79 protein-coding genes and 1 tRNA gene (1 of these 80 running past the window's edge) are annotated in these 115,343 nt (G+C 51.7%); 35 read left to right on the forward strand and 45 right to left on the reverse strand.

The features are described 5' to 3' along the window. Positions 1 to 141 precede the first annotated feature (141 nt). Positions 142 to 582 carry a response regulator gene (locus tag SH449x_RS12470; protein ID WP_482381655.1) on the reverse strand — a complete coding sequence of 147 codons (441 nt, stop codon included), beginning with the start codon at positions 580 to 582 and terminating at the stop codon, positions 142 to 144. Between the two features lie 129 nt (positions 583 to 711). On the opposite strand from SH449x_RS12470, the gene lysS reads away from it, so the two are divergent. Continuing rightward, positions 712 to 2,298, forward strand: a complete 1,587-nt coding sequence (gene lysS, locus SH449x_RS12475; protein WP_482381656.1) for a lysine--tRNA ligase — start codon at positions 712 to 714, stop codon at positions 2,296 to 2,298. A 14-nt stretch (positions 2,299 to 2,312) separates the two neighbouring features. Here the strand turns inward: lysS and fliW are convergent, their stop codons facing one another. After that, positions 2,313 to 2,756 carry a flagellar assembly protein FliW gene (fliW, locus tag SH449x_RS12480; RefSeq protein WP_482381657.1) on the reverse strand — a complete coding sequence of 148 codons (444 nt, stop codon included), beginning with the start codon at positions 2,754 to 2,756 and terminating at the stop codon, positions 2,313 to 2,315. Between the two features lie 155 nt (positions 2,757 to 2,911). Here fliW and prfB point away from each other — a divergent pair. Further along, positions 2,912 to 4,028, forward strand: a protein-coding gene (gene prfB, locus SH449x_RS12485) for a peptide chain release factor 2 (RefSeq protein WP_482381658.1) whose coding sequence is annotated in 2 segments (ribosomal slippage) — positions 2,912 to 2,983 and positions 2,985 to 4,028 — 1,116 coding nt in all. Because the reading frame shifts where the segments join, the coding sequence is not laid out codon by codon here. After that, positions 4,028 to 4,567: a hypothetical protein gene (locus SH449x_RS12490; protein ID WP_482381659.1), complete on the forward strand. Its 540-nt coding sequence runs from the start codon at positions 4,028 to 4,030 to the stop codon at positions 4,565 to 4,567. Before prfB ends, SH449x_RS12490 begins: the two co-directional genes overlap by 1 nt. Positions 4,568 to 4,613: 46 nt before the next feature. Here SH449x_RS12490 and SH449x_RS12495 read toward each other — a convergent pair whose 3' ends face one another. The 14 genes from SH449x_RS12495 to SH449x_RS12560 all read right to left on the reverse strand — a co-directional run bounded on the left by SH449x_RS12495 (position 4,614) and on the right by SH449x_RS12560 (position 21,959). Then, the gene (locus tag SH449x_RS12495) at positions 4,614 to 5,096 is read right to left on the reverse strand and encodes an ExbD/TolR family protein (RefSeq protein WP_482381660.1); all 483 of its coding nucleotides are present in this window, start codon (positions 5,094 to 5,096) and stop codon (positions 4,614 to 4,616) included. Beyond that, positions 5,096 to 5,539, reverse strand: coding sequence for an ExbD/TolR family protein (locus tag SH449x_RS12500; RefSeq protein WP_482381661.1), 444 nt, complete (start codon positions 5,537 to 5,539; stop codon positions 5,096 to 5,098). The genes SH449x_RS12495 and SH449x_RS12500 overlap by 1 nt, the downstream gene beginning before the upstream one ends. 12 nt (positions 5,540 to 5,551) lie before the next feature. Next, entirely contained in the window at positions 5,552 to 6,331 is a 780-nt protein-coding gene (locus SH449x_RS12505) for a MotA/TolQ/ExbB proton channel family protein (RefSeq protein WP_482381662.1), read from the reverse strand. Between the two features lie 109 nt (positions 6,332 to 6,440). Beyond that, entirely contained in the window at positions 6,441 to 7,454 is a 1,014-nt protein-coding gene (locus SH449x_RS12510; protein WP_482381663.1) for a tetratricopeptide repeat protein, read from the reverse strand. A gap of 168 nt (positions 7,455 to 7,622) precedes the next feature. Next, on the reverse strand, positions 7,623 to 10,685 hold the full coding sequence (locus tag SH449x_RS12515) for a hypothetical protein (RefSeq protein ID WP_482381664.1): 3,063 nt from the start codon (positions 10,683 to 10,685) through the stop codon (positions 7,623 to 7,625). Between the two features lie 310 nt (positions 10,686 to 10,995). Then, positions 10,996 to 12,048, reverse strand: coding sequence for a DUF1559 domain-containing protein (locus SH449x_RS12520; RefSeq protein ID WP_482381665.1), 1,053 nt, complete (start codon positions 12,046 to 12,048; stop codon positions 10,996 to 10,998). Further along, positions 12,045 to 13,226, reverse strand: coding sequence for a hypothetical protein (locus SH449x_RS12525; protein ID WP_482381666.1), 1,182 nt, complete (start codon positions 13,224 to 13,226; stop codon positions 12,045 to 12,047). The genes SH449x_RS12520 and SH449x_RS12525 overlap by 4 nt, the downstream gene beginning before the upstream one ends. A 716-nt stretch (positions 13,227 to 13,942) precedes the next feature. Continuing rightward, on the reverse strand, positions 13,943 to 15,067 hold the full coding sequence (locus tag SH449x_RS12530; protein WP_482381667.1) for a hypothetical protein: 1,125 nt from the start codon (positions 15,065 to 15,067) through the stop codon (positions 13,943 to 13,945). Continuing rightward, on the reverse strand, positions 14,994 to 16,049 hold the full coding sequence (locus SH449x_RS12535) for a hypothetical protein (RefSeq protein WP_482381668.1): 1,056 nt from the start codon (positions 16,047 to 16,049) through the stop codon (positions 14,994 to 14,996). Before SH449x_RS12535 ends, SH449x_RS12530 begins: the two co-directional genes overlap by 74 nt. Positions 16,050 to 16,325: 276 nt before the next feature. After that, on the reverse strand, positions 16,326 to 16,760 hold the full coding sequence (locus SH449x_RS12540) for a hypothetical protein (protein WP_482381669.1): 435 nt from the start codon (positions 16,758 to 16,760) through the stop codon (positions 16,326 to 16,328). A gap of 69 nt (positions 16,761 to 16,829) precedes the next feature. Further along, positions 16,830 to 17,768 (reverse strand): glycosyltransferase family 2 protein, encoded by a 939-nt coding sequence (locus SH449x_RS12545; RefSeq protein WP_482381670.1) that lies wholly within the window; start codon positions 17,766 to 17,768, stop codon positions 16,830 to 16,832. After that, positions 17,765 to 18,298 (reverse strand): hypothetical protein, encoded by a 534-nt coding sequence (locus SH449x_RS12550; RefSeq protein WP_482381671.1) that lies wholly within the window; start codon positions 18,296 to 18,298, stop codon positions 17,765 to 17,767. The genes SH449x_RS12545 and SH449x_RS12550 overlap by 4 nt, the downstream gene beginning before the upstream one ends. 615 nt (positions 18,299 to 18,913) lie before the next feature. After that, positions 18,914 to 20,242 (reverse strand): nickel pincer cofactor biosynthesis protein LarC, encoded by a 1,329-nt coding sequence (gene larC, locus SH449x_RS12555; RefSeq protein WP_482381672.1) that lies wholly within the window; start codon positions 20,240 to 20,242, stop codon positions 18,914 to 18,916. 10 nt (positions 20,243 to 20,252) lie between these two features. Beyond that, positions 20,253 to 21,959, reverse strand: coding sequence for a proteasome accessory factor PafA2 family protein (locus tag SH449x_RS12560; protein WP_482381673.1), 1,707 nt, complete (start codon positions 21,957 to 21,959; stop codon positions 20,253 to 20,255). Between the two features lie 384 nt (positions 21,960 to 22,343). On the opposite strand from SH449x_RS12560, the gene SH449x_RS12565 reads away from it, so the two are divergent. The 4 genes from SH449x_RS12565 (at position 22,344) to SH449x_RS12580 (ending at position 27,371) form a co-directional block, all read left to right on the forward strand. Further along, on the forward strand, positions 22,344 to 23,141 hold the full coding sequence (locus SH449x_RS12565; protein ID WP_482381674.1) for a hypothetical protein: 798 nt from the start codon (positions 22,344 to 22,346) through the stop codon (positions 23,139 to 23,141). A gap of 63 nt (positions 23,142 to 23,204) precedes the next feature. Then, entirely contained in the window at positions 23,205 to 24,134 is a 930-nt protein-coding gene (locus tag SH449x_RS12570; RefSeq protein ID WP_482381828.1) for a formylmethanofuran dehydrogenase subunit C, read from the forward strand. Between the two features lie 10 nt (positions 24,135 to 24,144). Then, entirely contained in the window at positions 24,145 to 26,121 is a 1,977-nt protein-coding gene (locus tag SH449x_RS12575) for a hypothetical protein (protein WP_482381675.1), read from the forward strand. Further along, positions 26,118 to 27,371 carry an alpha/beta hydrolase-fold protein gene (locus SH449x_RS12580; RefSeq protein WP_482381676.1) on the forward strand — a complete coding sequence of 418 codons (1,254 nt, stop codon included), beginning with the start codon at positions 26,118 to 26,120 and terminating at the stop codon, positions 27,369 to 27,371. Before SH449x_RS12575 ends, SH449x_RS12580 begins: the two co-directional genes overlap by 4 nt. Before the next feature lie 162 nt (positions 27,372 to 27,533). Here the strand turns inward: SH449x_RS12580 and SH449x_RS12585 are convergent, their stop codons facing one another. Continuing rightward, positions 27,534 to 29,177, reverse strand: a complete 1,644-nt coding sequence (locus SH449x_RS12585) for a hypothetical protein (RefSeq protein ID WP_482381677.1) — start codon at positions 29,175 to 29,177, stop codon at positions 27,534 to 27,536. Then, the gene (locus tag SH449x_RS12590; protein ID WP_482381678.1) at positions 29,174 to 30,142 is read right to left on the reverse strand and encodes a DUF2062 domain-containing protein; all 969 of its coding nucleotides are present in this window, start codon (positions 30,140 to 30,142) and stop codon (positions 29,174 to 29,176) included. The genes SH449x_RS12585 and SH449x_RS12590 overlap by 4 nt, the downstream gene beginning before the upstream one ends. 428 nt (positions 30,143 to 30,570) lie before the next feature. Here SH449x_RS12590 and SH449x_RS12595 point away from each other — a divergent pair, with 428 nt between their 5' ends. Together SH449x_RS12595 and SH449x_RS12600 are read left to right on the forward strand one after the other, a co-directional pair. Continuing rightward, complete coding sequence (locus tag SH449x_RS12595; protein WP_482381679.1) at positions 30,571 to 31,839, forward strand: nickel pincer cofactor-dependent isomerase, group 22; 1,269 nt, start codon at positions 30,571 to 30,573, stop codon at positions 31,837 to 31,839. 129 nt (positions 31,840 to 31,968) lie between these two features. Then, positions 31,969 to 32,391: a hypothetical protein gene (locus tag SH449x_RS12600; protein WP_482381680.1), complete on the forward strand. Its 423-nt coding sequence runs from the start codon at positions 31,969 to 31,971 to the stop codon at positions 32,389 to 32,391. Positions 32,392 to 32,479: 88 nt separating this feature from the next. Here SH449x_RS12600 and SH449x_RS12605 read toward each other — a convergent pair whose 3' ends face one another. From SH449x_RS12605 to SH449x_RS12615, 3 genes are all read right to left on the reverse strand, one after another. After that, positions 32,480 to 33,139: a TetR/AcrR family transcriptional regulator gene (locus SH449x_RS12605; RefSeq protein WP_482381681.1), complete on the reverse strand. Its 660-nt coding sequence runs from the start codon at positions 33,137 to 33,139 to the stop codon at positions 32,480 to 32,482. A gap of 241 nt (positions 33,140 to 33,380) precedes the next feature. Then, positions 33,381 to 35,180, reverse strand: coding sequence for a DEAD/DEAH box helicase (locus SH449x_RS12610; protein WP_482381682.1), 1,800 nt, complete (start codon positions 35,178 to 35,180; stop codon positions 33,381 to 33,383). Between the two features lie 11 nt (positions 35,181 to 35,191). Then, positions 35,192 to 35,737 (reverse strand): hypothetical protein, encoded by a 546-nt coding sequence (locus SH449x_RS12615; protein ID WP_482381683.1) that lies wholly within the window; start codon positions 35,735 to 35,737, stop codon positions 35,192 to 35,194. 236 nt (positions 35,738 to 35,973) lie between these two features. On the opposite strand from SH449x_RS12615, the gene SH449x_RS12620 reads away from it, so the two are divergent. From SH449x_RS12620 to SH449x_RS12630, 3 genes are all read left to right on the forward strand, one after another. Beyond that, the gene (locus SH449x_RS12620) at positions 35,974 to 36,510 is read left to right on the forward strand and encodes a hypothetical protein (protein ID WP_482381684.1); all 537 of its coding nucleotides are present in this window, start codon (positions 35,974 to 35,976) and stop codon (positions 36,508 to 36,510) included. 539 nt (positions 36,511 to 37,049) lie between these two features. Continuing rightward, complete coding sequence (locus tag SH449x_RS12625) at positions 37,050 to 37,799, forward strand: gamma-glutamyl-gamma-aminobutyrate hydrolase family protein (RefSeq protein WP_482381685.1); 750 nt, start codon at positions 37,050 to 37,052, stop codon at positions 37,797 to 37,799. A 375-nt stretch (positions 37,800 to 38,174) separates the two neighbouring features. Beyond that, positions 38,175 to 39,281, forward strand: a complete 1,107-nt coding sequence (locus tag SH449x_RS12630; protein WP_482381686.1) for an extracellular solute-binding protein — start codon at positions 38,175 to 38,177, stop codon at positions 39,279 to 39,281. A 201-nt stretch (positions 39,282 to 39,482) separates the two neighbouring features. Here SH449x_RS12630 and SH449x_RS12635 read toward each other — a convergent pair whose 3' ends face one another. Next, positions 39,483 to 40,898, reverse strand: coding sequence for a UDP-glucose 6-dehydrogenase (locus tag SH449x_RS12635; protein ID WP_482381687.1), 1,416 nt, complete (start codon positions 40,896 to 40,898; stop codon positions 39,483 to 39,485). Positions 40,899 to 41,061: 163 nt separating this feature from the next. After that, a complete protein-coding gene (locus SH449x_RS12640; RefSeq protein WP_482381688.1) occupies positions 41,062 to 42,642 on the reverse strand; it encodes a lipopolysaccharide biosynthesis protein in 1,581 nt (526 codons plus the stop codon). Positions 42,643 to 42,842: 200 nt separating this feature from the next. On the opposite strand from SH449x_RS12640, the gene SH449x_RS12645 reads away from it, so the two are divergent. Beyond that, on the forward strand, positions 42,843 to 44,558 hold the full coding sequence (locus SH449x_RS12645; protein WP_482381689.1) for an ATP-binding protein: 1,716 nt from the start codon (positions 42,843 to 42,845) through the stop codon (positions 44,556 to 44,558). Here SH449x_RS12645 and SH449x_RS12650 read toward each other — a convergent pair. Together SH449x_RS12650 and SH449x_RS12655 are read right to left on the reverse strand one after the other, a co-directional pair. After that, the gene (locus SH449x_RS12650; RefSeq protein ID WP_482381690.1) at positions 44,555 to 46,195 is read right to left on the reverse strand and encodes a Na/Pi cotransporter family protein; all 1,641 of its coding nucleotides are present in this window, start codon (positions 46,193 to 46,195) and stop codon (positions 44,555 to 44,557) included. The two genes, SH449x_RS12645 and SH449x_RS12650, sit on opposite strands and share 4 nt — an antisense overlap. A gap of 117 nt (positions 46,196 to 46,312) precedes the next feature. Further along, complete coding sequence (locus SH449x_RS12655; protein ID WP_482381691.1) at positions 46,313 to 47,209, reverse strand: hypothetical protein; 897 nt, start codon at positions 47,207 to 47,209, stop codon at positions 46,313 to 46,315. Between the two features lie 1,010 nt (positions 47,210 to 48,219). Here SH449x_RS12655 and SH449x_RS12660 point away from each other — a divergent pair. Both SH449x_RS12660 and SH449x_RS12665 read left to right on the forward strand, forming a co-directional pair. Next, the gene (locus SH449x_RS12660; protein ID WP_482381692.1) at positions 48,220 to 48,588 is read left to right on the forward strand and encodes an ATPase; all 369 of its coding nucleotides are present in this window, start codon (positions 48,220 to 48,222) and stop codon (positions 48,586 to 48,588) included. Between the two features lie 60 nt (positions 48,589 to 48,648). Next, positions 48,649 to 48,858: a hypothetical protein gene (locus tag SH449x_RS12665; RefSeq protein ID WP_482381693.1), complete on the forward strand. Its 210-nt coding sequence runs from the start codon at positions 48,649 to 48,651 to the stop codon at positions 48,856 to 48,858. Between the two features lie 516 nt (positions 48,859 to 49,374). On the opposite strand, the gene SH449x_RS12670 is transcribed toward SH449x_RS12665, so the two are convergent. After that, positions 49,375 to 64,023: an FG-GAP-like repeat-containing protein gene (locus tag SH449x_RS12670; protein WP_482381694.1), complete on the reverse strand. Its 14,649-nt coding sequence runs from the start codon at positions 64,021 to 64,023 to the stop codon at positions 49,375 to 49,377. A 247-nt stretch (positions 64,024 to 64,270) separates the two neighbouring features. Here SH449x_RS12670 and SH449x_RS12675 point away from each other — a divergent pair, with 247 nt between their 5' ends. Together SH449x_RS12675 and SH449x_RS12680 are read left to right on the forward strand one after the other, a co-directional pair. After that, entirely contained in the window at positions 64,271 to 64,885 is a 615-nt protein-coding gene (locus SH449x_RS12675) for an RNA polymerase sigma factor (protein WP_482381695.1), read from the forward strand. Between the two features lie 51 nt (positions 64,886 to 64,936). After that, a complete protein-coding gene (locus tag SH449x_RS12680; RefSeq protein ID WP_482381696.1) occupies positions 64,937 to 67,960 on the forward strand; it encodes a protein kinase domain-containing protein in 3,024 nt (1,007 codons plus the stop codon). Positions 67,961 to 68,323: 363 nt separating this feature from the next. On the opposite strand, the gene SH449x_RS12685 is transcribed toward SH449x_RS12680, so the two are convergent. Next, on the reverse strand, positions 68,324 to 70,450 hold the full coding sequence (locus SH449x_RS12685) for a zinc ribbon domain-containing protein (RefSeq protein WP_482381697.1): 2,127 nt from the start codon (positions 70,448 to 70,450) through the stop codon (positions 68,324 to 68,326). Between the two features lie 163 nt (positions 70,451 to 70,613). On the opposite strand from SH449x_RS12685, the gene SH449x_RS12690 reads away from it, so the two are divergent. Continuing rightward, a complete protein-coding gene (locus tag SH449x_RS12690) occupies positions 70,614 to 71,741 on the forward strand; it encodes an NAD(P)/FAD-dependent oxidoreductase (RefSeq protein WP_482381698.1) in 1,128 nt (375 codons plus the stop codon). Here the strand turns inward: SH449x_RS12690 and pgl are convergent. Genes pgl through SH449x_RS12705 form a run of 3 tightly spaced genes read right to left on the reverse strand, consistent with a single transcriptional unit; the run spans position 71,738 to position 74,591 of the window. Next, on the reverse strand, positions 71,738 to 72,496 hold the full coding sequence (pgl, locus tag SH449x_RS12695) for a 6-phosphogluconolactonase (RefSeq protein ID WP_482381699.1): 759 nt from the start codon (positions 72,494 to 72,496) through the stop codon (positions 71,738 to 71,740). The two genes, SH449x_RS12690 and pgl, sit on opposite strands and share 4 nt — an antisense overlap. A gap of 14 nt (positions 72,497 to 72,510) precedes the next feature. Further along, on the reverse strand, positions 72,511 to 73,191 hold the full coding sequence (locus SH449x_RS12700) for a DUF2293 domain-containing protein (protein ID WP_482381700.1): 681 nt from the start codon (positions 73,189 to 73,191) through the stop codon (positions 72,511 to 72,513). A gap of 8 nt (positions 73,192 to 73,199) precedes the next feature. Beyond that, positions 73,200 to 74,591, reverse strand: coding sequence for an enolase C-terminal domain-like protein (locus SH449x_RS12705; RefSeq protein ID WP_482381701.1), 1,392 nt, complete (start codon positions 74,589 to 74,591; stop codon positions 73,200 to 73,202). Between the two features lie 333 nt (positions 74,592 to 74,924). Between SH449x_RS12705 and SH449x_RS12710 the strand changes: the two genes are divergently transcribed. From SH449x_RS12710 to SH449x_RS12725, 4 genes are all read left to right on the forward strand, one after another. Then, complete coding sequence (locus tag SH449x_RS12710; RefSeq protein WP_482381702.1) at positions 74,925 to 78,410, forward strand: DEAD/DEAH box helicase; 3,486 nt, start codon at positions 74,925 to 74,927, stop codon at positions 78,408 to 78,410. A 544-nt stretch (positions 78,411 to 78,954) separates the two neighbouring features. Continuing rightward, positions 78,955 to 79,482 (forward strand): hypothetical protein, encoded by a 528-nt coding sequence (locus SH449x_RS12715; RefSeq protein WP_482381703.1) that lies wholly within the window; start codon positions 78,955 to 78,957, stop codon positions 79,480 to 79,482. Then, entirely contained in the window at positions 79,461 to 79,910 is a 450-nt protein-coding gene (locus SH449x_RS12720) for a hypothetical protein (protein ID WP_482381704.1), read from the forward strand. Before SH449x_RS12715 ends, SH449x_RS12720 begins: the two co-directional genes overlap by 22 nt. A 30-nt stretch (positions 79,911 to 79,940) precedes the next feature. Beyond that, positions 79,941 to 80,852: a DUF1559 family PulG-like putative transporter gene (locus tag SH449x_RS12725; RefSeq protein ID WP_482381705.1), complete on the forward strand. Its 912-nt coding sequence runs from the start codon at positions 79,941 to 79,943 to the stop codon at positions 80,850 to 80,852. Positions 80,853 to 81,582: 730 nt separating this feature from the next. On the opposite strand, the gene SH449x_RS12730 is transcribed toward SH449x_RS12725, so the two are convergent. Further along, positions 81,583 to 83,070, reverse strand: a complete 1,488-nt coding sequence (locus SH449x_RS12730; RefSeq protein ID WP_482381706.1) for a hypothetical protein — start codon at positions 83,068 to 83,070, stop codon at positions 81,583 to 81,585. Between the two features lie 461 nt (positions 83,071 to 83,531). On the opposite strand from SH449x_RS12730, the gene SH449x_RS12735 reads away from it, so the two are divergent. Continuing rightward, complete coding sequence (locus SH449x_RS12735; RefSeq protein ID WP_482381707.1) at positions 83,532 to 83,792, forward strand: carbon storage regulator; 261 nt, start codon at positions 83,532 to 83,534, stop codon at positions 83,790 to 83,792. Between the two features lie 31 nt (positions 83,793 to 83,823). Here SH449x_RS12735 and SH449x_RS12740 read toward each other — a convergent pair whose 3' ends face one another. From SH449x_RS12740 to SH449x_RS12755, 4 genes are all read right to left on the reverse strand, one after another. Then, the gene (locus tag SH449x_RS12740) at positions 83,824 to 85,722 is read right to left on the reverse strand and encodes a GumC family protein (RefSeq protein WP_482381708.1); all 1,899 of its coding nucleotides are present in this window, start codon (positions 85,720 to 85,722) and stop codon (positions 83,824 to 83,826) included. A gap of 282 nt (positions 85,723 to 86,004) precedes the next feature. Continuing rightward, complete coding sequence (gene hrpB, locus SH449x_RS12745) at positions 86,005 to 88,551, reverse strand: ATP-dependent helicase HrpB (RefSeq protein ID WP_482381709.1); 2,547 nt, start codon at positions 88,549 to 88,551, stop codon at positions 86,005 to 86,007. Between the two features lie 28 nt (positions 88,552 to 88,579). Beyond that, complete coding sequence (locus SH449x_RS12750) at positions 88,580 to 89,869, reverse strand: NAD(P)/FAD-dependent oxidoreductase (protein WP_482381710.1); 1,290 nt, start codon at positions 89,867 to 89,869, stop codon at positions 88,580 to 88,582. Between the two features lie 31 nt (positions 89,870 to 89,900). Continuing rightward, on the reverse strand, positions 89,901 to 90,839 hold the full coding sequence (locus SH449x_RS12755) for an NAD-dependent epimerase/dehydratase family protein (protein ID WP_482381711.1): 939 nt from the start codon (positions 90,837 to 90,839) through the stop codon (positions 89,901 to 89,903). A 241-nt stretch (positions 90,840 to 91,080) separates the two neighbouring features. On the opposite strand from SH449x_RS12755, the gene SH449x_RS12760 reads away from it, so the two are divergent. Together SH449x_RS12760 and SH449x_RS12765 are read left to right on the forward strand one after the other, a co-directional pair. Further along, positions 91,081 to 92,241: a S1C family serine protease gene (locus SH449x_RS12760; protein ID WP_482381712.1), complete on the forward strand. Its 1,161-nt coding sequence runs from the start codon at positions 91,081 to 91,083 to the stop codon at positions 92,239 to 92,241. A gap of 247 nt (positions 92,242 to 92,488) precedes the next feature. Beyond that, positions 92,489 to 93,850 carry a PDZ domain-containing protein gene (locus tag SH449x_RS12765; RefSeq protein ID WP_482381713.1) on the forward strand — a complete coding sequence of 454 codons (1,362 nt, stop codon included), beginning with the start codon at positions 92,489 to 92,491 and terminating at the stop codon, positions 93,848 to 93,850. 65 nt (positions 93,851 to 93,915) lie between these two features. Here SH449x_RS12765 and SH449x_RS12770 read toward each other — a convergent pair whose 3' ends face one another. Continuing rightward, positions 93,916 to 94,599, reverse strand: a complete 684-nt coding sequence (locus tag SH449x_RS12770) for an ABC transporter ATP-binding protein (protein ID WP_482381714.1) — start codon at positions 94,597 to 94,599, stop codon at positions 93,916 to 93,918. A 341-nt stretch (positions 94,600 to 94,940) separates the two neighbouring features. On the opposite strand from SH449x_RS12770, the gene SH449x_RS12775 reads away from it, so the two are divergent. From SH449x_RS12775 to tyrS, 3 genes are all read left to right on the forward strand, one after another. Then, positions 94,941 to 95,342, forward strand: a complete 402-nt coding sequence (locus SH449x_RS12775; RefSeq protein ID WP_482381715.1) for a hypothetical protein — start codon at positions 94,941 to 94,943, stop codon at positions 95,340 to 95,342. Between the two features lie 232 nt (positions 95,343 to 95,574). Then, positions 95,575 to 96,486, forward strand: a complete 912-nt coding sequence (locus tag SH449x_RS12780; protein WP_482381829.1) for a sugar phosphate isomerase/epimerase family protein — start codon at positions 95,575 to 95,577, stop codon at positions 96,484 to 96,486. A gap of 55 nt (positions 96,487 to 96,541) precedes the next feature. Then, positions 96,542 to 97,807: a tyrosine--tRNA ligase gene (gene tyrS, locus SH449x_RS12785; RefSeq protein WP_482381716.1), complete on the forward strand. Its 1,266-nt coding sequence runs from the start codon at positions 96,542 to 96,544 to the stop codon at positions 97,805 to 97,807. A gap of 411 nt (positions 97,808 to 98,218) precedes the next feature. Here the strand turns inward: tyrS and SH449x_RS12790 are convergent, their stop codons facing one another. From SH449x_RS12790 to mutS, 3 genes are all read right to left on the reverse strand, one after another. Further along, positions 98,219 to 98,683 carry a hypothetical protein gene (locus tag SH449x_RS12790; protein ID WP_482381717.1) on the reverse strand — a complete coding sequence of 155 codons (465 nt, stop codon included), beginning with the start codon at positions 98,681 to 98,683 and terminating at the stop codon, positions 98,219 to 98,221. Continuing rightward, entirely contained in the window at positions 98,680 to 99,993 is a 1,314-nt protein-coding gene (locus tag SH449x_RS12795) for an RHS repeat domain-containing protein (RefSeq protein WP_482381718.1), read from the reverse strand. Before SH449x_RS12795 ends, SH449x_RS12790 begins: the two co-directional genes overlap by 4 nt. Before the next feature lie 611 nt (positions 99,994 to 100,604). Further along, on the reverse strand, positions 100,605 to 103,229 hold the full coding sequence (mutS, locus tag SH449x_RS12800; RefSeq protein WP_482381719.1) for a DNA mismatch repair protein MutS: 2,625 nt from the start codon (positions 103,227 to 103,229) through the stop codon (positions 100,605 to 100,607). A gap of 204 nt (positions 103,230 to 103,433) precedes the next feature. On the opposite strand from mutS, the gene SH449x_RS12805 reads away from it, so the two are divergent. Together SH449x_RS12805 and nth are read left to right on the forward strand one after the other, a co-directional pair. After that, entirely contained in the window at positions 103,434 to 104,975 is a 1,542-nt protein-coding gene (locus SH449x_RS12805; RefSeq protein ID WP_482381720.1) for an EF-hand domain-containing protein, read from the forward strand. 85 nt (positions 104,976 to 105,060) lie between these two features. Beyond that, a complete protein-coding gene (nth, locus tag SH449x_RS12810; RefSeq protein WP_482381721.1) occupies positions 105,061 to 105,711 on the forward strand; it encodes an endonuclease III in 651 nt (216 codons plus the stop codon). Between the two features lie 350 nt (positions 105,712 to 106,061). On the opposite strand, the gene SH449x_RS12815 is transcribed toward nth, so the two are convergent. Both SH449x_RS12815 and SH449x_RS12820 read right to left on the reverse strand, forming a co-directional pair. Then, on the reverse strand, positions 106,062 to 106,808 hold the full coding sequence (locus SH449x_RS12815; RefSeq protein WP_482381722.1) for a metallophosphoesterase family protein: 747 nt from the start codon (positions 106,806 to 106,808) through the stop codon (positions 106,062 to 106,064). Positions 106,809 to 106,825: 17 nt separating this feature from the next. After that, positions 106,826 to 107,578, reverse strand: a complete 753-nt coding sequence (locus tag SH449x_RS12820) for a metallophosphoesterase family protein (protein ID WP_482381723.1) — start codon at positions 107,576 to 107,578, stop codon at positions 106,826 to 106,828. A gap of 234 nt (positions 107,579 to 107,812) precedes the next feature. Between SH449x_RS12820 and SH449x_RS12825 the strand changes: the two genes are divergently transcribed. Next, positions 107,813 to 107,886: transfer RNA gene (locus SH449x_RS12825), tRNA-Met, on the forward strand. Positions 107,887 to 108,399: 513 nt separating this feature from the next. Here the strand turns inward: SH449x_RS12825 and SH449x_RS12830 are convergent. Beyond that, positions 108,400 to 109,071, reverse strand: a complete 672-nt coding sequence (locus SH449x_RS12830) for a hypothetical protein (RefSeq protein ID WP_482381724.1) — start codon at positions 109,069 to 109,071, stop codon at positions 108,400 to 108,402. Between the two features lie 128 nt (positions 109,072 to 109,199). Continuing rightward, positions 109,200 to 109,829 carry a GNAT family N-acetyltransferase gene (locus tag SH449x_RS12835; protein WP_482381725.1) on the reverse strand — a complete coding sequence of 210 codons (630 nt, stop codon included), beginning with the start codon at positions 109,827 to 109,829 and terminating at the stop codon, positions 109,200 to 109,202. Positions 109,830 to 110,091: 262 nt separating this feature from the next. Here SH449x_RS12835 and SH449x_RS12840 point away from each other — a divergent pair, with 262 nt between their 5' ends. Next, positions 110,092 to 110,460 (forward strand): hypothetical protein, encoded by a 369-nt coding sequence (locus SH449x_RS12840; RefSeq protein WP_482381726.1) that lies wholly within the window; start codon positions 110,092 to 110,094, stop codon positions 110,458 to 110,460. Between the two features lie 364 nt (positions 110,461 to 110,824). Beyond that, the gene (locus SH449x_RS12845) at positions 110,825 to 111,247 is read left to right on the forward strand and encodes a four-helix bundle copper-binding protein (protein WP_482381727.1); all 423 of its coding nucleotides are present in this window, start codon (positions 110,825 to 110,827) and stop codon (positions 111,245 to 111,247) included. A gap of 78 nt (positions 111,248 to 111,325) precedes the next feature. On the opposite strand, the gene SH449x_RS12850 is transcribed toward SH449x_RS12845, so the two are convergent. Both SH449x_RS12850 and SH449x_RS12855 read right to left on the reverse strand, forming a co-directional pair. After that, positions 111,326 to 113,587 carry a heavy metal translocating P-type ATPase gene (locus tag SH449x_RS12850; RefSeq protein ID WP_482381728.1) on the reverse strand — a complete coding sequence of 754 codons (2,262 nt, stop codon included), beginning with the start codon at positions 113,585 to 113,587 and terminating at the stop codon, positions 111,326 to 111,328. A gap of 46 nt (positions 113,588 to 113,633) precedes the next feature. After that, positions 113,634 to 113,852 (reverse strand): heavy-metal-associated domain-containing protein, encoded by a 219-nt coding sequence (locus tag SH449x_RS12855; protein WP_482381729.1) that lies wholly within the window; start codon positions 113,850 to 113,852, stop codon positions 113,634 to 113,636. A gap of 223 nt (positions 113,853 to 114,075) precedes the next feature. On the opposite strand from SH449x_RS12855, the gene SH449x_RS12860 reads away from it, so the two are divergent. Both SH449x_RS12860 and SH449x_RS12865 read left to right on the forward strand, forming a co-directional pair. After that, positions 114,076 to 114,546, forward strand: coding sequence for a hypothetical protein (locus tag SH449x_RS12860; protein WP_482381730.1), 471 nt, complete (start codon positions 114,076 to 114,078; stop codon positions 114,544 to 114,546). A 364-nt stretch (positions 114,547 to 114,910) separates the two neighbouring features. Further along, on the forward strand, positions 114,911 to 115,343 hold the 5' portion of the coding sequence (locus SH449x_RS12865) for an RNA polymerase sigma factor (RefSeq protein ID WP_482381731.1). The gene runs 176 nt beyond the window's last position; only the first 433 of its 609 coding nucleotides appear in the window; the start codon lies at positions 114,911 to 114,913; the stop codon falls past the right edge of the window.

The raw sequence follows: 115,343 nt of genomic DNA on the forward strand, positions 1-115,343 counted from the left end.
CGGTTGAAAAGGGGCTGTTTCGAAAGTCCGAAACAGCCCCTTTTTCGTTTTACCTGCAGCAGCCGAATCATTAAGCAGCTGCCCCCCCAAAACCTGCCAAACAATTCGCCTGAAAACCGCTAACTTGAAATTAGCAATTTGCTAACTGAGCCGGACCCACTCGCTGGAGAAATGTGGAGCTGGCGGGGTGTGCTTTTTCGCTGCCAGGTGAGGAAGGCAAAATGCCTTCTCCACCAACTCCAAAAGCACCTCAGGCTCGAAGGGCTTGGGCAAGCAATATACCCCTCCTGCCATATGCAATGGCTCGATCCAATGCGAATCGAAGTCTTCCGCCAAGAAGATGACCGGTAACTCCTTTGCCTGATGGTGCAGTCGAAGCGTGGTTGCCGATTCGGCCGCAGCCAGCGGATCGCGAGAGAACGAGTACAGAATCAAATCGAAAGCGATGGTCTCAACCGCTTGCTGAGCCACCTCAAGACTGCGGGCCATAAAACAGCGGTAGCCTTTCTTGTCGAGAATGGCAGCCATTCCCGTGAGCAGGAGTGGGTCGTTCTCGACAATCAGGAGCATCGGAGGTTTCATCGCTTGGTTTTCCTTGGCTTTTCCCTACAATCTGGCCCACTCAGAATTCTGAGGGATAGTAAGCAGATCGTCACGCGAAAGCCCTCAGCTTGAAGGTCTCGCACCGAACTTTAACCGAAAATCTTTAAAATGGCCGATTCGACAAATCATGACAACACCGGTTTAGGGGTTCACCAAGCATCTCGGCTGGAAAAGCTACAGAAGCTGACCGAACTCGGACTCGACCCGTGGGGCCAACGATTTGATCACCGCACCTTTATAAAGGACGTCCGGGCATTAGCAGGCGACGTGAAGTTCAAAAAAGCCGACGGTAGCATCGTTGAGCTGCCAGATTTCGAATCCGCCGCCGCGACTGGCACGCCGATCGACTACAAGAAGTGGAAAGCCGAGCAGGGAGAGGGAGAGGAAATCGGTCCAAGCGTTCGAGTCGCCGGGCGAATCATGCTGCTGCGGACCGCAGGAAAGCTTTACTTCGTAAACCTGCGCGACTGGACCGGCGATATTCAAGTCATGATCGCCAAAGGGGTAATCAACGACGAAGATTTCCAATTGATGAAGCTCCTCGACTACGGAGATTTGATCGGGATCGATGGACGGCTAGGCCGCACCAACACCGGCGAGCTAACCGTGTTTGCCACTAAGCTTCACTTCATGACCAAGACGCTCGAGCCACCACCGGAAAAACACGCTGGTCTGCAAGACCCGGAGCTTCGTCAACGGATGCGGTACGTCGACTTGACCTACAATCCCGAGTCGCTCGACCGGTTCCTCAAGCGTACCAAAATCATCCATTCGATTCGAAACACCCTGTCCAAGCATCAGTTCATCGAGGTCGAAGGCCCTACATTGCACACGATCGCTGGAGGAGCGGCTGCCCGGCCGTTCGTCACCCACCACAATGCCCTCGATATGCAACTCTACTTGCGCATCGCTTTGGAACTACACCTCAAGCGACTCATGGTGGGTGGGATCGAGCGAGTCTACGAAATGGGACGAGTCTACCGTAACGAGGGAATCAGCCCCAAACACAATCCCGAATTCACCATGATCGAATTGTATTGGGCCTACGCCAATTACGAGACCATGATGGATTTGACTCAGCAGATCATCGTGGAGGCGATCGAAGCGACCGGTCAAGGGTATCAGCTCAAGTGGGGGGATCTCGATATCGATTTCACCCCCCCGTTCCAGCGAAGAACCTATGCAGAACTGTTCGAAGAGCACACTGGGCTAAAGCTAAGCGACGATGCAGGCATTGAGCAGTACGCACGGAAGATTGGCATCAAGACCGATGGCAAACACCCAGACGTTATCAAGAGTGAAGTCTTTGAGGAAAAGGTCGAAGACTCGCTGATCGGACCGGTTTTCGTGACCGACTATCCAGCAAGCATATGCCCACTCACCAAGCGAAAAACGGGCCAACCCGAGATCGCCGAACGCTTCGAATTGTTTATTCACGGCATGGAGTTGGCAAACGCTTACACCGAGCTAAACGACCCGATTCTTCAAGAGGATCTGTTCCGGACGCAACTCGACGGGATGGCCGAGGAAGACTCGATGGCCAAGATGGATCACGATTTCGTACGAGCTCTGCGGCACGGAATGCCGCCAGCAGGTGGCTTGGGGATAGGCATCGATCGATTGATCATGCTCATCACCAATGCCAAGAGCATTCGCGATGTGATTCTGTTCCCGCTTTTACGTCATGAGAGCTAGAGCGAAACAAATCTCTACGCGGCGCGACGTGCCGGAGCCGCAGCGGCTAGGCTGATCGGCATCGCAGTTGGTTGGTCGTCCGTAACAACCAGCTGCGCCGCCAAATGGCGAGTCGCGTTGAGCAGGATGGGGCTCTTTAAGTTCGCCGTGAGTATGCTGCCGGTTTTGCTGACGACGCACAGAAAATAGATCTGATCTTCGTTGTGAAGATTGAGCGAAGCCAAATCGCGACGCTGAATGCGAGCTCGGTATTCAGGAATAAATCGCCGAGGGCTAATCACAGGCAAGGCGACGTTGGCGAGTGCCACAGATTGCAACCAAGCAACGGGCGATTGATCGTCAGTCGATAGCAGAATCCAATGGCGGCAGGTCTCAAAACCTATCAAGCCATGAGGCATAAGGAGCAGGTCGGCGTGGTCGACATCGATTTTTCCAAATCTTGATGTTTGAATTTGCATAGTGACACCGTGGACCGAAATGGATCTGTTATGGTACAATCGTAGCCATCGGCAAATTCATCCGGTCGACGTGAGTGCATTCGGGTCGAGAGTTCGAGTTTCCAGGAAACATTTTGATTATTTTTGTATCTCTCCCCTAATTTCTTTCAAGATTCATGAGTGATAGCAATTTGATTCGGCGAATTGACGAGATTCGCGGGAGGCTCGCGTCGCTGCGAGACGGTCTTTGACTTGCCTGCCAAACTTAAAGAGATCACTTCACTAGAGGCCGCCATGTCTGTCCCTGGATTCTGGGACGCAGCGGAAAAGGCTCAGCAAGTTGTTCAGCAACTCAAGGCTGCCAAGGGAACCGTTGAACCCTTAACGCAAGCCTTAAAGTCGTGCGAAGATATTGCAGAGCTAGCAACGATGCTGGACGGCGACCCGGCCGGCTCGGCTGAGGTTACAACTGAGCTAGAAAAGCTGACACTTGCGGTCGAACAGTTCGAATTGCAGTCACTTCTAAACGGTCCCAATGACAATTGTGGAGCCATTCTCTCCGTGCACGCCCGCGAGGGTGGTCTCGACGCGAACGATTGGGCGGAGATGATGCTCGGAATGTATGTCTCCTGGGCTCAAAAAGCAGGTTTGTCGGTGGAGTTGCTGGACCGCTATGACAATGAGGGGGCAGGAATTACGCAGGCTACGATTGCGATCCGAGGGCCGTTTGCCTACGGCTACCTAAAAGGTGAGGAAGGGATCCATCGCTTGGTTCGCATCAGTCCCTACAACGCCGAAGGAAAGCGTCAAACAAGTTTTGCAGCTGTCGACGTATCACCCGAGATCGAAGACACCGTCGAGGTCGAGATCGATGACAAGGATGTGCGTGAAGACGTCTTCCGTGCATCGGGAGCGGGGGGACAACACGTGAACAAAACGAGCTCTGCCATTCGATTGACCCACATGCCAACCGGAATTGTGGTGCAATGTCAAAACGATCGCAGCCAGCACAAGAACCGCGCACAGGCCTACAAGATGTTGCGTGCCAGACTAGCCAGAATCGAAGAGGCAAAGCGAGAAGCAGAGATCGCTGCCAAGCATCAGAACAAAAGTGTTACAGGGTTTGGTTCGCAGATTCGAAACTACTTCCTGCACCCAGACCAACGCATCAAAGACTCACGAACCGGTTTTCAGATGGGGAACTTTCACGCAGTCCTCGGTGGAGACATCCAAGGGTTCCTGGATTCCTTCTTGAAGTATCGGATGGCAAACTCGGCCGAGGTGCCAAGCTAATGGAATTGCAAGCAGGTGATCTCAAGGTCGAGTTTTTCAAGGTTGGCGATCGATTCTCTCATCGGTTGCTCGTGAAGCATGATGAGAATTGGTCGGTCTTTTTGGAATCGGTCGAGGGCTCCGATAAAGAGAGTTGGCCCGCCAGTCCGCCGTTTCAACAAATAGTTGCAGAGCCCATCGGCAAGGATGGACGGATGGTGCTTTTGGGGGTCGGTTTATCCGGAACCGGGCATTGGTCCGTATCGGTCGACGAGAACGATACGGGAGCACTCGTGTTCGATGTCGCCTGCCGCGTTTCAGGCGATTTCGGTTTCCTCGGCTCGACTTGGAAATTGGGGAAAGACTGGCAACTGGCGGACGCAGCAGAGGACCGTCTTTTACTCCAATCCCCGGATGGTCAAAAATCGCTAGAACTGGTCAGTTCGCACGGCAACCTTTTCCATGAACAAGCGGTCCCGCTTATCGGTTCGAAACCAACGGGTCGAGACACTTACCCTAAACCCCATCGCTGGGCGATTCGTTTGCAGAAATTGGCTTGAGCAGGTGTAACCCAAAGCGACCGTCGTGGTTACTAATCACTTCGTGCTATTGAGGTGTACGCGGGGGAGCGAACTTTACCTTCTCGATTAGCTTGACTACCTCGTCTCCTTGCAACTGACCAGTGACCGCTGTGATCGCCTCCACTACATATTGGTATCGCAGATCGTAATCCAAATCGATCTCTACCTCTTGGCCATCTTTGGGGTCGGGAGGAGCGACGCCGCCAGTCAGCTGGAGAATAAATCCTCGCAGCTTGGCGAAATCCGTTCCGAACGAGGTGGTACCATCGACGATGATATCCGCGAGTTCCCCCGCAGAATTCGCTCTCAGCCGAAGCTTGACAGGTATCATCGCATCCGAATCGGCCCCAGCTCCACCACCCAAGGGCATACGGATATTGAAATCCCCTTCTTGAGCGACAATCTTGAAAGTCATGATGAAGAAGATGAGCAGAAGAAAGATCACATCGATCATCGATGTTAACTGCAACTCTGCCTTGTCTTCATTTCGCCTACCGGTGAACTTCATTAGGAAGGCTCCTCTTCTTTGACTCTCAATGCGAATTGTTCAAAGTTGAGCTCTTGGCACTTCTTGATTAGCTCCTGAACAACTCCCCCCTTTGTATTCTGGTGGGCTCGGATAATGATCGTCGCGACCTTTGGTTGCTCACCCCTGGCCTTCAGCACCTCAATCTCCGTCCGTAGCAAGGGTGTGATCGTCTGCACGGTGGCAACATTTGACCCCATGTAGATCGTTGAGTTGGCATCGAGATGAATCACAATCGGAAACTTAAAGGGCACCTCGGCCGGTTTTGCTAATTCGCTCGAGGGGAGCTTGATCTTTTCGTTCTGATCGTCTTGGGAAAAGTTGATAAGAACCATGAAAAAAATGATCAACTGGAAAACCATATCGATCATTGGGGTCATGTCCCCCTCTGCCATCTTAGACAAAAACGTTCGCCTAATTTTCATGATCGAAACCGTTTACTTTCCAACGTAGGGCTCGAACTTTTCCAGCATATCTTCTGCCTGGACACCTGCCGCTAAAACATGTCGCTGCACCTTGTTTCGGAGAATGTTATATATGGCAATCGCAGGAATTGCCAAAATAAGACCTACAAGGGTCGTGTAGAGGGCTTGCTCAATGCCGCTCGCCAATTCGTTAGGCTTTGGCGTTTGTGCGCTGCTGGCAATCTTTCCAAAGGAAACAACCATCCCTCGAACTGTTCCGAGCAATCCAACCATTGGCGCCACGTTACCGATCAGTGCCAAGTATCCTAGCATGTGCTCGACTTTCATGATCTCCGCTTCGCCAGTTACCTGCATAGCCTCGAAAGCGGCTTCGCGACCTTTGGGCAACTTAGCAAGCCCCGCACTCAAAACGGTCGATAGGAAACTATCATCGGCTTGTACCAAATCGACGGCCGCTTGTGCATTCCCTTCTTCCAAACTCGCGTCAACTCCTTGAGCCAAATCCTCAGGGGCGAAGTTGCTCTTTTGCGATACCAAAATCGCTCGCACGACCAAGGCGACCAAAACGATCGACATGATCAAGAAGATGACTGCAAAAACCGGCGTTAGAGCGACCCAAGTCTTCACGAGCATGTTCTGGCTACCTGCTGTCGCAACCGGTTCTTCCTGTGCCATTGCCGATGTTGCCATGAGCCCCCACGTAGCGACAAAAGCGATGGCCGTTGCTATCGTCCGACGAAGTCCAATCCACTTTCGAATCATTTGATCAAGGCAACTAACAAGAACACACATTTATGACTCCGAGACTAAATCGATAGTGAAGAGGTAGGAAACGAGGGTTTTGGCGATCTGGCTGAATTCAACGTCTTGGACCTTTCGAGGCCTTGTTCCGACAGCGAGCTTACTTGCCCAGCCATGATGAGGTTGGGTAAAGTTTGGCTAGTCGCGATCTGGCATCGGTCGCCTTGAGCGGTTCCCCTACTTTTTCCCACAGTTTAGCGAGATTGTACAACGCTTCGGCATGTTGGTCAGACTGGGTCGAGTACAACAGGTCTGTTTTGAGATAAGACAAGAGTGCTTCGTAATCGCTGCTCTGCGCAAGAAAGATCGATCCTAATGCGTTGTAGAGCTCGGAATAGAGAACCGTATCGGTCGAATCACCTTGATCGACCATGGCTTCGAGCTTTTGAATGGCGGATGTCGCGTCCCCGGTAGCCGCCTCGCATCGAATCGCTGCAACCGAGGCTAGCTTCTGTATCTTAAGCAGTGCCGGGTCTGCGACTTTTTCTTGGGCGACTGATGTCAACTTTTCCATAGCCTCACCAAACTTACCCGACAGCATTAAGGATCTGCCTTGCAAATAATTCCCCTTGAGGCTCAGGTCAGGAAAATTCGAGGCCGCCAGAACTCCGTAGAACTTCGAGGCTTGATCCGGAGTGCCAGACGCGATCGCCAAATCCCCGAGCATCTCAGAGGCCTTGTAAAAATTGTGGGAATTCCGGTACTTGGCAGCCCACTGCAAAAGACTCTTAGAAGCCGTCTCGGGATTTCCCCGTCCCGCTAGGGCCAATGCGCCGTCTAAATAGAACTTGTAGAAAAAGTAATCCTCCTTCATGTCCTCGGTCGAGAGTGCGCTGACCGCCACCTCTCCAAGCTCCTTGGCCCCCTGTTCGAATTGTCCTTGGCTGATGCTGTCCTTAGCCCGAGAAAGCTGAATGGGCTCCCCCTCGAAAACGATTCTAACGATATCGTTGGTTGGGTAGTTTTGCGTTCTTCCGCCCGAGGTTTCGATCACAACCTGATCCTTGGTCCTCTCTTTAATTCCTCCGGCAGGCGCAGCCCCCCCCTTGGACAAAAAGACCCTGTCCCTCGACTGGCACCAAGCGACTGCTCCCGTGCTCAGGGAAATCAGCATTGTTAGTACAAATTGTCTAATTAACATCTTTGGCATATCGAAAATTCAATCGAGAGGTTCGGATCAGACGAGGTACGGCTATGACGTCGAGTCACGACTCTGAGGTGTAGTGTACATCAAGAGCCTGCCAAAAAAGGGTGAAATGCTTTAGGGAATCCTTGGAAAAATCTATCGACTCATGGCATTCAGTTCCGATTCCAATCGCTGAAATTTCGACTGAAATTCTGGCGAGCCAAAATCTGGATTACGGACCTTCAGCACCCGAAGTTCGTTTGCCGCATCACGGACGATCTCCGCTTTTCTGGCCGCATCTGTAGTAAGGCTTGCCATCAGCCGTTTGCACTCAATATTGTTGAATTTTGCTTCGAAAAAGCTATCCCGCAAGCGAGTCATGCCGTTGGGGTCTCGGCTGATTCTGGCTGCGATGACGCCCCAACCCCAAATCACATTCTTGCCATCCGCTCCCGGTTCGGCCCCCTCTGAGGCCTTCCTCAGCAGCTCAACGTCCTTGTTTGCAGACCACTTTTGGAGATTCTCAGCAGCCAGCATTTGCAAAGTGATGTTGGTGGCCGATGCTTGGAGTGATTCGAGCAACAACTTGTGGGCCTCCTCGTGTTTGCCCGCACCGGACTTCGCTATGGCCATTCGACGGCGAATATCGTCCTTGTTCCTGCCAGACGCCACCAATGCTTCGTCGCTTTGACTGGCAATCTTCGAAAATGCAGCATCGGCCACTACAAACAATTCGCTCGAAAGAAGGGACAGACTCGGTGTCTTTTTCATAGTCATAGCCAACGAACTAGCGACCGAACCCGCCGAATCCAGCACGCCGATGTCCTCGGAAACGTTGACCAACTGACTTACCAAAATACTTAGCGATTTACCAATGCGACTCTGGTCGACAGGAGTGGCGGCCGATTCAATCTGAGTCTGAATCGAATAAGCCAAATTCCTTAGCGAATTGGTTAGTAGCTTTGTGTCTGCTCCAGCCAGGGTCTTCATGCGCCCCACCAGTTCCTGAACCCGCGCTGCGTCCAAGGCCGATCCGTCAGGTTGGCTAGCTGACTGAACCATGGCCTGCAGCTGCAATTTGAAAACCTCTAGCTGAGCAGTTTCGTCGAGGCCCGTCGCAGTCTCAAGCAGCTTCATCGCTCCTCGATCTGGATCACTGATCACTCGCTCTGCGTCCGCTAACCTATCACTAGAAAGATACAAATTCGCGAGAGAACTAACCCCCATCAATAGGCTTCGATCCACCTTGCTCGGATCGAGCGTGCTCCAGGTGCTGGCAAGCAACCTCTCTGCTCGGTCGCGGAGGGATACGATTTCCGGAGTTGCTTGCTCCCCCTGCTTTCGCAACTCTTCGCTTTGAACCAGAAAGTCCCTCCACAGGATCTGACCGAGAACACTCGCGCCACTTCCCCCTTTGCCACCCGTCAAGCCGACAAAACGTTCTGCCTCGTCATACTTCTTATTCATGATGGCGACTTTGACCAGGATGTCAGCCGCCTGCTTGCCCGTATCGCTCTCCGGAAAATTCGCGATTAGACTCTTGGCCAATCGCTCCATCGGCATCATCATGCTGGCTTGTTCCTCAGGACCAAACGAATCGATCAATTTGCTCATCGAGGCCAAGGCGAACATGCCACTCTGTGCAGCTTTCTCGGTTCCTTTGTCTGTTCGAATGATCGATTCCGATAGAGCGGCACTCTCCCAATATTGTTCAGTATTGAAATAAAGGTAAGTCAGCAAAAACTTCGCATCGAGCAAATCCTCGCGCGAGTTCGTATCCTTGAAAAGCCCGATGGCTTTGGTCAATCGTTCGATCGCCTGTAGTCTCGCTTGCTGGATCTGTCCAACGGCGTTCTGGATATCCTCCTCCGATGCACCTTGCTGCTTTAGAATCTCGACCGCTTGCTTGCCGTCTTCCGCACGCGAGACTCGCATTCTGCCTTGCGACAAAGCCTCCTCGAAATCTTTTGGCTCGGGTAACTTTTCGGCAACGACATCATCGCTAGATTCAATTCCCAACTCCACCAACAACGCCTTGGCCGGCTCCTGATGTAATCCCTTGACCTTGAGGATTTCCTGCAAACTCTGACGAGCTTCTCTGTTCAATCCCTTGATCTTTGCGTCTTCCCTGGATTTATCGAGCGTCTTTGCAAAACCGATTTGGGCCTCGCTCAACGCCAGCTGCAGATCGATCCAATGCGGCAGCCTCCGCTCGGGATTGTTACGATTTTTTACCAGCTCGAGCGCATCGGTACCTCGCTTGATAGCAGCCTCAAACTTAGGAGGATTCTCGGAGGCATCCAGCCGGACCAAGTTGGCTGTCGCTTGAACTTTCCACTCTCGCAATACACCACCGTCGGCATCGATATCGGAGACTCGCGAAAAACTGTCACGTGCCGCTCCTTTGTCACCTAGTTTTTGCTGCACTTCACCACGATAGAGCAAGCTGAGCATTCGCGTGCCGGCTTCGGTGTTCAAGTTGGTTTTGTCGACCAGTTCTGCGAGCTTCTTCTCGGCTTTCGTTAACCAGTCCCTTTGTTCAGCCGAGTTGGGCTCGTACGTTTCCCCCAATTCTTGAAGAGATTTCGCTTCGAGAAGCTGTGCTTGGCGATACTCGATCTGATACTGTCGGCGTTGTTCGATCTGCTCCGGTGTTTTCGCTCGGTCCCCTCTCAACTCCATGATTTTGGGAGCCAGCTCCTCGATGGTTTTGGCAAAAAGATCCACTGCATCGCTGTACGATTTGCGAGCCCTCGTCTGCAGCTCCGCCATCTTAGCGGGCTCCTTCTTGCCTTGCTCCAACAGTGATCGCCCTTGACCAAGCAGCAGATCGGCCAACATGGATTGGGCTTCGCTGCGTCGAGGGTGATCTGGAAACGAGCGGACGAACTCTTTGAGACCATTTTCCAGCTCCGCGCGGCGATCGTCGACAAGTTGAGGACTCTGCCTTTGCAGTGTGGAGAGAGATTCCTTCTGGAGAAGAATTCGCTCGAGAGGAATATCCTTTTTAAACGTGTCGGAGAAGCGATTACGACTTTCGCCTAGCTCCAAATACCTCAGGCCAACCTCCGAAAGCCCTTCCTGCCGAAGCCGCTCCAAGAATCGTCTAGCCGGCTCTTCGGCGCGTCCCGTGGTTGAGAGCAAATACCCGAGAGTCGTCCAAAATAAGCATGCAGAAGCCAAGTAAGTCCATTTCGCTGTCCATCGATGCCGTGACATACCACCGCCCCATTGGCTTTTCTGTGCAGGAGAAGTTCATCTGATTTAACGCTACGCTGTCATTATAGCACCCAGAAACCTGCTTTCCTACCGAAGGGAGGATTTGCTCAACGTAGAATTGCCGGAGCCCCCTTTTAGCCACACATTCCTTTTCGTTTATCCGCTTGCCCATCGGGCCGCGCTAGAGCGTACCAACCCGGATCTGAGTGCGTTGCTCAGATGGCTATCCACTGGGAGTGCTACTATGGGCTGCCCCTGGATGCATTAACGCAGCCCGATGCCCGTGCGGTTACACGATACAGCCAAACTACTACCACTCCGGTATCACGTTTCCGTCTCTTCGGTTTCCCAGATTGCGGTAGATTTGCGCATCGATCGTATACGGTACCAGCTTCACCGAACCATCGCACAAGACAAAATTCACCCCCGAACTATGCGCTGAGCCAAAGCTCCCAATCGACATCTCTCCTCGCCGATCCCGCATCAAAGGCCAAAACGGATGCACGCTGCGATGATTGTCATTATTAAAACCTCCAAAGAGGGGCTCATTGTCCCCCCAATCTCTTCCCGTATTGTAGTTCTCGCGACTCAAATACTTCTCACCCACTAATAAGGTATTGCTTAAACCATCGGTTATCTCCGCCGGTCGTACTCCTACCCCAAAGTAGCTGACTCCTGTCCAATCTTGCGGCGGACGCGGCCAAGTTCCGTTACGTTTCATCTGCAACGCATCGGCGAGCGTTTGCGGCCCCCAGAAATCGAGTGGCCACGATAGCAACTGCGACATGTCGGGAGCTCCGTCCCCCACATTCGCGGCGTAGTCGCATTTCGCCATTTGAGTCAGGGGTGTCACGATTCCCAGTGGTTCGCCACAACTGACACAATTCGGATCGACCGGCACCAACTCCGCACCTCGACGCGAGGGGCAATGGTAAACAGGGATCGGCGAAACCAATCGTCGTTGCAGATCGAGATCCCGCTGAAGAGGAGAGCTGTTATAGGAACCGGTCCTGTACAGGGGCTCTTGTTCGAGGAACGGCAGAATGCTAAACGTCCATGAGCCAGGCTGACCGAGCGATCCAGAGGAGATGTCCGAGTAGCCTTGCCACTGATATCCCCAGCCCCCGCTGGGGTAGCGACGGTAGGCCGATTCATGGTTGGCAAATGCCAGCCCGATTTGTTTTAGATGATTTTGGCATTGGAGACGCCGAGCCGCTTCCCGGGCCGCTTGCACGGCCGGCAGCAGCATGCCTACCAGCACGCCGATGATAGCGATCACTACCAGCAGTTCCACCAAGGTGAAGCCGCGTCGTCGGACAAGGCCCCATAGCCTGAGGTCGTGGTTGAAATGAGGACGGTTCATGGCGTCGGCTCGTTGGGAGAGGAGGACTCTTCGGGTGGAAGAGGATCAATCCGGTAGACGTGATACGCATAAGCGATTCGCTCGAACGGTTCGATCTGCTGGAGGTATTGCAGTCCTGGATGGCTGGGAAGATTGTAAAGTTTCTTCACGCTGATGATCCACCACTGCGTTTCGGTGATGGACCTGCGAACTTCGTCGATCGAAGCACCGAGGGGCAGTTGAGGAGGCAATGACGTTGGCACATCGAACAAATCCCCGTTCATTCCAAAGTAATCGATGTCCATCACGAGTGGCCGTCTCTCGGGATATTGTTTGAGCCATTGATCGACTTCGAGAATATCTTGTCCCCAGTCGATATTGGAAAAGCCCAGGCGATGCCAACCATTCTCAGGTCCGCCACTGATAGTGTTAAAGTAGCTGGTGTAGTAGGGATGAACGCGAAGAGACGATACAACACTGAGCGATACCAAAACGAATGCAAGAATTTTAGTCCAATGAAACCTTTGCCAAACGGCCCACCATGGAATTGATGCTTTCAAAACATTCGTTGCTTCTGATTCTGGCGGTTCATCTCCTTGCACAGCGAGTTTCTTCCGGGAGAACACTTGTTCGGCCATGGGACTAGCCAAGAGAGAAGCAAAAACGAACATAGGAGGATAAATCATAAGCACATAGCGATGATGGTGATTGAAGCCACCTTGCAAACTAACGGAGAGGAAGCACACGGCAGCGGGAATCGTCAGCAGTAACACCATAGAGACAAGCTCTGGTTTTGCAAACCTTCGCCACCAACCAATGATAAAGACGTAAACTCCCATTGCTGCTGCGACAAGTGTCGGCTCGGGTGTTTTGTAGAGTGTGGACATGACATAATAATGTGGCCACGATCCGTATCGCCACTCACCGTCGAGAAAAGACCAGTATTTGTTCTCAACTTCCATGCGTAAATAATCGATGCCTTGAACAAAATTTCTAGGGAATGGGCATGGTACAGAATGAAATGCAGTATTTGAAAATACACTACCGACACTGTTCAGCGTCACACCACCCGAAAGTGTACTGCTGAGGAACTTCAACTCACCAAGTGGCATTAAGGTGTCCTCAAAAAGGTAGCCAACATTGACGGTGAAAATAGAAACAAAAACAACAATTGACATCAAGCCAAGGAAGTAGATCATGCTTATTCGTGGAGCGAAAACAACTCCGCCAACACTACCAAGCACGAAGAAAAAAGGCGTAACAAAAACAAGCAGAAAATTCACTAAAAAGGTAAATTTTGTAAGAAGACAGCATCCAAGAATCGCACCCAGCACAAACGAGTTCCCCAAATTTGGTACAGTAAGCCAACGGTGCAAAACGTATGAGAAGACTATCATGATAGTGAATACATAAGGTTCCGACAGAAGGGAAGGACTCACCGAAAGCACATTGGGACAGTAAGCAAAAAGAACCGTAACGAGAAGAACTGAAAGATGGCCCCCAACTACTCTCCACACCCACCGTGCAAGAAAAGCTATTCCTACTAAGCAAAACAATGCACCGACAACTCTAGGAAACACAAAGAGAGGAACACTACTCCCCTTCTTCGTTTTCACCATGTGAATACCAATCGTAAACTCAGGTCGAAAGCGATTGTTGCTGGAATACATTACCCATTTAAAACTCGAATCATTCGTCGAAAGGGCAGATGTTGCCATCAATCGTGGCAAAGGTGGGTTGACCCGGTAGAGATCGAAGCGACCAAACCTCCAATGTGATAATCCAGCAGTCAAATGAGCCGATTCATCAACCCTCGGAAACAACTTTGATTGGCGCCAAACCAAACCGATGAATCCCAGCAAACTGAGCAAAAGCACTAATCGGAAAATGTAAGTACTCATGGAATGGCTTACACTTAATCTCGCCCTGTTATGAAAACAGGGAAAACGTATGGTGACTGGTCGCCTTTTACGCGAAGAACAACGGTGCCTCTCGTTACCACCTCTGGACATGTATGCAAATGAAAAAGAATATTTAGCGATCCTGACCCAAATTTTGATGGCGAAACAGACCAATTCAAAAATTTTGACACCGAATCAGATAAATAGACTGAAACCGCATCTGAAGCAAGTATATTCCCACGACGACTAGTAAACTCAACGTATCGTTCACTCTCAGACCTGCCCCAAAAAACCAATTCCTTAGGATTTACTTCGAATTGTGGTAAAACAATTGCACAAACGGGAGCTGTCCGGACCATTCCCGAGTCAGGAAATCGAATCGAAACTGTTGACCTAAGAATTCCAATACGATCTGCACTTTCTGCATCGCATTTGTAACGCCATGCCTGTTTTGCTCCAATCGAAAGATTATCCTCTAGCATGAAATCCTCTATTTGCTCAATCTTCAGCCATTCTTCGTCCGAAACGACTACCGGTATGCCTAAATCGGATTTGCCATAATTCACCACAGTGAAAAAACCGCCTCCGTATTTATCTAGTCTAATCTCATTTGGCACAATGGAAATTGTCTCACGGACCTCCGCCAATACATTTATTATAAACCTAGTTCCATTCGCATCGTCTAGCGTAACTTCCCCTTGGTGGCGCATGCTGGAAGTCGATGGGTTGGAACGCATCACTACTGTAGCTGGCAACATTTCTCCCGCGTCGTAGATTCGATTCTCGATTTTTAACTCAAGGCAGCGGCAGGATGCCGAAACTCGAACTGGTCGAAATTTGTGTTCGAGTCCATGCGGAATGAGTATTTCACGAGTCAACTGAGTATTGGGTTGTACTACTCCAAAGTCCAAATCTATTTCGTAGACGACGCGAGTGTTGCTAATTTCTGCCACATCGGGTAAAGACTCAGTGTATTTACATCCACTGAATAAAAACGTCCCAAACGGTGAGATTTGACAAACCAATGATTTAGAAAGACCAAAATGTATCACAATCACACCGAGATCAGCGTTTTCGGAAAACAAGTACAAGAAATACGATAACTGCCAATAAGGGAATGCCAAAAAATAAATAGCCATTTCGCCTTGAAGGCTGAGTGCGATTAGCGAAACGCTCAGGCAACTCACGACCATAAATGTGCTTCAACACTCCGTTGTCATAATAAAAAGTTCCTGGAGGAGGATCGAACGCTTTAAAGTCAATATCATCTCCTAATCCATCTCGATTGACATAGTGCCATTCAAATGTAATGGAAACATCCGTTCGTTCTTGTTCAAAGGTAAATTGATCGAAGTTGTCTCGGGTCGGGAATTGTCCCTTATGCTTTTCATGCAGAACATTATTAATTGTAAATGCACTATAAGTCAATGGAACCCAGGTGTCTCCTTTAAAAGTCCAATCGGAAGTAGACTCTAAAACTACCTCGCCGTTGGTTACAATTCGTTTGACAAAGGGAGTGTGTCCCTTGCTTGCGTCGACCCACATCTCAGAAACCGATCGCCAATTGTCGTCGTTCACATCTTGGCCCAGCTCTTTCAGAGACGCTTCATAATACAACTTAAACACGTCGTTGTCCGGCTGATCTAACCTGATGCTGGCACCATTTCGTGTCATCATATTTTCGAAGAACTGCGTGTCACCAAGGTCGGTTCTCTTCCAGGAAACTCCACCAAACCCAAATGCACGCACGTCGAAACTAACATAGTCTTTCACACGCCTCTTCAATTTTGCCCGATCAAATGATTCTAGGCCAACATTGTCTTTATAGAGGTCAGAATAGACATACAGCTTATCTATAGTTTGACATAGAAACTTTCTAACTGATTCGCGATGATTAGTTGCATCAACCCGTTTCAGATCACCTGCCCAGAGGTCACGATTGAATGGTTCGATTCGATCGAGGACAAATTGATCCCTTTCTAAATTGAACTCCATATCCCAAAATGTGGTTCCAGATCGAATTAAAGTTGAATCTCGGGAAGATAGATCGCTTCGCGTGACTTGTTCGACGCATCGAAGGGTAAATTTTCCATTCCTGATTTTCTGTCGCTCAATGCTCATGGCTGTTCGAACCGATTGCCAAGTCGGTTCCGATGAACAACAGAACTTACCTAAAATAATTAGTATTGCCAAGCATTTTGTCGCCTTGATGACCATAGGATGTTACGCCTGTTTTTTTGTATGCAACGGTTTCATGCTGTTTAGGATTGTCTTTTGTTTAGTGTCTTCTCGCAGCCAATACACGGAATGTTCGAACCAAGGTGCATGTCAAACCTTCCGGTCGAAATAAAATCTCGGGGAGGACGGTGTCCGTACGAGAATTATACGGCAGACTCCCTAGGTGCATGGCTTATCTGGATCTATCTTCTCTTGCTTGACCATGGGGCCAAGATCATACCCAGAAGAATCCTCACCGCAATCAAGGCCAAGATCCTCAGGTGAGTTGCAATCCTGAAAGCAATAAAAATACTCAAAACAAGGTATGTTGGGCAGCTCCTCTCCCTTTTCCTTGAATCCCTCTTCGGACTTGAGCACAGTGCTAATGCTGTTTTGATACTGGTTTGGAGTAGCTGGTTGAAAAAGGGGGGAAGTGCAACCCGCCATATTGGCCCAGTAGAAATAATAGCACCATGTGTTGCAGGTTGATAGGGTTCCGTCGCATTCTGTAGTCGAAGGATACAAACAAGGAAGGTCGTCCGACGACTTTACCATCCGAGAACCCACAAAGACGCAGCTGGCTGCCATGGCTACACAAATCATAAACCTTTTCATTAATCTGTCCCTTCTGAAACAATGTGATACCTTCGCACGAGCATTCCAAACGCCGGACGGTGGTACAATTTAGGAAATACTTTTAGATACATTGGGGTTGCGAAGTCTGTTAAATAGTAGCAACAGGTGACGTGTGCCATCCGTAAAACTACGTAAATGCGGTGCTCTGTTCCGACCATCGGGACCTAAGGTTGTTGGTATTTTTGCCATGCCAAGCCTAGCTTGCGATGCTCGCAGAACCATTTCGCTCGCGAACTCCATACCGGTGCTCTTAAGTTTTAAATTGTTGATCTTCTCGCGGTCAAACGCTCGCAATCCGCAGTGCCAATCGCGACATGGTGTGCGATAGAGCAGCCTGCCAAGACCACTCAAAATGGGATTACCAATGTAACGATGATGCCATGGCATCGCACCAGGCTGAATACCTCCAGAGAAACGATTGCCTAGTACAAGATCGTAGCCTTCGTCGAGCTTGGCGATCAATTTAGGGATGTCGCCAAAATCATAACTGCTATCGCTGTCGCCCATGACGATGTATTTGCCTTGCGCGGCAGCGATGCCGCCAAGCAATGCTGAGCCATACCCCTTTTGCTCGACAGAAATGACGCGTGCGCCATTGGCAATGGCGATTTCTTGGGAGCCATCGGTGCTGCCGTTGTCAGCGATGAGGATTTCGTAGTCGAGGGAGCCGGGTGGTAGGGCACTACGGCTGATGTCGGAACCGGGTGCTAGCGCACTGCGGCTGATGAGGGCGGCTTCGCAGCCTGCGCGGGCTTCGGTGATGCATGAGGCTAAGGTACGAGATTCGTTGAGACAGGGCATGACGACCGAGATGAGGGGAGAGTCCTGGGGGAATGCCCTCCCCTCGCTTCGCTCGAGCTTCCCAGAGGGAGGGTGAAGTTGCTGTGGCTCGCTTCGCTCGACCTTCCCTGAGGAAGAGGGAGTGGTTTGTGACCGGCTTTGCTCGCCATTAGCACGTAGTAGATGACTGGTTTGAGTGTCGCTCATGCTTCGCCTCCTGCGTTCTTACCAGTTGCAGCAGAGCGGACCGTGTGGAGCATCAGAAAAGTGACCGACTGCGTGACTCCACTCGCATATTGAACGTTGACAATCACTCCCAAATTCTGAGGGTGAAATGTATCACTCCCCAAGGTGTGCGCCTCTTTCCGAAAATCAAGTCTCAAAACACGCTCTGCGGAATGGAGAGACCTCTGCACTTCACAAACACTGGGAACGACACAATCGCACGACGAAGAAAGACTTGTAATTTCGCCGTCGGAATCCAACCCTAGATCGGCCAGCGGAAAAGCGACGTAGCTGGCTTCGTCGATGAAGATTACGCCTAGATCTTTCTCGTGTTGCTTAGTCGCATTTTGAGAAACTCGAGCTAAGGTTGCCTTTCCTGAATCGGTAACACTCGCCGTGCTGGGTTGGCAACCAAAGAAAGAACCGAGCAAGACGATCCATCCTGCTACGAACCCGCTAGCCATGATCGGCAGTGAGCGGTGAGCGGTTTTAACATTTGGCGTGTCCTCCATTGCAGGCTGTCAATGTGGGTTCAAGTCCCGATAGATGCCACTAGAGCAGATTCGAAAACCCGTGTCAAGAAAATTTTTGAAAAAAACATTCGGGGGGGGAGGGGCGGTTTTGAGCGGGGGGGCATGACCAACGCGTTCGGTGCAGTTAGTTGTTCAGACGCTATGAACAACGGGTTGCGCCGCCTACGAATCCCGCAGGCTCGTCCTGCGGATCGTTAGGCTTCTCGCTAAACCCGTGATCGCACCAACCCGCCATCGAATCCCGCCGACTCGATCGGCGGATTGTTAGGTTTCCGCTTGGCTAGGCAAATCCGGCTAATCGAGCCGGAAGCGTAATGATCTCCTGGGTAAACCAGGAGCATTCTTGGATTGTGTGGGGAAGCCGTTATGTGTAGCGAGAAACGTAAGCTTCACCTGGACAAGCCAGGTGCATTCCTTAGTTGTCTTCCCAGCAGGCTTCCTATACTGGGCGCAACAAATCGTTTAACCGCGAGCCCAACGGGCCGCGCTGAGGCCTCCAGGGCAACCCATAATAGCATCTGTCAGGGATCGATAGCTTGACCTACGCGATGACGTCCGGGGCACAATGCTCAACGCAGAGCAATGCCTGTGCGGCTAAACGCTTGGGGCCTGGGCGGAGTGCCCGTCGAAATCGGTGTCGTCCCAGGCTGCCTTCTGAAGCTCGAGATTGAGCTCTTGTTCCGACGTGAAAGAATCTAAAGCTTGTGATGCGTTTGACAAACTGGCGTGGTAGCAATCGATCACTTCGCTCATGACATCCGCTAATCGGAGATCGTTCTCTCTGGCTATTGCTCGACACTCATCATGCTCAGGCGAAAAATCGACCACTCCCGATGGCAGTCGTGATAACTTGCCAGGAACCAACCCCCACGGCGTATCAACCTCGATCATCGCCCGCGGTAAAACCGTTCGAACTTGTCGTCTCGACCGTATCCCCAACGTACCGGTGTGTTCGAAAATGGCTCGTTCTATCTCGTTACGCGAATCGATACGACAGATGACGGTTAGCAGAACGCCTGGCCGATTCTTTTTCATCTGGATTGCTGTCGTAAAAACATCCAGAGCACCCAGACTCCATAATACCTCTATCGCGAAGCCGATCTGCTCCCCCGAGATGTCATCTAAATTGGTTTCCAAAACGATGACCGAGTCCGTTGAGCTATCGGAGTGGTTGGAATCATTCGAATCTCTGGCGGGTCTTTGAACATGAGCAGCATGCCCCAGCATGACTCGCAGAAGATTTGGTCGATCCGGTACGTCACGTAATCCTGCTCCGTACCCAATTCGGCTGACTTGCATCGATGGTAGCGGGCCGTATGTGCTGACTAACTCAGCCAAAATAGCCGCGCCGGTCGGTGTTGTCATTTCAAAAGGTAGACCGCACGCAGCGATGGGAACATCGGCCAATAACTCAATAGTCGCGGGTGCAGGAACAGCGAGCGTTCCATGCGAAGTCTTGACCACGCCACCTCCCACCGGAACAGGTGATGCATACGCCTGCTCAATTTCGAGCATATCCCATGCGATGGCGACTCCCACCATATCCACAATCGAATCGACCGCACCGACCTCATGAAAATGCACTTGATCGATTGTTACACCGTGCACTTTTGCTTCCGCTCGGGCAAGTCGTTCAAAGAGTCGCAGTGCAATCCCCCTCGCTCTGTGAGTTAAACGCCCACGCCGAATCATGTTTGAGATGTCTAGAAGGCCGCGATGTGAGTGCTCTGGTGGGTGATCGATCTCTAGCCGTAGTCCACGAAAGCCGCGGCGTGAAACGATCTCTGTCGTGAGCTTTGCCTGTAGCCCCAACGAATCAATTCCGGATTGTACACAATCGAGAGGCGCTCCAGCATCCAACAAGGCTGCCAGGGTCATGTCTCCACTGATTCCACTCTGGCAGTCGAAATATAAAATCTTCACCTTGGACTCACTAACCAAATCGAACTCGCTTCATCTGCCCGTTCTCGATCCACTGGGCTACGTCTTGATCCATGAATAAATGTGATGTGGGATGAGAAAATTCACGAATCAAGTAAGACCGAGCGATGGAGACAGGATCGTCGACTGGCGGATTTCCTCTCGCTCGCAATATTCCTCGTCTCGATACCACCCGCGGGATCTCCACCACATCCATCACGCGGTGAAAATAACCTTGAGTTGACAGTTCGTGATATCGCAGGTCGAGTTTGCGTTTTGCATCGACCGAGGCATTTTCCTTTTTAAGGTGTTCTAAAATCCAAAGCTTTGTGATCCAATCAATCCTGCCAACTAAAGCCCTGGATGGTTCGCTCTTGTCATCCGCCGATTCGAGGTGATTCAATACGAACTGCCAGTGTTCTACAATCCGACGTGCTTCTTCTGGAAGGTTGGTGGACTCACCGAGCATATCACGAATCGCGGCGGCGTATGCATTTTGGATGTCGCAGGCCCGCCAATGACAGTCGCTCTTGTCTGGTACTCTGGCAAGCAACATCCAATCTTTAGCGAATGCATTCATGGCTTCGATGGGGCGACGCAGTCTCGGAAGCGGAGTGTTAGGGTTTCGTTCTGCCAAATCCAATGCTAACGAAGTCATTCCAACGCGCAGATACTGAGAGAGATCGCACAGCCCTGAGTCTCCGATCGCGATCTCCACTCGCCGGCGCTGAGCGAACAATCCTATGTAGCGTTTCCATGAGAACCCTGGACCGACACACAGTTCCCGCAACCAGGAATCGCATCGAAAAATAGGGCGGCGACGACTGTAGCTACCGAATCCGATTACGCTATCGATCTGTGTGCCTCGCGCGCTGACTCGAAAGCGGCCCGACTCGTCGACATGCCCCGCCCCATCAATGACGGGGCGCGATGCAAAGAAGGGAACCAAGTATCGTCGATAAGGTCGCAGTGCAAACCATTGCATATTGCACCACAACAGGTATGCAATGGGATTGTGCAACATGCGAACACCCCAGGCGCAAAACCTAATCCATCGAGGCGAAAGCGAACCATCATGAGGGACACCCCTGGCGCGCGACCGCCAGCGTCCTATTCGCAGCCAAAAGCTGGCTGCGGTCCAAATCAGAAGAAACCACAGAGTCGAGAAACCATGATAGAGAAGCAAAGCCGGTAGCATTAGTATGAGAACCAATCGCCACCCCAACAAACAGATCCCCTGTGCGACAATCACCTCATAGGACTCATGTTGCCCATAGGTGTGTCCGCATCCATCATGGTTTCCTTGTACGAGCGAGCACTCCCCCTCCTCTGTAATGGCACCTAACGCTTCCACGGCAATTTCACGCATGGCAAACTGATACTCAGCCAGTTGCATCGGACTGCGGCAGATTGGAGTGGCGGCCTCAACGAATGCAGCCTCGTTCGATCCGTGACTGCCACCCTCTAGCGAGAACGTACCGCCATTAGCAAGGAAAAAGCGATGGGGGTTGCGCGAGCTAGCCACCGATGGCACAATCCCCCCGACCCTAGCCATGAACTGACCAAAATCAAGTGGCTCTGCTTCGTCGACGTTGCTAAAGTACGCGTACTCTGTCTCCATCCCCAGCTTGCGCTGCAGAATATACCCATCATTCTCCCGATTGTGGGAGACGACTGCGGTTGAGGTACTCGAGCGGCGCTTTGGAACAATCTTCCCCAATTGATTTCACCCAATCAGAAGCAATGGTTTGTTCGGTTGTTGACAATGGACTATCGGCTTGAGGAAATCTGGATTCTTCGCCCAAAGCCGGTGAGTCTAACGCGGACAAAGGTGCAACGTTGGTGGTAGGTGTGTCGTCTGCTCTCAATTTCTTAATCCTCTGTCCGTGAAAATCTTATCCTAACTGATTTGCTCGCCAGATTCATCCAATTACTACCCCTTTTTCCATGGTACCAAACGGAAAAAATCGCTTGCATTAGCCAGAGGAGGGCCACCAGCCCGGAAATTTACCATTTTCTCCCAAGAATCCTATTTTGACCACGAATCTCCCTATGTTGGTGCGGGATGTCCCCGCCCGTTTCATCTGCGTTGGGGGAAATTACCATGCTTAAGAAGATTCTCATTGGTTCCGCTCTCGTGGTTGGCACGGGAGCCGTTATCGGCGGAACGTCCGCTATCAGCTACGTGAAGACCGGGTACTCAAGCGTCCGTGACTCGATCAAGGAACATATTCCTATCGAAGTCGAAATCAAACGCGTTCGCGAAATGATCAAAGATCTCAAACCCGAGATTGCTGACAACGTGAAGCTTATCGCTCGCGAAGAAGTCGAAGTCGCCAAGCTTAGCAAAGAGGTCGCTAGCAAGAGTGCGAGCCTCGATAAATCAAAGACCGCGATCCTGCAACTCAAAGACGACCTGCAAAGCGGCAAGCGGTTCGTTTCCTACGGAGGTCGGACCTTCGACATGGATCAAGTCAAGAAAGATCTGAACGATCGCTTCAAGCACTTTCAAACCCAAGAAGCGACCGTGGTTAAACTCGAGAAGATCTTGGTCGCTCGCGAACAAAATCTGGAGGCCGCTCGACGAAAGTTGGACGTGATGCTCGATGCCAAGCGACAGCTTGAAATCAACGTTGAGAATTTGCAAGCCCGTTTGCAAATGCTGCAAGTTGCGCAAGCCAGCAGCCAGTATGCGATTAACGATAGCAGCTTGAGCCGTGTTCGAGAGACGATCGACGAAATCGCAACCCGAATCGAAGTCGCCGAAAAGACCCTCGATCAGCAAGATCTCATTACCGGAGAAATACCCGTATTGGGCGACGACATGCCGACCGATCTTCTCGAGCAGATCACTTCCTATTTCGGTGCCAGCACGGAGGTTCGCCTGACCGACAAACGCTAACCGTAGTCTCGCAATCTAGCACCCCTGAGTCGTCAAACACTCAGGGTGTGCTAAACTGTGGGAATGATTATCAAACTCACCCTCAAACATTTGCCAGACTTTCCGGTCGATGCGAGAAACCTCGCTCCCCACCACCTCAAGGATCTGGATCCAGCGCGAATCGCGTCTCTTCCTGTTGGTCGAAATCCCAACAAACTCTGCATCCAAGACCTCTTTTCACTTGAGTGCATCGATTGCCCCTCTGAGTCAGCTTCTTCGACGAGCTTGTCCCAAACGGAATCCAGTCCGAGCCTGATCCTTTCCGGAGACCTGAGCTCTTTCCATCGCATCGGTCAAGAAATGCATGCCGGCTGCTTATGGGTCGAGGGTAACGTCGGTGCAGAGTTTGCCACCTCGATGCGAGGTGGAGTCTGTGTCGTTGCGGGCAATACCGGTGATCATGCTGCCCAGTCTCTACGAGGGGGGCTCCTAGCACTATGCGGCCATTGCGGTCACGATTTGGCTAGCCCCCTCCCTGGCAAGAAAACGGGGATGACCGGCGGAGACATTCTTATCGGCGGCAATGCCGGAGATCGGGTTGCTCATCGCATGCGACGCGGCACCATACTGATCTCGGGACAAGCTGGTAACGAAGGTTGCCAACTCATGATCGCAGGGACCGTCGTGGCTCGCGGTCCGATCGGCCACGATTGGTGCATCGGTATGAAACGAGGCAGCCTGATCGAGTTAAATCCCCATGCCTCAAGCCCCACGACTCAAGCCGGACTGACTCCGCCCCGCGAGTTCGAACTCAGTTTCTTACAGATCCTGTGGCGACATCTTCGAAAGCAACACTCCCACTTAATGGATCTAGCGAATATGCTGGAGACATCCCTTCCTTTCGCAACCGCACGTTTCCCTCAAAGCAATTGGGTCACCCGACAGATTGGTGACACGGTAAACCATGGACGGGGGGAATGGCTCCGGTTGCTCTCACCTACAAACCAATCATGACAATCGACCCATGAAGCACACCATTCTCTGCCTACTGGTTTTGTTTTGGATCAGCTTGAACGTACCGTGCAAGCAACTCGCTCGCGGGGCGGAGATCGCAGGGGTTACGATCACGCCGCACGTGATCGCGGAATCGATGAGGTACAGACGGGAACGTGATCCGGCGCTCGGAGCAAAAGTCCAATTGTTCATCAAAGGACCCAGTGAGCTACCTGCGAAGTTGTCCGATTCTGCTGAGTTGCCGAGTTCTTTGGCGGCTCCGACGTTCAACGGAATGAAACCAGCACAGTTGCTCGCCTCAGACGAATGGGCTTGGCACGATCTCGACCAAGCGACCAGCATTCCCGAGGGAGCTCTCTCGGTGTGGACCTTTAATGGAAAGCAGTCCACGTGGGGCATCGGTTCCCAGTTCTCCATTGCGGCAGATCAGCTCGCGACTCAAACCGTTGCCGTCGAGGAGCCTGCTATCTGGATCGAGGCGGTCACGTTCCTCGCAGATGGACCGTCGATCTATCCGTCCACCATCGTACTCCACATCGCGAATCAATCCTCGCAACCACTGAACACATCGTCTCTCCGGTTGTGGCTCCCCAAAGATGGAGGCAGTTGGCAGGTGCTTTGGCCGGGGAAGTCGTTAGACGCTCAAACCACGGTTGCTCCCGGCGATCGAGGATTTCTCAAACTGACCGTGCCCAGTCCGTTGCCACTAACGTACGCAGCGTTGGAGCTGACTACCGATCAAGATTCGCTGTGGGCCCATTTAAGGATCAAGAAGGAAACCTTTGACATCAGTGGTGGCTGGATCGGTGACTTCCTAAGAGACGAAGAGTACTTGAAGCTGCTGACTCGGCTTCACATCAACGCAGGGCAAATTCAGGATGTTGGAGGTTACACGGATAACCCAGAACTGTATGCCAAGTATCCGATGAAGCTGTTCAATCGCATGATGCCTTTGGAGAAGTGGGATTCCGATCAGTGGCTCCCCCATATTCATGCGGTTGAGTTTCTTGGCGAGCCTCAGTTTGGAGGCGGTCGGCCTGTACCTCCGCAAGAGGTATTCGATGCGTTCGTTCCCTATAGATCTAGTCGGCTAGCTACCAGCGTTACACACAGCGATGAACGGACATGGCGGTTCTACGCGGGATTGTCAGATTTTCCTCATTACGATGCCTACCGAGTTGTTGCACCGTCGCCTGATCAGTGGCGATCCTATGATCGCTGGAACGGCGAGAGGATTACCTGGGGAGCTCCGCTGGAGTCCATCGGTGATATGTGTCGCTCGCTACGCGATCTGAATCGACCGGTACCGTGTGCCTATTGGTCTCAGGGTCCACATCACGGTTGGGGGAGCGGTTTGTTTGGCGATGGTCGCAAACGACGGTCACCCACGCCCGATGAGCTTCGTTCCCAAGCCATGCATGCGCTCGCGACTCGCATCACTTCGCTCTACTGGTTCAACCTAAGCTTGAAATCGCTGCTTAAGTTTCCCGACACCTGGGACCCTATCATGAGAATTGGGAGGGAGATTAGGATGCTAGAGCCGTTCTATTTGGAGGGTGCCTCGTACGAGTTTCAGCGGTTACCTAAACCTGATGGATCACCGGATTGGGATTTGGCATCGATCGTTGCACCTGATGCAGCGATATTGTTCGCATTGGACACGGCGTATTACCCCGATAAGACCGAGCGAGTCTTTACCTTTGCTCCCCCTCGTGATGTGACCTTTCGATTCCGATTACCGTACTGGCTGCAGCGACCATTAGACGTATTCCGGGTCGATGCGGATGGAATCCACAAAGTTGAATGGATCGCTGATGAGTCTGGGGTAACCATCACCGACCAGTGCAGTCGGGATGCGATTTACGTTGCAGCCAAAGATAGGGTCACGCGCGAAGCAATCGAATCTAGACGGCAACAAGCCATCTCGATCGAGGATCAACACCAGATCGACCTATCCGCACTGGAAAGCCTTCTATCCCGCAAATGATTAAATTACTTACAGGCATCTGGGTAGCTTGTATCCTGCTGATAGCGAACCAGCCCATGCGTGGTTGTTCGAATGACGCGAGGGATGATTCGGAGCTGGTTCGGGTTGCCTTTCGAGCTCGAATGGCGACACCTGAAACGCTGCAGGAGAGCGAATTACCAGACTTGTTCGTTGCTGGCAATCTGGAATCGCTTGGCCGGTGGCGACCGAACGGTCTCCGTTTGTCTCGAAGTGAAGATGGATCCTATCGCGGTGATATCGAGGTGCCTGCGGGAACCAACATCGAGTTCAAGATGACTTGCGGATCCTGGGATCGGGTAGAGAAGGATGAATCGGGACGCGATATTGGGAATCGGCGGATCACTGTTTCGTTGCCAGGCGATGGGCAAGAATTAATAGTTGATGTCGTCGTAGCACAGTTTGCTAGAGCCGCTAGTGAATCAACAAAGAGTTCTGTAACTGGAACACTCATCACTCACGATGCCTTCCCTTCAAATCGACTGTCGAATTCGCGTCCTATCTACGTATGGCTGCCGCTGGATTACGACTCGTCAGAAGATACGTATCCCGTGCTATACATGCATGATGGTCAAAATCTTTTTGATAGCGCGAAAGCCGCTTTCGGGGTCGAGTGGAACGTGGATGAAACAGCACAAAAGCTTATCCAATCCAAAACCATTGCGCCCTTCATCATTGTTGGGATTGGCAATACCAAGGATCGCATCGACGAATATACCCTCACGCAGGATCGGAAACTGAATCGAGGTGGTAGAGGCAAGGAGATGATTGCTTTTATTACTGAAGAGCTCAAGCCGTTTGTGGACAAGACCTACCGGACTCGCCCGCAACGCGAGGCAACTTGGATCGGTGGTTCCTCACTTGGCGGTTTGATTTCCCTGTACGCATGCATGGAACGGCCGGATGTCTTTGGTGGTTGCTTTGCCTTTTCACCGTCACTCGGTTGGGATGAGGAGCGTTTACTCATCGAGTTGCAGTCGGAAAGCCAATGGCCGAAAGAGGTGTGGCTGTGGTTTTCCATGGGGACCATGGAAGGCAGAGACCAGGATACTCAAAGCAACAATGTTTCTCGTGCGAGACGCTTGGCAGCATTGCTTTCGTTAGAGAACGAATCGAATAAGGATAAGGGGCAATATCGAGAGTTCGAAGGAGGCAAGCACACCGAAGCGGATTGGGCCGCTCAGTTTGCTGACGCCATGAAGGATCGTTTAGCAGTAAAACAATCCGATTAACGGACCGAACTTACACTCACAACGTAACTGTTCACGCCGTACTTATCCAATTCCATCGTTGAATCGAGAATCGGCAAACGTTTAATTCGATTCTGGCAACTGACCGACGGAGCGGTTAGCGCCATTGTCGCGGATCGCTCCGCCGATCCGATTCGCGTGGCATTAGCGGGTGATGGTCGGCTCTCGGTTGAGAGCGCTACGAGACGCATGATCATACGCATTGATCTTGCTTTCTAATCCCTTGATTGTATCGGTCCATTTAATGTGGCGATGATGGCGTTCCTCTTCAAAGGCCAGCCTACGTGACTCCAGTAGTCTTCGTCCGGACGAATACTCAGACTGTAACTGGCTCAGCCACGATTCGAATCGTTCTTCGAGACAGGAATGTACAGCCATCTCGACCATGGATTTGAGAGTACGAAAGGACTCTTCGTCGCCTATCCAGTTACTGTAAGATTTGAATGATGATTCGGAAATAGCGTTCTGACTTGATGCGGATATGTCAACATTTTGTCGATCCGCGAGTCGTCTCATCGCTCCAATCAAGTCTGGTTCTAAGCCATCGAGGTGGTCAAGCACATGAGACAACGCGAACGAGATCGAGGTTTCCCGTTCAGCATTCGAATAGTTTGCTTGAACGGTAACATCAGACGCATTCTTTCTATGTACAAGATTCAGTAGATGAGTGAGCGTGTCGTCTGCACCAATGCTTGGTGCAATTCGGCAAACCGTTTGTTCGTCATCTGCTAGCGGATCCTTCCAAACGATTTGCAAAAAGTTTGCATCGGAGCGGTTGAGTCGGACACTACCGATCGTGACATCGGTGGGAAAGGCTTGATCACCGACGATCGATTGGCCAAGAATCCTGCCTCTCTTCAGTGCGAATTCCCGTTCAGGCACTTTGTCGGTGACGAGATCTCGCCCCGCCCTGGATCGAGATTGCGTCTGTGACACCTGGGAAGAATCGTGAGCCACGGATGGGATCTGATGAAGAAATCTCAGATAGCTGGACTCTGCGGCGGCAATATACGGCTGGATTTGGGCAGCGACCACAGTCATCGATTGCTCGAAAATACTGCTGGAAAGATCCTCGGTGGAGAAATCCAGGCTGGAGGGACGTTCTGTCGCGGCTTGTAATTTTGAAGAAAGTTTTTCAAGTGAACGGGTTGTGGCAGCATCGATTTTAGAAGCCTCAACACGGTCGCTAGCCAACAAAGATTGAACAGCGATCAGATCGCTACGGAGCTTTTGGATTGTGCTGTCACTACGCAAAGGATTAGGAGCGGGGCTCGCATAGATAACGTCATCCAGCCGGGATTTAACAGAGTCGATTCTCAAATCAATTTCTCGTGCGCGGGCTACGCTGAGTTTTTCAGCATCTTGCAAGGACCTAGTCGCCTCGGTCAAAAACGTTTGTAGTTCCAAACCGAGAACGCCAGACTGCTCGGATACATTCGGGATCGAGAGACGAGCTGCTTGGTGATCGACGATAGGTCGAGGTAGGTGCCACTTTAATCCGTTTCCAAGAAAAGATTCCACAACGCAGTCGCGAAAGAGCAATCCATGGCCATCGAATTTGAAGGTAAGCTCGTCGATGAAAAGAGGACACGACTTATCATCAACGCGAAATCGTTGTAATTGTACGACGCTACTAGACAACGCGAGGCGAGTCGTGCCGATCGTGACGGGTGTTCGCAGCTGCTCGGACAGCCTACGTTCAATACCCGTCGTCATGACGGGCCTAAAGCACAAAACCGAGACTCCGATCAATGCCGATGTTCCTAGCAATCGTCGACGCCAAGTCATGACGATTTCTCCGCTTCACGCTTGGAGTCTCGCGACGAGTGAATGTGCTTGAGAATGTGTCGGAGCGAGTCTTCTTTCGTGTGTGGCTGACTGTGAATGTGCGCCGTCCCAGTCGAAGTCGTCACCACGGTCGCATGTGTTTTCGCTGCGACGCTGTAAGGGGGAACATTGTTCGAATCCTTGCGAATCAAATTCGTAAGGTGCATAGATTGGTTCTCGGGAGAAGAATGAACGGGTTGATTATCTGTATCGTTTCGAGAATGCAGATAGGGGCGTTTGAATCGTATCACTTCAATAAGTGTCTCATGCAGAACTCGATCCTCCGTAGCCACCGGCACAGTCGCTTCGGTTGGTGCAGGGATCGTGACGCTGACGGCATCAGGCTCAGAGGAAACGAGTTCTTGCTCGACGCGATCAGTCAAAGGAGTTGGTGGTGGAAAGTTCGGCGAGAGAGGTAACTCGATCAATGAATCTGCACTTTGACGCCGGAGCGCGGTCGCCGCTAGTACAGCGACCTCGTCTGTACTGATCGCCCGTTGAATACGGGTTGATAGACGATAGGTCAATAGAAAACATGGCATCCAGGTCGCTACACCTAGTATCAACGAGCCCATGACCACTGTATTCTCAAGCCTCAGCCAAGGGGCGATCGGAAACTGATACAGACTGCCAATCAGACTCGAAACAATATCTAAGTTTAAAGTCAGAAAACCGATCCTATCGGTAACACCCCAGGTCAAAGACTCTGCCAGAGTCAAGCCGAGTGTCGCAACGCAAGCTAGGAGCTGGTTGACAGGCAAAACCGCAATGAGCAAAAGAATACAAACGGCGACCAAGCTATCTTTGGGCATGAGCCCCAACATGGTGCCAAAGGCCATCCCACCAGCTATCGCGCCGGGCGTTCGGTGCCGGGACAGCAGATCGATAAGCAAATTGGTTTTTCTCTTCGCCGTGCCTGAGGTCATCGGATGGTGTCACGGATAAACGCTAGCAACTTGGTAAGAAGAGCACCTCTTCTGTTTCCTATTTTTGATCGGAAAGGCAGATTCAGAAATCAAGCCTAAACAAACCGAATCCCTGAAACGCTTTATGCTAGCGAAAGCATGGGGCAAATTCTTGTGCGGAGAGTAGCAAATGAAATACTACCGAATCCATTTGGGAAACGCATCGCCCGTCACCGTACGGCTTGCGCCGTTACGCTCTTATTTACGTTTAGGCGTTCCTGCAACTTGCGGCAGATGCCTCTGCTAATCGCCGAAGAGATGCGGGTGCTCTTTGGTGTCAGCCCACATTCACTCCGTTTGCTCCAACCACAGAGAACGTGGTATCCTCCGTTAGTTTAACCACAGCGTTCCCCTCCCTACCTCTGCTCTCTCCCCCGTCTCCAGACATTATGAACGAGCTTCCTCAGATCCATACCATTCGTCAAAAGTTCGCGAGCACACCTAGGCTCGATATTGCATCTCGACTGCAAGAAGAGTTCACGAAGTTTGATAGTCGCATCCGTCCGGGTGACACGGTCGCTATTGGAGTAGGAAGTCGCGGCATTACCAATTTATCTGAGATCGTGCGACACGTGATTTTAGAAGTCCAAAAACGCGGAGGTTCACCCTTTCTGATACCCGCAATGGGAAGTCACGGGGGAGCGACCCCCGAGGGGCAAATCGCCGTCTTGGCCGATTATGGTATCACGTCTCAGTCCATGGGTGTTGAGATCAAGGCATCGCTGGAGGTCCAAGAAATGGGAGTCAGCGAGCAAGGGATCGTCGCGTACTGCAGTCAAGATGCATTGAATGCAGACCATATTCTCATGATCAACCGAATCAAGCCTCACACGGATTTCTCTGGATCCATCGGAAGTGGCTTGATCAAGATGAGTGTCATCGGATTGGGTAAACATCGCGGTGCCAAGGCGATGCATTTGGGAGCTATGAAGCATGGATACGAGTTCATGATTCGAACTCTGGCGGGGATTACTATGCGTTCTGCACCCATTCTCGGCGGCGTAGCAATCTTGGAAGACGCCTCCCACAATACCGCAGCGATAGAGGCCATTCCGGCTGAGAATATTGAAGTTCGTGAACCCCAGCTGCTAGAGCAAGCCAAGCGATGGATGCCGAGTTTACCATTTGAGGAGATCGATCTTTTGATTATTGATCGCATAGGAAAGAACATAAGCGGTGCGGGCATGGATCCCAACATTGTGAACCGAAGCATTCATGGCTACAGCAGTTGGCCTGTTCGTGGCGAGCATACAGCCCCGTACATTCGCAGAATCTATGTGAGAGGGCTTACCGATGAGACCAATGGGAATGCCATTGGGATAGGCTTAGCCGACGCAACCTCGGACCGGTTGATTCAAGCCATGGATCGAGCCAAGACCGAGATCAACGCGTTAACGGCATCGACCGTCCTCAGCTGTAAGGTTCCGATCGCCTTCGCAAGTGACCGAAAAGCGATAGAAGGGATGCTTTCCACGCTACCTCTCTCAAGTTATCGCGAAGCCAAGATTGCGAGAATCGCAGATACGTTATCCCTAGAAACCATCGAGGTCTCGGAGGAGCTTTGGCATTCGACGAGCTCGAACGAAACTCTGCAGCATGTTTCCGGACCGAAACCTTGGCAATTCGATGCGGAGGGGAAGCTCTCGAAGATCGACTAGACAGTCCATTCCTTCGTAAAAACCACCACTCAGTATTGCAATATTATTGCATGTGCATACACTGGCCACGAAAATCGGTAGTGAATTGAGGGTAACATCCTAAACAAAATTTGGGACTGAGGTGTAGCAGTGTTAGTGGAAACGACAGGAACAACCGGAATGGGACGCACCGTCTTGATGACAATGATTGGCTTTATCCTAGCCTGCCTGGGCTGTCAGGGTGGCCGACCATCCGTATCCGGAGGCACAGACGGCATTCTTCGCTTAGGGGAGATTCCATTGGCGGACTTTCAGGTCAAAGTCTACAGAAAGGACGGGAGAGAGTTTTTGGGGAGAGGGGCGACGGGACTGGACGGGCGATTTCAGTTGGTAAATCCGGAGGGTACTGGGCCTTGTTGGTTGGAGGCTGGGCAATACGCGTTCACTCTAGAGTCATTCGGAACCGATGCACCGAAACTCAGCCAAACGTACAGCGATGAGGCAAGAACGCCTCTCAGTTTCGAATGGGACGGAGGCCGTCAATCGCTCGAACTGATTGTTCCCGCGAAGTAAGCCGTCGCGACAGGGATCATCCGTTGGGTGTATTCCCTAAGATGAGTGCAAAGACTCAGCTGTGGGTGCAAGGATTCAGTGGGGCTACTCAGTCCGCAAGCATTCGGGAACGGTAGGTGTTCAAAAACATGGAAACAATCGAGCTGACGATATGTTCCCGTTCGTTGGGATTAGGGTTGGGAGCATTGACGATTAGCTGAGGCCACACGCAAAACCCCTCTAGCATGGCGAGAACTTGTTTTGCTCCGAGGATGAAATCGAAGTCAATGAGGCGGTTGTCGTCATGTGCTGCTTGGATCCAACGGGAGAGGGCTGATTCAAAGACTTTTCCGTTTCCGAACATTTCGTTGCCGAGTTGCGGGGTTCGAATGAAGCGCGAGATCAGAATTCTGGCCAGTGCACGGGATTCATTCTGGCAGTGAAATTCGATGACCGCATGGCAGAAACTCTCTAGTTGGGGCGCTAGTGCCTTTCCTGCAACATAGACGCACGGCACGGCTCGAGAAGCATTCTCTTTGAGTTTATTGACAATCGCCGTGAACAAGACATCTTTGCTTTCGAAGTGGTTGTAGACGGTTCTTTTGGAGACATTCGCCTTGCCCGCAATGGCGTCCATGCTCGTATTGTCAAATCCGCTTTCGCTGAAGCAGACGATGGCAGCATCCAAAATATCCGCATGTTTTCGATCAGTAAGCTTGTCCGCCCCCCCGGTTTTCACCGAGTCGGGGCGTTTGTTCGCATTCTTCATTTCACTCCTGCCCCAAAATCGGCGTAGGCACCACATGGGCGAAAAATTAAACTTCGATTTTGATCTCCCTTCCAGTTGAGGAAACCCCATTCCTCAAGAAATCAGCAGAATTTATCCCAAAAAGTAAACTAGAGAGTGAATAGGGGCGGTGCAGCCTTGTCCCTTGGCCTAGTTTTGCGAGGCTTGAGAAGCCCTAGATCGGCGGGCTAGAAGCCGTTGGATTTGCCGCAAGCGCTCCGCGTTACGCAGCACGTTTCATGGCAGGGATAGAGAGCCCGAACAAGCCAAAGATTTCCTTTTGGCTCAAGCCCATACTCCGTGGTACGCCGGTTTCCGCGAACAGCGACTGGAACAGTTCCCGCTTCTCCTCCAAGACGTTGTGAATGCGTTCTTCGATCGTCTCCGTGGACATCATACGCGTCACGGTCACTGCTTGCTTGACACCTAAGCGATGAGCTCTATTGATCGCCTGATCTTCGACAGCGGGATTCCACCAACGATCAAAGAGAAACACATAATGGCAAAACTGTAGATTCAATCCGACCGCCCCAGCACCGTAGCTCATCAAGATGACTTTTGTCTTGGGATCGTTCTTGAACTGGTCGATCACACCATCCCTCTTGCTAGAGGGAACACGACCGCTGTACTGAATTGGGTTGTATTTCGCGAGTCGCTCTTCCAGGATGTTGAGCGTGTCCACCCACTGACTAAAGACGATTGCCTTTTGGCCACTGGCTGCAATCTCTTCAAGGTCTGCTTCGAGTCGCTCATACTTAGCGCTCGCTCCGGTTAGTGGATCAAAGTTGCAAATCTGCTTGAGACGCAAAACGAGCTCGAAGACATGTTGGATGGTAACCGATTCGCCGAGTTCATTCAGTTGCACAACACCTTCTTCTTCGGCCGACTTGTAGCTGAGGCGTTGTTCGGGCGTTAAGTCTAGATCGGCAGCGCGAAAGAGTTTGGGGGGCATGTCGGTGAGCACCTTGTCTTTGGTGCGGCGAAGAACATAGTCTCGGCTCGCCTTACCCAATGATTTTAGATGCATATCATCGTTCAAGTAGCCGGGTGAAAGAAACTCGAAAATGCTGACGAGGTCTTCGGTCGAATTCTCAATTGGGGTTCCGGTGAGTGCCCATGATCTTTTGCGAGGAATCGATCGCACAATTTCGCTGGTGGTGCTATTGCGATTCTTGATGCGTTGAGCTTCGTCGAGCACCACGAGATCGAACTGTAGATTGCCGTTATCGATTTGATCCCGATCCCTCATCATCAGCTCGTAATTGGCGATTTTTACGGGAGCTTGAGGATTGCTCCAAATAAAGTGCCTGCGGTGCGCATCCCCCTCGATGACCGCCACTGGAATCTCGGGTGCCCATTGCCGAAACTCACGCACCCAGTTGGTAACTAGTGGCTTCGGGCAAATCAGGAGTACATTCGAAAGTTCGTTGGACAGGAGCAGCATACGGATGGTCGTGATGGCTTGCATCGTTTTACCCAGCCCCATCTCGTCGGCGAGAACGGCAGCTGCCCTGGGGAACAGAAACGCGATCCCTTCCATTTGGTAAGGAAATGGTTGAAATGGAAAGGTCAGCTCGGCCGATTGAACGATAGTCTCCAGCGGAGGCTGAAGAACATAATAAAGCCGATCTTCGAGGCTGACCAAATCGCCTGGCGGTCGCAGCCTGGTTAATTGCGAAGGCTGCTTCGGTGCAGCTACCTGTTTCTTGCTATCCGGCTCGCAACTGGCATCCGAGACTTTGGGTGCTTCTGCTGGTTTTTGCTTCGGCTCGTCTTTCTTATTCCAGTGAGGCGACTCAGGAAAGGAAAAGCCGATCGTCTTGGGGAGCGCTTGGGTTAATGCAATGGTTAGCACTTTGGATGTTTGCCAAGAGCTCCAATCGTCAGCGTCAACAAAGCTGCACTCGAATGCCGACTCAGCATCGCTTCCGTCGAACAGCGAGGACGAGAGGAACTCGACGGAAATGGGATCGCTGCACCAGTCTTCGGCGAACTGGATGGTTGGCATGTCTGGATCGATCATAATCGGTTTCCCTAAGCGGCTTTCGTCGCAGGATGGGCTTCCATAAGGGCACCCTCGATTCGTCCAAACGGTTCGACTAGGTCGATCGACAGGGAATCGAGCATATCCTGCAGTTGATGGGAATCCTCCGCGAATTCGTGCATCATTAGAAATCGATAATCACCGATGCTCAAACGATGCCAAGACTCTCGAGTCGGCTCTGGATAGCACAGGGTCGCCTCGTTTTTCGACCAGCTAGAGTCCAGGGCCGCCGCTGGGGACTCGATGAGGTGCCTAACCGAAAGCGCCGCCAGAGTATCGGTCAACACGACCTGCGGTTTCGCCTTGGCTTTGGCGATTAACGCTCGGGCGATCTGTTCGCCAGCGACGAATTCATCCAGGGTCGCACCATACAGAAGCTGCTGCGCTCTAGTTGGCATCAGGGGAAGCGTGCAGTGGAATTCGACAGGTCGAGCAAGTCCGTTGAGTACTAGCAATCCTCCTACGAATCCGAGCGTTGTATGCTTTCGGACCGTAAGAAAACCAAGCTGAATCTGCTGTTTCTGCTTTGAATCCATTCGAATTGTACTTCTAGGCTGGAGGCTCTGGCTCGAGTCGAGGAGCATCGACTCGGGCATGATTGCTTCGACCTCTTGAGACCTGATTTTTCACTTCGACCGAACTTCTCCGAATAACACGCAAAACAGGCAGGGCACGCCTAATCGTTAAACTCCGCTTTTGCTAGTTAAAATGCTCGACGATAGCGGGTAAAGGTGGCTATACTGAGAATCTCTCAACCGGTCCCTATTTGGCTGTGGACCGTGATGAAGTTGTTTTGAAAGAGTTCGATTCCAAAGGTTGTCCGCAAGTCATGGCAAACGATCAGACCCCTTTCGTGCCCATTTTCAGCATTGATGTTTCCGCAACGGAGTCAGCGAAAGCTAGCACTCCTCAGCCAGCCCCAAAACCGAACGATGTTGGCGGTGCACTCATTCACCTAACGCGTCAATTAATCGAGATGCAAAACCGCCAGAATGTCTTGCTCGAGCAACTACTGCAGGTCAATAGGCAAGTGTTGCAGTCGACCAACCAGGCGAATACACAGCGTCAAAACGAGCTTTCTCAATGGCGAAGCAACCATCCTCATTTGGTCAAGTCATGCAAGACGGCGTTGGAGTCGCTGTCGAGCGTGCAGATTGATTTCCTGCAGCAACTCGCAGACGAAGTAGAGGAGGAGAAAGAATCTTTGGCGGAAAGCGAATACGCGTTCAATGATTTTCTTGATCGCTATGGGCCGAGGATGGCACACCTGAACGGTATTCTTCAGGTGTTGGGGCATTTGGGTGGCTAGTGCTTAGCCTAGCGTTTTTTGTTTGATACGCGCTCTCAGCCTTGTGCGGCGCGCGTTTCCCATCGCAATTTCTCCTTGCAATCCCCTGTTAATCTGCACATTTCAGGGGCTCAAGTTCACCGAGTTGTTCTTTGGCTCTCTATAGCCTGACCATGCCGAACAGCGCTTTGATTGCTGCTACAGGTTACTGTGCTAGCAAATCTTCAATCAACTAAATGTTGTTGGTAGGTTGCCAACCCCCCTAGTTTTTCCCTATACATTCCCCCCTTCCGACGCGGGTTCGACACGACGGAGTCTTTTACCTATCTTCTCTAAACCCAAGAAAAAAGGATTAGCAGCTAGGAACGCAAGGAAGCCGTTGAGGTGCTGCCACTCACTTCTCTGGCGAACTCGGTAAGCGATCAAGATGGATTCTTGACCTCTCCCGCGAAACCGCACATTGCATCAGCCTGAACAAAACGTTTTTGTTCAGCAACCATGTGGTCAGACCCAAAACTCACTTTTGATTTGATTCATTTTTTTCAGGAGGATCCTACAGAATGATGAAACGACCCTTAATCGGTTTGAACTGCGACTACCGAGGCCAGAATCAAGGAACGCCAGCCTACTGTTACCTGGCAGCCGGATATTTTGAATCGATCGCGAATGCAGGTGGCATTCCGGTGTTGGTTCCACCCATGACAGACCAAGACAGCTTGTCCCAAGTCCTCGATTCGCTAGACGGGTTTGTACTCGTAGGGGGTGGAGATCTCGACCCTCGCAACGATGGTTACATGCTTCACAGTTCCGTTCGCCCCATGGAACCAAAACGTGAGCAGTTTGATCGGCGACTTGCTCAGGAGATCGCCAGTCGTCGCATGAGTCTGATGGCCATCGGGGTAGGACTCCAACTGATCAATATCGTCGAGGGAGGAAATCTTTTTTATCACATTCCTATCGATCTTCCCCATGCTCTGCCTCACCGAGACCCCCACGACCCCAATCATCGCCACTCATTGGTTGTGGAGCCCGACTCGATTCTCGGCCGCGTTTACGGTGAAGGCGAAATCCGTGTGACAAGCCGACATCATATGGCTATCGATCGATTGGCCGATAGTTTCCGAGTCACTGCACGTTGTCAAGACGGTGTGATCGAAGGGATCGAAAGTTGCGATCCTGATTGGTTCGTTGTCGGTTGTCAGTTCCACCCAGAGTCCACGGCAGCGAGCGCCTTAGATATTCGTATCTTTGAAGAGTTTATTGAGGGGACAGTAGCCAGAATCGGCCAAGTCCAACTGGCCGCCGCTTAGCCCTCTAAGGAATCCCGCGGAACGTTCGACATGATTCGGAGATATTACCTGGAAATGCGACGGAAAGATCCAGTTCCTTGGTCCAGGTGATATCGGGCACGGATGCCCCGTTTCGTTTCAAAACAAAGCGAGCCAGACCTGTACGGATCTGGCTCGCCGAGGGGAAAGGGAATGCTGTGTGCAGTTTTCAGAACATCGCTGCACACAGAAAACTCTAGTTTTTTCTTGGTTCGTAAGCCACAAAAGTTTTCACAATCTTTCGATTTGTCTCCCCGCCTCTGTCACAAAACGTGACGACTCTTATAGTTATGTCGATTATGCGGTCTTGCAAAGCCCGGCGACGACTGATTGTTTCCTGTTATTTGGGGTTCTTTTGTGAACGATCGACTTCAACCTCTTCGACTATTGCTCCCTTTCGTACTGGTCTACTCGACAGTCGTTGGTTGCTCTCAGAAATTAGAAAACGAGGTGGTGATACAAGTCGACTCCAACAGGCCGTATCACGGTCCCATCCTGGCGGGCTTCGAACGACTTATTCCAAACGATGACTTTCAGGTCATAAAGATACCGTTTCAGTCCGAAGCCAATTCCGATGGACGTGATGCAGCTTCGGAACCAAGCCTACCAACGCCCAACTGCGATATCGTCTGGAGTAGTGATATTCTGGGCATGTTGAAGTTGCAAAAGCTCGGCGTTCTCGAGTCTCGAAGCTGGGCTATATCCAGCAGTTGGCCGAAACATGCGTTATCTAGCGATCGAACCTGGGTGGGGTTCGCCGCCAGAGGACGGGTGATCCTCTACAACAATAAGCTGGTTGATCCGGACAAGGCCCCGTCAAGTATTTGGGAATTAGGATCGCAACGTTGGTCGGGCAACTGTGGGATTGCATCACCAAACTCGAAGTCGTCCGCCGCACATTTGGCAATCATCGCGACGAACGCGAACACGATCCAAATCGATGAAACTCTTGGAGCGGGGTTTGCAACTCCGACAGGAAAGCTGGATTGGGACCGTTGGTTAATTGGCGTCTCCGAAAATGCGCGGATCTATGCCGATGAGGTGCAGGTCGCCGCAGCCATATCCGCTGGGGATATCGGGTGGGGAATCCTTGACTCAGACGTCGCGATCTTGGCGACGGATAGCAACGCGGACCTTAGCATTGCGTTTCCGGATCAAGGAGAAACTGGCTTTGGCACAGTTTTAGTACCAAGCGTTATCGCCGTGATAGCCCAGGCCAAACATCCTAATGTTGCAGGTCGCCTTGCAGACTATCTCGTCAGTCCAGAAGTCGAAGCTCGGATGACGATAAGCGACGGGGCGTTGTTACCCTTAGGCCCTGACCCGAAAGATGTATCGCGGTTGCTTAAAGGGGTTGATGTCCGGTGGGCAGATGTCGATTGGGAATCCTTGATCAACGTTTGGGAGGACAAGGCTCAAGAAGCTCTGGGCAAGCTCAAGTTAACCAGACAGGCAAGCCCTTGAAGCGACTCTTTAGGAGATCGACGGCGTCCTGCCCTCCCCGGCAATCTCGCTTAAGGCTCGATTGCCGACCTTCCCGGTCGCTTCGCTGGGAGGGTGAGGCCCCGTTTACGGTGGCGATCAGCGAGAAGTGTCCTCAATGTTAAGCGTATTGGCGCAAGCCATACGGTGAGTCCGGCGATGCGAAGCGAGCCTGGAGTCGCCTTATACAGCTTTTTGCGATGCTCGACCAATACTGTGAACTTCAAAACCGATCTTGGCTAGCTGTTCGCGATTAACCACATTCCGGCCGTCGAACAGAAACGCGGGTCGAAACATCGACCTGTAAACCTGTTCCGCGTCAAAGGATTTGAATTCATCCCACTCGGTAAGCACGGTGACGGCATGGCTGTCTCGCGTAGCGTCGAGAAGATTCGAATGAACCGTAACGTTTTTCTCGATAAGCTCCTGCTGCTTATCAGTGAGCTCCCCCGTGATCCCAGCAAATGCTTGTCGTAGATCATTTCGGATCTGAGACTCAGGGACTCGAGGATCATAGATCGACAGGCGGGCCCTCTCGTCGAGCAGATCGCGGCAAACATAGATGGCAGCCGACTCGCGGGTATCGTTCGTATCCTTCTTGAAGGCGAACCCCAAAATCGCAATCTTCTTGTCCGAAACCGTGTTGAACATCGTACGGACGATTCGCGAAGAAAAGCGTTTCTTTTGGTAATCGTTCATCCTCACAACTTGCTCCCAGTACTGAGCTACCTCGTTGAGTCCAAAGTGTTCGCACAGATAGACCAGGTTCAAGATGTCTTTTTGAAAGCAAGAGCCTCCGAAGCCAACGCTCGCCTTGAGAAACTTGGGGCCGATTCGAGAGTCCGTACCAATGGCTCTTGCCACCTCGTCAACATCCGCACCGGTGGCCTCGCAAAGCGCCGAGATCGCGTTGATAGACGAAACGCGCTGCGCCAAGAATGCATTGGCTGTCAGCTTGGATAGCTCACTGCTCCAAAGATTGGTCGTCAGAATCTTCTCTCGCGGTATCCATCGTTCGTATACCGCCGCTAAGGTCTCAATCGCCGTACTGGATTCTCCGCCAATCAATACACGATCGGGTTTCAGGAGGTCTTCGACCGCAGTTCCTTCAGCCAGGAACTCGGGATTGCTTAGAACATCAAACGTGGCACCGCTCTGCGAACTATGCAGAATTCGCTTCACAGCCTCAGCTGTGCGAACAGGAAGTGTCGATTTTTCTACCACGATCTTGTGCCCGGTTGAGCACTCGGCGATGGTGCGTGCACATTTTTCGATGAACTCCAAATTCGCCGCCCGACCTGCCCCAACGCCGAATGTTTTGGTCGGGGTATTCACCGCAATAAAAATGATGCTTGACTCTTCAATGCATTTTTTTACATCCGTCGAGAAGAATAAATTTCTTCCGCGGGCTTCTTTCACCACTTCATCCAGACCTGGTTCGTAAACAGGCAAAAGGTCTGAATTCCATTGGTCAATTCGACTCTGATTCAAATCGACCACTCGGACCGGTATGTCCGGGCACTGCTTGGCAATCATGGCCATTGTAGGACCACCTACGTAGCCAGCACCAATACAACAAATACTAGTCGGTGAATTCATAGAAACGACCATAGCCTTGAGGATTAGAAGAATGCGTGGTTTTTAGTAACCGTTCTTGTACGGCGAGATGACAACCATCATCTTAACTACCAATCGACTGGCGTCTAACCGCTCTGGTCGAACTTTGACCGGTGAAAGCCACCGACGCCAAATTGTGCAGGATTTAGCGAATTCGCGGCTTTTCCGGATTGTGCCAAACGGATGGTATCTGTATCCCCAGTTTGCTCAACACCGGAAGGAGGGCTTCGTCTAATAGTGTCTTCTCTTTGGAGTTTAAGATGAACGTTGTCCGGCTCATGACGAGCACCAATATGGCCACTCCTAACATAGCAATACTAGGTCCTAACAAAAGTAGAACGGGAAGTGCCGAGATAACATAGAATGGCCAGCCGAAACGGATCTTGACCATTCGTAGGCTCAGTAGCGTAACGACCAGTATTCCCAATCCTGATACCGCAGTGGCAGCCATGGCCCCAAGGATACCGTAAATTGGGACCCACCACAAATTAAGAGCAATGTTCAAGATAAGTCCAAGTGCAGTAATGGCTCCGACGATACGTCCCTTCTCTGCACACCAAAAGTAGTTTTGCAGCAGGACACTTGCAGCAGAGAAGCAGCAATATACAAGCGCGAGGGGCATAGCCTCTAAGCCGTCTTGGTATTTGTTTCGCAGCACGTATTGAAATAGCCACGGGGCGAAAACCATCGCAGCGACGGAAATCAAGAAGAATACGAAAACGGCCGACTTGATTGTGAATTCTAGAGAGGTGCGAACTTGATCCGACTTACCCGCTTCCCAGTCTCGGGCTAGGTAGGGCAGGAGCATGCTACTCACCAATGCAGTCAGGCTCGTTAGCAGGACGGGTAATAGTTTCGCACTGTGAAATTGCCCAACCATCGCGGCCCCGAGTTCTGGTGTTTCCGCAAGGTAGAGCAGGGTGTAACGATCTACAACCTCGAACAAATTGATGAGCAGATTCATCGTCCAAACGCTAGCGGCAAATGGCAGAATCCTTTTCCACATTTCCTGCGGTTTGAGGTTGCCGGTTGCGTACTTAGCACTTTCCGATAGGTGCGGCTTGAGTTTCCAGAGAGGCCACAGGGCTAGTATCGAGGAGATGCCAAACGCCAAAACGATCGCTCGCCAATCCGCCCATACCAGCAGGCATACTACGCTGACTGCCGTGAACAGAAGGGAACTTGAAGAGTGCATCATCGAGGCAATTCGCGATTGCCGAAGTCCGTTTGCCAACTCAGTCGCCACATTAAAGGCAATGACTGCTCCCAAAGTCGCAACGATGATCGCCATGGTCGAGAGGGACGTATCTATGCCAAGGATCAGATGCCCTAGCACTTGATGCATAACCAGCAACACCATTGACATTACAATGGTTCCGATCATCGAAACGAAGAAGATTCGTCCCAAAAAGGTCGAGAGTTGTCCACGAACCCGATAGGTCTCGACAAAACGACCAAAAGTACCAGGCAAACCTAATACCGCAAGCGGAGCTCCCAGCACGAAAAAACTACTGGCCAATGCCCAAAGTCCTATCTGCTCTTCACTCAGAAAGCTGCAGAACCCTACGTTCCTGGCAAACCCCACGCCACGCTGCAAAACATTCGTGAGCAGCATAAACGAAAGGCCTGCCGCAATGGAATCAGCAGCGATATCGCGACTCGACTCTGCGACCGCTGATGGGTCAGAACATGATGTGACTGGTAAGGTTGTGGTCGCGCCACTCATATTCGCTGGTTGTCAGGTTCAGGTAATCGCCAAAGTAAAGGTGCTAGTTAAATGCCTTCATTTCAGATGATTAGCAAACCTTTCCAAGTGTGAATTCTGAGGCTTTTTTATGGCGGAACCGACTTTAGTGATCATGCGGATTGTGAGGATTGGCTACAATCCTCACGAGAGTGTTTCGTATCGCATGTAGACTTTGTTGTATGGCTATCCTAACCGTTATTCGAGGAATCCGAACTGGACATCAATTTCAACTGGGGGACGTTAAAAGAAAGATCGGAAGGGAATCCCAGTGCGATATTCATTTTTCCGACACGGAAACCTCGAGAAATCATGCTGAAGTAGAGTTTCAAGAAGGCCGCTACCTACTGCGCGATCTAGGCAGCAGCAATGGTACCTTTGTCAACCAGGAACGAATCACCGAATATGTGTTGCAACATGGCGATAGGATTCAGATAGGTCGCCAAACCCTTTTGTTCATTCACAGATCTGCTTCCCTCGGCATCCGACCGAAAACCATCGAAATCGTTCCATCCGTTGTCGGCGATGCATCCCAAATCATTGGCCGTCTGCCTACCAGCGACGAGGCAGCAAACGACCAAACCGCTGATTGGCGGAGCGCGGTCATTCCCATAACGACCAACGAATCCATCAACGAAATCGCACCGGGACAAGAAAAGAGCCTGTGGGAGATTCTTTATAGGACCAGCTTGGCTGTAAGCCGTACCCTAGATATCGACCAATTGTTAGCGCAAATCCTGGATCTGATCTTCCAGTGGATCAAATGCGATCGCGGATGCATCATGCTAACCGATTTTGAAACAGGTGAGCTCAGACCTGCTTGCCGTAAAGACCGCAAGCAATCTCGGAATGATCGGCTTACCATAAGTCGCACGATTCTCGATTATGTCACCGAACAAGGTGAAGGCGTACTGACAAGCGACGCCCACGAAGATTCGCGTTGGAATGCCAGTGCGAGCATCTCGGCAGATGGCGTTAGAGAAGCGATCTGCGTTCCCATGAAAGGACGCTACGATACGGTTGGTGTAATTTACATCGACACGATGGTAACAGCTGGTCGCTATGCTCAACAACCAGAACACGTCTTTAATCAAGAGCATCTTAAACTGCTCGTGGCAATCGGCCATCAAGCCGCGCTGGCGATCGAGGACACGTCTTTCTACCAAAACATGGTACAGGCAGAGCGATTGGCCGTGATGGGGCAAACGATTGCAACCCTTTCTCATCATATCAAGAACATCGTCCAAGGACTTAAGGGAGGGGGATATCTGGTCCAAGAAGGAATCAACTCCCAGGAATGGGGAACGATCCAAAGAGGTTGGCAAATCTGCGCGAAGAATCAGGAACGCATAGAGGGACTAGTGCTTGATATGCTCACGATGAGTAAAGACCGCGTACCCATTCGCAAAAATGTCGAGATGAATCAACTGATTGGAGACGTCGTTCAACTAGCCAAATCCCGTGCCGATGAACTACAGGTTGAACTGCAATGGAGTCCCGGCGAACCAGATGTAGTCCTATCCTTAGAAGAAGAAGCAATTCATCGGGCTCTGCTGAATCTGGTTGCAAACGCGATCGACGCATGTCGTGATCGAAAGGACTCGGCTGTAGCAGTGAATGTCTTCTGCGATACGAAACAAATTAGAATCGCTGTGAGCGACAACGGAGTTGGTATTCCTTTAGCACAGCAAAAGAAGGTTTTTTCCATGTTCGAATCGAACAAAGGTAGCCGAGGAACGGGGCTCGGCTTGCCAGTCAGCTTAAAGATCGCCGAAGAGCATGGTGGGACAATCCGAGTTCAATCGGAGGAAGGCCAAGGAACGACATTCGAGCTGATACTGCCTAGATCGGAGCCTAGCCCAGCAGCATCCGACGGTGAGAAGACCTTGTTTGATTAGACCCTTTCGACCTCCTCGTCATGTGATGACAATTGGTTCGAAGATACCTTTGTGAGGTACGAACACGATTTCCAAGTATGAAAAGCAACCCGATCTAACCATCGGTAGGTATCCAGCAGAGCCAAAGTGTGCGACGGAGTAAATTGGCCCGACGCTGAGGCTTCAATGGATTTGCGCCGCTGTTCATCGCGAAAGGTAGCTAACTGATTTACGAGACCGCTCATCTCCAATAGACTTTCTTCATGGATGCCAGGTTCTCCCAGGGGCAGCGCAAGCTCTAAGACATCCAAGCAGCATTTAACTTGCGATCGGAGATCTGTACTTCCTAGCACGCTTCGCACGGCCAGTGATGGTTTCATGCGAGTGGTCAACCTAGTCAGGTGGTCAATAGCGTGCAGTTGGCTCGCTCGTATTTGCACCAGCTTGGGATCTTCAGGATGGGCAGGCAAGTGCTCCAAATACTGTTGCGTTCTTTCAATCCCGTCTTCGATCTCTGCCTTAAGGCTTTCCCACTTTCTGCTGGTGAGACCTGTGTGCAGTTCTTGAAAAATCTCTTTTGCGATCTCCACCAATGCTTTTCGAGTTGTTTCCAGAGCGGCGCTAGGTGATTCTCGAAGAGCTAGGTCCAAATTGTTCGCTAATCGTGGGCCATGGTCAGGCACCCATTTCTCAATAAGAGAGGCAAAGCGGGATTGCCATGGAAAAACGAGTACTACGGATAGGCCTATAAATGTAGTATGAAAAATAGCAAGGGAAATAGCGTCATCTCGATACTCCCAGTGGTCTGCCAGAGTCCTCTCGAGAAACAGAAAGAGTGGCAATAATATCAAACCGATCGCGGCTCCAATTAGGTTAAAAAGCACGTGCGCCAACGCGGTTCGGCGTGCAGAAGTACCTGCCCCCAACGATGCCATAGCTCCAGTCGTGGTGGTCCCAATCGATGCCCCGATTGCGATTGTAGCTGCCTGTTCGATATTGATCGCTCCCGCAGCCAGCGTGGTCAATGTGGCTGCCATGGCGGCGCTGGATGATTGAACTACCAATGTCAACACGAAACCGATCGCCAAGGATAACAAGACGGCCAGCACACCATGATCCGGGATACGCGCGAAATCAAAGCTGTTCGCAAAATCTCCCATCCCATTTTTTAGAGTGTTGATTCCGATAAAGAGAAGAGAGAACCCCGCAAGACTACTGCCTAGCTGCCTCCATTTTCCTCGCCCTAAAACCATCAAACCTCCAGCCAAGCCTACCAGCGGTAAAGCGATGACATCGATTTGAACCTTTAAGCCGACGGAGGCAACAATCCAGCCCGTACCAGTCGTCCCCAAACTGGCCCCCATCAGAATCCCGATAGCACGAGAAAAGGTGATCATTCCGGCGCTGACGAATCCGATCGTCATCAGAACCGTCGCGCTCGAAGATTGAATCAAAAGAGTCGTAACCACACCCCAAAGAAACGACCTAATCGGGCGATCGGTAAAGCGAGAGAGTAGGCTATGCATCCAGTCGCCAGCCAACGTTTTTAGGCTTTGTGTCATCAGGCTCATCCCCACCAGGAACAAGCCAATGCCACCAACCACTTCGATCAGAATTCCCAAGTCAACTCGCTCTACACCGGAAAAAGGGTTTGGCAAGACAAAACGGTTTTGAACTACACAGAAAATTAGGTTACCTTAATGATTCGCTTCTGGAAACCACACTCTGCGGGTTTCGGATTGGTGGTGACACGCCGACGAGCAGCGACAGGGGACTCAGCGATAGACTCCAAGTGACGCAATCTGGATAATGTCGTCGACAGGTTCATTAACCTGGAGACGGTGCCACTTTAGTAAGGTCGTAGTGGTTCTTTCACTATCGCCATCTAAATCTGCTTCCGTGCGTTTGATTTCTGATGGAATCCAGACACCATTTATCTTTTGCCATTTCCAAAGGTTCGTTGTGCTAGACTTGCGTCCATCGCGAGTCGATTCTCGCTCGATCCGGATGGGATTGCCAGACTTGGACAAGTCAACCTCGACTTCCATCTTTCTCTCTGAATCAGACGGAAATCGCGACACCACAAACACATCACCTCTTCGAGTCAATCGACCATTGAGTTTCAAGTCGTCGATATTGTCGGCATACACAGTCAGCAACTCGTCAAAGTTTCCACCTTCGTAGGACATGAAGTACTCCGGCACGAAGGCACCGTTGTAGAATTCCGGGCGGGAGAAACGTTTCGCGTTGACGAAGACGGTTTTTATCCCCTCATAGCCCACTCTATGTCTAAGTCGGTAGTAAAGTCCATCGGTGAACAGCTCCGCTTCGAAGAGTGGATTCACTTCTCGAGTCCTGCTTTCATTCTCGGATTCCGATACCGGACTGTCCGTCTTTGAGAAAAAGTACTCTCCCCCAGATTTCCAATTGTAGGCAAACCGTATTGCTCTCTCGGAAACACTTGTCTTGCCATCTCTATTCGACTCTCGCACCACCGAAACATGTCCTGCTAGCGACGTGAGCGAGTCAAGGTTTGCCCGATAGGCCGCAGCCGCCTCGTTTAGCAAGTCTGCATCATCGTAACCGAACAATGTTTCACCAGAAATCGCGAAGAGAATTGCTGTTAGGAAGATACCTTTAGCATGATTCAAGATCAGTTGCTTTGCAAACATGGGTTTTCTTTTTCCTTTCGCGTACTTCTTCGCAGTGCTCGGGCAAGTCGGCGAAGTGCCACCAGCATTTGGCGTTTGAGCAAGGCGGACCTGCATACGATTATAACCACTTTATTGAAGAGGCTTTCGCTCAATCTGCACAAGTTATAGTCGCCACGCACTCTTGCTACAGCCACACTAGCCCGAATCGGGACCACTTCAAATGCTGCAACAAGGCTCTGCGCAGTTACTTCATTCATTCTCCCTCGAGGGAGAGTCGTGCGTAGCTCGGAGAGGGTGAAAGGCACGGCAATGCATTTAAGACCCGACTAGTCAGCGTTTCCTAAAGCCCCCTCCCCTCGTGATCGTTCCTCCACTCGACCCTCCCGAATTCTTCGGGAGGGTGAATAAGGCGGCAGCTCACGCTGGAGGACTGGTGGTTCACGAACCAAGAGTTCGCATCGATCAGTGAGCTCCAAGTTGGCGAAACGATTACCTGCTCGCAACTAGAGTGCTCATGCACTCGTGTGAGTAGCTTTGACCTGTCGATGGTCCAATTACCACTTCCGGAGAATTAAGTGCATTGCATCGAAAGAAACAATGCCCAAACTTCTGTGAAAGTTGCAATCCTCATGCGACTGCGTGGATCGTATTCGCCGAAAGCCAAAACCCCCCTTTTAATGACCGAATTCGGTGCAACAAACTGCTCGAAAACGGTCTCTAACGGCTCGCTTGAGCACCGATCGGAACGATAGTAAATCCAAAAAACCGTTGGAAATCCTAAAAGGAAAAGATTGGCTTTCTTTCAAACTTCAAACTTCTTCCGCCCGACCGCTTTGGGCGGCAACCTTACTGACTGGGTCTATCTCTTATTCTGTGAACGAAGACCATTATTTAGGGTGCCGTGAAGTTTACGGACACAGTGTTTGATGGTCGAATCAATAACGCTTAATCACATTCAATCGCTGGTCTTGGTACAATTTGGGGGCTCGCTGTAAAAAACTTTACCCCATACCGTTTCGAGATAGCTCATGGGTGAACCTTCGCAACCAACGATCTACATCCTCGCTGGGCCAAACGGGGCAGGTAAAACAACGTTTGCAAATTCATTCTTGCCAAAGCTCGCCAATTGTCTCGAGTTTCTTAATGCGGATCTGATTGCTGCCGGATTAGCTCCATTTGCTCCAGAGACGCAGGCCGTCCGAGCGTCGGAACTCCTGCTGAAGCGAATCGATGAGTTGGTAGCGACTCGAACGACCTTTTCGTTCGAAACCACCTTGGCAGCCAGAAGCTACCGAGCTTCAATTCTGCAATGGCGTCGCTTGGGATATCGCATAGTACTGTATTTCATCTGGCTTCCTTTCCGCCAGTTTCTGTTGTTAAGATTGAGGGTGAAATAACATGTGTCCTAGACTACAATAGGTGGGAACGTATTCAACCGCACCGTAAGGACTCATTCAATGATAAGAAGTAACTCTCCAGACTCGCTGATCACTAAAGCGGACCTGGCATTCGAGGCTGCTTGTCGAAAGGTTATCGATCGAGCTCGCCAATCAAATACCGAAATCGTTATTTGGCGTGATGGAAAGATCGTAGAACTATCACCTGAAGAAGCGAAAGTGGAATTGGAATTGAACCTAGCCAAAAGAGACTCAGAGCTCCTCAGCTAATGGGACCTCGCGTTCCAATGAGCAACGAACATAGGTAGACCTCTTCGCTGACCGCCGCCAAAAACCCTCTTTTAATGACCGAATTGGGTGCAACAAAGTGCTCGAAAACAGTATCTCATGGCTCGCTTGGCCACCGTTCGGAACAATAGGAAATCCAAAACACCTTTGGTAATCCTACAGGGAAAAGATTGGCCTTCTTTCAAACTTCCAACTTCACCCTTCAAGCTTCTTCCGCCCGACCGCAGTTGGAGGAGACCTTACAGACTAAGTCTATATCTTATTCTGTCAAGTGTGATCGTTTGAATCGAGCGATCGCACTTTTTTTACGTAGATTCGGCTGGGACACACACTGAATCGTTCGGCTCTGGAATCGTTGGCAATAGTTGGTCGGACTACGACTGCAATTCAGCCAACAAGCACTGGTCCCACGAGAGTCGGCTCGGCCCGCGACATCGTATTGGTCCGCGACATCGTATTGGTCCGCTCCAAAATTCGTAACAATTCGGCCCGTAACAGTTAGGGAAGTTTCCCAAAATTTTCGAATAGCGCCGGGAGTAACTCGTTCGACACTTTGTCCTGAATGTTCCGAATCTCGTCGACCATGTCTTTAGATTTAGTAATCGATTCCTGAGTGTCACGGGACTTAGGGTCCATTCCTTTATTAACTGATTCTCCGATTTCCTCGACTATACGGTGCGGAGTCTTATTGCCCCCCCGACCTCGACCAGCCCCGCCTGCCTCTGTATTTGGTTTTGGGACAGAAACGGGATTTGGGTTAAAGTTAATTCCTCCGCTCTGGGCGAGTGAGAGCTGCAACTGAGGCAATAGTCCCAACGATTTCATTAGGCTCTGAAGACGACTATTTGCATCGTTAATTGCTGCTTGAAGGCGCGGTTCAATCTTTTGATAGCCTCGTGCCATGACTCGTTGTGCAGCGGTCATGAACACGGCCGTTTCGATGATCTGCCCGGTGACGTATGCCACTGCATTGGCTTGCCCTAGCGCGATCGCCTTTCTCGCGTCTGTTAGTGGCTCTCCTGTCGGTCCTTCTGGATCATAAAATGCATCCACCAACGCTCCCATATCGTTTGCAACCATAGCTCCTCCAACTCCCAACAAAGCAACTGCAAGTCGTCCGGTTCCAACCATCTTTCCAATAATCCCAGCAAAAACAGCGGCTTTCAGTCCCTCACCAATACTAACATCCATTGCTTTTCCAGAGCCAGCACTTTTAAGGGTGGTCCCGAGTCCAACCAGGAGAGAGCTGGCGACCGTAACGGATGTCATCACCCCTGCCAAATTGAAATTGGCGAAAAGACCTGTTGGATCGATTGCATTCACAGGATCGTTATGCACATACGTGTACTTGTGGAGACTTTGAGGAAAATCAAAGAATCCAGGATGAGGGTCAGACGAAATGAATCTTCCTAGCCCTGGGTCATAAAGTCGAACTCCCATCCTAACTAGTTGATTGATTGTTCCCCGTTGACTTCCTGCAAATCCAATCAAGTCCTCAGAGCCTCCACTTTCTTCTCGCAAGACACCAAAACTATCGTATGTAAATCGATGAAGAACTTCCCCTTGGAGACCTACGTGAACGCGCACCGTTCCTAGACGATCCGTAATCGGAATGACTCCCACGTCACCCCGATACACCAGCTCTCTTCCCTTTCCATGAATATGGACGATCGAAGACTCGCCCTCCGTTAGCTCCGCCATTATACTACCGCGCGAAAACACATAGTCTCTAAACCAGCGTATGGTTTTCGGACCTGTACTCGTCTCGATAAGATTTCCTTGCGCATCGTACTTGTATACCTCCGAACGAGTCCCTTCGACTGTTGACTGGCGAAAACTCATGAGCTGTTGGTCTGAATTCCACTCAAACGCCTCCGTGGTTGTATCTGAGACCCTTCGAATCAGGGACCCGCTGCGATTGTATTGATAAGAAGAGATGCCAGATGCGTCGGTAACACTAAGCAACCGATCGTCTAAGTCGTATTGATACTCTGAGATACCATCCAACGAGTCGATCCTGGAAAGCCGGTTTCCAACGAGATCATAATTATAGGCCGTCGCTCTTATCGCGACTCCTTGGCTGTATTCGATTTCTTGCAGCAATTGATATCGACTATCGTACTGAAACTCGATTCGTTTGCCACCTTCATTCTTCGCGACAACTCTTCCAGTCGAGTCAAGCGAATAATGTAACTCTAGGATCGTTTCGTCTCCTCGAAGTACCTCTTTGCTAACAAGGCGATTCCTTTGGTCGTATCCATAAAATTCCTCAACGGCATCTCCACGTTCAATTCGGATCGTATTTCCTACCGCGTCATAATAGTAGCGGGAAACATATCCATTATGGTCTGTGGTCGCTGAGATGCGCCCTAGTGAGTCGTAGTCTAGACGTACATTGCTGTGTGGAGAAGAAATCTCTACGACTCGCCCATTTGAATCGTACTGATAGTACGTCCATCCTAGATCATCTTGACGAACGGCACCTACATTTCCTCTTGAATTATATTCATACTCGATGATATGGGAATCTCGTTCTGAACGAACAAGTCGACCTGCTGGGCTGTAGGAGAATTGAGTTGTCCCCTCCGGGCTTGTTTTCGTTATGACCGCGTTTCTATGATTGTACTGGAATGTCAAAATGTCTCCATCAGGATTAATCCTCTTGGACATATTGCCACGCTCATCATACTCAGTCGTCCAGGTATGTCCGCTAGGACTGATTCGAGATGTCTCTCTGCCCATAACGTCATAGCCAATAACCGTTTCCCTACCAAGGCCGTCGATAATCTTAGAGACGTTGCCTTGCCAATCGTACTCGTATCGCGTCGTTACCCCTAATCCATCGGTTATTGAGAGGATCTGACCGAGATCATTTCGGGCATACGTCGTATATTTGCCGTTTTCATCCGTGATCATCAGAATTCTACCAAAGAGATCGAATTGCTGCGTTCTTACCGTCCCGTCTGCGAATTCAATACGTACTACATTTCCAGCGTCGTCATATCCGTATTGGGTTTTTCTACCCAGTGCGTCAGTTTCAGCAATTTTCCTCCCTTCTACGTCATATTCGAATTGGGTAACGTTGTCTTCAGGTGCCCTTATTGCGACCAACAAGTCACGTGCATCATAATAAAAATGAGTTATGTGACCTAAGCTGTCCGTAATAGAGGTTAGTCGATTCACTAAATCGTAGGTATACAGTTCTCTAGGATTGTCGTTTGGATCGTTAGGAGTATCATCGGGATAAATCTCAGCGACCAGATTCCCGACAAGATCAAATTCCCACCGCGTGACGTAGCCATCCTCATCCCTATACGCAACGAGATTTCCCGTCGAATCATACTCACGACTCGTAAAACTATCGTCCTCGTGAGTCACTCTAGATAGCCGACCCGCTGAATCATACTGAAGCCATGATGTAACATTTCCGTAGGTCCGGGAAGCAACGTATCCGAGATCATCGTAGGTGATCACCCCGACGGAACCGTCCGGTTTTTCACTACGGGTTATTCTACCAGCACTGTCATAGGTGTTTAATTGGACAATCTTTAGTAGACCCGAATCTGTTTCGATTTCAGACTCGCTCGATAGAATCTTACCGAGCCGGTCAAAACTGGCGGTCCAATTGTGTCCATAGAAGTCCGTCCAGCCGATTCGATTTCCGATGGAATCAAACTGATTCGTGATAACCGGCAATGAACCATGCTTTACACTCTTCACTTTGCCGGCTGTTTGATACTCCATTGTCGACCGAACGCCGGTTGCATCAATGATACTCGTAAGATCACCTCTGGAATCATAGAAATATTCCGTCCTTAAGCCTGAAGGGGAAACTTTGGATTTGAGCCTGCCCACAAGATCATAGGTCAACAGAGTTGTATTTCCTGCTGGATCAACAATCTTTGTTACGTTGCCTAATGCATCTGAGCTGTACTGCGTTTTTCGGCCAAGTGCATCCACTGATTCGGCAAGCCAGCCGTTGCTATCGTAGGAATATTTGGTTAAGTCGCCGCGCGCATCAAGAACTGTTAGAGGATTTCCTAGCTCGTCATAGGAAACCAAAGTTATACCACCTCGACTATCTACAACGCGATGCCTATGTTGGTCGGGTTCGATATCGTGCTCAATAAGCCCTCCAGCAACCGAATTGGTTCGCTTAATTCGACCTTCTTGGTCATATTCCACTACCGACTCGAGCTCACCCAATGGATTTGTAATGGCCTGCAGAAAGTGGGGGATATCCAAACGATATTGCATTCGAGTCGTTAGATATACTCTGTCGGTGACCGAGACTAAATCTCCGCTCGAAGAATAACCATAACGAATCGCATGGCCGGCCGGATCGGTGATGGAGGTAATGCGACCGTGGCGGTCGCGGGCGATTGTTATACCGACGTCTCCTAGCGAACTGGTGATGCCGCTATCGCTAAAGGTCAACGTGTTGCCGTTGCGATCTACGGACGTTTGCATCAACCCGGTGGTGCCGTCGATGAAGTAGCGGGTTCCGTCGGCCAGCGTAACCGTAAAGCCGCCGCCGAAATCGGGACTAGCGGGGTTCCAAGGCATGCCCCCGGTGGCATACAGTTCTCCAAACTGATTGACGGTCAACCAGCCACTGCCTGCACTCAGTGTAGCAGTGTTTCCGCGATCGGGAGTGTAACGGGGTGAGGCTACTATGAGATTTTCGTTTCGCGAAAAACCTGGTAGGACCTTAATCTCAGGTGTAAACGTCCAGCCAACTCGCTGGCCGCCCGGCAATGTCATGAATATCTTGGTGCCAGAACGAAACGGAGTATAGATGCCTAAATCTTCTAATCCGCTCTTAGGCAAACTGACACGCAGGTCGGTATTGCGGTACTCCATCCGCCAACCATAACCGAAATCACCGTCCCGATCAGCTCGCAGCGTGTCATAGGTGCGAACGATAGAAATCGGTATGCCGGCCACAGGAATCGTGAGATCTTCAAAGCTCAAACGGAAATTGCCGAGCTTGAGATTGCCTGTCACCGAGACCTCAACTTCTATTGATGCAAAACTGCCGAAGGTGTCGAGTACTTCTAGCTTGAGGACGTAGTGGTCGTTCTCAAACAGTGTCGTATCCCACTTGCCCAACGATGCTGCCGAGACTTGTGTGGTCCCCGCATGGATCACTCTGTATTGCGTTTGGTCGATGCGTCGATAGCTGAGTGTATAACGCTCGAAATCGGGTGAAATCGCTGTGCCGATGATGTCAACAAAGCCGCTCACTGCGGTCCCGTCGCCGATGCTGGTGATGGCGGCTTCGGGTGCGGGATTGCCGCTGCCGTCCTCTTCGCCACTCCGCATGCTGACTCGTCCCGTTGCTGTGCCAACATTCCCCGCAGCATCCGTGGCCGTTGCGATCAATCGCCCATTCCCTGGTGCAGAGAAGTAGACTCGAGCGGTTCCGTCTGGTGCCAATTCAATCGCCTGGCCGTCGACCTTCAATTCAACATTCGTTACCCCCACATTGTCCGTCGCAATGACACGCACGATGGCTGGATGAACGGTCCAGGGGAAAAGTACAGGTTCACCGGTTACGATGATCGTCAAGCGTGGGGCTTGTGTATCAGGGACGACTCCAAAGGTGTAGCTCTGCGTCGCGACAGCCCCCAATCCATCGCGCACTCGTACCACAACCTCGCGTCCTCCCAAGGACTCATCCAATTGCGTTTGCCAGCGAATTCTTCCGAGCGCGTCGATCGTCATCCCGACAGGCCCCTGAACTAGTTCGTAGGTCAGCGGCTCACGATCCGGATCGATCGCCAGCACGTCGTATCGATACATCGCTCCCTGGCTGACACTCAGCGTGGGATTGGAACGAATCTCAGGGGCTCGATTGGCGGCTCGCACATCGACTTGCAAGGATTGAACGGCTACTGCTCCCAGCGGATCGGAAGCGGTCAACACAATAGTAACTGTTCCAATGTCCGACGTTTGTGGTGTCCAGGTGATCACACCTGAAACCGCGTCAATATCAAAGCCTGCGGGAGCGCTCCGGACTGAGTAGGTGAGGCTGTCCCCCTCGGGATCGGTTCCTTGGAGAGTGTAGACATACGCTTGCCCCACCACCGCATTGCCAGGTGCCGTACTTTGAATGGTCGGTGCCAGATTGCTAACGCCCGCCGCTACGGCAATCGAGAACGTCTGAGTCGAGAAGTGACCCAAGCCATCGCTCACCCGAATCGACACTGCGGCAAGCCCAACCTGTGCCGCAGTCGGTGTCCAGGCGATCTCGCCGGACTGTGCGTCGATCGTCATGCCGACAGGGGCCAACACCAGTTCATGATGCAAGGGGCTGGAGGATGGATTGCTGGTTCGAACGGAATACAGATAGGTTCTTCCGACGAAGGCTTCTGTGGGAGGAACGCTCGAGATCGTCGGGACCATCGAAGAACTGCGTACGGCGATTCGGAAATTCTGTGTCGCTTCATTGCCGAACAGGTCGATACACCGAACGAGAACTTCTTGAACGCCCAAAGAATCCCTGGTGGGTATCCAACGGATCAAACCATATTGTGGGTCGATCGACATTCCTACCGGTGCTTGGACTAACTCGAACAGAACCGCTTCGGGAGCGATGACATCATACGCGTAAAGAATGCCCACTCTAGCGGCCGTTTCAGGCAGCGAGAGGATACTCAGCGTTGGCAACGGTGCTCGCGAGACGACTGCAATCGAATCCGTCCTCTCGACGCGACCACCTCGGGAGTCTTCGACGGCTATCGTGACGCTCACGTTGCCGGTCTCCATGGGTTGCCACTGGACTTGGCCACTAGCGGACACCGTCATACCCACTGGTCCACTGACGAGCGAGAACGTGAGCGGCTCGTGGTCGTCATCCATGGCGACGAACTGCGTAGCGTATTGCCGCTGGACGATTGCAGTTGGTTTCAAGCCGACGACCCACTGCGGCAAATTGTTGCTACCAGCCGCTGTTACGTTCACCGTAGCTTCTTGCCGGGTGACTCCGCCAAAACCATCGTCAACTTGCAGTTCGAAGTGGAACGAGCCCACCAATCCTGGCACAAAATCGATGATACCGCTATCGTTCGCAATCGTCATACCAGTCGGGAACGTGATCAGGCGATAAGTGAACTCTTCGTGCTCCGCATCTTGGGCTCGGACTTGATATCGCCAGGCCACACCTACCTGCGAATCGACAGGTGGAGTCGACGTAATGATCGGCGGGGTGTTGATACTGACGCTGAGATCAAAGCGTTGGATTGCAAACCGCCGTTCCTGATCCGAGACCTTGATCAAGACGTCGTGAACGCCAGCCTGCGAGGCCAGCGGTTGCCACTGGACCAAACCACTGGTTCGATCGACGGTCATCCCTTCCGGAGCAGCGATCAGCTCGTAACGAACAGATGCAGCCAACGGTGATTGAGCGAAGGCTTGATACGTGTAGCTTCCGGGTGCCATGGCTTGTGTTATCGGCTCAGAGATAAAGACGGGAGTGGCATCCTCTTCGGGAACTGCACGCGAGCCGAAATTGACAGTCGGGGTCACAGAGTTCAGATCGAAGTGTTGAACTCCGCTCAGAGGCGTGCTTTGCAGGTATCCGGCTACTCCCACCAGCCCGACATGGGCTTGGTTGCCTGTTGTGGTCAGCAAATAACGCCCCTGCGCATCGGTGACTGCTGTCGGTTCGCCAGGATCGTAGATGCCATTGCGGTTGGAATCCAAGAATACGGTTCTGCCAGCCTGGACAGGTTCGCCAGAACTGGTGAGTACTTGGACCTCGAAGGAACCGACATTGCTGTTCCATGAATTCGTACTGGAATTGGCCAGGAACAGCCGCGTTGCTCCCTGGGGCACCACAATCGTCTGCTCAATACCAACGCTGGTGAGTCCATCTCCGATGAAGAAGAGCTGTCGCAGTTCGGGAGCAATCGACGTGTAGTTGATTCCATCGGGGACGTTGCCATTAGAACGAAAATCCAGTGCCTCAGGTGGTGTCTGCCATGCCGGTGACTCGTCCGTTAAGAAGACACCTAGTAACGAACCGTGATTGGGACCTGCGTATTGCGAAATGCCGTTGAGAGCATTCGAGACAGTGCCGATAGCATTATGTACGATTCCGTCCGGAGAGCGAGTCGCCACAAAGCCATCGGACCGCGTGTGGCCGGTGGCTCGAATGCGGAGTATTTGACCAGGCTGGACCGCTAACGATGGCGGAGAGCCTTGAGGGGCAGTGCTGCCGTAGGCAGTTGAACCGTTGGGCATACCGGCTAAGTACGGATTGGCAAAACCGGGGACAATGACCCTTTGCGCTGTCGACGGCACAAGCAATAGATCGTCGATTGCAAAAGAGTTCTCGGATGAGCTGGCGTTCGGATTCGGGGGTAGTGTGCTTCCGAGCGATACAATCTCTAGAACTCCGTGCGCGCTGGGCGCAGTGAAACTGTGGCGGAACTGTTTCCAATTGCCGGCGGAAACATCTTCCAGGGTAAAGACGGATACTAACGCCTGGCCATTCCATCGCACTTCAATCTTGGCTGCTTCGTGGTTGTTAGGTCGCAGTGTCCAGAAGCTGAAATCGTAGTTCTGACCAGCGTTCAAAGACACCATTTGCCGCCATGCCACTCGATCTTGATTGTCACCGTTGATGATTAACATGAAGTCTTGGTTCGAGCCATTGGTGTGACCGAAATAGTCGGAAGTGGATGGAATCACACGCGAGGATAACCCAACGGTGACTTGCGAATCACCGAGCCAACTCGATCCCGACTGGGGGGGGCGTTGAAAGAAGTCGGTTTCCCAACCGGCAAAGCCCGAGCTAAAGTCAGAATTAGCAATGCGATTGAAATCCAACGGCAAATCTCGCACGCCATTTCCATCGGCATCCAAGAAAGCGATGCCGCTAATTTGCTTTAAGAAGGGTGGGACGATATCGACAGAGAACGACTGCTCTGCCACTCCGCCACGGCCATTTTCGACTCGCACGATAACTTCATGGGTCGCATTTAACGCAAGTGCCTTTTCGCGAGAAGGAAAGTTATACCAGTCGGGATGCTCCTTGAGAGTGCCATGATTCTTTGCCGGTGAAGCATCGACAACAGTAATGACATCCCTCGACTCGTTAAAGTTCCACTGCAAGACCAAGCCGCTTGCATCGTGCGGAACATCCGCAAACATCCCCTCAGCAATTTCTGCTCCGGTCAACGCTCGATTCCAGATTCGTTGACGTGTCAGGGAGGCCACGTTTCTTCCGCTATGTAGTGGTGAGTTGTTGTAGCTGATCCCCTCGGGGCTGATCGCTGTTCCTACACTCCTACCGTTGATCCAGAGCGTCAATGTCTTCGACGCATCATCGAAGGTCATGGCCACGTGGGTCCACTTTCGAAACTCGACAGGCATCGGAGCAGTGACAACGGCCAAGCTATTCGTGCTATCCGGTGTACCAATCTTGGCCCGAAGGGTACCATAAAAGTACTCTAATCCATAGGAAGCGATGAGCCTGTTCGAAGCGGACGCCGTCTTGGCCAGCAAATTTTCCCAGACCGCACCGACAGGATCTTCAAAGTAGTACCAACCTTCGATGGTAACGCTAGACGGACGTAAACTCGGGGTATCAGGAGCCTCGATGAATCCGTAGTTCCGCGAGCCGGTATTGAGCTTTAGCGAAGAGGTCCGAGGATCCCAGTCAATTTCCCCCGTGGTCGGATGGATCGTCATCCCCTCGGGAGCTTGGACGAGGGAGTATCGGAGGGTTGATTGATTTTGTTCAGCCACGTTGGGACGATATTGATAAACGGCATCGGCCGCAACCTGAGTTACCGGAGTGCTGGTGAAGCGAGGGACATCCTGAGACACGGGGGCTGTCACAGTGACTCGGAAGCCTTGTTGTGTTACACCACCTCGACCATCCGAGGCTTCCACGACGACACCATGGCCCCCAAGTTGTTCAGGCATAGGTGCCCAATAGATCGTGTTCGTCACTGGATCGTGCAGCATCCCCCCCGGTGCATCGACTAATTCAAACGACACTGGGTCGTCATCGGGATCGATGGCGGTCGGCTGATAGGTCCATAGACGACTAGGGTCGAAACGATTGAGTATGAGGCTGACCGTATCGTCACCTTGATTGACCACCAGCACATCGGTAGCTCCATCGCTGTTTACATCGTCAGCCACCAGCTTGATCGGTTGCGAGCCGACATCGATCCATTGAGGGGTGGTGAATTTTCCAGCGGCCCGTTGATACAAGAATCCAACGCGACCGGCATCGGGCTGAGTAACTACCAGATCGTTGCGTCCATCCCGATTCATATCCGCAATCGCGATCGCGCCCGGATTCGAGACACCCAACACGCTGATGGCTGCTCCGAACGTCCCGTTTCCGTGCCCTGGTAGGACGATCACTCGATCACCGCTGGGATCGGTCAAGACGACATCCAGCGTACTATCCTGCGTAACATCCCCTAAAACGAAGTCCCCCGGCTTGAAGCCCAGTGGCAGGACCAGAGATACGGAAAACGTTCCGGCGGATCCGGTCAAGACCACGATCGACTCGTCCATTTTGCTCAAGACAATCAGATCCTGGATACCATCGCTGTTCAGATCCGCGATTCGCAGATCGGAGGGACGAACGGGCAGAGCGATATCCTCGCGATTAAAATTCCCGCCGGCGGATTGTCGGAAGATCGAAACCGATTTTCCCTGTTGGTTGGCGGTTAGAATGTCTAACAACCCGTCCTCGTCGACATCAAGCAGATCGACGGCGACCGGGTAGAGATCGGTGAAGAGGTCTTGTTGGCGTGCAAAGACTTCATCGGTGACTTGGTAGTGGATTTTGACTCGATTCAGTCCACTGATGATCGAGACCAGATCGGCTTGACCATCGCCATTCAAATCCCCTGACGCGACATCGGACACGCCCTTGGGGCGACTTAAAAAAGCGACACCTTTTGAACCGCTGGCGGACCCAGCTAGATCATCCCGTCCATCTCCGTTGAAATCGCCGATAGCAGCAAGATTCATATTGGAAACCGCCGTGAATCCATTCATCTCAGAGAACGTCCCGTCCCCGCGACCGAACAGGATGCTTTGGAAGGGCCTCAAGCTGTAGGAAATAAATCCCCAACCCCACATGGGAACCAAATCGGTGATCCCGTCTCCATTAAAGTCCCCACTATAAAGGTGAAGGCCTTGGGTGTAATAGTTTGTTGGGTCGCGGAACGTGAAATCCCCATTGCCAAACATCACCGTGGTATGAGCATTGTGGCTGCTATAGGCGATATCGTTCATGCCATCCCCGTCGAAGTCATCCACGACAAACGAGTGGATCGAGCGGTCGTGAGGAATAAAGGGTGGGTTTTCGATAACGGTCTTGCGAAAGAGCGTCGAAGCATCGGTGGCTGGTCCACCTGTTGGTTCCAGGATGACCCATCGGGCGGGAATGTTGCTGCTCGGGATAGAACGACTAAAGAAGAATATCTCCTTTTTGCCGTCTCCGTTGAGATCCCCTATGCCTACCGATTCATCAAGGTAAAAGCCATGCGCACGGGGCCAATTGGTGATGGTGTCATGGACATCCGGCAAGATGTTGTAACGCCGATTCACAGGGTCGTAGAGCAGCACAACTAAACGAGTGACGAAGTTGGTGTTGATATTTCCCGTTTGCAAACGGTAAACCAAATCCGGATATCCATCACCATTGAAGTCGTCCACTTGAAGAGTATTGTTACTGACACCTGCTTGACCTCCGGGTGCAGTCACACTGGGCAAGAGTTGAAAGGCACCGTTTCCAAGGCCAAAGGCCTGCCGAAGCTGTGCGCCATCGATCCAAGCAAGATCGAGATTGCCGTCCAAATCGATATCCAAGACGGTCAACGAATTGGCGTTTGTGATACCTCCCATCCCAATCGTGTAAGGTCCAAAAGTCCCATCCCCAAGACCCGGTGAGAAATAAAAACCGTATCCGAATCCGATTCCGCCCAAGGTGACCAGGTCCAAGATGCCGTCGCTATTAAAATCTCCCGTAACAGTTTCTCGCATCCCAAAGGTTGTAGGCGAGAAACTGCTACCGAAGCTGTTATTGAAATTGAAATTGCGAAGGCTCTGAGGAGCTCGGAACGAACCGGGGTGATCGCCGTGAAGCAGCCCAACACTGCCAGCTTGTTCTACGTTCAACGCATTGCCCAAGAGCACATCCTTGACGCCGTCCCGATTGAAGTCAGCGATCGCAGCGAAATATGCGTTCTGCGAATTCCGGACGATTCCTGAGCCGATATCGGGCTCGAATGCGGTATTGTACTGCGATAGTTCAAAGGAACCATCGCCACGTCCTAATCCAACCGTTAGAGAATTCTCTCCATTCAAATTGCCGAAGACGAAATCCAAATGCTCATCGCCGTTCAGATCCATTCCTCTCCCTGAATGGTTCACTATTCCGAACCATTCAACTTGGTAAGGCAGCAGAGTTACAGAACCTGTGGGAGTTCCGTCACCAAACCGCCCGTCCCCCTGTCCTCGCATGAGAGTAACACCAAACGGGCCAGACAGGAGTGCATCTATTATCCCGTCACTATCGAAGTCATCGAAGTAACCGCTGTTTACGTTGAAGTTGTTACCACTAGGGTTACTTGTTGAATGAAACGCCTTCGTAACCGTGTCGATGCGAGTCCCGAGGTTGCCCGTACCATCATTCAGGTAGGTTTCAAGACGAAGGTTGTTGTAGTTCAGTCTTACGATGTCTGGACCATTGAGGCCATCGACATCGGCTAAGTAGCCATACCCACCATTGTTGCTATCCTCTGTAATGACCTGCGACTCTACAAACCTTCCTGTTCCATCGCCGCGGTAAACACTGATCGCCTGGCGACCGCCGATCAGGACTTGCACGTTTTCGAACAATACTAGATCCAGATTGCCGTCTCCATCCAAGTCGTCGATTTGAGAGTTTAAAACGTAATTCCCAGCGACGGTACTGGTGATCGGATTGGGATCGAATGTACCTGATCCTATATTCGCGTAGACCAGAATTCGATTAGTTGCGATAGTGGTGACAACGAGGTCCTTGAGTCCATCGGAGGTGACATCTGCAAAATGGACAGTGGCCCCGCGTCCTATTCGGCCTGCGACCGACGGCAACTCCACTTGCCAACCATCGCGGAATGATCCATCTCCCATTCCGAGCCGAACAACCAGGAATCCTCGATCGTTGGGATCGTTCCAATTTCCATTACCTCGCAAATTTAAAAGTGTGATGGCATCCGGATTACCGTCACTATTGATATCCTCCGCTAAAACCTGTTGGACATCACGTTCAAATCGACCGCTCGTATTCGGCGCGATTCCGAGATCGATAGCTTGCGGACCTTGGAATACTCCGCGTTGCTCCGAAGCGGGTCTCTCTCCCAGTCCTATAGGAGAGGTGTTACCAAGCGAGCTTGTATCGCCCCTAAACATACCCAATTGATTGTCATCCATGTTGGCCGTTACGACATGCTCAAACCCTGAGGAGGACGATATCAAAGTTGCGGCAACGGGACCGTTGCCGGTCGAGTAAGTATGCACCTCAAAGGGACTGGAAACCAATATGTCAATATCGGGTTCGCTGGTAAAGATCGGCGGTCGATTAGCAAGCTGCTCGACTACCCGAAGATCGAATCGTTGTTCAACGAACAAACCGAACTGGTCGGTGGCTCGAATAGTAATCTGGTGCGACCCTACATCTGGGGTCTGCGTCAGCCAACGGAGCTGCCCCGAGTTTGGTTCGATCGTCATCTGCTCAGGACCAACCATCAGAGAGTAGGTCAAAGGCGAATCGATAGAGGAAGTTACTTGGGCGTGATAGCGGTATGTCCGTCCTGCTTCGATCTCGGTCGTAGGGGTTGAGATGAAAGCACCAAGGCTATGATGGATTCTTCCTAACGCGGTTAACCGAAATGAAAAACGGCGATCCAATGGATTGCGAAAACGTACATCTCTCGTATTCGTCGACTCTCCAGGTGCCAACCACTGTCCTCCACTCAGGGAATCGACTCGAACAAACGGACGCCCGTCAGCTAAGTAACCATCGGGATTGAGAAACTGGATTCGTTCATCGGTCAAGGCATCTACCACCACGATCACTTCGCCGGAGACCGCAAAATCGTTCGCGTTGGTGATTCTCAGATCGGTAATTAGCAACTGGCCATCGTCAGACAAACGAGTTGCGCCGAAGCTGGGAACGATACTCCCCGTAATTTCTTCGAGAGGTTGACTTGCTGCGGGTCGAACCGATGCGATCCTTGAATTGCTAGAGCGAATGGTTTCTTGAGGGTTCGGGCCGTTGGCGGGAACGACCTGGATGTCGTGCAATCGAACCCGAGTTTGGTTGTCTTGATCATTGTTTACCAGTCGAATCAAAACTTCGACCGGTGTATTGGCAGGGACACCGACGAGATTGATCGTCACCTTGGAAAGCTCGTCAGCAGGTGCGATGTTCGCTTGAGCGGCCGGGGCGGTGATGGGATCGAGTCCTTCGCTCCAGTTGAAGGCCGCTAACTGATTGGGAGCGATCGGTAGCACCAACGATTGCCCCGAAGAGTCCAGGACTGCGATCTCCAGAGCATCGCGTACGGTATTTTGGGTGGCCGTATCAAACTGTGGAGCGTAAAAGGAGACTTCGATGGCCGAGTTTTCCGAGGGCAGTACCTTTCGGGAGGTTACGCCGACCCGATAGGCATCCCCCTCTACCAGCACGGGACGGCATGCAAAGACCTCGATATTTCCAGTTCCGGGCGAGGAGTCACCGGAGCCTTGGAAAGACCAGGTTCGTCCAGCGGGCCCTCCGTTCAGATGATTAATGACCACCAAAGCATCAAGGGGCGTGACGTGTTGGTCGCAGTCGACGTCCGGAAAACTGTGCTCAAGCCCCGGCGGAGGGGTGGTGGGAAGGAGCCCCGTTTGGGGATGGGAGTATTTGCGTGCATTGATTTCGTTGATGATGTAAAGCACATCGAGCGGGGAGACGATTCCCGATGGGTGCCCTGATACGTTGAGTGGTTGAAGAACGTTGGTCCACACAGCGGTAGCCAGAACCCTGCGATCTTCGAGCAATTCGATTCTTAATGCTCGTCTCTTGTTTGATTTGTGACGAATCGCTAACAATTGTCGGCGAAAGAACTTAGAAATCATGGAGGGTGGCTCGCATCGTTGGGGGGAGTGATTGCTCTGCCATTCCTTACCCAGCGAATAGACCGTTCTTGCGCAAAGACCGAAAAAGGGGTCCTCTAGGATTAATCTGCCTTGTCGAAAGCCAATGTTTGGTCAAGTGATTCTTGGCAGCTACAATACATGACGGAAGCAACTGTAGAACGAACCCTGAATTCGGTGTAGTTTTGCGGAAGTCGTGCAAGATTCTTTTCTTTTAGAGGTAAGTCCAATGGGGACGGCGGTCTCTTCCGGTGATTTCACTCATCCGAGTCTGTTGCTACGGGTGCGAGATTCGGGTGATTCAGCAGCATGGGAGACCTTTGTCCGCGTTTACGGTCCATTGATCTATTCCTATTGCCGTCGAAAGAGTCTTCAGGAAAATGATGCATCTGACGTTGCCCAAGAGGTTCTCACTCGTGTATCGAAAGCGATTCGCACTTTTGACTACGACCCCAACAAGGGCCGTTTTCGCGATTGGCTGGGGCGTATCACTCATAATGAAATTGTTCGGTTTCAACAAGCCAGGGGGAATCGCAACCAACAGCTCAACGATGATAATTTGCTCGAACTCGTCTCAGGTTCGAGCCCATCGGCTTGGGACGAGCACTTCCAAGCTTCGTTGCTGGAAGCCGCCATACAGAGAATCGAGGGGGAGTTTGAACCTGAAACTTGGCAGACTTTTCGAGCTGTTTGGATCGAGAATCAAACACCAGCGGTGGCTGCTGCCGCTTTGGGAATTAGTGTCGAGAAAACCTACGTTGCAAAGTCGCGAGTCCTCAAACGCTTGCAGGCGGAATTGTTACTCCTCTGCGAAGATATCCCGTTTTCCGGTAAGAGCATGTAAACGGTTTGCTGCACCGAATGGGCTTTATCACCGAAGGATGATGAGTCTGATATGACAGCAGATCCTGAAAAGGCAGAATCACAGAATGAAGCCGAGTTCGACTCGGTGGTTGAGTTGCCGGTTGAAACTGCCTGGAGATCGATCCGTTCGACGCTCCTGGAGACATTGCAGGAGTCCGCTTGCAAGAACCTGATCGATCGACTTCTACAAAACGGTGAGACGCAACAGTTTTCGAATCTTGAGACTAGAGGCAATGGGGGCATACCTGACCTTGACCGATTAGGGCTGAAAGAATCAGCTACTGGAGAGTTTCTTGGCACCCTCGGTCCGTATACGTTACTCAGGGTAATCGGAACGGGAGGTATGTCGACGGTTTTCGAAGCACAGGATGAACGACTGGATAGACGGGTTGCTGTAAAAATTCATTCGGGACTTAGACTCGATGCTTCCAGCCAAACGAGGTTTGCACGAGAAGCGCAATCGCAGGCCAGAGTGAATCACACGGCGATTCTTCCGATCTATGATGTTTCTGTAACTGCTACGGGGATTCCTTATCTGGTAACCGAATTAGCTAAGGAGGGAACTTGGCGTGATTTCTTAAGTACCATTTTTTCCTCGGACGAATCGCAGCATCGTCTACCTCATGAGTATTCCCGAACTTCTTATACACGTTTCCGGCTTGTTGCTGAGGTAATAGCTCAGATTGCCGATGGGCTTTCTGTTGCTCACGCGGCAGGAATTGTGCATCGTGATATCAAGCCTAGCAATATACTGCTATGTGAACTAACGGCAGCTAAGGAAACCGATTCGATTGATTCGAGCGAATGTCGAAAGTTAGGGTGGCAACCCCGGCTCGCCGATTTTGGGCTTGCTCGCCCGCTTGAGGATTCGGTTGCGTTGACACACTCCTCTCTGCTTTCAGGCACACCAGCATATATGAGCCCGGAGCAAATTATTGCACCGGAACAATTAACGATCGCAACAGATATCTATTCGCTCGGTATAACGCTTTACGAGTCCCTTTCGGGCGAATTGCCTTTCCGAGGAACGACCCATGCGATTTTGCAGCAGATCACGAGTGAGGAACCAGTTCGTCCGAGTCGATTTCATTCTCAGATTCCATCCGATTTAGAGTGGATTTGCATGAAGTCCATAAGCCACAGCCCTGAAGCCCGTTATCGCAGTGCCGCTGATTTTGCCGCTGATCTCCGGAACTGGCTTTCAGGACGCCCAGTTGTGGCGAGGCCTCCTACGTTAACCGGAGTATTTGTACGCTGGTGTCGTCGTAACCCTCGGGTTGCTATTCTGAGCGGATCCGTTGCTGGATTGATGTCACTTCTTACCGTGGGCTCGATTACAGCATCCCTATGGATTTTAGACTCGCGATCCGAATTGAAAAAGCGAACTACACAAGCAGAAGAATCATCCAGGCTAGCCTTGGCTTCCGCTACCTTGGCTAATCAACAAAGACAGCTTACACTCGATACGCTTAATGAGCTCGTGGGCAGCGTCCAAGAGCAACTCGAAAAGAGACCCGACACGACAGAAGTCCGAGCAGCATTGCTCAGCAAGGCATTCGAGGGACTTGAGAAAATCACTCAAACATGGGATGGCAAGGTCTTAGAATCGGACACCAGCATCGACCGTACTGTCATCGATGCCCATATCAAAATGTCGGCGATCAAATTGGATCAAGGAGATAGAATCGCTGCCATAAAACATACGCAGCAAGCGACTGCTTTAGCCGAGGATTTGTTACGAAGCCGTTCCGAAGACGCGGAGTCTTGGCGAGAACTGGCAAACGCCTTGAGCAGGGAATTCGAGCTACATTTTTCAGCATTTGCATTTGATCAAGCGACTGAAATTGCCAAACGACTCATCGAAGCAAGATCGAAAGTTTGCGAGCTTCTACCAAATGATGCGAAAGCGCTTCGAGCCTTGGTCGCTGCCAAGCAAAGGTTAGCAGATCAATATCGGTATCAAGGAAAGCTTGATGAATCATTGCTTGCGTTTCGCGACCTGATTGTCGACTTGGCCCGAATAGGCGATCTCTCTGATCCGCTCGACACGAGACGGGATCAAGTGATCCTGTACGGGCGCGTTGGTATGCTTTGTTCACAGCTAAGACAGATCCATGATGCTGAAGAGGCTTTTCAGATTGCTATGTCAAAAAATCGCGATCTGCTTGAAGAGGATGACGCTAATATACTATATCGAAATGACAAGGCATTTCTGTTCGCCAAGATGTCCTTGCTTCGTTCCGCATCGGGACAACATACCGAAGCGGTGAGATTGGCAACGGATGCACTGAACGAATATATACAGATGGCAGACGAAGATCCAGGGCGAGTGCAAAGTCATACTCTTGTGGGAACGGCTTATGATTTGCTTTATGAAGTCCACCTCGCGGAAGGTGACATCGAATCTGCTAAGCATGCCGAGATGAGTAGCTACGAAACGGCCATGCGAGTCTACGATATGGACAGTGATTCCTCTCGCCATTTGCAATTGGCGTCGGAAGCAGCTAGTCGTGTAGCCGATTTGTGCTTTCGACAGGGAGAGTTTGCACAGGCTACTGTATGGGCTGAGAAGAGCTATCAGGCACTCCAGGCCGCTGATGGCAAGGCGGATTACGATCCCCAGTCCACTGCATTACCAATGCGATGGCGACAAGGATTCTGGCAAGCTTTCCAACTGGTCGAACAAGGTGAACAAGAATGTCGAGCGAATCTAGATTCGAAGCCTTTGATAAGCCGCATCGCCTTAGCAGCGTTGGCGTACGGATGGGCGAAAGACAAACAAACCGATCGCGCTGTGGGCCTGATCCAGGAGTTGATCTCATTCGAATCGCTGGAGTCTTGGGATCAAACTATGTTGGATAGCATGATCCTTCGTGGACTGGCACAATGTTACCCCCTAGCGTCCGAAACTAACCGGGGCGAGATAGTGAACCAGGTAAAAATGCTTGCAGAAAGGAGTTTGATCGCACTACCGCAATTGCGAGCCAGCTTTCAGTCTGAACCGGATTTTGCTTTGTTTCGTCAAATCGAATCTCTTCAGCCTTTTTTTCGTTGATACTGCAAGAATAGGTCAGAATGGGTACACAGCATTTCTACTGTCCATCGATTAGCACACACCGTGATAAAAGCAAAGAAGTAGTCGACGCTTCATTGAGTCCAACTCTTTCAGAAACACACGCACATGCGGTGTTCGATTCTAAAGGAATACAGGAATCGCTGCCTTTGAGAACAGACAATTCCCCTACTCTGACCTGATGTCTCAAAACTCGGTTGATAGGAATACACCGCAAGAGATGGGAGTGACGCAAGAGTTGTCTCGAAGAAAGGAACACTAATTTGTACTAATCGACACTAATAAAAGCGGACTTAGCGCAAGCCAACCGATAGGGCGTCAACTCGCTTACCGGAAGCGTGTGAATCACCAGCCGAAGATAGATGCGAATTCGTCTTGCATCAAGATCGTCGAATTGGGAGGACAAATTCGAGCAAAGTAGACACCCTCCAAGCCCGGTACCGCTCGAAATTGGAAACGACTTAAGCCGTCTTCTCCAAGTGGCCGTAGCTTGCTCAAGGTTCTTTTCACGAAATCCAATTTGAGTTCCGTCGGTGGCTTAATAGGCACAACACATAGACTTGTCTGTCGCGTCGCGCTTGTGGTCATCCAAAACGTCTGGGAATCTATCGGGATCAACTCAAGCGCATACTCGACTAAAACTTTTCTAACAACCTGCGAAAAAGTTCTGTTTCTTAAAACCGCGATCGATTCTTCATGTGGTGTCAGCCCGTGCTCCCAAGCGGTCCGCCAATCTATCATAACTTGACCACCAACCATTGCTGCAGCAGTTTGAACTAAACTGACCACAGGTCGGCTCTCTTTTATGAGTGCTGTCTCGGGTAGCCTAGCCGTCAAAACGCTTCTACTATCCCTCCAAGCCTCCACCGAAAATTGCCTTCGCTTGAGCAACTCTGCAGCAGTCCAATCGGGCAACGGTTTTCCGGTTAGTTGCGACAAATGTCGAAGGCTTTCGTATATCCGAGCTTTGTCAAGCATCGAGGCGTTATCATTCCAAACTATAGCTCCGTCCACTTGCGAGCAAACGTCCTTCAATTCCCACATGGAAATTAAAAGCTCTGCCGTCTCCCCGGCAAATCCCGTTGGGCAAAACTCTTTGAGGTCCCAGGCGACCGTCTCTGAAGGTTTCTTGGGTAAAGCCCTCGGCTGTACGATCGGATTGCCTTTCGCGTCTACTTTGAGGACAAGTTGTTGTGCGAGCAAAATCTCATCGAGCATAGCTTCAATCGACTTGCCTTCAAACTTCCAAGGCACACTTGGCATATCGTCAAGACCAGCTGCACGGATGGACTGCCAATCGATTGTGATGCCGACTCCGGTGAGTCTTCCGATCTCTTCCAGTCCCACGGTAAAGGGAGTGTCATTCTGCGCACTGATGCGAGAGAGAACGATCGATGCGGCTTGGTTCCATTCCGGTAGCGGTTTCGGCTCGGGATGAAACACATCCAAAAGAGGATATTGTAAATTCTCTACATCCAACTCATCCACAACTTTCGATGGACGAGGATCTGGATTGGAACCAAACGTGCCACGACTGTTGTTTAAAAGATCTTGGAAGCGTTTTAATTGAGGTGGTAGGTTAAAAGTCGGATCGCTCGCAGAGTCTGCGGATTCGGGGGCGGGCTTGATAGCTGTTTCCGAGGAGTCACTGTCTGAGCCGGTTGATAAATCGGAACTGGCCAGCGAATCGGAATCTGGTTTTGTTGAACTAGAACCAGCCGAGGAGCCGGGAATCCCAGACGGAATAATGACTGGCTCCGATGTCCCAGATCCCTTCTCTGGAGATTCGTTGGATCGCTCATCGCCAGATTGTTTGCCGTCGGGTGCGGTGCTCGCTTCGCCAGGTTTGGACCCGTTGGGTTCGGATCCGTTGGACGTCCCGGACTCCCCCACCGGTTGATTATCTTTGGGAGGTTGGTCGACGACAGGAGAGGTTGCGTCAGTGATTGGTTGAGTAGGATTGCTACCTTGCGCGGAATCACTGTTTTTCACAAATGCCAGGAATCCGAAGAAGCCGATACCGGCCAGCAGAGAGCTCAAGATGGCAATCGTACCGACCAACAGTACTTGTCGCCGCCTCTTAACATTCCGACTTTGCCAATCGCTAGCGGTTGAGGGTTGAGGTGGAGCGGTATCTATCGGTTGAATCGGGAAGAATGATTCAGCGGATGAGTTGTTCGATTCGATTGGGCTCCAATCGATTTGTTCTGGGTCGATACCTGTCGGATTCTGAGGCAGGTTTGCGAGAATTTCATCCCAGTCTCCGTAGTCCTCTTTCGTAATAGCAGCGGAATCGAAAGAGGGCTGGGGCTCTCGTGGAGCGATTCCATGCGGATTGGAAATAGGACCTTGTTGAGGCACCACGATTTTGTGCTTGCACTTAGGGCAAGGGAGGGATTTCCCTAATAGCTCTTCGTGCTTGACCACGACTTTGGCCTGGCAGCCAGGACATTGCATGCGAAATGGGATCACGGTGGTTTCGAAACTGTTGGCGCCGCGAACAAACGATTTTGAGAAGACCGGACTTATTTTATCCTTTTTGTCGCCGAAAAAGCAAAACAATCCACGCTTCTGCCAGCAGATCGGGCCTTTTTGCTCCGTTTGGGATCCACGAGGTATCGATTAGACTAAATGCATGACTCATTCGACACTCGATATTCCCCCCCGTACCCTGGCTGTTGTTGGCTGCGGCTTGGCAGGGGCTGCTGTTGCCTGGCAAGCATTCCGAAGGGGCTGGAATGCAATCGTCATCGATCGGGCGGACACGGAAAGCTGTTCCCGCGTCGCTGCTGGCTTGGTTACTCCGATCACCGGAGGGAGGGGGGCCGGGAGTTGGCAATGGGAGCGTTTTTTCCCGGCAGCTCGGGAGTTCTACCGATTTGTAGAGCAACAGACGGGTACTCATTTCTGGAATGAGCAAGCCGCGCTGCGTGTCTTTCAGTCTCCCGAGGAACGAGAATTGTTCTCACAACGTTGGGGAGGAGTGGTGAGGACCGATTCTCATTCCGATAATGTGATGCCCTCAGTGGAGATGCTCGGTAGTACGTGCCCCTCGATGGATGCACCCTATGGGGCGTGCACCATGCAACCGACTGCGAGGCTATCGACCACTCCTTACCTCGATGCAACTAAATCCTTTCTCAAAACTCGTGCTGCGTTCATCGAACGCGATCTTGATTGCAATCGGGATATCGATGCGGTAGGCAACAGCGGTAGACCAGCCATCGCAGGGGTCGATCACGATCTGGATGCGATCGTATTTTGCCAAGGTTTCGCCTCGCGAGAAAATCGATGGTTCGCGGACCTGCCACTTCATCCGGCTCGCGGCGATATTCTTCGCTTGGCACCGCCCGCTTGGTTTCCCATCAACCAAGTGGTTCACCATTCGGCCTGGTTGGCCCCAAACGATGATGGTTCCCTATTGCTAGGCGCTACTTACGATCGAAAGACGCTGGATGGTCTGGTGGACGATCGCCCCGAAGTTCTTCAAGCAAAAGCGACCCTCATCGAACGGTTTCGCAAACTGCTGCCTTCTTCGCAACAAGATGTCCCAATCGAGGCGATAGAACATAGAGCAGCCGTGCGACCAGCCAGCTATGATCGACACCCACTTTTAGGTGCACATCCCGATAGTCCTAACGTATTTTGCTTGAACGGACTCGGTTCCAAAGGCTCACTTATGTCTCCGAATCTCGCGAGCGTGCTCCTCGATCACATCTCAGGGCAGCCCTTGCCGGCAGAGCTTGACTGGACTCGTTACTAGGGGTGGATAGGATTGGCGGCGGTGTCGAGGAACCAGATGAGGCGGCCATGTTTGGGCTCGATCAACTGCGCCGGGTATTCGACCGGGTGGCGCGGGCCGTGAAATACGACTTCCATGGCAGCTCGTTTCGAACCACCACAGACTAAGAACGCCACGTTCCTGGCCGCGTTGATCATTGGGGCCGTCAAGGTTAGCCGGTACGCGGCAAATTTGGGTACATAGTTGGCCACGAAAAGTCGCTTTGATTCCTCCAACGCCTCCGTCTCTGGGAACAAGGAGGCTGTGTGCGCATCATCACCCAGACCTAAAAGAACGATATCAAGGGATGGAAAATCATCGGCTGCCGCATCGGTCGGGTCGATGGTTCTGCGAATTTGTAATTCGTATTCGGCTGCGGCTCGCTCGGGTGCTTTGACGGAGATTTGTACAGGAATAACCCTCGGGACATGTTTGGAGTTGGTCGGATCGATTCGATCCAACCAAGCCTCTCGGACCATTTTGTAATTGCTGTCGACGTGGTCATGAGGCACGTTTCGCTCGTCGCCGAGAATGAGTATCACTTTGGACCAATCGACTTCGTCTAATCCAGACTCTGCAATCAGTTGATACAAACGCTTGGGGGTGGAACCACCGGATAGCGAGATGCTGCAAACACCTCGCGCCGCGATCGCTTCTTGAATAGTCTCGATGAGCCATTCTTTTGCAGCGATTGCGACATCCTCTGCGTTGGTCTTGATAATCGTTTGGTGATACATTTGCGGGAGGTTTGTTAGGGTTGGTTTCGCAAAGCGATTTGGAGCGGACAGGTTTCCAGTGAAACCGGTTTTCCTAAGCGGTAGTTCTCGAGGAGTTCTCTAGACCGCTCTGCTAGTTGCCGTCGAACATTGCGTCTCTCACCTCGAATTCTAGCAATTTTCATCGAGTCGTAGGCGGTGGTTTGATGTCTCATCCAGGCGATCACAGCTGATTCGGCTCGCCGTTCGACTGGGATGGTCTCCGTCCGAGCGACAGTACCGCTGCCAACCGGCGTAGCGTGCGCGGTAACACGCGTCGCTAGCTGCGAGGCGATCTCCTCATACCTGGGAGCAAAATTAAGAAAAGCAAACACGGCTGCCTCGAATTCGTCGACGTAGCTGGCCTGCTTCTTGTCCCGTCGGGTTTTATCGGCAGCCTTGCGTTTGGCATAAGCCTCCGTGGAGCGTTCTTGCTCTAGCTCCTTTTTCTTTTCTTCTATAATTCGTGCGTCAGCCCAGACTCCACGCGAGAATACGCGCCGGCCTTTTTTTTCCTGAACGGTCCATGTCGGACCAGCAGCCTTTACGCGGCGGGTCAGACCGGCATCGCCAGGAGGTAGCAGTGCCCATCCGTTTGGTATCTGAAGGACTTTGCCGGATTGGTCTCGGCATGTTCCAGGTCGATCTCCCGGGGATACGACCAATGACTCTGGCATGGAAACAATCACCCTTGAGCGAGTGAAGCGTACTTCTTGGAAAGAAGATTGCGAGGCCACGCGAACCCCAGTCCGACTCCATTGAGCAATTCGGTGGGGACAACTCCTCCCAAGACCCTGAACATAGGTCGATAGAGCGATTCCCAGTCCTTGTTGCCAACGGGACAATACTGGCGACCGTTTCCTTCGACCGCCTTGAGCCCTGCGATCCGAGAGGCCAAGGCGGCAGAAGCCAGGAACGAAGCTCCGATGCACGTCAAATCTTGCACATAACACTTGAGGTTGTAATGTTTGGCAGCTGCGGCGAACAACAACGAATCGCTGATCCCCTTGCATGCTTTGATAGCGATACCCGAGTAGCCCTGTTGCTTAGCAAACATGAACATATCGAGATCGGTTAACGATTCGTCGATCACCACCGGCTTGAGGCGGCTAACTCGGTGCATGGTGACTTCTTTTCTAGATTTCAAGTCCCGGCCCATCGGTTGCTCGATGTAATGAATACGGGGAATCGCTTCGCGAGCCAGCCGATCGATGCGTTCCAAGAAATCGATAACATAGTCTTCGTTGTCGCACGCTTCGTTGAAGTCTAACGAGTAGTGCCATGCGCGGGTGGGAGCCGTCCGAACCGCGATTCGCTCAATCTCAACCACTCGGCCAACGTCGGCATCGAGATCCTGTCCGGTCAGCTTGATCTTCAAATGGGAGAGTTGCTGCGTATTGATCCATTCCTCCAGCGTTTCCGGGAGCCCGTCTTTGATGGGTGTGTTCAAGTCGGCAGCGGACAAGGGGTCCAGGGACCCAACGAGGTGATAAAGGGCCAACGTCGGAGCAGGAGCGGGAAGAATGGCATCTTGAAAACCTTTGCCAACAAAATCCTCTCCGAGCCATGGCGAAAGATCGCTACCGATGTGCTCGGGTGTCAAGCAGTCAAAGGAATTGGCGTTGTGGAGTCTGCCATAAGCATCATGGATGGCAATGTCTGCACTGGAAGCAGCCAATGCGATGGCCAAGTCGGGAATCGGCTCGGTGAGCTTCATGGCTTCCTGCAACTCGGTCGCCTTCGCCTTGGCAATGGTTTTAAGCTGGTTCGACAGGTGCAGAGGGTGCTGGGCCGGGTCCAACTCAGGAAGTGCCGCAGTAATTCGTTCTGCCAACGTGATAACCGCTCGTAGGGCCATTTCCGGGCTCAGAGCCTTTGTCGGCCAAGCCCACGCGGTACCCATGGTCATTTCGCCCATGCCGATGGCGGTCTTCTTTTTTCCCTTTTCCTCGATCGTGATGGTGGTGCGAAAGGTGGTTACATCCTTGACCACCCGGCCTCCGAACTTCAGGGGAGAACGGTATACAAATGGGAATTTTTCCGATTCAGACTCGAGAATCGCAATTTTTTTCGACATATTCACTAGCAAAAAAGGGCGTCCAGCGTGTGGGAAACTGCCATAGCATACGATGCGGCAAGTCGATTTCGATACCCCTATCTCAGATTTTCGATACGGGATTTTGCTCTAAGATAATGGAAATTTGCTGACTTTTGTACCGGTTTGGGGACAAGTTGTTAGAATCTGTCAGTAAATCGGGTTCTGCGGCGCTCATCACGGCGACCAACAGTAATGGCATGCCAGCGGGCCCCGACTACCATCTCCGTTGGATTTTTGTGCCGGAGAGGTCAAATTTTATATTCGCACTTTAAATTGACGCGAAGCTCCTGAAGGATAGGAAAGGAATCTAACATGGGAAGGTCACGACGAACCACTGCGAAGAGGAACACTAGCAACAGCAGCGAGCGATCCGTACTCGAGCAGCTCATGGCTTCGCTGCGATTAAACGGGGGTGTAAGCGGCCTGTCTGGTTATGGAAAGCCAGGGGACGGTTTTACCAACGCCAGGCAACGCAAGTTTTACGAAGATTGTATCGCCCGAATCCGTTCTTATGCTGCCATCTACAGAAGTCGATACGATTTAGACATCGATCAAGATTGCGACTTAATGATTGAGCGAGTTCACTCGAATGGTGATCTAGAGCTCTCAGTAGAAGTCTTCGGAGTCGTGGAAGAAGATGAAGAGGAGGGTTACTACGATGTTTTTGACGACGACGATTATTATGACGATGAAGACGACGTGACCGAAGAGCACAAGCTCTTTATCTGTCTGTCTGATTCGATTCCTCGATTTGGATGCACTTGCACGACCTCCCAAGGAGCTCGTGAATGCGGTCATATTCGCGAAGCCATTATGAACCTCAGTGTCCACAACACAAGTTTGCATAATGAATTCAAACGGAAGATCATTAGCGATGAGATCGATACGAAAGCTCTCGACAAGTCATTGTATCGCGTCAACACGGACGACATCGCGATAAAACAACTCAGTCAACTGGTCCGATTAAAGAGCGCTAGTACCTCGGATAGTGATCGGATGCTAAAGCCGCTTAGCAATACGCCGGAAACAAGCCAAACTAGGTTAGCATGGAGTGTTTCTAATTCGAATCGAACGTGGAACATCATGCCCGTGCTGCAAGCTCCCAAGAAGAATGGTTCCGGTTTCAAAAAGGGAACAAAAACCTCACTCGAAAGGCTTGCCTTACAATACCCCGAGCTGCTATCCGCGCAGGATCGAGCAGTCATTAAATTGGCAACTCAAGCCACATCCTATCATGGCACTTACATCAATCCCGTCGATGCGATGAGGGTGCTGGTATCAGCCGATAACGTCCTATTCAATGACACCCCCGCGACGGTAGAACTCGGTGAGCTTGCAATAACACTGGAGGTCGAACCAGACGAAAAGCTGAAGATGGTACTGTGTACTGTCACAGGTCGGAAAATAGAGGGTTCATTCGCTGTTTCTGGTTCACTGGCCTGTTCCGTCTCAAAGGATGAAAGCCTGGTGACCGTCTTCGAGATTAGCCAAGCACAGCTTAATTCTCTTGTGGAATTGAACAAACTACCCGCCGTTTCCAAAGAACGTCGCGATGAACTGCTGAAGACGCTTCATCAATTACGCGAGACCGTCCCGGTCATCTTGCCAGAATCGTTCGGCTATAAGACCATGACCGATGCGACAACGCCCGTTCTGTTGCTTAGATCCGGAAAACATGGCGAACTGGATTACGGGTTGCGAATCCGAACCAAAGGAGGACGCATCTCGTTACCAGGTGCTGCACCGAACTCCTGGGTGGAAGACACCGAGGATTATAAGATCCAATGGGTTAGAAACCCACGCATGGAGTCCAGTCAATTAGCCCGCATGGCAGAGCAATTGGAGCTCGATCTGAACCCACACATGGACTACACAGGTTCGCTCGCTTCGATCGGTGAGGCCATCTCGCTGCTAGAGCGTGTGGAAACCATGCGCGACCAAGTCGAAGTCTTGTGGGACAAGGAAAGTGAAAAGCCGATGCGAGTCCTTGGCTCGATCACTGCCAAATCGCTCCGAGTGGAAATTACGTCGAAGAGGAATTGGTTCGGCATCACGGGTAGCTGCAAGCTAGGGGATGAGGAAGTGTCGATCGAGAAGCTGCTCGAGAGCATGAACGATCGCGACAATCCTCTGACGAGCAACTACGTTCAGCTCGCCGATGGCCAGTTTGCAAAGATCGAGACCGAGCTCCGTAAAAAGCTCGAGCGAGTACGCAATGTAAGTCATACCGATCGCAAGAGCCTCGTGCTCGACTCAACGGCCGCACAAGAGATTCAAGCTCTCGCCGAAGAAGACATCGAGTGGAAGGCCGCAAAAGCATGGGAAGAACGCATGCGCAGATTCGAGAATGCTCGTACGCTCGAACCAACTTTGCCGGCGGGATTAAATGCGGAACTGAGGGATTATCAAATCGAGGGTTACAAGTGGCTGCGCCGTCTAGCCGAATGGGGTGTTGGTGGTATTTTGGCCGATGACATGGGGCTCGGTAAGACGCTCCAAACACTGGCGGTGCTCCTGGATCGGGCCGAAGAGGGGCCAACTCTCGTTATCGCACCAACCTCGGTCGGCTTTAACTGGATGCGAGAGACAGAACGCTTCGCTCCGAGCTTGAGACCCATACTATACCGAGAATCGGATCGTAAAGAATTACTGAGCGATCTCAAGGCCGGGGATGTCGTCATCAGTTCTTACGCCCTGGCTTTGCGGGATGGCTCGGAGCTAGCTAAAGTCGAGTGGGGAACGTTGGTGATGGACGAAGCGCAAGCCATCAAAAACGGCAGGTCCAAGACTAACCAGTCCATATCAGAGCTTCAGGCCAAATGGTCCATTGCATTGACGGGAACCCCTATGGAAAACCACCTGGGGGAACTGTGGAGTTTGTTCAACGTCGTTTCTCCAGGGGTGTTTGGCGGCTGGGAAAGCTTTAGAAACCGATTTGCAACACCCATTGAAAAGCATAATGATCCCGTTGCCAGGGAAAATCTTTCGCAACGCCTTCAACCGTTCATCCTTCGCAGAACCAAAGAGAACGTTTTGAAGGAACTGCCATCGCGAACCGAGGTGGTCCAATATGTCGACTTGAGTCCTGAGGAGCGTGCACAATACGAAACCATTCGTCGATCAGCCATCGGCGAAATACAGAACTTGGCAGCGTTGCCAGATATCAAAGATCAGCGCTTCAAGATACTTGCCCTTTTGACCAGGTTGAGGCAGTTCGCATGCCATCCTGGAATCGTCAACAAGAACTGGACCCGTTCGTCGGCTAAGCTTGATCGGCTATGCAGCGTGCTAGAGAATCTCAAGGATGAGGGACACCGCGCACTGGTCTTCAGCCAGTTCACCGAGCACTTAGGCTTGATCCGCGAGGCGTTGAAAGAGCGAGGAATCTCGTTCCAGTATCTCGATGGCTCGACACCGGCTGTGGAGCGGCAACGTCGCGTGGATGCCTTCCAAAATGGCACCGATGTCGCGTTCCTGATCTCGCTAAAAGCAGGGGGAACAGGATTGAACCTAACGGCAGCCGACTACGTGATTCACATGGATCCGTGGTGGAATCCGGCTGTCGAAGACCAAGCGACCGACCGAGCGCACCGCATGGGACAACAAAAACCGGTCATGGTTTATCGGATCGTTGCACGCGGCACGATTGAAGAGGAGATCCTTGCCTTGCACGACACCAAGCGTGACTTGGTGGACGGTATCCTCGAAGGTACCGACGCCTCGGCCAAGCTGTCCACAAAGGATCTCATGGATATCATTGTAAACACCAACGGGAATTCCAACGGCAAAGGGGCATGATGCCGTTGGTTCGGGGGGGCCGTTACTGTTTATCCTCTTTACATGGTGCAACCTCTCTTTGTTCCGTAGGAACGAAGAGAGGTTGAAAGAAAAGTGCACACCCACTTTCTCTCTTCCCGAGGCGGAGCAGCTTTTATACAGCTGGATGATCTATAATTCTGGCGGGTACAATTCGACGGTCGATAAAAATGCGGTGCCCCCAGAATGTCCTAAATGAGTCCATTATTTCCAGCATCATGGCGGAACTAAGGTCAGCCATCACCGAATATTTGGATTTATGCAAAATTTGCTTGACACCAACGATTCGCCTCACTTACCTTAAATGGATGTAGGGAGGTGTCGTGCGATTTGAGCAGATTCCAGATCATTGCTTTAGTTAAAAAGACCCATGCTCAAGCACCTGTTGCCATTTGGCTTGCCGGGATTAAGAATATTTCTAATTCTCGCGGCCTTTATCAAGATGCTTGATCATTCTCTATGGTTCCGATGGGAGAGGTCTTGGCTCTTTGATTTTAGATGTACGAGCATAAAGATTGCCACTTTTATGTGTGTCTTGGTCTGTGTTGGAGTACGTACAGAAGCTGGAGATGCCTCTACTGTGATCGCTCGTAGCGTAGTTGTCTTTGAAAAACAACGAGCGATCAATCTGCCGGTGGGCGTGGCTTTCGTGGCCAGGATGTCGCAAAAAGTCGGCAATCAAAATTTAGAGGAGACGAACATCTCTGTACTCTTGAATGAGTCTGGAACGGGTATCGATGCATCGTATCGCAAGGATAATCGAAGCAATAAGAGCCACTTCAGCGTTGCTATTGTAAATTCCGACTATGGGGCTGTTGCAGATCGTAAAAATACGAATGCACTAAGATCATCGTTCATGCTCAGTTCACTCGACAAACAGGGTTTCAGCTTGGACACATACTGGAAGAATGATGAACCCGCTGGGATCTGGTTGCAAGAAACGATTAAGATGAAACTGTCATCACGTTACTTCAATTTGGAAATGCAGACTTCTCGGAGTCGATCAGGGATTGGCAGAGACGAAATGGCAAAGTGGATTTTGAAGAAGGAGTAGGTGCAAGCAAGTTGTATGAGCTTCGGTTTTCGGATTGGCCGGTTGGCGATGAGAATAAGATGACTTATCGAATTGATCCAGAATCGTTCGTTATTCGCGAAATTGAAGGCTTTTTTGGGGGGACACGTGCAAAACTCGAGGTCCTGGAATTTACGAATTTTAAGGATGTGCCATTTCCTAAAAGAACAAAGCTAACTAACAAGCAGCCCAGCGGTGAAACCCTGGTTAAGCAGTGCGAATGGAATGAAAGCACTGTTGAGTCGGTGGGTTTTGTCCAGGAGCAACTTTATTTGCCATTTTATGGGTTATCACACCCCGATCTCGGAGAATTACCTGAGGAGAAACCTTCGTGGACTTATGTTTATGTGGTGGTCGGATTCCTATTTCTTGTCGCAGCATGGTTGATTTCGAAAAAGTACCGCAATTGACGGTTTCTGATTACAAAGGATAGAGCTTGCATGCTAATAAGACGCGGATTCACGCTTGTTGAACTTTTAGTGGTCATTGGAATTATTGCAGCTTTGGTTTCCTTGCTTTTGCCGGCAGTGCAAGGGGCACGCGAGGCTGCAAGACGTATTCAATGTGGCAGCAGTATGCGTCAACTAGGGATCGCTGTTCATAATTTCCACACGAGGAGTCGATTTGTACCGCGTGTCAAAAATGCGTATGCTGGTTCTGTCCATTGGCATTCGCTTATTCTAGCGGATATCGAGCAGGAACCTCTTCAACTCAAAATCAATCAGCAGATGCAAGATGGAGTTCCATGGAATGCACTGGAAGGAATGCGCACTCGAGTAAATACCTTTGCATGTGCAGGCGACCCAGCCCTAGACCGATTGGTTAGACATTACATCTCAGGCCGAGTATTTGCAGCCACTAACTATGTCGGAATCGTCGGCCAAAGTCTCGAGGATAACGACGGTTTGTTTCCTTCTCCGTTTGAACATCGGGGAGCTGAAGTCACATTTCGCGATATCACCATTCGATTTTCGGATGTTCGAGATGGATTGAGCAATACTCTGGCGATTGCTGAGCGTCCCATTGCGAACGAGGCAATAGTAGGGACTTGGCAGTCATCGCAGGAGTATGGCCATCAATCGATTGGCGTCGCCGAAGACATGTCGCTGTGGGGGCTCACTCGTTCGGTATATCTTTACTACTCTTCGATGAACCCATGTGAACGACAAAGATTTACTCGCGGCCGGGTAGAGATTATTTGTGATCAATTCCACCCATGGAGTTTTCATCCTGGCGGTGCGAACTTTGTGCTCGCAGATGGAAGCCAGACTTTCTTAAGTTACAACATACAAGAAAGAGTTTTGCTCGCCTTGGCCACGATTGCCGGTGGCGAAACGATTCCGGGCGAATAGAGATTGGTACGCGTGAAACCTGTTGCCCCCCACTTTTCTAGAGGTACTTATGTTGGAGCTACTGACGCCAATCGTCCGGCAACAAAACCGAAAACCAAGAGTGAGTAGGTTAGTATCCCTCAATCTATGCGTCCTTTTGATAGTCGGGTGCTCTCCACAACTTTCGGATACGACTAAATCGATCTGGTTGCCATTCGATCGAGAACATGTATTGCGCAGTATCGAAATCAGCGAAACGGTGATTTTATTCGGAAATCCAATTTACAGCGTAGAAGGCGAAATCATGCAATCATTCCTAGCCACCGATGATTGCATTGGAAAGCTAACGAAAAGCAGAGCCGAATTGTACTATCTAGAGTACATGACGAAGAAGCCCGTTACAGAGGAATTTATGCAGTTGACTCGCAGAACATACAGCCCAATTCTTGTACTTTTCCATGCGTCGAAGGAGCCGGAGTATTTTTCAATTCACGATCTCGATAGATTTGATAATTCGATTGTTTTTTTGGGGAGCCAAGCGTCGAACTAAGCTGACGTCCCTGACGGGACGGTGAGGTGTGCGGGGCGGGCGTTCGGGCTGCCGACACTATCGGCCCTAAGGCGACTTTCGAATTTGCTCCCCTCCGGGACTCTCTTCGTTCCGTAGGAACCAAATGTCGGCAGTACGAATACAACTTCGCGATGCGTTTCCTGAATGGATTCGGAGTTTTTCCATTGCCGCCCGCCCTATCTACTCGGTTACCGTTAGCCAAGCAGGTACGGGGGCCGCAGCGGTTGTTACGGGGCTGGGATTGTCAGACCCTTTTTGTTTGATCTGGATTGGTAGAACGCCCGCATAGGGTTTAGCCGATTTGATTTTCACAGTCAGGTCGCTTTTCGGCTTGTCAATCGTGAGCGTGCTAGGTTCGATCACGAGTTCGAGATTCTCGTCTAATGGGGACAGTTCGACCTCGCCTGTCCAGCCAGCAAGGGTCTCGAATTTCAACGCGATATCGATGTCTTGATTGGTTTTGCCCTGGTAAGCATCCGCACTTGTGAATATCGAAACAGCCGGCTCCACCGAAGTGATCGAAAGCCAATAGTCATGCTTGGGTCCACCGCGACGATGGAAATCGCCAACGACCGCGTAGTAGTTCGCGTCGTCGGGAATCTTCCAGAAAATAGAAACATCTCGTTCATTGTCCGCATCGTCTTGAAAGACGTGTTGCTCTCCCTTCTCGTTGACGATTGTTAGTACCGGATCGAGTTGCGAGCCCATGCTTCTCGCTGTGACTTGCACTCGCAGGGTTGTGCCGGCCGCTTGGGGCAACTGATAGTAATGGCTCTCGGCGGTTCGTCGGCCGGATTCACCTTTCTGGGATTCGATTCTTCGAAGGAGTTTCTCATTGAGCCGAAGTGTTGAAGCCGTCGCTGGTGTGTTCCCCGGTTTTGCATCGCTCGGAGAGCATTGCTCCAGGTGCGGTGCCCGATCTGATGGAATCTCATATTCGAGAGGCCCCAATCGACAACGCAGTCGGTACCACCAATCAGCGCCACCTCGAAAAGAAATCGTGCTGTCCGGCTCGGCGGGAAAGGCGAACACCTTTACGATATAGCTCCCCGAATGCGGAGCGACGATTTCCAAGGCGGGATCGAGCCCAAAGTGGTCGATCGATTCCATCAACACGAAACCGCGATCGTCCAGAATCTGAAGATTGGCATCAACAGGGGTACCGTATCGGTGCGAATCGATGACAGCCGAGAAAACATCTCCTTCGCTAAGTTCGACTTGGAAGCAGTCTACATCGACATTCTTTTCAAGAACTCCACTGACCGATTGGTCGGGGAGAATCGGAGTTGCGGTGCTTGGCTTATCGTTGGGTTCGATCTCGGAAGCGACTGGAGCAGAGGAGATCAGAATCGGTCGTACCGGGGTTGAGCCAGCAGAATTGAAGAATCGGAACCAAGCGTTTTGCAGAGTGAATGACTCGGCCACGGTGACTTGAAAGACACCAGGTTCCTCGAGACAACTCCAGCTGACATCGGGGGAGCTGCTCCATATCTGAACAGGCCAGCTTTTGAATTGGCCGGTTGCTCGAATCTCGAGTCCTTCGCCGCGAGATGCGGTGACCGGATTCAGTCGTGTGATTTGAGGCGGTTCCTCGGCTCGCGTATTGGGTAGATACAGGATCAGGCTGAAGAGCAGAATTCCTGCCCGATTGATAGCGTTCCAAATCATGGGTGTAGATTACCGGTGGGAGATTGCTGGCATTATGGGGGGAAAGGGAGGGGGGGCTTGTGCTCGAGGTCTCATTTTGACTCAACGCGAGTATCAATTTGAACCAAAATCGTTTTCCAAAAGGGATATTTTTTAAAGAAGTGGTGTGACCAGACGTGTCAACATCGGGTGCGATACTAGTTCTGTCAAGCAAACGACCCAGGCCGCGAGCGTCGCGAACTGGCAGTTTTGTAACCAATTGTAGAAAAAGCGTGTGGAAACGAGAGATTTCTCGCCTCAAAAGCCAACCAAAGTCAGCCTAGATACGAAGAACTTGAACCAAAAGCCGAATTTTCCCAATTCTGGTCCTGAAAAGACGAACTTTTGGTACGTCGTTCGCTTCTAAGTGAGTGACAGTAGCGTGAGAGTAGACATCGCTGAAACACACGAAGTGCAAGCAAAATAACACGGAGGAATGAATTATGTTGGTACTGAGCCGAAAAGAAGGTGAAAGAATCCAAATTGGCGACAATATTACCTTGGTCGTTTCCAAGGTTAGCGGTAATCGCGTCACAATTGGGATCGAGGCTCCTCGGGACGTAAAGGTCGTTCGAGGAGAGTTAGGGGAGACAGGGGCTTCTGCTGGAGAGCCTGCAACGGCGGCGTTACCCGCTGCCGTGAGGGCCTCTACGTTAAGAGAATTCGCAGCTAGCGTCTTACCTCTCCAAAGACAGGTCGGGTAAAGGACAATGTAGGAAAGTCTTTCCAGCCGACTTACGACTGGGAAGGCCGGGGGCGCATGTAGCCTTGTTTTTTCAGGATCTCGGTGTCTGCCGGGTATCCCATAGCTTCGAGAAGAGATTTGATCTCACCGATCTTAACGTCGATGTTCTGCTCTTCCACCCGACTGTCGGGCTTCATCGATTTCAGTCGGGCTAATTCGCGGAAGGCGTTATCGACATCCGTGTTAAGCTTCTCTCGATGGGAGTCTGGAAACGGCGAGTTCGTTGTGGGCCTCAAAGGCTTGGGGAGCTCCTCCTGAGGCTCTATATCTAACTGCATATTCAACTTGGCCCGCCTGTGGCTGGCCGTCGACTTTTCCATGATCTTGGCAAAAAGATCATTAGCGCTTTTAGAATTGTTGTCTGCCAAGAAATCCATCATGTCATTCTTGGGAGGTGATTTGGTCTCTGATGCGTGAGAGGACTCATTATCAATCTCGCGACTCTCTGGGATACTGACCGGTTCGTCCGCGGCTCTCCGACCAACTACGCGATCTCGGGCACGACGACCATAGGTGGGCCCTAGATCGATTGGTGTGATTGCGAAGACCACACCTAGCCCGAAGACCAAGCCAGCAATGGCACTCAATCCAGAAAGAGTCGTTCGACCGGGACCAATTGGCTTGTCGCTAACAATGGGGGCATCGAGTCGGGTCAGCAAGCTCGTTGAAAGAGACGCTACGCGCGCCGCCTGCGCACCTGCTAAATCGCGTTCCGCGCTTTCCAGCAAAGTTGTTTTCGATTTGACTTCGGCTACTAGATTCGCGTAAGCCGCACGACTTTCTGCCAAGTTGGCTAGCCGAGCCTCCGCTTTAACCTTTTGTGCCTCGAGTCGTTGCAACCGGACCTCGGCCAGTGAGAGATCGGCATCAACGGTAATGATCGCGGCTTGCAGCTCGTGAGAAAAGCGACTTGCGATGGCAGCTTGGGCGGACTTCGAAGCGATCGCAGAGGGGTGATCTTCGGTAAATTTGCCGAGGATATACGCTCCTTGAATTTGGGAGTCGGCCAACCCCTCTCTCATTCGGCGCAGTCCGGGGTGGGCGCTGAGCACCGAACCAGGGGCAACCAAAAATCCTTGAGGATCTTCTGATGCTTTGACGAGCATGTCTCGATCGGAAAGCAACGTTTGCCGAGCTGATTCCGATTGTCTGATCTCGTTTTTGATCTGCTCTAATTCTGCTCGAGCAGACGAGCTGCCTCCGACAGTCTCGGTCAAGCCTCTGAGGTCCGTAAGATCGGAACCCGCAGCTCGTTCGGCTTCGAGAAGATCCCGCGTCGCTTCGGCCAGGGCGACACGTCTGGCGTCCTTTGCACTCTCGAGCTCTAGGATAACTCCGTCCGCTCGGACGCGTCGCACTTGCTGCAACCTCGACTCCAAAGCATCGCACAACGCCTTATTCAGTTGCATGGCATGCGCTTTAGAATCGGATTTCACGTCAAGATAGATGATCTCAGTCGTTCCAAACTCGGTTCCTTTCGGCGCATGAACCTCAATGCTTCGTTTGGCCGTTTCTTCAACCAGTTCCGGTGAAGGAAACTCTCCCTCCAGGGCAGAAGGTAAAAACCACTTCATGAGCTTGGGGCGTTCCCCCACAGCGAGCAACGCCTCTCGGACCACTTGATGACTCTTAGCCATCTCCAGTATGGTCTCCTGAGCGGCCTTCATTTCTGTCTGGCTTTGGAATCGCCCTAATCGCATCACAGCCCCGTTAGCTTCATCGCGGACCAACAACGCCTGAGATGCGATGTAGGTATCTGTTTTCAAGAAAAAGGCATAACCGACTCCGAGGGCACCGAAAATGATCGTCGTCAAAATCCATAAGGGAGCCCAGACGAGAATTCCTCGTAGGATGCTTTTGACGGCAGGATTGGTTATGAACGAATTCATTCGATTCGGGGTCTTTGTGTCGGGTTCCAGGGTCTGGCTTACTGTCAGAACTAGATGCGGGCTGGCGCACGTCGCGGGCAACCATTCCCTATGCTTAGCCAAGTGTCGAGAGAATATGGACAAGCATCGAGCAAAATGCCTCGCAACCCGTCGGTTCGATTCATTCGCGACGAATTCGACTGACCAAAGAAAAAAACTAAAGTTCTATAAACGAAACCCACCAACAAGATTCACACGACGAGATGGTTGTCCGTTTTCATCCTTCAAGGCTTCCGCGCAACACTACTTCTTTCCGGGCGTAGCGGTTGTAGGGTCATCTGGCCACGAATGTTTCGGATAGCGTCGCCTGAGTTCTTTCTTGACTTCGGGATAGCCGTTAGCCCAAAACGACTCCAAATCATCGGTGATTTGTTGTGGCCTCATAGCCGGAGAGAGGAGATGCAACAGAATTGGTATGCGGCCGCGAGCAACGCGGGGTGTCGCCTTTAAAGAGAAGACTTCTTGTATCTTCACCGCGAGCACTGGCGCTTTCCCTTGCTCATACTGTAGCTTGATGGAGCTACCACTCGGCACAACAATCCGAGCGGGGGCTTCTCGATCGATGGCACTAAGCTGCTCCGCCGAGAATTTAGCTCGTAACCAATCCAACCACGCCCCATTCTTGATCTCGCTTAGAGAGCGAGCCCCCTCGCAAAGCTGTTCGGCAACACTTTGCAGCACCCCTTGATCAATAAGGGGTAACTCGAGCTCTGGAAGCCAATCCCGAAGAGAGTTTGCTCGCTCGATAAAGCTATTCAATGGCTCATCGTCTTTAGGAAAGGTTGTGTCCCAATTCTGGCGTACCGCTTGAGCGAGGATCGACTTCGCGCGAGCTTGATCTGTGATCGCGGTCGGCGTCTCATTGAGAACCAGATCGATCCACACGGTTTGCTTGCGTGCAACAATCTGTTTTTGCGTGGGATGGTAAAAGTATTCTTCCCGTTCGACAGCCCCTCGTTCGATCCACTCCGTCTTGACACCGCTAGCTTGTCGCACCGACGCATCGCCTCGCCCCGAATCGACATCAATACAAAGAAAGAACTCCGGTTCGCTGACTCCGCTCTGCGGCCCTAATGCAACTCCCTTTCCACCAACCATCAATCCATTGTTCTTACCTATACCTCTGCGCCGAGCTAGCCGATCGGGATACCCGGCCAGTAAACAAAGCAGGAGTGACTCTCGTTCAGAATCGCAGGGGCTCTCTCGCTTGAGATTCTGATGCACATCCTGAAGCGATTGATACAGTTGTTTAGCTACCGAGGCGATATTGCTTACAGCATTGCGATTCAATTCGCCAAACACGGAAGAACGATTGCGACCGTTGAGATAATCCTCAACAACCTCTAGTCTCTCCAAACAATCGCTATCCCAGCGATTGATGCTGCGAGTCACCATGCCCGGTCGACCGTCACGACTCCCCCGCCGGTCGAAGGGGTCTCGTTCGGACAAGATAGCCGCCATGAAACAGGCTCGTCTCTCGCATGAGAGCTTGACGGATTCGATCAGCATTCGTGCCAAACGAGGATGGATCGGCAAACGGACCATCTGCTTACCAAGCTCAGTAATCTTGCCATGGCTAATCGCCCCCAAATAGGAGAGCAGCTGTTCCGCAGCCCGCCACGCCTCAGGATGGGGAGGTTCGAGCCAAGGGAAGTCGCTGGCAGTTCCCTCACCCCATGCATAGAGCTGTAACGCTGCGGCGCACAAATCGATCCGCGAGATCTCTGGCTCGAGGAACGCGGCCCGAGCGCGGTCGGATGCTTCGGACCACAATCGGTAGCAAACGCCTGGAGCAACCCGTCCCGCTCGACCCGTGCGCTGCGTTGCCGATGCCTGGCTTATGTTCTCAAGGCACAATCGATCGAGCCCTATATCCGAGGAGAATCGCATGACTCTCGCCAATCCGCTATCGACGACGACTCGAATGCCTTCGATCGTTAACGAGGTCTCAGCGATGTTCGTAGCCAAAACAATCTTTCTTCGAGCACCAGGTTCGATAGCTCGCACCTGTTCCTCCAAAGGCATCGTGCCATACAAACGGACAATATCGCAATCCCGTCCTAGCGAAGTTCGCTCGATCATCGAAGCGGTTCGTTCAATTTCCCCTGCACCCGGCAGAAACGCCAGCACGTCACCATCATGTTTCGGGACAATCTCCTGAAGAGAATTGACCATGTGTTCGACCGGTTTGATCTTGGGGGATGGTATCGGACGAAAGCGAATCTGAACGGGATAGCACGGACTCTCCACAGACAGGATGGGAATGGGGCCTAGCGATCTCTGGATCGACTCCGTGTCGATCGTCGCTGACATGATCACGATTCGCAGATCGTCCCGCATGGTTTGCTGTAAACGACGCAGCATCCCAAGGGTCAAATCGGAGTCGAGCGATCGCTCATGAAACTCATCTAGCAACACGACTGCGACGTCCTCGATTAGCGGATCGTCTTGCAGGCGACGAAGTAAAATACCTTCTGTCGATACAATCACGCGAGTCTGTCGATTAGTTCGATTCTCAAAACGAACTTGATAGCCCACACGATCACCTAGTTGGCTTCCGTCCTCGGCAGCGATTCGTTGAGCAACGGATCGAGCAGCCAACCTTCTCGGCTGAAGCAACTGAATCAGTCGATCATCGCCGCTATCTCGAAACCGATCCGCGATATACGGTGCAACACGCGTCGTCTTACCCGATCCAGGTGGTGCCTCTACGACGACGATAGGGTTCCCTGAAACAGCGTTCCAGATCGATTCCAGATGGGCATCGATAGGCAAAAGAACTTTTGGCATGATTAAATGGATACCCGTTTCCTTGATCCTAGCATGACAGTTCTTTGTGCAAGCAATCGGCGACTTCTAGTCCACTTTGGATCGCTCCTTCGATACTAGCCGATCTACAATAGTCGCCACAGCGATAGATCCCTTCGGCGACACGAACGTTCGGAGTCTTGGCTAATGACGCAACGGACTGCGACGGTAATGCATAGGGTATCAGGTAAGTTCGCAGATGTTCCCACGAACAAGATTGTGCGCCGAACCAATCCACCAATTGTTCCCGCACTCTTTCAACGAGTGCGTCACCTTGTACATCAGGGAGTCCCACCGTACTAACGCTCAGCAACGCTCTGTCTCCCTCCGCATAGGAAGATTGGCAGAAACTAGGAAAGCACAGATTGTTGATAGGACCTGCCCCATCGGCGTTCAATACCAAGGTTGAATCACGCAAGGGAGGATTGTGAACGGCGAAATACAAACAGGCCGTACTGTTGGGTTTAACAATAGTGCTGTGACTTGGGAGAAACGAAGCAAGCAATCGATTGGCGCATGGCTCTTCGGTCGCAACCACAACGGCATCGCACGGAAACTCTTCGCCATCCGAAGCCACAACGGTTCCGGGCTTAACGCTCGCAACGGTTTTATTCAATTGGATTTCCGTAGTAGAAAGCGAAGCTGCGATTTGCAGGGGAATTGCTCCCATCCCCGTTTTAGGTATCGCCGCGAATCCGGAGCTGAAAGCGCGAAACACAAAATCGAACCGATCTGATGCAACATCAAAATTGGGATCTAAAAAGATGCCACGAAAGAACGGCATAAAGAATCGATCTATCATCAGATCCGAAAAGCCCATCTGTTTTAAGCGATCGATAGCTGGGACTCTCGATTCTTTGAAGACTTGCTCTTCTGACAATCGAACGATCCGGGTTTGGTACTGTAGTAGCTTCCATTTATCAGCGACACTTCCGACCGGGGCTAGCGCGGTCGAGATGAGTTGCCCAGCTGCCTTGCTAAGATCGCAACGCATCGGATCCCCTACTCGATAGCGTTTGCCGTTGAGTTGAATCCATGCACCCGCCGGGAAGCACCTAAGCTCCAACTCAGGCAAATTCAATTCTTTGCCCGCCGTTTCGTAGGCGGTCAAGTAGACTTGGAAGCCGTGATCGAGCAGGAAGCCGTCATAGGTGTCGGTTTGGATCCGCCCACCGACCCGGTCCCGTCCTTCAAGGATCGTTACTTGCCAGCCTCGCTTTTCCAGTTCGCGAGCCGCAATGAGTCCCGATAGCCCCGCGCCGACAATTATAGCTTTTCTCTTGGTGATAGCTTGATTCACGATTGCTTGATTCTCCTCGGCAGGTTGTATCCTAAGACAACTCTGCTAACAAGCTTTGAAGCCCCTCTCGATACGTCGGGAAGGAGAATGAGCTAGAAAGTTCTCGCTTAAGCCTAGCAGAGCTGATTCGTTTGTTCGATTCCGAACGCGAATTCGGCGATCCAAGCTCCGGTGCAAAGATTGGTTCCGGGTAGCCACCTAGTTTGGAAATGTAGCTGTAATAGTCTATGCGGGTCGGAGGGTCACCGTCGGAGACGCAGTAGAGATCGCACTGAGAAGCACGATCCGACATGGCGACAATGACGTTAACCAAATCTGTCAGGTGGATCAAGTTGACATAGGTGTCAGGTTGCATTTTGAGCGGTTGCCTGTCGCGGATAGCTCGCCAGTTAGGGACCCGCGAGGGACCGTATATTCCAGAGGGCCTGAGGATCAGACGGTTGGGGGATTCGATATGCTCGCGGATCCACTGTTCCCCGTGCCAGGCCGCCACCGATCCAGGCCTCATAGGGGCGACCTCACTTTGCTCATCGAGCCAGTCCCCATCGGCACCATTTCCGAAGACCCCCGTGGTGGACAGGTAGACCCATTTAGCCGGACCAACCGCAGAACTCGGCAGAGTGTCCTCTCGAGAGGCATCCAGCAAAAGACTGGAGGAGGGTGCCATGGCAGCGAGGAGATTTTCCAAGCCATCCAGGTGCGTTCGTTCGGCCGGACGACCTGGTACCTGAGCATGCGAGACTGCTATCAGTACAGTTGATAATGCACCACCAGCGATTTCGAGCAATCGATCGCTCTGATTCCATGGCGAGTACCAGTCCCAGACGATGGGTTGGATTCCACTTTCCTGGAGTTCGTTTGCAAAATCGGGCCGTCGGGTGATAGCAAACACCCGATCCCCTCGTTCGACCCAGGTTTTGGCGACAGGAAAGCCGATATAGCCGCACCCTACGATAAGCCTAGTCCGCATGAATCACCTTGCTGTGAGAGTTTTAGCAATCGGCACAACTGGTCTCGTGCGACCATTCGTTTCGACATGTTTTGGATTTTTATTAAAGTTGTCGGGTTTCATTTTGACTATCATGAGCGAATAATCGTTTTCGAGTGCGGTTGGTACGAATGTATCGATTTTGCTCGAATCGTTAACACCGTCCCATCGGCATAGCGGTTGGCTTGCCAGTGTACTCAGAACCAAGTGTGGAAAGCGGAATATGATAGCTAGGAAGTATGGTGACTGCCCATCCCGCCTCGTAGCCTCATTGCTGAATGGGTCATGCCTGCTGTGTTTTTCAGCTGTTGCGGTTGTCGCTCTGGGTTGGGCACCGAGCTTTGTACTGGGACAGCAAGCCCCCGAGCAAAACCGAACCGTCGCCAAACCAGCGGTAGCCAGCTACTACTCGACCATTGTTGACAGCCCGACCTCGACGACCAAGATTGCAATCCCGACCGAGCTTAAATCATTGGCGTTGGGTGCAGACCCAAGAGACAAGAATGAGTTGGTGCTGCTCCAGAAGCAGCAATCTGAGTTGGCGAAACTCCTGCCGCTGGTTACCGTCAATCTTCAGCATGGCAATACGCAGGGTAGTGGCGTGATCATTAGCGGCGATGGCTACATTTTGACCGCAGCTCACGTCGCTGGTAAGGCATCGCAACGAATCCAGGTGACGCTTCACGATGGAACGAGAGTCCAAGGCGAATCGCTAGGTCTCAATCGCAACGAAGACGCCGGGGTGGTCAAGATCACGACTCCTCTAAGTTCCCCCGATCAAGAATGGCCTCATGCGTGCCTGGGGAGATCGCGCGATCTGCGAAATGGCTCATGGGTAATCGCCGTTGGGCATCCGGGGGGGTGGCAATCCGACCGGCCGGCCGTGATTCGCGTGGGACGAGTTCTAAAGATGGTCGAATCCACGTTGGTTACCGACTGTCCACTCATTGGTGGCGATAGCGGCGGCCCACTCTTTGATCTCGAAGGAAAGCTTATCGGCATTCACAGTCGAATCGGAGTCGATGTCGATGAGAACATGCATGTTCCCGTGGAAGTGTTTTACAAGAATCACGAACGCCTGATCAGCCGCGAGGTGTGGGGAGCTTTACCCGGCTTTCAACCCTTTATCGGTGTGGCCGGTGCCAGCGAGCAAGACAGCAACGGAAAGTGTCTGATCAAAGAGGTGGGTCGTGATACACCAGCCTTTCGAGCTGGAATCAGGCCCGGGGATGTTATCTTAAAGTTCGATGGGAATGAGATCAAAAAATTCCAACAGCTCAAGGATGCAGTGGACTCGATGGTGCCAGGCGATTCCGTCTGGGTCGAACTAGAACGCGAATCGAAACGAATGCGACTCCGGCTCATAATCGGCTCGAAACACTAGACCTGGCCCGGGGTAACATGTGTTTGACCGTGGGTAAGTGGTGGGCGTTTTTTTGAACGCTTTGGCTTTCCCGCCACACGCCATAGAATAAATTTGCTATCCTGAGGGCTCGTCGGTGCTTATACTGTACCAACGGAAATTTGCTAACGAGGGTCGCGTTCATCTACGTCACTAGTGGCTGCAACGAATCCTAGTCTGCGGAAATTTGTTTGACATACAAACGCAAAATCGAATAGAGGATTGCTACATGAAACGGATCACCCGACATGCTCGTGTTGCTTTGGCATCGGCCTTGATTTCGTTTTGCGTCTGTCATGCTCGTCCCAGTGATCCGTCTGAGATCCAGCTAGCGTCAGGCCATGTCACCTCAAGCCATATCACCTCAGGATCACATAACGCATTCCAAATTTGGGACACTGTTCGATCGAATCTTCTTCCTTCGAACGAAGAGCCATCGCAGGAATCGGGGCGCTCGCTCTTAGTTCAGCAGGGCTACGGCATAAGTGATCAAGCAGGCGTGCTTGGCGGAAAAGGACACAGCAAGACTCACTACCAAACCTTGCGTGCTTTCCGAGACTCTATTGGTAACACTTGGAAATCAACCGTCCAGATCCTAAATGGTAATCGGCAAGTGGCCTTAGGTGCGATCGTACATTCGGGTGGTTGGATTATCTCGAAATCCAGCGAGGTGCCTGACCAATGCGACATCAAGCTCTATGACGGGACCAAAGCAATTGGCTCGACCGTTCTTCGAAAAGTAGACCTCGATCTTGCGATTTTAAAGATTGAACGAGATGGCTTGGAACCAGTTGTCTTGGACCCACAGATCGAGGTTCCCTTGGGAGGCTGGTTGGTAAGCACAAACATCCGATCAACGCCGCTCAATGTCGGGGTACTGAGTGTTGCTAAACGAAATGTACCATCGGAACGCCCTGTGTTAGGACTAAGACTAGGTGAGGCTCCCATCGGCGATCGAGGTGCACTGATCGAGAGTGTTGTCGCAGGAGGAGGTGCTGATCGAGCTGGCATTCAGGCTGGAGACGTGATCAAGGAGGTTGATGGCATCGAGCTTCCAAATCGCGCTAGTGTGCTGGACCACTTAAAATCGATCACTGCGGGACAATACACAAATCTGACGTGTGATCGCGATGGCAGAAAGATGGTTTTTCGCGCTCAAATGATGGACCTAACCAGCTCCTTGTTTGACAGCACGGAGATGGAGGTCAACGGAGAAATCAGCTCGAGAGCAACCGGCTTCAAGAACGTTATGCAGCATGACACGGTTTTGCTTCCACACCAATGCGGTGGCCCAATCGTTGACATCGAGGGGAATTTCGTTGGCTTGAATATTGCTAGAGCCGGGCGTGTGGTGAGCTTGGCCTACAACGTTAAGGATCTTCAGCCGATCGTTTTGGATATGCTTCGAACGTTGGATGTAGATTTGAGCGAGCTTTGGAATGAATCCAAGACCGTAGCGATTGATACGGAACGCAACTCGTCGATTTTCACACAATCCTCGCTAACTCCAACCGAGATGCCTGCGAGCATCCCTGCTTACATCCAGGTGGAGACCCTTCGTCCTGAGGTTGTGGTTCCCCAGCGAAAATAACGGCTGGGCGGACGTCGACATTCATCAGGGACAGGAGAGCAAGCTACCGAGTGATTCTCGAAAAACTAAGTCGCTTGGCCTACTCGTTCGCGAAGTAGCCCCCGTTTCAGCTCGTAGCATTTGTCCATCCTCATCGCCAGTGCAGGTGAATGCGTCACAACAACGAGCATAGTGTTCTCCTCCTTGGGCAGCTCCAACAGAAGCTGCGAAATGATCTCAGCATTATCCTCATCGAGGTTGCCGGTTGGCTCATCCGCCAGAAGCAAAATCGGATTGCGGATCAAAGCACGAGCCACAGCCACCCGTCCTCGCTCGCCACCAGATAGCTGGCTTGGTAAGTGAGTGAGTCGATCTTTGAGGCCAACTCGCTCCAGCAATTCTTTGGCTCGGCTCACTGCCGCACCATCAGGAGAACCTTGGGCCAACGTCGGCAATAGCGTGTTTTCTAAGACGTTCCACTGAGGCAACAGATGATGATCCTGAAATACGAAGCCGATGCGATCATTGCGGAACTTAGCCTGCTCCGTTTCCCGTAGCTCAAAGGGGTTCACATCGTCGATGGTCAGTGAGCCAGATGTCGGGGCGTCGAGTACTCCCAGGATTTGCAGCAAGGTCGACTTGCCACAACCACTGGGGCCGACAATCGCCGCGTTTTGTCCGCGATTGAGTTGCAAGGACACATCTTCCAACACCACGAGCTCTTCGGCAGGCGTCGGATAGGTCTTACGTAAATGCATCGCATTCAACATGGATTTTTCTCTTTCAACGCAACGGGAACTTGCTAAACATCACTAGTAGCGTAAGCATAGCGTGCGAGCGTTGAAATACCTGTTCCGGTGAAAAGCTTGCGATTACGAGTCCCAAAAACGAAAGTAGCCCTCTCTGAGAGAGGGCTACTTTACTGATAGGCGTTGGGAATATTTCAGCTAGTCTGACAGAACGGGCGTCGAGCGTGAGCCTGTCAACTTAGTTGCAACCGCAGCTTGGAGCAGCAACTTCGCATCCGCAGCTAGGAGCTGGTTCGCAGCAAGACGACTTGCGCGAGCAGATCTTTCCGAGGAAATTCTTCAGAACGTGCTTGCGAGCTGGCTTGCAGCAAGGATCAACTTCGCAGCCACAAGAAGGAGCAGCGATTTCGCAGCCGCAGCTTGGAGCTGGAGCAACAACAGGTGCACAGCAAGGTGCTGGAGCTGGTTCGCAGCAGGTTACTGCTGTTTCGCAACAAGAAGCCTTTCGAGCGTGCAACTTAGCGATCATGCCCTTGAGCAAGTGCTTGCGAGCTGGGGTGCAGCATGGATCGGCGACTTCACAACCGCAGGAAGGAGCAGCGACTTCGCAACCACAGCTAGGTGCTGGAGCAGCGTCACAACACGCGGACTTGTGGAAAATGCCAGCCGAAGCGGTGGCGGAAAAGCTAATAGCGATGGCAACAACTGCCAGGGAGGCGATCAAACGCATGGATTTCTCTCCAAATCAATCGAAGTTTCCGTGAACGCGTCCTGAACATCCTGGCTTGACGACCTTCCTGGCCTTCATCCAGTGCCAACATCATTGATGGCAGACGACGCGAGACAATCTAGAAATCACCCGCAGCTAGCGATTTGCAAATTTTTTGGACCAATTTCGTACCAACAACACGCATTCAGCGGTAGGTATGTCTTGGTTGTAGCGGTTAGAATACCCTCCGGATTTTTGTTCAACTCCTAACCTTCTCCTTGAACGCTATGATTTACCGCCGCCAGTTCCTGTGTACCTCCGCAGCTACCACCGCTCTGGGGTTGGCTTCTAGCCTTGTTTCCCCTCTAGCCTTGGCGAGGGCATGGAGTGTCGCTTCCGATCCCTACTTCGAAAACATCGGAATTCAGCTCTACACACTTAGGAACCAGCTGGCAACAGATCCGGCCACTACTATTAAGGCAGTCGCTGACGCGGACTACAAACAAGTCGAGCTTATGGATGTCACCTCGGCACCCACCATTGTTCCTCTAGCCAAGGAACACGGAATGTCTAGCTCCTCGGCATTCATCAACTGGGAGATCCTCGGCAATGCGAAGCCCCCCAAGTCTGCTGGCTCGATCGAACAATGTGTCGAGCTCGCGACTCAGCATGGCCTCAAGTATCTGGTGTTCGGGTACATTGGCAAAGGGCATCGTGAAACCCCCGATCAATGGAAAGCCATCGCGGAGCGTTCCAACGCCGCCGGTGAGCTTTGCAAGAAAGCAGGCCTCGAACTTTGCTACCATCACCATTCCTTCGAGTTCGAGCCGTTGAGCGGCGGCAAAACCGGAATGGATCTCTTTATCGAAAACTTTGAGCCATCGCTCGTATCTTTCGAGATCGATATCTTCTGGTGTGCTATCGGAGGCTGGGACCCAGTCGAAACCCTCAAACGACTCAAGGGACGGGTGTCTCAAGTCCATCTAAAAGATCTCGAGTCAGGAACCCCTACTATCTTTGACGAAGGCAAGGTTCCTTTCAGTGCCTTTAAAGAAGTCGGGGCGGGGACGATCGATATGAAGAGCGTTTTAGATACCGCTCACGAGATCGGAGTCGTGCAATGCCACGTTGAACAAGATCAATCGAACGACCCGGTTGCGAGTATCAACACGAGTTACGGATACCTGTCAAAACTCTAACTGCTACTTAGCCTTTTTCCTACTTCTTTCCATTCATCAAGTCCCTATTCATTAGATGTCGATTATCAACGAGCTTCAATGGCGCGGTCTCATTCATCAATGCACCGATCTCGAGGCAGTCACCAAAGAGCTCAATCAGCCAACGATTCTCTACGCTGGTTTTGACCCAACGGCCGATTCGCTTCACGTCGGTTCCTTGCTCCCCCTTATGATGCTACGCCGCTTTCAATTGGCTGGCCATCGACCGATTGCCTTGGTTGGTGGTGCAACGGGCATGATCGGGGATCCGAGTGGCAAATCGGCAGAACGAAGCCTGCTGTCAAAAGAGATCCTCGAGAAGAATGTCGAGGGGATTAAATCGCAAATGAGCCGATTCCTCGATTTCTCACCCGGCAGCGGTGCCATACTGGTCAACAATTTCGATTGGATGCAATCGTTTTCGTTTCTGGATTTTCTGCGCGATGTAGGCAAGAACTTCCCTGTCAATGTGATGTTAGCCAAGGACTCCGTACGCAATCGGCTTGAAAATTCCGATAGCGGCCTGAGCTACACAGAGTTTAGCTACATGTTGCTCCAAGCCTTTGACTTTGTCCACTTGGCAAAAAACTACGGTTGCAAATTGCAGATCGGTGGCAGTGATCAATGGGGCAATATCACCGCCGGTATTGACCTTGGTCGCCGCATGCTGGGGCTGCCATTACTCGGCTTGACCAATCCGCTCCTCACGACATCGGATGGTCGCAAGATGGGTAAGACGGAATCTGGAACCGTCTGGCTTGATTCCAATCGAACGAGTCCTTACCAGCTGTATCAGTATTTCATCAATGTCGCCGATGCTGATGTTCTCTTAGCATTGAGGTTTCTGTCGGACGTTGACGAAGAAGAGTACCGATCCCTCGAATCAGGAATGTCCAACCAACCAGGAGCTGCCCAGCGCCGTCTAGCTCAATCGGTGACACGACTTGTTCATGGCGAAGCCGGCCTGCAATCAGCCGTTCGCGCGTCCGAGTACTTGTTCGGTGGCGAGATCGATCGGTTGAGCGACAGTGAACTACTTTCTATTTTCGCAGATGTTCCGAGCCAAACCGCAGGTAAAGAACTACTGGGATCAGGACTAGGCATCGTCGATGCTTTGGTGCTGGCAGGATTGAGCAAAAGCAAAGGCGAAGCACGGCGTCTAGTCGAAAGTGGTGGCGTCTACGTTAACAATCGGCGTTGCGAAGGGGTAGATCGCATACTCAGTGCAGATGACCTAGCGAGCGAAACGGTGATCGTATTGCGAACCGGTAAAAAGAAGTACTCGCTACTTCGCTTTGCATAAACGACGCGATCGGGTGGCACGCCCTGAGGCTTTGCAAAGGGCGTGAACGCCTCCATTCCGACCTCGTGTCGGTGGAGCGATGACTAACAGGCTAGCAACGCATCCCCCAATATATCCCTCCCCCTTCCCTTCTGTCTCGCCTACGGCGAGACAGAAGGGAAGGGGGAGGAGAGCGTCGTGGCTAGCTTGTTAGTCGTGCTTCCACTGAGATGAACTCAGTGGAGAGCAAACGACCAAATTCGGTGCAACAAAGTGCTCGAAAACGGTATCTAACAGCTCGCTTGAGCCCCGATCGGGATAATAGGAAATCCAAAACACCTTTGGAAATTCTATAGGGAAAAGATTGGCCTTCTTTCAAACTTCGAACTTCTTCCGCCCGACCGCCTTGGGCGGAGACCTTACTGACTGGGTCTATCTCTTATTCTGTAAATGTATTTTAAGTACTCTCCTGACATCTTTCTCAGAGTGTGAGTCGCAAAGTAATTGTAGTTTTTTAGAGCAGGCTTTCCAACCAATCTCTCGCATTGCATTGACTTCGTCTGGCGCATCGACGATCCATGGTTGTGTAAAAGGTTCAAGCAATTCGGTTTGACTCCAAGCCTTTCCTGTTAACCAATCGCGATTGGTTGAGAATGCAACGAGACAATCATTCCAAGCGTTCGTTCCATGTAGTTGAAGTAACTTACCGATTGGGTACCTCACTTGCTTTCCATCTTTGTGAATGATGGTCACTTCGTGGTTTAGTGCTCCCTCAGGCCATGTTGGAGCCTCAAGTTCCGTTATTTCAATCGGATTCTTACAGATGAAGGATACCGAGAGTACCCCACATAAAACACCGATGAAGAAAGCGAAGAAAATTGCCGTCTTTACTTTCATCGAATAGGAGCCTTTGGGTCCAAGGAGCTTCCATCGCTCTCGCACGTAACACAATAAATGGTTTCATGTCCCGGATTGTTTCGTTCATAAATCTCGAATCCATAGCAGATTGAGAGTTCGGGTTTACCGCCCGTACTTTCTCCTTCATTGGCGTGGCAGAAAACGTTCGGACCCTCAAGATAAAAGCCAAAATCCCAAATCCAGCAACGTTGCGGTCTTTCATCGTTCCACTTTACCAGTCCAGAAACCGGACAAAACTGTAGCGGCTTTTCTTCTGGTTGAAACGAATCATTGTTCCGATTCCAAGTAAACCCAAAAATCACGGGAGAAGCAGGTTTATTGCTACAGTTCTTGCCCTTGCAATACCCACTATTCGCCAATCGCGCTTGCTTCTTTTGAGCTTGATCGAGCTTGTCAAAGCAGTACTTGAAGTCTCCTCGGCTGTACATTGGATGATGACCAAGTAACGCTGTTGTAATCCCGATGCAACCTGTCCTAATTTGCTGGCACGCAAAGCTATTTTTCGCGAACCTATTTCGTTTGCAAATAAATCCTTCCATTTCTGACCAAGAACAAAATACATTGCCCTCGTTTTCGTCATCCCTCGGGCATCTTCCACCCGGTAAATCGTCCCAAAGGCCAGTCGGATCAACAAACCGCAGTGGCCCACCTTGAACATACTCGACAACGCAAAAACGACCTGAAAGATACCCAATCGGATCTCGTCCCAAGAACCGACCCGCGAGCGGACTCATCCATCGGGCTCGGAAGTGATGGAGGCCTAAGGTCTCGTCCCATTCACGACCAGTGTAGGTATATCGATTTCCAACATCAGAACTCGTAAGCACAGTTCCGCTGGCGCTCGCGATCGTAGGTTGACCATACGCAGTGTAAGCGTAGCGCTCTGCCACCGCGCCGGTGGACGTGGTCATAGCGGCGATGGAGTACTGTTGGTTGCGATGGTAGTAATGGATCGTGCCACCGGTTCCTGCTGCCTTGCGCACGACCGGTTCGTCGATGTAGCTGGCGAATGACGTAGGTGGTAAGGTGTAAGTATTACGGTGTAAGGCAAAAGAGCCAAACAAGTTTGTCGCATCAATGGTGATGTTTTGGCCTGCGGCGGTGAGGAGCTCGTGCGTGGGGCCGTGGGTGCGGTTTTGTGCCGTGCCGTTGGTGGTGATGCTGCTCCAGTCGCCGACTGGAGTAAGGTTCCAAGCTTGGGTGAAGGTTCCGCTGGCGCGGGAGTAGCCTGTGAGACGATCTTCGTCGTCGTAGCTCGTGCCTGCTGAAGTGAACCCGTAGCCGCTCATGACCCCACCGATGGTCTCGGATATTTTGTTCTTGTTCGCATCCCCAAGTATAACTCAGGTTCCCGATGGCAGTACCGGTTCCTCGGTAAGAAATTTCCGTTAAAAGATTATCAGTGGAGTAGGTTCTGGTTTCCGTGACTCCGTTTCCGAGAGTTTCTCCGGTGAGCCTGCGACCGTCGTCGTAGGTTCTGGTGCTGATGGTGGAGCCGTCCAGTTTGAGCTGGTTTCAAGTAACTTTGATTGAAGGTCGTCGTTCCGATGATCACGGTAGATTAATTCATAGCATTTAAACACGGCTCGCAAACAATCGCTAAGAAGCATCGCTCTAGATACCGGACACTCTCGCAATACCGATTGCAAGATGGCCAGAGGGGAAAGAACCCTGTAAAGCATAACGGAAAAAATGCCTCGCGAACCGCGAACACACAAAATTAACCCGGTCTGCGATTATGTAAAAAACACGTGAGAGATTCTTGTCCTAAATTCAGGCCATCGGCAACCAAAGATGTTAGTATCGAAGACGATGGAAACCCGCAGCTTATTTCCATCATTAGTTAAAGCAGCTAAAGTTAATCCACTAGGCTTTGTCCCGTCACTCGCCTCACCGTCTATCACCCCTGCTTAGCCAGCCGCTGTAGCTCTTCGAGCTTTTGCATCGCTTCCAGCGGTGTCATCGTTTCGATTGATAACGCTTTGAGTTGATCCACCACGGCGTTGTCTTTCCATTCGAACAAGGTCATTTGAATCGTGCCTGATTCATTCTTCTTCGGCTTAGCAATCTTAGGTCGGCCATACTTGTCCAGATGATTCTCTTCTAGCTGACTGAGGATCTCCTTGGCTCGCAGGTTGACATCCTGTGGCACACCAGCCAGTCGAGCCACATGAATTCCATAGCTTCGGTCTGCACCACCCGGCACAATGCGATGAAGGAAGATAACGTTGTCATCCCATTCCTTAACCGATACATTCCAATTCCGCACACCAGGTAGCGTGTTCTGCAACTCGATCAGCTCATGGTAATGCGTCGCAAACATCGTTCGGGATCGGTTCTTGCTATGTAGATACTCAACGATCGCCCAAGCCAGCGATAGCCCGTCATAGGTACTCGTTCCCCGACCGATTTCGTCCAAGATAACCAGCGACCGCTCGGTAGCCGTATTCAAAATACGCGCGGTCTCAACCATTTCCACCATAAAAGTACTTTGCCCGCGAGCTAGCTCATCGCTCGCACCGACCCGAGCAAACAAACGATCCGCGATGCCGATCGTCGCCTTCCGAGCCGGTACAAAGCTACCCATCTGAGCCAAAATCGTTAGCAATGCGGTTTGCCGAATATACGTGCTCTTACCCGCCATGTTGGGGCCGGTGATAAGAAGAATGTTGCCATGCTCAGTGCCAATCATCGAGTCGTTCGGAACAAATGTCCCTTTTGGCATCGTGGAATCAAGGACCGGATGGCGGCCTTCGTAGATCTCGAGAATCGGCTCCTCGGTTATCACCGGTTTTATGTAGCCTTGTTTGACCGCCAGCTCGGCCAAAGCAGCATACGCATCGAGTTCGGCTAGGATGCTGGCGTTGATTTGCAAGGCTTGCGTTTGCTCGTGCACTTTTTGCCGCAATTCCAAGAACAACTCGAACTCAAGCGTCTTGGCGGATTCGTCAGCCGAGAGAACTTTCTCTTCGTACTCTTTTAACTCCGGTGTAATGTATCGTTCGGCGTTCTTCAAAGTCTGCTTGCGGACGTAGTTCGGTGGAACGCGATCTTTATGGGTATTGGTGACTTCGAGGTAGTAGCCAAACACCGAGGTAAAGCCGACCTTGAGACTCGTGATCCCGGTGGATTGAATCTGTTCCGCTTGGTACTTGGCAATCCATTCTTTACCACCTACGGCGAGTTCTCTCAGTTCGTCGAGGCGTGCATCGTACCCCGCACGGATAAAGCCGCCCTCTTTCGCCACCAATGGGCAATCATCTTCCAAGGCGGATTCTAAATGGTCTTTCAATATTGGTAGCAAGTCGATGCGGTCTCGCAATTGACCGAGCCTCGCCGATTGACGCTCCTCGAGCAAGGCCCGTACGCGGGGCAATTGCGAAAGCGATCGACCTAATTGTCGCAAATCTCGCGGACTGCAACGGCCCGTCGCGACTCGGGCCGTCAAGCGTTCGATGTCATAAACATCGGACAAGTGTTCGCGAATGGTGTTTCGCAATCGATCGTTGGATACAAACTCTTCCACCGCCCCCAAGCGAAGTTCAATCTGCTCTTTCGAAATAAGAGGCGATGCTAGCCATTGGGCCAGCCGCCTAGCTCCCATCGACGTGACCGTTCGGTCCACGACATCGAGCAGCGATCCCTCGCGTGTGGCCGTGCGAATCGTTTGGGTTAACTCGAGCGAACGCCGGGTCGCGGAATCGATTTCGAGATTCCGACTCAGTCGCGCGGGAACCAATTGCCGAATATGATCCAGGGAAGCTTTTTGCGTCTCTTGCAAGTAGGCCATGGCGGCTCCGGCAGCACTGATGGCCAAGGAATCTTGCAGCCGAGTGTTGTGAGCCTTGGAATCGGCTTGCAACTCCCAGCCCATCCCCGTCAAGTCGAGGATACCGAAATGCTCGTGCAAAACCCGTTGGGCTTCTTCCTGGCCGAACTGCCACGAGGGGCGACGGGTGAGTGCCCAATTTTCGTAGTCGTCGCGAATGATGCTCGAGTCGTCGTCGCGGGTCAAAATCTCGGCAGGTTCGAGGCGTGCGACTTGATCCTGCAACGCAGACTGGGGAAATGCCCCCGCCTCAAAGCGACCCGTCGAAAGCTCCACCCATGCCAACCCGAGCCAGCCGGTCGTATTTTGTCCCGGAGATGGATGAAAAACGGACAAAAGAAGATTTCCAGCCCGAGGATCCAGCAAAGCCTCGTCCGTCAGGGTCCCCGCTGTGACAATCCGCTGCACTTCGCGGCGAACCAGCCCCTTGGCGGTAGCGGGGTCCTCGACTTGCTCGCACACAGCCACCCGGTGACCAGCTCGCACCAGCTTGGCCAGGTAGCTTTCCAGCTGATGGTGCGGGAAACCAGCCATGGGGATGGGATTCTCCCCTTTGTCTCGGCTGGTGAGAGTCAGCCCCAAAACGCGAGCAGCCGTTTTAGCATCGTCGTGGAAAAGCTCGTAAAAATCCCCCATGCGGAAAAAAAGGATGGCATCCCCGCTGGCGGCCTTGGCGTCTTCGTATTGTTTCATCATGGGAGAAAGGTTCATGCCCGTGATGGTAACCAGCCTTTTCCGGCGGTCCAAGTAGGTAAAGCTGGGCTAAGTCACCGAAACAAGCGTCCCCCGCCGGGGTTTTCCATAGTAAGGAAAGAATCATCCAGCTAAAATCTAGGGATATTTATCAAAGTAGTAACTAGATAGCCGAAACAGTAACGCATCCGAATCAGGATCCGAGCTATGAAAAAGAAATTATCCATCTTTGTTGCCACACTACTCACGACCGCGTGGTTTGCGTCATCGCTGGAGGCCCAGTTCGGCGGGGGCCAAGGCGGCCCTGGAGGGGGACCGGGTGGACCAGGAGGAGGCGGTTGGGGCGGCCGAGATCGCGGTGGTGACCGTGGCGGCGACCGAGGTGGTGGTGATCGGGGCGGCAGCGAACGTGGCGGCGGTGATCGCGGCGGCATGCGGATGGAATTCGGTGGCATGGGTGGTGGGCCGCCCGGTATGGGGGGCATGATGATGGGGGGGGGTATGCCTAGCGGCGGCATGATGGGTGGTTTCGACCCCTCAAGTTTCCTCAGCCGCATGGACCGAAACGGTAATGGCAGCATTGACCCTGACGAAATGGAAGGCCCAGCTCGCTTCATGCTCGAACGCATGGCTCGCGGGAACCCAAATATCGACATGTCGAAACCAATTCCCATCAGTGCTATCACGGAAGCGATTTCGGCTGCCCGTCGAGGCGGCGGTGAGGGAGGCGGATTCGGTGGCTGGGGTGGCGACTCCAACTGGGGTGGCGCAAACGATGACTCCGTTAGCATGGCTGAAAGCGTTCTCGTTCCTGGCTTCGGTATCAAACGGGAACTTGCTCCTATTCCAGGTTTCGGATCAAACCCTTTCAAATTCAACGTCAAAGTCGAAGAGCAAGATCTTCGCGACGCAGAGGAGCGAATTCGCCGATACGACAGGAATCGGGATGGAATGCTGGACGCGAACGAACTAAAGGCTGGGCGCTGGGGGGATGACCCTATGACCTTTGACCAAAACGGTGACGGGAAACTAACTCGCGAAGAGCTGGCGGTCCGTTCCGCAAAACGTCGATTGAATGCTGCGGCTAGCAGTAGCAACCAACGAGACAATCGCTCCCAGGCGAACAACGGCCAGCAGTCTCGACAAGATTCCGATCGCAAAGAGATGCCGAATCCGTTCGAGAAGATCACCAGCTACCGAATAGCTGACAAAGATGGGAATCCAAAGCGACCCGCCGGTCTTCCTGAGTGGTTTATTCGCAAAGATGTCGATGGCGACAACCAAGTTTCGATGAGAGAGTTTGCGACGAAGTGGACTGAAGATGTCATCGAAGATTTCAATCGATTCGACACCAACGGTGACGGCTTGATCACAACCAGAGAATGCCTAGCTGCTGTGAAGATGGGATTCATTCCCGGCTCCGCTAGCACGAGCCCTAGCTCCAGCAGTAGGTCCTCTGGGTCAAGATCCGAGGGAGCAAGATCCGATTCTTCATCGGCCGCTTCGACGTCAACAGCATCCGGAGGAACAACCAGCGGCGGAGCCTCGAGTGGCGGCACATCGACTGCCGACGCAAGAATGAAGGACTGGGTCGCCAAGAAGATTCAACCATTCGACAAAAATGGTGACGGCAAGTTAGATGTTGATGAGCTCCGGGCTTACGACGCTACAATGGACTTCTCATCCGTTGACACCAATGGGGACGGACTAGCCGATGTTGACGAACTCGCTGCTGCGAGGAAAAGATAATTGGATCATTGAATACCTAACGCACGCATCAAAGAGGGGCTGTTCATCCCCTCTTTTTTGTTTTTGAACCTTACCAAAATCGCGAATGAAAAAGACCGAGCGAGCTGAAGTCGTTTTTCAACGACTAAACGAACTCTACCCCGAGACCCCTATCCCTCTCGAGCATCAAGATCCCTATACGCTGCTAGTGGCAGTTCTGTTGAGTGCCCAGTGCACCGACAAGATGGTGAATCGAGTCACGCCAGACTTGTGGAAACTAGCGGACAATCCCGCTGACATGAGCCGTCAAAGTGCAGAAGCTATTCGACAGATCATTAAACCGTGTGGCTTGAGCCCCCGAAAATCAGTCGCCATCAAAGAGCTGTCGACCATTCTTGTAGAGAAGTATGATGGCAAGGTTCCCGAGTCTTTCGAGGAGCTCGAGCAGCTTCCCGGCGTGGGGCACAAGACCGCTTCGGTCGTCATGAGCCAAGGCTTCGGAGTTCCCGCGTTTCCTGTCGACACCCATATCCATCGACTTGCACAGCGTTGGGGATTAACGAACGGGCGATCTGTCGAGCAAACGGAAAAGGATCTTAAATCGCTTTTTCCTCGCGAGCACTGGAACAGCTTGCACCTGCAGATCATTTTCTACGGCAGAGAGCACTGCACCGCCCGAGGCTGCGACGGCACCGTATGCGGTCTATGCCGAGAGCTCTACCCCAAACGCCGCAAGCCTGTTGTGACGAAAAAATAAAGCAAACGTTCGCGTCTAAATCTACCCCCGCAAATACAAGCGTAACGGCGCAAGCCGTACGGTGTCGGTCCGCAAATAGTAGCGTAAGGGCGCAAGCCGTACGGTGTAGTTCTGCAAATACTAGCGTAAGGGCGCAAGCCGTACGGTGTCGGTCCGCAAATAGTAGCGTAACGGCGCAAGCCGTACGGTGTAGTTCTGCAAATACTAGCGTAAGGGCGCAAGCCGTACGGTGTAGGGCAATGCGTAGCGAGCCCGTAAGTCGCCTTCGGCGACGATCCACAAATGATGGGGAAAGTTGGATTACCAACTAGACTGCTGGGTCGTTAGTGCGTTGGAGCCCTACCGCACGCCTATCGCCCATCCTTGAGCCGATCGCCTAGAAAATTATCGAGTTCTGCGATGTTGTAAATCTTTTGAATGGTCGTATCGATATCGTATTCGATCCGTCGGTATTCGATAGCTTGGTCTTCCAGAATCACGTAACAGCTACGCCAGTCGCCATCTCTCGGTTGCCCCACGCTGCCTACGTTAACCATAGCCTTGTCAGAAGGAAGCTGCGTTTTGTATCCAAACTCATCCGGCCGCTGGAACTGAAGATTGGGGGAAAAAATACCGGGAGCGTGCGTGTGGCCTTGGAATGAGTATCCCTGGACCATAGAGAAAAGCTTTTCCATCTTCCGGCGGTTGTAGATATCCTCTGGGAAGACGTATTCGTTGAGAGGATTGCGAACCGAACCATGTACGAAAAGAATGTTGCCTTCGCTAATGGTGCGTGGCATCCGAGCGATAAACTCGAGACGGCGTTTGGAGTCGTCAGGACAATCGGGATTCTCCAGTTGTCGCCGGGTCCAGAAGATCGCTTGTTCGGCAGCGGCGCTAAAGCCTTCGGGGTCGATCAATGCACCATAGTCATGATTCCCCAGCACACAGCCATCCATTTGGGTTACCAGGTCCAAGCATTCGCAAGGGTTTGGGCCGTACCCCACTACATCGCCGAGGCAGATCGTTCGGTCGCAACCTTGCGTGCGGATATCGGCCTGCACCGCTTGGAGAGCTTCAAGGTTTCCGTGAATATCGCTTACAATCGCAGTCCGCACGCCTAGTCCTCAGTTCTCTATCGACCCGTTCTAAGCCGATCACCCAGCATCCGATCCAAATCCGTAATGGCATAGATTTTTTCAATCGTCTTGTCGAAATCGTACGGCACACGTCGGAAGAAAATTTTCTTCGCGGCATGATCGACGATGACATAGCACGCACGATTATCTTCGTCGCGAGGTTGCCCGACGCTTCCGACGTTGACCATGATTTTTTCGCGACCGAGAGGAAAGACGTTTTCGCAAGCGTCGGGGCGAATGAATTCCAGGTCGGTGGTAAACACACCGGGCATGTGCGTGTGGCCTTGGAAGCAGTATTGGGTCACGCGGTTGAAGATGCTATCCATTTTGTTCTTGTCGTAGATGAACTCGGGGAAAACATATTCGTTGGTTGGGTCACGTGGGGATCCATGCACGTAGAGGAATTTATCGTTGACGTGCATTTTGGGGAGTTCACTGAGAAAGTCCCAGCGTTTGTTGACCACGTTGGTGGGCCCTTGATCGAGGCAGTCGCGGGTCCAATAAATCGCGCGGAGGGCGACAGGATTAAAGCCATCTGGGTCGAACAGAGCGGCTTGGTCGTGGTTCCCCATGATGGTGAGGACCGATTTTTTCATGACCAGATCGAGGCATTCGCAAGGGTTTGGTCCGTATCCTACCACATCGCCGAGGCACATCACCTCGTCCACACTCTGGGTTGATATATCAGCGAGAACGGCCTGGAACGCTTCCAAATTGCCGTGGATATCGCTGATCAGTGCTTGCCTCACGCTATCAACCTTTCTGGAAATCTCTCAAGGGCTAGGAAGTGAAACCGGTTGATCGCGTAGCGAGATAGGTCTATGGGGCACAAAGGTTGTGGGGAGCTCAGCGATCTGGGGAGTCATAGTCTAAACGAAAGCGGGCGGGATGCGAGTCCAGCTTAGGTGGAAAAGGACATTGGCAGGAAGGTAATTTTGAAGGTTTGGGCTGGACGTGAAACCGGGAATGCGTACTATTTGACCCGCGGGATGGAGCAGCCCGGTAGCTCGCGAGGCTCATAACCTCGAGGTCGTCGGTTCAAATCCGGCTCCCGCAACTTCTCTGTTTGGTTAGGAAACTGACCGCAGTAGGTTATTCGATTAAGCCGGTGTCTTGCAGCAACGCAAAACACCGGCTTTTTTCGTATTTTCCTGCAATCTTCTGGGTCTCAACCACTCTCCGGAGACTCGATTCCCGGTCGCAACTCTCGCCAAATCAGCCCCTCTCTGGGGGCCAATCAGAGACAAATACTCTCAGAGTCTCTGGGTTATGAAAAACGCCGGGTTAACGACTCTGGGTAATTCCCTGTCCGACTTGCTCGGGATTCTTTTTTGCAGCTAGTCCGACTCAGTAGGGAGCCGGAGCTTGCGAACTCTGCGGGCGTTTCCCCGCTCGGGGAGCAAAGCTATAGCCAAGGCTTGCTTCCATCTCGGAACCATTTGGCGAGGAAGCGGGACCGCAGTCTTACGATGCTGCTTTAAGACACCCAGAAAACTGCCCCACCACTACACACCAGGCCACTTCGCTGGCCTGGTGGAGCAAATCGTCCCGACGACGAAGCGATGAAGAGTTACTTGTCGGCGTTCGCAGCGGGCGAACTGTGATGCTGATGTGCATCAGCCATTGAAGCATAAGCCGCTTCTTCGTGGCCAAGCTCTTTCAAGACCTGGTCATGCTCCTTCTTCAGCTCCTCAAGCGATGCGTGCATCTTGCTACACATTTCGGCGCATACCTTGCCGTCAGGGCTTTGCTTGCAGCATTCTTCATGCAGAGATTTCTGGATCGTCGTCGCTTGCCCCAGCTGCGTTTCCATTTTCTTCACATGTTGAAGAACCTTTGGATTAGCCCCGTGTTCCTCACGAACGATCACTAGATCCCGCTGGATGGCCTGCAACTGCTGACCAAGCATCTGAGATTCGCCTTGAGTCACCTGGGTTTGAATCATCGGCGAATGAGTTGCATACCGCTGAATTCCGGTTGAATAGTCTCTCGCATGTTGGATGTTGCGAGACGTTCGCTGGTTGGCCCAGAATCCTGCCCCGTTGTTTCTCGATACCTTGTCATTGATCCGTGATTGGGCTTGCGTCACTTGCGGAAAGGCAAGTGCGAGACCCGCTACCAGTGCGATCGAAGCCGCAACTTTTCCAAAACTTTCGATACTCATCATAGTTCCTTTCAAGAACATGACTTGCGACATCATGAATTCAAAGATGTCGACTTCTGTGAGGTCGTGAGCCGCCATTCGGTCCACACATGCGAGTTTGATGCTTCGCTCGTGACTCTCCTTCAGAAATAAAACTGATTCGGAGCATGAATTTCGAAGTAGTGCTGAATTCGTATCAGGATTCCGAATTGACGAAGGCTGGTTTTCTAACGTGTTCGGAAGTCACCTACGTACTGTCCAACTTTACTCGGCTCGAAGCTTGACGAAACGCAGTAGGAAGCTCTTTTCCAGCCAACAAGCGCACAAAACGTTGTTATTCCACAGACTTCGAATCCCATCCGTTTTACAGCCAGAATCGCTCGTGCATTGTTGGCGTCAGTCGTCAAAGCAATTCGCAGGATGCCGTCCGCCCTAAGAATCTTTGCTGTCTGACTAATGAGTACTTGATATAACCGCTTACCGCGATGTTCGGGATTTACGAATGCGGCGAAAAGATAAGCGGTCCGAGGATCCAGAAATAACGGAAGACCTGTCCATGCATGTCCGTTGGAGTTATGCGCGGCTGGAATCTCGCCCGTGCCAACCCAGGCATATGCAACAATCGCTTCGCTGGCCATTAATACATAGCAACGAAATCTTTTACGATCGAGATATTGAAAAGCTTCAAACTGGAAGAGCGGGTTGCACTGTGAAAGAATATCGAAGCTCTCGACCGATAGTTCAATTAGTTCAATCCCGTCGGGTAACTTTTGTCCGGATGCAGCTAAGTGTTCGACATTGGAACACATGAGTAGGCTGAAGTCGGCAATACCTACGCGTCGAAGTAGTGAATACACAAGCCTATCAATTTTTCGCGGAGCGAGCGTGGATGTTGCATCCGATATCACCAATGTCTCACAACCAGTGGCAACGCCCTCAATTGGTTCTTCGTTTTTGGATATAACGATTTCTCCCCGATCGTCAAAACAAATTTTTGTTCAATGCTTCGCTAACTAACTTTTCAGTCCAAAACGAAGCTAGCCTCGCATTGAGTGTTGGTCGTTAAAGACAACCAACACTCTTTGAAAACCTGCCGGTATAACAAACAGGTTAGTATTGTTGACAATCTACTTGGCACCTGAGACGACCTTTTTCAGTCCCTTCTCGGATGGGCACATTGGGCACGTACCACTCTCGACACCCTGTGTGAGCGTGCTCGCGGCTGAGCTGGATTCTTTGCCTCCGCAACAAGTGCCCCCACAGGCCTTGGAATCGCTTGTGCAGCATTCGCATGTGCACTGTGCACAGCTGCAAATCCCGGCTTCACAGCAGCGGCCGCCGTCGGTACAGCAACTAGAGCAAACGCATGCTTGTGGCACATCAGTGGTCGGGTTGCTTGCGACACTCGCCGCAATTGCAAGACTAACAGCAAAAAAAACCAACATCAAAAACACAGCTACTGACTTCATTCTTCAACCTCGTGTTTGACTATCGGACCTCGCGTTGCATGAAACCATTTCCGCAACCGTAAGTTTGGATGCACTTTGCCGACACTTTCTTCAGCGAACTTTGGATTATTTTCGAACCCGGTGCACCTGTCCTGCTCGATTGGCGCTCATTCAGATTCGGCACTGCTCCAGTCGTTTGCAGAATGCTCGCCAAACATTGCTTGAGTGCTTAGATGAAGCTCAATCGAATTGCCTTCACCGCTTTTTTGATTTTTTTGGGGTTTTCTCGATACTTGCTTTATCTCCGAGAAATACCGCATTCCGGCATGAGTGCTGCGGGGGCGTCATTGCGAAGGCTTCGAACCTTTCGAGGTCATTTACCCCAATTTCATGCGAGGTTTGTTATGTCCCACTTTTCACTTGTTGCTGCGTTCGCCCTATCCGCGATTGTTCCGCTCTCGGCATTTGCCGACCAACATGAGGATTCGAAAATGAAGAAATGCGCCGAAGTCTGTGCCGCTTGCCAAGTCGAGTGCGATAGCTGTTTTGATCATTGCCTGAAAATGCTTTCCGAAGGGAAAAAGGAGCATCAGGCAACCGCAAGAATGTGCGCTGACTGCGCCGAGTGCTGCAAAACATGCGCGACACTGTGCGCCCGAAACAGTCCCTTAGCTAAGCCCATGCTCGAATGCTGCGCCAAGTGTTGTGAAGAGTGTGCGGCTGCGTGCGAAAAATTCCCCGATGATGAACATATGGCCGCATGTGCTAAGTCCTGCCGCGAGTGCGCGAAGGAATGTCGCGACATGCTCAAGCAAGTTCAGAAATGATTGCATAGCAACAACCGGGAAGTGAAATGACGAGTCTTTTGTTTCAAGCCGCGCTTCCGGCGCGGCTTGAAACTCAACTCATCGCCACGACCTTAATCGCAATGCGTTTGTCACGACAAAGAAGCTTGAGAGACTCATCGCCAGACCTGCCGCTATCGGGGACAGACTCAGACCTGTCATGGGTTTAAGCAGGCCGGTTGCAATGGGAATAAGCAAAACGTTGTAGCCAAATGCCCAACCCAGATTCTGCTTGATGTTCAACATCACGGCCTTCGACAAGCTTATCGCACGCGGAATATTCTGAATGTCGCCAGACATCGCAATCACATCGGCGCTCTCGATCGCAAGGTCTGTTCCTGTGCCCATCGCGATCCCGACATCGGCGATCGTTAATGCAGGAGCATCGTTCAAGCCATCGCCCACGAAAGCCACACGTCGTCCGTCTCGCTTGAGAGTGTATACCACGTCTGCCTTGTCATTCGGACGCACTTCTGCATAGACCATCGTTACTGGTATCCCGCAGCGATCTGCGATGGATAACGCGGTTCGCTCATTGTCACCTGAGATGAGCGCCACTTCGTAGCCCGATTGTTTTAGTTGCTCCACAGCACTTGGTGTCGATGGTTTGATGGGATCGGAAACGATCATGATCGCAGCGAGCGAACCGTTGACGGCTGCAAAAAAGTATCCGCTTCCCTCGGACATTGCATCAGCCACTTGTGCATCCAACGACGATGTATTGATGCGGCGTTCTCGCATCATCTTTTCCGAGCCGATGATTATCGCGTGACCGTTGGATAATTCGGCTTCAACTCCCGCGCCTGCAATGGCGTTGAAGCTGGTTACGGTAAGAGGCGACTTGGGCCCTTTGGCAGCGGCATCAACAATAGCTGTGGCCAAAGGGTGCTCCGATCGTTGTTCTACGAGAGCCAGTTGGGACAGCAAGTCGTCACTCGAGAACGGTGGCAATACGTGGAATAGCGAGAGCTGCGGTTTTCCAACCGTCAGCGTTCCGGTTTTATCAAAAGCGACCAAGGCGACTTGGCTCAAAGACTCGATGGCATCCGTCGAGCGAAACAGAATCCCTTGCTGCGCCGCCTTGCCCGTACCCACCATCACACTCGTCGGAACCGCGAGTCCCATTGCACATGGGCAAGCAATAATGAGTACAGCGACCGCATGGATGAGTGCTTGATCGATTGAGCCGCCGGGCATCACGAAAAGCCATGCGAGGGCAGTAAGCAGTGCGATCAATAACACCACAGGTACAAAGTACGCGACGACTCGATCAGCAATGCCTTGAATGCGCGGCTTCGAAGCCTGCGCAGATTCAACGAACGCCACGATCTTCGCTAAAGTCGTGTCGGCTCCGATGGCAGTGGCTCGAAACTGAATACTTCCGCTGCCGTTGATCGTACCTGCCACCACTTCGTCCCCCGCTTCCTTGGCCACTGGTACGCTCTCACCAGTCACCATGCTCTCATCGATATAGGTAGAGCCACTAACGACCACACCGTCCACTGCGATGGCAGATCCAGGGCGGACTTCAACAATATCATTAAGGACAACAGCCTCCGCAGGAATGGTCACCGCTTCACCATTGCGTATAACCGTGGCCATTTTCGGGACCAGTTTTAGAAGTACCTTCATCGCGTCCGACGCTTGATGCCTGGACTTCGTTTCAAGGAACTTGCCTAACAAGATCAGCGTGATCACCACTGCTGACGCTTCAAAGTAGACATGGCGCGACTGCGGAGGGATCCACTGAGGAAAAATCGTGACAACGGTGCTGTAGAGGAAAGCGGCCATCGTCCCCAGGAGAATCAGCGAATTCATATCTGGAGATGTTGAAAAGAGGCTTTTTGCGCCTAGCCGAAGGAAGCGTCCGCCGAACCAGAACTGAACAGGAATGGCCAAGCCGAGCATGACCCAATTCCACTGCTCCATCGACAACCAGGACATCATCAAACTCATGACTCCGTGGAACAACATGGGAGCCATCGCCAGCACAACGATCGGTAATGCAAAGATCGCTGCCCCGACGAACAAATGCCACAATCGCTGAGCTTCTAAATCGTTGTCCTCAATCGAACCCGCGTTTCGCACCGTGGAGAGCTCAACCGGCTCATAACCCAGCTTTGTAATCGCAAGCTGGATCGTTTCGAGTTCGCCAGCCTGTGGAAAATGGTCGAACTCGACCGCCGCACGCTCCGTCGCGAGGTTGACTGAAGCGCTGGTCACTGATGGAATCTTGCGCAGTCCATTTTCGACGCGTCGGACACACGCAGCGCAGGTCATGCCCTTTACGCCAATCTCGACCGTCTGCTCAGCATTCATCATTATCCATCTCCTCGTTTGAGAAGCCCCACCACTTGGTTAGAGGTTGCTAATTTGAGGCTACTGCTTCATAGCCGGCTTCTTCGACGGAGGCCACGATTGATTTGTCGACGAATTGCCCCTCGACGAATGCTTTCCCTGCTTTCAAATCAACCTGGGCCGCGGTTACGCCGTCGGTGGCTCGGATGGCTGACTCAACCGCTGATTTACAGTGGCCGCATGTCATGCCAGTGATCTGGAAGGCCTGTTTACGTGGTTCTTGGTTCATTTTTGCGTCCCTTATTGGCGTAGAGCTGAGTGGCCGTATCGCTAGGTTGGATGCCGGCACAGCGTTGATTCTTCAGGTAGAATGGGCCTGTTCGCGAGGAAATCTGCCGGCACTTCGACTCGCGGAGCCAAAATCGGAAAAAATCAGAATTTCCGTGAAGGAACGCCGCTTGAGGTCCATCCAAAGCACGTAAGCGTCGAAATTTCAAGAAAAAGCACGAGTCATGTCATCACTTACCCTCCATATCGTTTTGCTGTTCGCGGTAGCGTACAGTCAAATCTTTGGCGGAGTTTCGTGTTGCTGCCTCTCGCGAACGATCATTGCAAGTCTGGCGACTGCGCAAGGGGCTGCGCCAGCCAGCGTTGATCACGCGATGCCAAACGTGGCCCTTGCGCCGAAGTGCCCCAAATGTGCTGCTGCCCAAGCAGCCGGTGCGAGAAGTGTGAATTCCGAGGGACTTCGAAGTTCCAGCGTTGCGGGGAGCAACGAATGCCAATGCGCGAAAGCTATTTCTATCGCTACAGCTCAACTCGAACCTCGTTCTCCGTCCATTGCTGCGCAGTATATCGCGACTACCCCAGCGACTTGGGACGTCATCCCTCGTGCACAACGGATTGTGTTTCAAAGACTTGAAGTTCCAATTCCCTTCGAGGGTTGTTCCTGGCAGTCGATCGCCTGTATTTGGAAGAAATGAAAAGGCCCACAATCCGATAGCTTCGGAGTTGTTGACTGGCCGTGTGCTTAACTTCAGGCACACACCAATGCTTTTTAGTTTCTTATACAAAATAGGTGAATCATGTTCGCAAAAATCACTCTTTTGGGCGCTCTCGCTCTTTCCGCAGTTTCCTACTCTGTAAATGGAAGTCAGCGAAGCACGAATGCAGCGCCCGAGACCTCCGTTAGTGAACCTACCTGCTGCACGGAACATGCTTACTGCTGTGCGGTAGATCAACCTTGCTGCCCTCGCTAGATCGACAAGTACGGTCTGAAATGGAGCCCTGCTCGAAGCTACCGAAAGCTTCGGGAAGTTTTCTCTTTTTGGCGGGAAGGAGTGAAGAATGATACCAACAGAGTCATCCAATGAGATAAATGGAAAAGCGGAGGATCGCGCATCGCCGCTGACTAAAGAAGATTTGACGCTGTGGATTAGTCGTGCCAGCAACGGACATCGAGAGTCACAAAAGCACATTTATGAGCTATTGGCAGCCAGGTGCTATCGAGTCATTCGAAAGATTGTTGGCGATAGTCATGTTGACGACGTAATGCAGGACTTTGTCATCCACTTGTTTTCGCGGCTAAGTCAGTTCCGTTTCGAATCAACGCTCGAAACATGGGCGCACCGAATGGCTGTGAATCAAAGCTTGCAGTACCTGCGAAAAATGAAACGGGAAGAACAGCGTATTCAAAAAGTCGCGGAGGCTGGAGAAGTGTCTTTTAATGTTAATCAAAAGATCCAAGCAGACGAAGATATTGAGGTTCTTGAGTTGGCTA

This window comes from Brakhagea baltica (assembly GCF_052161605.1).
GTDB lineage: Bacteria > Planctomycetota > Planctomycetia > Pirellulales > Pirellulaceae > JBKCUI01.

Coding starts and splice junctions, on each gene's coding strand:
- nth (WP_482381721.1), top strand. CDS start 105,061: ATGAAAAAGACCGAGCGAGCTGAAGTCGTTTTTCAACGACTAAACGAA.
- SH449x_RS12655 (WP_482381691.1), bottom strand. CDS start 47,209: ATGTTTGCAAAGCAACTGATCTTGAATCATGCTAAAGGTATCTTCCTA.
- SH449x_RS12595 (WP_482381679.1), top strand. CDS start 30,571: ATGAACGAGCTTCCTCAGATCCATACCATTCGTCAAAAGTTCGCGAGC.
- SH449x_RS12640 (WP_482381688.1), bottom strand. CDS start 42,642: ATGAGTGGCGCGACCACAACCTTACCAGTCACATCATGTTCTGACCCA.
- SH449x_RS12765 (WP_482381713.1), top strand. CDS start 92,489: ATGAAACGGATCACCCGACATGCTCGTGTTGCTTTGGCATCGGCCTTG.
- SH449x_RS12545 (WP_482381670.1), bottom strand. CDS start 17,768: ATGAGCGACACTCAAACCAGTCATCTACTACGTGCTAATGGCGAGCAA.
- SH449x_RS12470 (WP_482381655.1), bottom strand. CDS start 582: ATGAAACCTCCGATGCTCCTGATTGTCGAGAACGACCCACTCCTGCTC.
- tyrS (WP_482381716.1), top strand. CDS start 96,542: ATGTCGATTATCAACGAGCTTCAATGGCGCGGTCTCATTCATCAATGC.
- SH449x_RS12715 (WP_482381703.1), top strand. CDS start 78,955: ATGTGTGTCTTGGTCTGTGTTGGAGTACGTACAGAAGCTGGAGATGCC.
- SH449x_RS12515 (WP_482381664.1), bottom strand. CDS start 10,685: ATGTCACGGCATCGATGGACAGCGAAATGGACTTACTTGGCTTCTGCA.
- lysS (WP_482381656.1), top strand. CDS start 712: ATGGCCGATTCGACAAATCATGACAACACCGGTTTAGGGGTTCACCAA.
- SH449x_RS12735 (WP_482381707.1), top strand. CDS start 83,532: ATGTTGGTACTGAGCCGAAAAGAAGGTGAAAGAATCCAAATTGGCGAC.
- SH449x_RS12550 (WP_482381671.1), bottom strand. CDS start 18,298: ATGGAGGACACGCCAAATGTTAAAACCGCTCACCGCTCACTGCCGATC.
- SH449x_RS12805 (WP_482381720.1), top strand. CDS start 103,434: ATGAAAAAGAAATTATCCATCTTTGTTGCCACACTACTCACGACCGCG.
- SH449x_RS12725 (WP_482381705.1), top strand. CDS start 79,941: ATGCTAATAAGACGCGGATTCACGCTTGTTGAACTTTTAGTGGTCATT.
- SH449x_RS12665 (WP_482381693.1), top strand. CDS start 48,649: ATGATAAGAAGTAACTCTCCAGACTCGCTGATCACTAAAGCGGACCTG.
- SH449x_RS12675 (WP_482381695.1), top strand. CDS start 64,271: ATGGGGACGGCGGTCTCTTCCGGTGATTTCACTCATCCGAGTCTGTTG.
- SH449x_RS12575 (WP_482381675.1), top strand. CDS start 24,145: ATGAAGCACACCATTCTCTGCCTACTGGTTTTGTTTTGGATCAGCTTG.
- SH449x_RS12580 (WP_482381676.1), top strand. CDS start 26,118: ATGATTAAATTACTTACAGGCATCTGGGTAGCTTGTATCCTGCTGATA.
- SH449x_RS12490 (WP_482381659.1), top strand. CDS start 4,028: ATGGAATTGCAAGCAGGTGATCTCAAGGTCGAGTTTTTCAAGGTTGGC.
- fliW (WP_482381657.1), bottom strand. CDS start 2,756: ATGCAAATTCAAACATCAAGATTTGGAAAAATCGATGTCGACCACGCC.
- SH449x_RS12860 (WP_482381730.1), top strand. CDS start 114,076: ATGTCATCACTTACCCTCCATATCGTTTTGCTGTTCGCGGTAGCGTAC.
- hrpB (WP_482381709.1), bottom strand. CDS start 88,551: ATGCCAAAAGTTCTTTTGCCTATCGATGCCCATCTGGAATCGATCTGG.
- SH449x_RS12615 (WP_482381683.1), bottom strand. CDS start 35,737: ATGGATTCAAAGCAGAAACAGCAGATTCAGCTTGGTTTTCTTACGGTC.
- SH449x_RS12510 (WP_482381663.1), bottom strand. CDS start 7,454: ATGCTGATTTCCCTGAGCACGGGAGCAGTCGCTTGGTGCCAGTCGAGG.
- SH449x_RS12525 (WP_482381666.1), bottom strand. CDS start 13,226: ATGATCTACTTCCTTGGCTTGATGTCAATTGTTGTTTTTGTTTCTATT.
- SH449x_RS12585 (WP_482381677.1), bottom strand. CDS start 29,177: ATGACTTGGCGTCGACGATTGCTAGGAACATCGGCATTGATCGGAGTC.
- SH449x_RS12625 (WP_482381685.1), top strand. CDS start 37,050: ATGATGAAACGACCCTTAATCGGTTTGAACTGCGACTACCGAGGCCAG.
- SH449x_RS12690 (WP_482381698.1), top strand. CDS start 70,614: ATGACTCATTCGACACTCGATATTCCCCCCCGTACCCTGGCTGTTGTT.
- SH449x_RS12850 (WP_482381728.1), bottom strand. CDS start 113,587: ATGATGAATGCTGAGCAGACGGTCGAGATTGGCGTAAAGGGCATGACC.
- SH449x_RS12705 (WP_482381701.1), bottom strand. CDS start 74,591: ATGTCGAAAAAAATTGCGATTCTCGAGTCTGAATCGGAAAAATTCCCA.
- SH449x_RS12605 (WP_482381681.1), bottom strand. CDS start 33,139: ATGAAGAATGCGAACAAACGCCCCGACTCGGTGAAAACCGGGGGGGCG.
- SH449x_RS12505 (WP_482381662.1), bottom strand. CDS start 6,331: ATGTGTGTTCTTGTTAGTTGCCTTGATCAAATGATTCGAAAGTGGATT.
- SH449x_RS12670 (WP_482381694.1), bottom strand. CDS start 64,023: ATGATTTCTAAGTTCTTTCGCCGACAATTGTTAGCGATTCGTCACAAA.
- SH449x_RS12590 (WP_482381678.1), bottom strand. CDS start 30,142: ATGACCTCAGGCACGGCGAAGAGAAAAACCAATTTGCTTATCGATCTG.
- SH449x_RS12845 (WP_482381727.1), top strand. CDS start 110,825: ATGTCCCACTTTTCACTTGTTGCTGCGTTCGCCCTATCCGCGATTGTT.
- SH449x_RS12645 (WP_482381689.1), top strand. CDS start 42,843: ATGGCTATCCTAACCGTTATTCGAGGAATCCGAACTGGACATCAATTT.
- SH449x_RS12730 (WP_482381706.1), bottom strand. CDS start 83,070: ATGATTTGGAACGCTATCAATCGGGCAGGAATTCTGCTCTTCAGCCTG.
- SH449x_RS12795 (WP_482381718.1), bottom strand. CDS start 99,993: ATGAGCGGCTACGGGTTCACTTCAGCAGGCACGAGCTACGACGACGAA.
- SH449x_RS12495 (WP_482381660.1), bottom strand. CDS start 5,096: ATGAAGTTCACCGGTAGGCGAAATGAAGACAAGGCAGAGTTGCAGTTA.
- SH449x_RS12535 (WP_482381668.1), bottom strand. CDS start 16,049: ATGAGCATTGAGCGACAGAAAATCAGGAATGGAAAATTTACCCTTCGA.
- SH449x_RS12540 (WP_482381669.1), bottom strand. CDS start 16,760: ATGAAAAGGTTTATGATTTGTGTAGCCATGGCAGCCAGCTGCGTCTTT.
- SH449x_RS12500 (WP_482381661.1), bottom strand. CDS start 5,539: ATGAAAATTAGGCGAACGTTTTTGTCTAAGATGGCAGAGGGGGACATG.
- SH449x_RS12830 (WP_482381724.1), bottom strand. CDS start 109,071: ATGGCGGCTCACGACCTCACAGAAGTCGACATCTTTGAATTCATGATG.
- SH449x_RS12790 (WP_482381717.1), bottom strand. CDS start 98,683: ATGAAAGTAAAGACGGCAATTTTCTTCGCTTTCTTCATCGGTGTTTTA.
- mutS (WP_482381719.1), bottom strand. CDS start 103,229: ATGATGAAACAATACGAAGACGCCAAGGCCGCCAGCGGGGATGCCATC.
- SH449x_RS12710 (WP_482381702.1), top strand. CDS start 74,925: ATGGGAAGGTCACGACGAACCACTGCGAAGAGGAACACTAGCAACAGC.
- SH449x_RS12780 (WP_482381829.1), top strand. CDS start 95,575: ATGATTTACCGCCGCCAGTTCCTGTGTACCTCCGCAGCTACCACCGCT.
- SH449x_RS12635 (WP_482381687.1), bottom strand. CDS start 40,898: ATGAATTCACCGACTAGTATTTGTTGTATTGGTGCTGGCTACGTAGGT.
- SH449x_RS12855 (WP_482381729.1), bottom strand. CDS start 113,852: ATGAACCAAGAACCACGTAAACAGGCCTTCCAGATCACTGGCATGACA.
- SH449x_RS12565 (WP_482381674.1), top strand. CDS start 22,344: ATGCTTAAGAAGATTCTCATTGGTTCCGCTCTCGTGGTTGGCACGGGA.
- SH449x_RS12610 (WP_482381682.1), bottom strand. CDS start 35,180: ATGATCGATCCAGACATGCCAACCATCCAGTTCGCCGAAGACTGGTGC.
- SH449x_RS12740 (WP_482381708.1), bottom strand. CDS start 85,722: ATGAATTCGTTCATAACCAATCCTGCCGTCAAAAGCATCCTACGAGGA.
- SH449x_RS12755 (WP_482381711.1), bottom strand. CDS start 90,839: ATGCGGACTAGGCTTATCGTAGGGTGCGGCTATATCGGCTTTCCTGTC.
- SH449x_RS12700 (WP_482381700.1), bottom strand. CDS start 73,191: ATGCCAGAGTCATTGGTCGTATCCCCGGGAGATCGACCTGGAACATGC.
- SH449x_RS12770 (WP_482381714.1), bottom strand. CDS start 94,599: ATGTTGAATGCGATGCATTTACGTAAGACCTATCCGACGCCTGCCGAA.
- SH449x_RS12530 (WP_482381667.1), bottom strand. CDS start 15,067: ATGGCTATTTATTTTTTGGCATTCCCTTATTGGCAGTTATCGTATTTC.
- SH449x_RS12570 (WP_482381828.1), top strand. CDS start 23,205: ATGATTATCAAACTCACCCTCAAACATTTGCCAGACTTTCCGGTCGAT.
- SH449x_RS12760 (WP_482381712.1), top strand. CDS start 91,081: ATGATAGCTAGGAAGTATGGTGACTGCCCATCCCGCCTCGTAGCCTCA.
- SH449x_RS12660 (WP_482381692.1), top strand. CDS start 48,220: ATGGGTGAACCTTCGCAACCAACGATCTACATCCTCGCTGGGCCAAAC.
- pgl (WP_482381699.1), bottom strand. CDS start 72,496: ATGTATCACCAAACGATTATCAAGACCAACGCAGAGGATGTCGCAATC.
- SH449x_RS12680 (WP_482381696.1), top strand. CDS start 64,937: ATGACAGCAGATCCTGAAAAGGCAGAATCACAGAATGAAGCCGAGTTC.
- SH449x_RS12520 (WP_482381665.1), bottom strand. CDS start 12,048: ATGAACCGTCCTCATTTCAACCACGACCTCAGGCTATGGGGCCTTGTC.